This window comes from Bradyrhizobium sp. Ken51 (assembly GCF_055807435.1).
In genome coordinates this window covers 348,815-460,110 of sequence record NZ_JBVVPB010000003.1, presented here as the reverse complement: position 1 = coordinate 460,110, position 111,296 = coordinate 348,815, and the positions used below count along the sequence as shown (strand labels likewise).

General features: G+C 64.4%; 112 protein-coding genes, 2 tRNA genes and 1 pseudogene (2 of these 115 running past the window's edge). 57 read left to right on the top strand and 58 right to left on the bottom strand.

What is annotated here, in order from left to right; all coding sequences use genetic code 11:
- Both AC0L27_RS09215 and AC0L27_RS09210 read right to left on the bottom strand, forming a co-directional pair.
- Positions 1–637 carry the 5' portion of a Zn-dependent alcohol dehydrogenase gene (locus AC0L27_RS09215; RefSeq protein WP_354207704.1) on the bottom strand. Its footprint begins 452 nt before the window's first position, so the window shows 637 of its 1,089 coding nt (coding positions 1–637); the start codon lies at positions 635–637; its stop codon lies off the left edge, out of view.
- Between the two features lie 43 nt (positions 638–680).
- Positions 681–2,465 (bottom strand): acyl-CoA dehydrogenase family protein, encoded by a 1,785-nt coding sequence (locus AC0L27_RS09210; protein WP_354207706.1) that lies wholly within the window; start codon positions 2,463–2,465, stop codon positions 681–683.
- A gap of 231 nt (positions 2,466–2,696) precedes the next feature.
- On the opposite strand from AC0L27_RS09210, the gene AC0L27_RS09205 reads away from it, so the two are divergent.
- Positions 2,697–3,398 carry an SDR family NAD(P)-dependent oxidoreductase gene (locus AC0L27_RS09205; protein WP_354060942.1) on the top strand — a complete coding sequence of 234 codons (702 nt, stop codon included), beginning with the start codon at positions 2,697–2,699 and terminating at the stop codon, positions 3,396–3,398.
- 112 nt (positions 3,399–3,510) lie between these two features.
- Positions 3,511–4,341, top strand: coding sequence for an enoyl-CoA hydratase (locus tag AC0L27_RS09200; RefSeq protein WP_354207708.1), 831 nt, complete (start codon positions 3,511–3,513; stop codon positions 4,339–4,341).
- A 52-nt stretch (positions 4,342–4,393) separates the two neighbouring features.
- Here AC0L27_RS09200 and AC0L27_RS09195 read toward each other — a convergent pair whose 3' ends face one another.
- Positions 4,394–5,017: a GNAT family N-acetyltransferase gene (locus tag AC0L27_RS09195; protein WP_354207710.1), complete on the bottom strand. Its 624-nt coding sequence runs from the start codon at positions 5,015–5,017 to the stop codon at positions 4,394–4,396.
- A gap of 80 nt (positions 5,018–5,097) precedes the next feature.
- Entirely contained in the window at positions 5,098–5,301 is a 204-nt protein-coding gene (locus AC0L27_RS09190) for a DUF1127 domain-containing protein (protein WP_007599575.1), read from the bottom strand.
- A 110-nt stretch (positions 5,302–5,411) separates the two neighbouring features.
- Here AC0L27_RS09190 and AC0L27_RS09185 point away from each other — a divergent pair, with 110 nt between their 5' ends.
- Positions 5,412–6,311 (top strand): transcriptional regulator GcvA, encoded by a 900-nt coding sequence (locus AC0L27_RS09185; protein ID WP_354207712.1) that lies wholly within the window; start codon positions 5,412–5,414, stop codon positions 6,309–6,311.
- A gap of 36 nt (positions 6,312–6,347) precedes the next feature.
- Here AC0L27_RS09185 and AC0L27_RS09180 read toward each other — a convergent pair whose 3' ends face one another.
- From AC0L27_RS09180 to AC0L27_RS09170, 3 genes are read right to left on the bottom strand one after another with little or no spacing between them, the layout of a single operon-like run.
- Complete coding sequence (locus AC0L27_RS09180) at positions 6,348–6,761, bottom strand: Rieske (2Fe-2S) protein (protein WP_354060950.1); 414 nt, start codon at positions 6,759–6,761, stop codon at positions 6,348–6,350.
- Positions 6,761–7,870 carry an amidohydrolase family protein gene (locus tag AC0L27_RS09175; protein WP_354207715.1) on the bottom strand — a complete coding sequence of 370 codons (1,110 nt, stop codon included), beginning with the start codon at positions 7,868–7,870 and terminating at the stop codon, positions 6,761–6,763. Before AC0L27_RS09175 ends, AC0L27_RS09180 begins: the two co-directional genes overlap by 1 nt.
- Before the next feature lie 23 nt (positions 7,871–7,893).
- Positions 7,894–8,952 (bottom strand): amidohydrolase family protein, encoded by a 1,059-nt coding sequence (locus AC0L27_RS09170; protein ID WP_354060954.1) that lies wholly within the window; start codon positions 8,950–8,952, stop codon positions 7,894–7,896.
- Positions 8,953–9,115: 163 nt separating this feature from the next.
- On the opposite strand from AC0L27_RS09170, the gene AC0L27_RS09165 reads away from it, so the two are divergent.
- Positions 9,116–9,598 (top strand): CinA family protein, encoded by a 483-nt coding sequence (locus AC0L27_RS09165; protein WP_354207717.1) that lies wholly within the window; start codon positions 9,116–9,118, stop codon positions 9,596–9,598.
- Between the two features lie 57 nt (positions 9,599–9,655).
- On the opposite strand, the gene AC0L27_RS09160 is transcribed toward AC0L27_RS09165, so the two are convergent.
- The 8 genes from AC0L27_RS09160 to AC0L27_RS09125 all read right to left on the bottom strand — a co-directional run bounded on the left by AC0L27_RS09160 (position 9,656) and on the right by AC0L27_RS09125 (position 17,524).
- Entirely contained in the window at positions 9,656–10,009 is a 354-nt protein-coding gene (locus tag AC0L27_RS09160) for a nuclear transport factor 2 family protein (RefSeq protein WP_354207719.1), read from the bottom strand.
- A gap of 10 nt (positions 10,010–10,019) precedes the next feature.
- Positions 10,020–11,492 (bottom strand): amidase, encoded by a 1,473-nt coding sequence (locus tag AC0L27_RS09155; RefSeq protein ID WP_354207721.1) that lies wholly within the window; start codon positions 11,490–11,492, stop codon positions 10,020–10,022.
- Between the two features lie 243 nt (positions 11,493–11,735).
- Entirely contained in the window at positions 11,736–12,707 is a 972-nt protein-coding gene (gene mbfA / locus AC0L27_RS09150) for an iron exporter MbfA (protein WP_219682962.1), read from the bottom strand.
- A gap of 62 nt (positions 12,708–12,769) precedes the next feature.
- Positions 12,770–13,921, bottom strand: a complete 1,152-nt coding sequence (locus tag AC0L27_RS09145) for an alpha/beta hydrolase (protein ID WP_354207723.1) — start codon at positions 13,919–13,921, stop codon at positions 12,770–12,772.
- 132 nt (positions 13,922–14,053) lie between these two features.
- A complete protein-coding gene (locus AC0L27_RS09140) occupies positions 14,054–14,920 on the bottom strand; it encodes an MBL fold metallo-hydrolase (RefSeq protein ID WP_275170824.1) in 867 nt (288 codons plus the stop codon).
- Positions 14,921–14,935: 15 nt separating this feature from the next.
- Positions 14,936–15,547, bottom strand: a complete 612-nt coding sequence (locus AC0L27_RS09135; RefSeq protein ID WP_354207727.1) for a glutathione S-transferase family protein — start codon at positions 15,545–15,547, stop codon at positions 14,936–14,938.
- Between the two features lie 157 nt (positions 15,548–15,704).
- Complete coding sequence (locus AC0L27_RS09130) at positions 15,705–16,547, bottom strand: fumarylacetoacetate hydrolase family protein (RefSeq protein ID WP_354207729.1); 843 nt, start codon at positions 16,545–16,547, stop codon at positions 15,705–15,707.
- 128 nt (positions 16,548–16,675) lie between these two features.
- Positions 16,676–17,524: an MBL fold metallo-hydrolase gene (locus AC0L27_RS09125; RefSeq protein ID WP_354207731.1), complete on the bottom strand. Its 849-nt coding sequence runs from the start codon at positions 17,522–17,524 to the stop codon at positions 16,676–16,678.
- Positions 17,525–17,647: 123 nt separating this feature from the next.
- Between AC0L27_RS09125 and AC0L27_RS09120 the strand changes: the two genes are divergently transcribed.
- Positions 17,648–18,124, top strand: a complete 477-nt coding sequence (locus AC0L27_RS09120) for a DUF3775 domain-containing protein (protein WP_275170828.1) — start codon at positions 17,648–17,650, stop codon at positions 18,122–18,124.
- 11 nt (positions 18,125–18,135) lie between these two features.
- Here AC0L27_RS09120 and AC0L27_RS09115 read toward each other — a convergent pair whose 3' ends face one another.
- The 3 genes from AC0L27_RS09115 to AC0L27_RS09105 form a co-directional block, all read right to left on the bottom strand.
- Positions 18,136–19,125: an NADPH:quinone reductase gene (locus AC0L27_RS09115; RefSeq protein WP_354207734.1), complete on the bottom strand. Its 990-nt coding sequence runs from the start codon at positions 19,123–19,125 to the stop codon at positions 18,136–18,138.
- On the bottom strand, positions 19,122–19,904 hold the full coding sequence (locus AC0L27_RS09110; protein ID WP_027570121.1) for an SDR family oxidoreductase: 783 nt from the start codon (positions 19,902–19,904) through the stop codon (positions 19,122–19,124). The genes AC0L27_RS09115 and AC0L27_RS09110 overlap by 4 nt, the downstream gene beginning before the upstream one ends.
- Before the next feature lie 146 nt (positions 19,905–20,050).
- Positions 20,051–20,563 carry a CvpA family protein gene (locus tag AC0L27_RS09105; RefSeq protein ID WP_275170830.1) on the bottom strand — a complete coding sequence of 171 codons (513 nt, stop codon included), beginning with the start codon at positions 20,561–20,563 and terminating at the stop codon, positions 20,051–20,053.
- 104 nt (positions 20,564–20,667) lie between these two features.
- Between AC0L27_RS09105 and AC0L27_RS09100 the strand changes: the two genes are divergently transcribed.
- Positions 20,668–21,429, top strand: coding sequence for an SDR family oxidoreductase (locus AC0L27_RS09100; protein WP_275170831.1), 762 nt, complete (start codon positions 20,668–20,670; stop codon positions 21,427–21,429).
- A gap of 218 nt (positions 21,430–21,647) precedes the next feature.
- Here the strand turns inward: AC0L27_RS09100 and AC0L27_RS09095 are convergent, their stop codons facing one another.
- Positions 21,648–23,240, bottom strand: coding sequence for a GMC family oxidoreductase (locus AC0L27_RS09095; protein WP_473318676.1), 1,593 nt, complete (start codon positions 23,238–23,240; stop codon positions 21,648–21,650).
- A gap of 123 nt (positions 23,241–23,363) precedes the next feature.
- A complete protein-coding gene (locus tag AC0L27_RS09090; protein WP_354255934.1) occupies positions 23,364–24,821 on the bottom strand; it encodes a coniferyl aldehyde dehydrogenase in 1,458 nt (485 codons plus the stop codon).
- A gap of 312 nt (positions 24,822–25,133) precedes the next feature.
- Between AC0L27_RS09090 and AC0L27_RS09085 the strand changes: the two genes are divergently transcribed.
- Positions 25,134–25,210, top strand: a tRNA-Met gene (locus AC0L27_RS09085).
- Positions 25,211–25,280: 70 nt separating this feature from the next.
- Here AC0L27_RS09085 and AC0L27_RS09080 read toward each other — a convergent pair.
- The 3 genes from AC0L27_RS09080 to AC0L27_RS09070 all read right to left on the bottom strand — a co-directional run bounded on the left by AC0L27_RS09080 (position 25,281) and on the right by AC0L27_RS09070 (position 26,981).
- Positions 25,281–25,937: a thermonuclease family protein gene (locus AC0L27_RS09080; RefSeq protein ID WP_354207935.1), complete on the bottom strand. Its 657-nt coding sequence runs from the start codon at positions 25,935–25,937 to the stop codon at positions 25,281–25,283.
- Positions 25,938–25,997: 60 nt separating this feature from the next.
- Positions 25,998–26,318 (bottom strand): hypothetical protein, encoded by a 321-nt coding sequence (locus AC0L27_RS09075; RefSeq protein ID WP_354207741.1) that lies wholly within the window; start codon positions 26,316–26,318, stop codon positions 25,998–26,000.
- A gap of 171 nt (positions 26,319–26,489) precedes the next feature.
- Positions 26,490–26,981, bottom strand: coding sequence for a hypothetical protein (locus AC0L27_RS09070; protein ID WP_354207743.1), 492 nt, complete (start codon positions 26,979–26,981; stop codon positions 26,490–26,492).
- Positions 26,982–27,244: 263 nt separating this feature from the next.
- On the opposite strand from AC0L27_RS09070, the gene AC0L27_RS09065 reads away from it, so the two are divergent.
- From AC0L27_RS09065 to AC0L27_RS09050, 4 genes are all read left to right on the top strand, one after another.
- Positions 27,245–30,301 carry an ATP-binding protein gene (locus AC0L27_RS09065; RefSeq protein ID WP_354207745.1) on the top strand — a complete coding sequence of 1,019 codons (3,057 nt, stop codon included), beginning with the start codon at positions 27,245–27,247 and terminating at the stop codon, positions 30,299–30,301.
- 311 nt (positions 30,302–30,612) lie between these two features.
- On the top strand, positions 30,613–31,830 hold the full coding sequence (locus AC0L27_RS09060; RefSeq protein WP_354207747.1) for an OpgC domain-containing protein: 1,218 nt from the start codon (positions 30,613–30,615) through the stop codon (positions 31,828–31,830).
- Positions 31,831–31,875: 45 nt separating this feature from the next.
- The gene (locus AC0L27_RS09055; protein ID WP_354207749.1) at positions 31,876–32,364 is read left to right on the top strand and encodes a DUF2059 domain-containing protein; all 489 of its coding nucleotides are present in this window, start codon (positions 31,876–31,878) and stop codon (positions 32,362–32,364) included.
- A 157-nt stretch (positions 32,365–32,521) separates the two neighbouring features.
- Positions 32,522–34,135 carry an acyl-CoA synthetase gene (locus AC0L27_RS09050; protein WP_354207751.1) on the top strand — a complete coding sequence of 538 codons (1,614 nt, stop codon included), beginning with the start codon at positions 32,522–32,524 and terminating at the stop codon, positions 34,133–34,135.
- Positions 34,136–34,186: 51 nt separating this feature from the next.
- On the opposite strand, the gene AC0L27_RS09045 is transcribed toward AC0L27_RS09050, so the two are convergent.
- A complete protein-coding gene (locus AC0L27_RS09045; RefSeq protein WP_354207753.1) occupies positions 34,187–35,389 on the bottom strand; it encodes an MFS transporter in 1,203 nt (400 codons plus the stop codon).
- A gap of 229 nt (positions 35,390–35,618) precedes the next feature.
- Between AC0L27_RS09045 and AC0L27_RS09040 the strand changes: the two genes are divergently transcribed.
- The 4 genes from AC0L27_RS09040 (at position 35,619) to AC0L27_RS09025 (ending at position 38,718) form a co-directional block, all read left to right on the top strand.
- Entirely contained in the window at positions 35,619–35,879 is a 261-nt protein-coding gene (locus AC0L27_RS09040) for a hypothetical protein (RefSeq protein ID WP_275170841.1), read from the top strand.
- 155 nt (positions 35,880–36,034) lie between these two features.
- The gene (locus AC0L27_RS09035; protein WP_354207756.1) at positions 36,035–36,709 is read left to right on the top strand and encodes an FABP family protein; all 675 of its coding nucleotides are present in this window, start codon (positions 36,035–36,037) and stop codon (positions 36,707–36,709) included.
- Between the two features lie 19 nt (positions 36,710–36,728).
- Positions 36,729–37,436 carry a RibD family protein gene (locus AC0L27_RS09030; protein ID WP_354207758.1) on the top strand — a complete coding sequence of 236 codons (708 nt, stop codon included), beginning with the start codon at positions 36,729–36,731 and terminating at the stop codon, positions 37,434–37,436.
- A gap of 10 nt (positions 37,437–37,446) precedes the next feature.
- The gene (locus AC0L27_RS09025) at positions 37,447–38,718 is read left to right on the top strand and encodes a flavin monoamine oxidase family protein (RefSeq protein WP_354207760.1); all 1,272 of its coding nucleotides are present in this window, start codon (positions 37,447–37,449) and stop codon (positions 38,716–38,718) included.
- Positions 38,719–38,782: 64 nt separating this feature from the next.
- Here the strand turns inward: AC0L27_RS09025 and AC0L27_RS09020 are convergent, their stop codons facing one another.
- Entirely contained in the window at positions 38,783–39,103 is a 321-nt protein-coding gene (locus AC0L27_RS09020; RefSeq protein ID WP_354061003.1) for a hypothetical protein, read from the bottom strand.
- A 165-nt stretch (positions 39,104–39,268) separates the two neighbouring features.
- Positions 39,269–39,838 carry a cysteine hydrolase family protein gene (locus AC0L27_RS09015; RefSeq protein ID WP_354207762.1) on the bottom strand — a complete coding sequence of 190 codons (570 nt, stop codon included), beginning with the start codon at positions 39,836–39,838 and terminating at the stop codon, positions 39,269–39,271.
- Between the two features lie 401 nt (positions 39,839–40,239).
- Between AC0L27_RS09015 and AC0L27_RS09010 the strand changes: the two genes are divergently transcribed.
- Positions 40,240–41,799, top strand: coding sequence for an oleate hydratase (locus AC0L27_RS09010; protein ID WP_473318674.1), 1,560 nt, complete (start codon positions 40,240–40,242; stop codon positions 41,797–41,799).
- Positions 41,800–41,876: 77 nt separating this feature from the next.
- On the opposite strand, the gene AC0L27_RS09005 is transcribed toward AC0L27_RS09010, so the two are convergent.
- The 5 genes from AC0L27_RS09005 to AC0L27_RS08985 all read right to left on the bottom strand — a co-directional run bounded on the left by AC0L27_RS09005 (position 41,877) and on the right by AC0L27_RS08985 (position 47,729).
- A complete protein-coding gene (locus tag AC0L27_RS09005) occupies positions 41,877–43,733 on the bottom strand; it encodes a sensor histidine kinase (protein WP_354207766.1) in 1,857 nt (618 codons plus the stop codon).
- 161 nt (positions 43,734–43,894) lie between these two features.
- Entirely contained in the window at positions 43,895–44,470 is a 576-nt protein-coding gene (locus tag AC0L27_RS09000) for a hypothetical protein (RefSeq protein ID WP_354061011.1), read from the bottom strand.
- A gap of 199 nt (positions 44,471–44,669) precedes the next feature.
- Entirely contained in the window at positions 44,670–45,983 is a 1,314-nt protein-coding gene (locus tag AC0L27_RS08995) for a tetratricopeptide repeat protein (protein WP_354207769.1), read from the bottom strand.
- 13 nt (positions 45,984–45,996) lie between these two features.
- Positions 45,997–47,007, bottom strand: coding sequence for an aldo/keto reductase (locus tag AC0L27_RS08990; protein ID WP_354255913.1), 1,011 nt, complete (start codon positions 47,005–47,007; stop codon positions 45,997–45,999).
- A 296-nt stretch (positions 47,008–47,303) separates the two neighbouring features.
- Positions 47,304–47,729: a PaaI family thioesterase gene (locus AC0L27_RS08985; RefSeq protein ID WP_473318672.1), complete on the bottom strand. Its 426-nt coding sequence runs from the start codon at positions 47,727–47,729 to the stop codon at positions 47,304–47,306.
- Positions 47,730–47,797: 68 nt separating this feature from the next.
- On the opposite strand from AC0L27_RS08985, the gene AC0L27_RS08980 reads away from it, so the two are divergent.
- Both AC0L27_RS08980 and AC0L27_RS08975 read left to right on the top strand, forming a co-directional pair.
- The gene (locus AC0L27_RS08980) at positions 47,798–48,427 is read left to right on the top strand and encodes an NUDIX hydrolase (protein WP_473308528.1); all 630 of its coding nucleotides are present in this window, start codon (positions 47,798–47,800) and stop codon (positions 48,425–48,427) included.
- Positions 48,428–48,497: 70 nt separating this feature from the next.
- On the top strand, positions 48,498–49,712 hold the full coding sequence (locus tag AC0L27_RS08975) for a hypothetical protein (RefSeq protein WP_354207773.1): 1,215 nt from the start codon (positions 48,498–48,500) through the stop codon (positions 49,710–49,712).
- Between the two features lie 159 nt (positions 49,713–49,871).
- On the opposite strand, the gene AC0L27_RS08970 is transcribed toward AC0L27_RS08975, so the two are convergent.
- On the bottom strand, positions 49,872–50,174 hold the full coding sequence (locus AC0L27_RS08970; protein ID WP_275170856.1) for a hypothetical protein: 303 nt from the start codon (positions 50,172–50,174) through the stop codon (positions 49,872–49,874).
- Between the two features lie 194 nt (positions 50,175–50,368).
- Between AC0L27_RS08970 and AC0L27_RS08965 the strand changes: the two genes are divergently transcribed.
- From AC0L27_RS08965 to AC0L27_RS08945, 5 genes are all read left to right on the top strand, one after another.
- A complete protein-coding gene (locus AC0L27_RS08965; RefSeq protein WP_354207776.1) occupies positions 50,369–50,848 on the top strand; it encodes a hypothetical protein in 480 nt (159 codons plus the stop codon).
- A 162-nt stretch (positions 50,849–51,010) separates the two neighbouring features.
- Entirely contained in the window at positions 51,011–51,958 is a 948-nt protein-coding gene (locus AC0L27_RS08960) for a TAXI family TRAP transporter solute-binding subunit (RefSeq protein ID WP_354207778.1), read from the top strand.
- Positions 51,959–52,121: 163 nt separating this feature from the next.
- Positions 52,122–54,230 carry a TRAP transporter permease gene (locus AC0L27_RS08955; RefSeq protein ID WP_354207780.1) on the top strand — a complete coding sequence of 703 codons (2,109 nt, stop codon included), beginning with the start codon at positions 52,122–52,124 and terminating at the stop codon, positions 54,228–54,230.
- The gene (locus AC0L27_RS08950; RefSeq protein WP_473266251.1) at positions 54,191–54,604 is read left to right on the top strand and encodes a DUF1850 domain-containing protein; all 414 of its coding nucleotides are present in this window, start codon (positions 54,191–54,193) and stop codon (positions 54,602–54,604) included. The genes AC0L27_RS08955 and AC0L27_RS08950 overlap by 40 nt, the downstream gene beginning before the upstream one ends.
- Before the next feature lie 93 nt (positions 54,605–54,697).
- The gene (locus AC0L27_RS08945) at positions 54,698–55,504 is read left to right on the top strand and encodes an SDR family NAD(P)-dependent oxidoreductase (RefSeq protein ID WP_354207784.1); all 807 of its coding nucleotides are present in this window, start codon (positions 54,698–54,700) and stop codon (positions 55,502–55,504) included.
- Positions 55,505–55,665: 161 nt separating this feature from the next.
- On the opposite strand, the gene AC0L27_RS08940 is transcribed toward AC0L27_RS08945, so the two are convergent.
- Together AC0L27_RS08940 and AC0L27_RS08935 are read right to left on the bottom strand one after the other, a co-directional pair.
- Positions 55,666–56,436, bottom strand: a complete 771-nt coding sequence (locus tag AC0L27_RS08940) for a hypothetical protein (protein ID WP_354207786.1) — start codon at positions 56,434–56,436, stop codon at positions 55,666–55,668.
- A gap of 80 nt (positions 56,437–56,516) precedes the next feature.
- Entirely contained in the window at positions 56,517–58,094 is a 1,578-nt protein-coding gene (locus AC0L27_RS08935; RefSeq protein ID WP_275170863.1) for a cation:proton antiporter, read from the bottom strand.
- Positions 58,095–58,189: 95 nt separating this feature from the next.
- Between AC0L27_RS08935 and AC0L27_RS08930 the strand changes: the two genes are divergently transcribed.
- The 5 genes from AC0L27_RS08930 (at position 58,190) to AC0L27_RS08910 (ending at position 63,891) form a co-directional block, all read left to right on the top strand.
- Positions 58,190–58,948 (top strand): tetratricopeptide repeat protein, encoded by a 759-nt coding sequence (locus tag AC0L27_RS08930; RefSeq protein WP_473318670.1) that lies wholly within the window; start codon positions 58,190–58,192, stop codon positions 58,946–58,948.
- 129 nt (positions 58,949–59,077) lie between these two features.
- The gene (locus tag AC0L27_RS08925; RefSeq protein ID WP_354207790.1) at positions 59,078–60,463 is read left to right on the top strand and encodes a tetratricopeptide repeat protein; all 1,386 of its coding nucleotides are present in this window, start codon (positions 59,078–59,080) and stop codon (positions 60,461–60,463) included.
- A gap of 143 nt (positions 60,464–60,606) precedes the next feature.
- Positions 60,607–62,529: a propionyl-CoA synthetase gene (locus AC0L27_RS08920; RefSeq protein WP_354061037.1), complete on the top strand. Its 1,923-nt coding sequence runs from the start codon at positions 60,607–60,609 to the stop codon at positions 62,527–62,529.
- 182 nt (positions 62,530–62,711) lie between these two features.
- A complete protein-coding gene (locus tag AC0L27_RS08915; protein ID WP_275170866.1) occupies positions 62,712–62,981 on the top strand; it encodes a hypothetical protein in 270 nt (89 codons plus the stop codon).
- Positions 62,982–63,144: 163 nt separating this feature from the next.
- A complete protein-coding gene (locus tag AC0L27_RS08910) occupies positions 63,145–63,891 on the top strand; it encodes an OmpW/AlkL family protein (RefSeq protein WP_275170867.1) in 747 nt (248 codons plus the stop codon).
- Positions 63,892–63,977: 86 nt separating this feature from the next.
- Here the strand turns inward: AC0L27_RS08910 and AC0L27_RS08905 are convergent, their stop codons facing one another.
- Positions 63,978–64,673: a DUF1013 domain-containing protein gene (locus AC0L27_RS08905; protein ID WP_027565675.1), complete on the bottom strand. Its 696-nt coding sequence runs from the start codon at positions 64,671–64,673 to the stop codon at positions 63,978–63,980.
- A gap of 253 nt (positions 64,674–64,926) precedes the next feature.
- Here AC0L27_RS08905 and ispH point away from each other — a divergent pair, with 253 nt between their 5' ends.
- The 3 genes from ispH to rnhA are packed head-to-tail and all read left to right on the top strand — an operon-like array spanning position 64,927 to position 67,346.
- On the top strand, positions 64,927–65,895 hold the full coding sequence (gene ispH, locus AC0L27_RS08900) for a 4-hydroxy-3-methylbut-2-enyl diphosphate reductase (RefSeq protein WP_007597506.1): 969 nt from the start codon (positions 64,927–64,929) through the stop codon (positions 65,893–65,895).
- A 6-nt stretch (positions 65,896–65,901) separates the two neighbouring features.
- A complete protein-coding gene (locus tag AC0L27_RS08895) occupies positions 65,902–66,885 on the top strand; it encodes a homoserine kinase (protein ID WP_275170868.1) in 984 nt (327 codons plus the stop codon).
- A complete protein-coding gene (gene rnhA, locus AC0L27_RS08890) occupies positions 66,882–67,346 on the top strand; it encodes a ribonuclease HI (protein ID WP_007597503.1) in 465 nt (154 codons plus the stop codon). The genes AC0L27_RS08895 and rnhA overlap by 4 nt, the downstream gene beginning before the upstream one ends.
- A 125-nt stretch (positions 67,347–67,471) precedes the next feature.
- On the opposite strand, the gene AC0L27_RS08885 is transcribed toward rnhA, so the two are convergent.
- From AC0L27_RS08885 to AC0L27_RS08860, 6 genes are all read right to left on the bottom strand, one after another.
- Positions 67,472–67,957, bottom strand: a complete 486-nt coding sequence (locus tag AC0L27_RS08885) for a peroxiredoxin (protein WP_275170869.1) — start codon at positions 67,955–67,957, stop codon at positions 67,472–67,474.
- 119 nt (positions 67,958–68,076) lie between these two features.
- On the bottom strand, positions 68,077–68,631 hold the full coding sequence (locus AC0L27_RS08880) for a DUF924 family protein (RefSeq protein WP_354061047.1): 555 nt from the start codon (positions 68,629–68,631) through the stop codon (positions 68,077–68,079).
- Between the two features lie 15 nt (positions 68,632–68,646).
- Positions 68,647–70,329 carry a long-chain fatty acid--CoA ligase gene (locus tag AC0L27_RS08875; RefSeq protein ID WP_354207795.1) on the bottom strand — a complete coding sequence of 561 codons (1,683 nt, stop codon included), beginning with the start codon at positions 70,327–70,329 and terminating at the stop codon, positions 68,647–68,649.
- 189 nt (positions 70,330–70,518) lie between these two features.
- Positions 70,519–71,967 (bottom strand): D-alanyl-D-alanine carboxypeptidase family protein, encoded by a 1,449-nt coding sequence (locus AC0L27_RS08870; protein WP_354207797.1) that lies wholly within the window; start codon positions 71,965–71,967, stop codon positions 70,519–70,521.
- 201 nt (positions 71,968–72,168) lie between these two features.
- A complete protein-coding gene (locus tag AC0L27_RS08865; protein WP_354207799.1) occupies positions 72,169–73,965 on the bottom strand; it encodes a glucan ABC transporter ATP-binding protein/ permease in 1,797 nt (598 codons plus the stop codon).
- 89 nt (positions 73,966–74,054) lie between these two features.
- Positions 74,055–75,101: an ABC transporter substrate-binding protein gene (locus AC0L27_RS08860; protein WP_354207801.1), complete on the bottom strand. Its 1,047-nt coding sequence runs from the start codon at positions 75,099–75,101 to the stop codon at positions 74,055–74,057.
- Between the two features lie 228 nt (positions 75,102–75,329).
- On the opposite strand from AC0L27_RS08860, the gene AC0L27_RS08855 reads away from it, so the two are divergent.
- The 7 genes from AC0L27_RS08855 (at position 75,330) to AC0L27_RS08825 (ending at position 80,864) form a co-directional block, all read left to right on the top strand.
- Entirely contained in the window at positions 75,330–75,698 is a 369-nt protein-coding gene (locus AC0L27_RS08855) for a hypothetical protein (RefSeq protein WP_473318667.1), read from the top strand.
- A 115-nt stretch (positions 75,699–75,813) separates the two neighbouring features.
- Positions 75,814–76,218 (top strand): phosphoribosyl-ATP diphosphatase, encoded by a 405-nt coding sequence (gene hisE / locus AC0L27_RS08850; RefSeq protein WP_275170876.1) that lies wholly within the window; start codon positions 75,814–75,816, stop codon positions 76,216–76,218.
- A gap of 45 nt (positions 76,219–76,263) precedes the next feature.
- Positions 76,264–76,866, top strand: a complete 603-nt coding sequence (locus AC0L27_RS08845; protein ID WP_275170877.1) for a YqaA family protein — start codon at positions 76,264–76,266, stop codon at positions 76,864–76,866.
- Between the two features lie 47 nt (positions 76,867–76,913).
- Positions 76,914–77,450, top strand: a complete 537-nt coding sequence (locus AC0L27_RS08840; protein ID WP_354207804.1) for a hypothetical protein — start codon at positions 76,914–76,916, stop codon at positions 77,448–77,450.
- A gap of 30 nt (positions 77,451–77,480) precedes the next feature.
- A complete protein-coding gene (locus tag AC0L27_RS08835; protein WP_354207806.1) occupies positions 77,481–78,881 on the top strand; it encodes an aspartate ammonia-lyase in 1,401 nt (466 codons plus the stop codon).
- A 150-nt stretch (positions 78,882–79,031) separates the two neighbouring features.
- On the top strand, positions 79,032–80,000 hold the full coding sequence (locus AC0L27_RS08830) for an NAD(P)H-dependent flavin oxidoreductase (RefSeq protein WP_106941069.1): 969 nt from the start codon (positions 79,032–79,034) through the stop codon (positions 79,998–80,000).
- Positions 80,001–80,090: 90 nt separating this feature from the next.
- Positions 80,091–80,864 carry a thioesterase family protein gene (locus tag AC0L27_RS08825; protein WP_275170881.1) on the top strand — a complete coding sequence of 258 codons (774 nt, stop codon included), beginning with the start codon at positions 80,091–80,093 and terminating at the stop codon, positions 80,862–80,864.
- Positions 80,865–80,901: 37 nt separating this feature from the next.
- Here the strand turns inward: AC0L27_RS08825 and AC0L27_RS08820 are convergent, their stop codons facing one another.
- The gene (locus AC0L27_RS08820; RefSeq protein WP_473318657.1) at positions 80,902–82,464 is read right to left on the bottom strand and encodes an AMP-binding protein; all 1,563 of its coding nucleotides are present in this window, start codon (positions 82,462–82,464) and stop codon (positions 80,902–80,904) included.
- Positions 82,465–82,572: 108 nt separating this feature from the next.
- Between AC0L27_RS08820 and AC0L27_RS08815 the strand changes: the two genes are divergently transcribed.
- The 4 genes from AC0L27_RS08815 to AC0L27_RS08800 all read left to right on the top strand — a co-directional run bounded on the left by AC0L27_RS08815 (position 82,573) and on the right by AC0L27_RS08800 (position 85,552).
- A complete protein-coding gene (locus AC0L27_RS08815; RefSeq protein WP_275170883.1) occupies positions 82,573–83,547 on the top strand; it encodes an NAD(P)H-dependent flavin oxidoreductase in 975 nt (324 codons plus the stop codon).
- 137 nt (positions 83,548–83,684) lie between these two features.
- A complete protein-coding gene (locus tag AC0L27_RS08810; RefSeq protein ID WP_018453152.1) occupies positions 83,685–83,933 on the top strand; it encodes a hypothetical protein in 249 nt (82 codons plus the stop codon).
- 132 nt (positions 83,934–84,065) lie between these two features.
- Complete coding sequence (locus tag AC0L27_RS08805) at positions 84,066–84,776, top strand: hypothetical protein (RefSeq protein ID WP_275170884.1); 711 nt, start codon at positions 84,066–84,068, stop codon at positions 84,774–84,776.
- An 86-nt stretch (positions 84,777–84,862) separates the two neighbouring features.
- On the top strand, positions 84,863–85,552 hold the full coding sequence (locus AC0L27_RS08800; protein WP_275170885.1) for a hypothetical protein: 690 nt from the start codon (positions 84,863–84,865) through the stop codon (positions 85,550–85,552).
- Between the two features lie 107 nt (positions 85,553–85,659).
- On the opposite strand, the gene AC0L27_RS08795 is transcribed toward AC0L27_RS08800, so the two are convergent.
- Positions 85,660–85,884 carry a cysteine rich repeat-containing protein gene (locus AC0L27_RS08795; protein WP_007597470.1) on the bottom strand — a complete coding sequence of 75 codons (225 nt, stop codon included), beginning with the start codon at positions 85,882–85,884 and terminating at the stop codon, positions 85,660–85,662.
- Between the two features lie 235 nt (positions 85,885–86,119).
- On the opposite strand from AC0L27_RS08795, the gene AC0L27_RS08790 reads away from it, so the two are divergent.
- Positions 86,120–86,401, top strand: a complete 282-nt coding sequence (locus AC0L27_RS08790; protein ID WP_354207812.1) for a hypothetical protein — start codon at positions 86,120–86,122, stop codon at positions 86,399–86,401.
- Positions 86,402–86,518: 117 nt separating this feature from the next.
- On the opposite strand, the gene AC0L27_RS08785 is transcribed toward AC0L27_RS08790, so the two are convergent.
- The 7 genes from AC0L27_RS08785 to AC0L27_RS08755 form a co-directional block, all read right to left on the bottom strand.
- On the bottom strand, positions 86,519–88,456 hold the full coding sequence (locus AC0L27_RS08785; protein WP_275170886.1) for an ATP-binding protein: 1,938 nt from the start codon (positions 88,454–88,456) through the stop codon (positions 86,519–86,521).
- The gene (locus tag AC0L27_RS08780) at positions 88,453–89,136 is read right to left on the bottom strand and encodes a response regulator transcription factor (protein ID WP_354255892.1); all 684 of its coding nucleotides are present in this window, start codon (positions 89,134–89,136) and stop codon (positions 88,453–88,455) included. The genes AC0L27_RS08785 and AC0L27_RS08780 overlap by 4 nt, the downstream gene beginning before the upstream one ends.
- A gap of 141 nt (positions 89,137–89,277) precedes the next feature.
- Complete coding sequence (locus AC0L27_RS08775) at positions 89,278–89,568, bottom strand: hypothetical protein (protein ID WP_354207818.1); 291 nt, start codon at positions 89,566–89,568, stop codon at positions 89,278–89,280.
- Positions 89,569–89,601: 33 nt separating this feature from the next.
- The gene (locus AC0L27_RS08770; RefSeq protein WP_473318646.1) at positions 89,602–91,992 is read right to left on the bottom strand and encodes a DUF2235 domain-containing protein; all 2,391 of its coding nucleotides are present in this window, start codon (positions 91,990–91,992) and stop codon (positions 89,602–89,604) included.
- Positions 91,968–92,471 carry a hypothetical protein gene (locus tag AC0L27_RS08765; RefSeq protein WP_473318643.1) on the bottom strand — a complete coding sequence of 168 codons (504 nt, stop codon included), beginning with the start codon at positions 92,469–92,471 and terminating at the stop codon, positions 91,968–91,970. The genes AC0L27_RS08770 and AC0L27_RS08765 overlap by 25 nt, the downstream gene beginning before the upstream one ends.
- 157 nt (positions 92,472–92,628) lie before the next feature.
- Positions 92,629–92,931 carry a hypothetical protein gene (locus tag AC0L27_RS08760; protein WP_275170890.1) on the bottom strand — a complete coding sequence of 101 codons (303 nt, stop codon included), beginning with the start codon at positions 92,929–92,931 and terminating at the stop codon, positions 92,629–92,631.
- A gap of 175 nt (positions 92,932–93,106) precedes the next feature.
- Positions 93,107–93,191: transfer RNA gene (locus AC0L27_RS08755), tRNA-Leu, on the bottom strand.
- 154 nt (positions 93,192–93,345) lie between these two features.
- On the opposite strand from AC0L27_RS08755, the gene AC0L27_RS08750 reads away from it, so the two are divergent.
- A complete protein-coding gene (locus AC0L27_RS08750; RefSeq protein ID WP_354061078.1) occupies positions 93,346–93,885 on the top strand; it encodes a disulfide bond formation protein B in 540 nt (179 codons plus the stop codon).
- Positions 93,886–93,888: 3 nt separating this feature from the next.
- Here the strand turns inward: AC0L27_RS08750 and AC0L27_RS08745 are convergent, their stop codons facing one another.
- Positions 93,889–94,974 (bottom strand): AbrB family transcriptional regulator, encoded by a 1,086-nt coding sequence (locus tag AC0L27_RS08745; RefSeq protein WP_354207823.1) that lies wholly within the window; start codon positions 94,972–94,974, stop codon positions 93,889–93,891.
- Between the two features lie 98 nt (positions 94,975–95,072).
- Positions 95,073–95,345, bottom strand: coding sequence for a PsiF family protein (locus AC0L27_RS08740; RefSeq protein ID WP_275170899.1), 273 nt, complete (start codon positions 95,343–95,345; stop codon positions 95,073–95,075).
- Between the two features lie 202 nt (positions 95,346–95,547).
- Between AC0L27_RS08740 and AC0L27_RS08735 the strand changes: the two genes are divergently transcribed.
- Positions 95,548–96,039 (top strand): hypothetical protein, encoded by a 492-nt coding sequence (locus AC0L27_RS08735; RefSeq protein ID WP_007615347.1) that lies wholly within the window; start codon positions 95,548–95,550, stop codon positions 96,037–96,039.
- A 47-nt stretch (positions 96,040–96,086) separates the two neighbouring features.
- Here AC0L27_RS08735 and AC0L27_RS08730 read toward each other — a convergent pair whose 3' ends face one another.
- A complete protein-coding gene (locus AC0L27_RS08730) occupies positions 96,087–96,635 on the bottom strand; it encodes a TetR/AcrR family transcriptional regulator (protein WP_354207826.1) in 549 nt (182 codons plus the stop codon).
- Between the two features lie 109 nt (positions 96,636–96,744).
- Between AC0L27_RS08730 and AC0L27_RS08725 the strand changes: the two genes are divergently transcribed.
- The 5 genes from AC0L27_RS08725 to AC0L27_RS08705 all read left to right on the top strand — a co-directional run bounded on the left by AC0L27_RS08725 (position 96,745) and on the right by AC0L27_RS08705 (position 99,547).
- The gene (locus tag AC0L27_RS08725; RefSeq protein ID WP_354061087.1) at positions 96,745–97,173 is read left to right on the top strand and encodes an acyl-CoA thioesterase; all 429 of its coding nucleotides are present in this window, start codon (positions 96,745–96,747) and stop codon (positions 97,171–97,173) included.
- Positions 97,174–97,176: 3 nt separating this feature from the next.
- On the top strand, positions 97,177–97,653 hold the full coding sequence (locus tag AC0L27_RS08720; RefSeq protein ID WP_354207828.1) for a PaaI family thioesterase: 477 nt from the start codon (positions 97,177–97,179) through the stop codon (positions 97,651–97,653).
- Positions 97,654–97,697: 44 nt separating this feature from the next.
- Positions 97,698–98,081 carry a CidA/LrgA family protein gene (locus AC0L27_RS08715; RefSeq protein ID WP_275170904.1) on the top strand — a complete coding sequence of 128 codons (384 nt, stop codon included), beginning with the start codon at positions 97,698–97,700 and terminating at the stop codon, positions 98,079–98,081.
- Complete coding sequence (locus AC0L27_RS08710; protein ID WP_275170905.1) at positions 98,078–98,800, top strand: LrgB family protein; 723 nt, start codon at positions 98,078–98,080, stop codon at positions 98,798–98,800. Before AC0L27_RS08715 ends, AC0L27_RS08710 begins: the two co-directional genes overlap by 4 nt.
- A gap of 87 nt (positions 98,801–98,887) precedes the next feature.
- Complete coding sequence (locus tag AC0L27_RS08705; RefSeq protein WP_354061095.1) at positions 98,888–99,547, top strand: DsbA family protein; 660 nt, start codon at positions 98,888–98,890, stop codon at positions 99,545–99,547.
- Between the two features lie 82 nt (positions 99,548–99,629).
- On the opposite strand, the gene AC0L27_RS08700 is transcribed toward AC0L27_RS08705, so the two are convergent.
- The 3 genes from AC0L27_RS08700 to AC0L27_RS08690 all read right to left on the bottom strand — a co-directional run bounded on the left by AC0L27_RS08700 (position 99,630) and on the right by AC0L27_RS08690 (position 101,989).
- Positions 99,630–99,836: a hypothetical protein gene (locus AC0L27_RS08700; RefSeq protein WP_027514183.1), complete on the bottom strand. Its 207-nt coding sequence runs from the start codon at positions 99,834–99,836 to the stop codon at positions 99,630–99,632.
- A gap of 82 nt (positions 99,837–99,918) precedes the next feature.
- Positions 99,919–100,989 (bottom strand): alpha/beta hydrolase, encoded by a 1,071-nt coding sequence (locus tag AC0L27_RS08695; RefSeq protein ID WP_275170907.1) that lies wholly within the window; start codon positions 100,987–100,989, stop codon positions 99,919–99,921.
- A gap of 28 nt (positions 100,990–101,017) precedes the next feature.
- Positions 101,018–101,989, bottom strand: coding sequence for a S1C family serine protease (locus tag AC0L27_RS08690; RefSeq protein ID WP_275170908.1), 972 nt, complete (start codon positions 101,987–101,989; stop codon positions 101,018–101,020).
- A 282-nt stretch (positions 101,990–102,271) separates the two neighbouring features.
- Here AC0L27_RS08690 and AC0L27_RS08685 point away from each other — a divergent pair, with 282 nt between their 5' ends.
- The 6 genes from AC0L27_RS08685 (at position 102,272) to AC0L27_RS08660 (ending at position 109,573) form a co-directional block, all read left to right on the top strand.
- The gene (locus AC0L27_RS08685) at positions 102,272–103,690 is read left to right on the top strand and encodes a M20 family metallopeptidase (protein WP_027514180.1); all 1,419 of its coding nucleotides are present in this window, start codon (positions 102,272–102,274) and stop codon (positions 103,688–103,690) included.
- Between the two features lie 261 nt (positions 103,691–103,951).
- Complete coding sequence (locus tag AC0L27_RS08680; protein ID WP_275170909.1) at positions 103,952–105,742, top strand: peptide ABC transporter substrate-binding protein; 1,791 nt, start codon at positions 103,952–103,954, stop codon at positions 105,740–105,742.
- Positions 105,743–105,770: 28 nt separating this feature from the next.
- The gene (locus tag AC0L27_RS08675) at positions 105,771–106,730 is read left to right on the top strand and encodes an ABC transporter permease (RefSeq protein ID WP_106941042.1); all 960 of its coding nucleotides are present in this window, start codon (positions 105,771–105,773) and stop codon (positions 106,728–106,730) included.
- Positions 106,696–107,613, top strand: a complete 918-nt coding sequence (locus AC0L27_RS08670; RefSeq protein WP_007597392.1) for an ABC transporter permease — start codon at positions 106,696–106,698, stop codon at positions 107,611–107,613. The genes AC0L27_RS08675 and AC0L27_RS08670 overlap by 35 nt, the downstream gene beginning before the upstream one ends.
- Positions 107,613–108,608 carry an ABC transporter ATP-binding protein gene (locus AC0L27_RS08665; protein WP_354207834.1) on the top strand — a complete coding sequence of 332 codons (996 nt, stop codon included), beginning with the start codon at positions 107,613–107,615 and terminating at the stop codon, positions 108,606–108,608. Before AC0L27_RS08670 ends, AC0L27_RS08665 begins: the two co-directional genes overlap by 1 nt.
- Positions 108,605–109,573 carry an ABC transporter ATP-binding protein gene (locus tag AC0L27_RS08660; RefSeq protein WP_275170911.1) on the top strand — a complete coding sequence of 323 codons (969 nt, stop codon included), beginning with the start codon at positions 108,605–108,607 and terminating at the stop codon, positions 109,571–109,573. The genes AC0L27_RS08665 and AC0L27_RS08660 overlap by 4 nt, the downstream gene beginning before the upstream one ends.
- A 116-nt stretch (positions 109,574–109,689) precedes the next feature.
- Here the strand turns inward: AC0L27_RS08660 and AC0L27_RS08655 are convergent.
- Together AC0L27_RS08655 and AC0L27_RS08650 are read right to left on the bottom strand one after the other, a co-directional pair.
- Positions 109,690–109,823, bottom strand: a pseudogene (locus AC0L27_RS08655) (HAD family phosphatase); the annotation flags it as partial.
- A gap of 302 nt (positions 109,824–110,125) precedes the next feature.
- A complete protein-coding gene (locus AC0L27_RS08650; protein WP_018453224.1) occupies positions 110,126–110,347 on the bottom strand; it encodes a dodecin in 222 nt (73 codons plus the stop codon).
- A gap of 303 nt (positions 110,348–110,650) precedes the next feature.
- Here AC0L27_RS08650 and AC0L27_RS08645 point away from each other — a divergent pair, with 303 nt between their 5' ends.
- On the top strand, positions 110,651–111,296 hold the 5' portion of the coding sequence (locus tag AC0L27_RS08645; protein ID WP_354207836.1) for a glycoside hydrolase family 16 protein. It continues 356 nt past the right edge of the window; only the first 646 of its 1,002 coding nucleotides appear in the window; it begins with the start codon at positions 110,651–110,653; its stop codon lies off the right edge, out of view.

Here is a 111,296-nt window from a genome sequence, read left to right as displayed (position 1 = left end):
TGTCGATGGCGATGATGCGGCCGGCGCCCGCGATCTGCGCGCCGTTGATCGCGGCCATGCCGACGCCGCCGCACCCGATCACGGCCACGGTCTCGCCGGCCGTTACCTTTGCCGTGTTCACGACCGCGCCGTAGCCGGTGATGACGCCGCAGCCGATCAGCGCGGCGAGATCGAGCGGCATCTCCTTGCGGATTTTGACGATCGCGTTCTCGTGCACCAGCATCTGTTCGGCGAAGGACGACAGGTTGAGGAACTGATGCAGCTTCTCGGAGCGGGTCCATTGCATCCGATTGGAAGCCCCCGGCAGCAGTTTTACCGTGGTGTCGGTGCAGAGCACCGTCCGGCCCGTGGTGCAATTGTCGCAGGTGCCGCAGAACACCGAAAGACAGGTGACGACATGATCGCCGGGCTTCACATAAGTCACGTCGGAGCCGACCTGCTCGACGACACCGGCGGACTCGTGCCCGAGCACCGCGGGCAGCGGATGCGGATAAAGACCTTCCATGAAGTGCAGATCGGAGTGGCAGAGACCTGCGACCGAGGTCCGGATCAGGACTTCGCGCGGGCCGGGCTTCGGCAGGCTGACATCCTCGATGACCAGGGGCTTGTTGACTTCATGGAGGACGGCGGCCTTCATCGAGCACTCCCTATCGCTTTTCTTGCTTGAACGCGGGTGCAGCCTACGCTGCCAGGACCAGTTCGCCAACCTCGCTCATGCCGGCATCACGATCGCCGAGCAGCAGCGCGGCGATCTTCTGCTGCACGGCATTTTCCGTCAGCCGGAACGGATCGCTCGGCGACACCCGGTGATCGATGACGAGCCGCGACAACAACAGCCTTCGCGCATCGCCACGCATGTCGTGAATACGATGTGCCTCCCAGGCGAGCGCGACGGCACTGGCGACATGATAGAGCAGGCTGGTGGCGCGGCGCGCATCGGCCTCATTGTCGGCCTTCCCTGCGACCTCGCGTGCGAAGCCGACCGCGCGATCGGTGAGGGTGTGCAGCCGGTCGCGCCAGGCCTGCGGCACCGAGGGGCTGTCATCGAGGCGGGCGTGCAGATCGGCGGCGAGCGCGGATTCGGCGCCGTGGCGGCCGACCGCGCGCCTCAGCGCATCGATCGCGACGATGTTGCCGGTGCCTTCCCAGACCGAGCCGAGATGCGCGTCGCGCAGCAGGCGAGCGGTCGCGAATTCCTCGATATAGCCGATGCCGCCGCGCATCTCGAGCGCATCACCGCACACTTTTCTCGCATCGCGCGTGGCGCGGAATTTCAGCGTGGGGGTCAGGATGCGCAGCAGCGCGGCCGCGTCCTGGCTGCCGGCCTCGGCGCGGTCGAGCGCGTCCGCGGCGAGAAAGCTCATCGACAACGCCTGCTCGACCGGCAGCATGATCTTCAGCATCTGGCGCCGGCCCAGCGGCAGGTCGATGATGCGGTTGCCGAACACCACGCGGTTTTTCGCCACCGTCATCGCGTCATGGTAGGCCCGCCGCATCAGCGCGGTGGATTTGACGCCATTTGAAAGCCGCGACGAGTTCACCATTTCGGCCATCTGCACGAAGCCGCGGTCGAGCTTGCCAACCGCATAGGCGATCGCGCCTTCAAGCTTGATCTCACCCGAAGCCATCGAGCGCGTGCCGAGCTTGTCCTTCAGACGCACGATCCGGTAGTGGTTCTGCGAACCGTCGTCGAGGAAGCGCGGCATCAGGAACAGACCGACACCGCGCGTGCCGGGGCCGGCGCCTTCGGGGCGCGCCAGCAGCATTACGACTTTTGCGTCGGCGTTGGAGCAGAACCATTTTTCGCCGGTGAGGCGCCAATGGTCGCCTTCCTGCACGGCCGTCGTGGTCAGCGTGCCGACGTCGGAGCCGCCTTCCTTCTCAGTCATGAACTGGCCGCCCTGGGTCAGCTTGCTCATGTCGGTCTGGGTCAGGCCATCCAGATATTTTGCCTTCAGTTCGTCACTTCCGAAATTCGCGAGCAGCTTGGCGCAGCCATCGGTGACGTTGATCGGGCAGCCCATGCCGAATTCGGTCTGGTTGAACAGGAAGGTGAACGCGTGCTTGGCGACGACGGGATATTTGTCCGGCCAGCCCATGATGCCCTTGCGGATCGAGAGCGCGTGGATGCCGAACTCGCCAAAGGCTGCCTTCTCCAGCTCGCGATAGGCCGGGTGGTATTCGATCCACTGCACGTCGCGGCCGAACTTGTCGCGCTGGTGCAGCACCGGCGTGTGCCGGTCGGCAAGCCGCGCGCAGTCGTCGAGCGTGCCACCGGCGAGTTCACCGAGGCGATCGAGATGCGGCTCGATGTGGCGGAATAGCGTCTCCGGCAGATGAATGCGCAGAAGATCGGTGAGGGCCTGATCGCCGCGGTAGAAATTCATGCCGGTGGTATCGGGAGCCAGCAGTCCGGATGGTGCGGCCGCGACCTGTTTTGCCTGCGCGGGGGCCGGCTTGTGCATGATCGTCCTCTTTGTTTCCGCCTTGCGGTCATTTTGCGCTGATTTGGCGCTTGCCGCTTGAGATGATGTCGATCATGCTCCAGTCGCGAAAGCGGATAAAGCCGCAAATTGTCAGGGAGGCATGATCGCCGCGTGGGAGCAATTCGCTCTGCGGAATTGTGATCGACCCGGCTGGTTGTCCGTGCGGACCGTGCATAGATCAGCGGCTTCCCGTCTCCGAGAGATCACGTCATGGAACACCCGAAATACAAAATCGCTCTCATCGTCGGCGCCGGCGAAGGCCTGAGCGCCTCGCTGGCGCGGCTGTTGTCCGCCCAGGGCATCCGCGTCGCACTGGCCGCGCGAAAAATCGAGAAGCTCGGCGCGCTCTGCAGCGAGACCGGCGCCAAGGCCTATGCCTGCAACGCCACCGACCCTGATGAGGTCGAGCGCCTGTTCGGGCTGGTCGAGCGCGAGATCGGCACGCCCGATTTGGTCGTCTATAACGCCAGCGGCCGCGCGCGCGGGCCGTTCGTCGATCTCGTTCCGGCCGACGTGGCGCAGGCGATCGCGGTCAGCGCCTATGGCGGCTTCCTGGTGGCGCAGCAAGCGGCTAGGCGCATGCTGCCGAACCAGCACGGCGCGATCCTGTTCACCGGCGCTTCGGCAAGCGTCAAGGGCTATGCACAGTCCGCACCGTTCGCGATGGGCAAGTTCGCACTGCGCGGGCTGGCGCAGAGCATGGCGCGCGAATTGTCGCCGCAAGGCATCCATGTCGCACATTTCGTGATCGATGGCGGCATCAGGAGCGCAGCGCGCACGGAAGCGCCGGAGAAGCCGGATTCGATGCTCGATCCCGATGCCATCGCGGCGAGCTACTGGAACGTGCTGCAGCAGCCGCGCAGCGCCTGGAGCTGGGAGCTGGAGCTGCGGCCTTGGGTGGAGAAGTTTTGAAGGCAAGCTGCCGTAGGGTGGGCAAAGGCGCATAGCGCCGTGCCCACCATCAACGACGAAACAGCAATTGGTGGGCACGCTTCGCTTTGCCCACCCTACAAGGGCGGGAATCATGACCACGGACACCATCATCGATACCGGCACCAGTGAACTTCTCTGCGTGATCCGCGATCGCGTCGCATTGATCACGCTGAACCGGCCGGAGGCGCGCAACTCGCTGTCAGACGCCCTGACCCCGGCGCTACGCACGATGATTCGCACCTGCGGCGAGAACCCCGATGTCGGCGCGCTGCTGATCACCGGCGCGGGCGAAGCGTTCTGCGCCGGTGGCAACGTCAAGGGCATGGGCGCACATCGCGACCCCAAGAAGCTGGAGATCTCGCTGGAAGATCGCATCGCCGATCTCCAGGAGCGGCAGCGCCTGCTCACCGGCGCGCTGGTGTCGGTGCGCAAGCCGACCATCGCGGCGCTGCCGGGGCCGGCGGTCGGCGCGGGGCTCGCCATCGCCATGGCGTGCGACATCCGCATCGCCGCGCAATCGGCCTTCGTCGCCACCGGCTATGCGCGCATTGCGCTCAGCGGTGATTATGGCATCGCGTGGCTGTTGACGCGCCTCGTCGGCACCGCGCGGGCGCGCGAGCTGCTGTTCACCGGCGATCGGGTCGATGCTGCAAGGTGCGAGGCCATCGGCCTCGTCAACCGCGTGGTGCCCGATGACGAATTGCAGGCGGAGGCCTTCGCCCTGGCAAAGTCCTTGGCTGGAGGTCCGCGCCTCGCGCTGCGCTACATGAAGGATAATCTCGACGAGGCCCTGCTGTTCGACTTCGAAACCGCGCGCGACCACGAGGCCGAACGTCTGGTCCGCCTGACCGCAACCGCCGATCACAGGGAAGCGGTGCAGGCCTTCATCGAGAAGCGCAAGGCGGTGTTCACGGGGAAGTAGCGGCGAAAAAAATGCCCGGCTCTGGTTTTCGCCAGGCCGGGCTCGAGTGGTGTCAGGCCGAGGCTGAGGGGCTATCGGCCTGACGGGAAAGAGCGACGAGACGCCAGCTCGCGCAGGGAATGTCTTTCGGTGCGACGGAGATCTCCTTGTCGAAGCGCACCAGCTTCCAATCGTCGGGATGTTTGACGAAGGCGCAGCCCGATTTGCGCGCGAGCGAGATCATGGACGCGTTGGAGCGTAGCGTGTCGCCGAACATGTGGTCGGCGCCAAGCGCGGCCGCGCGGCATTCAAGATTCTTCATGAGCACGGTGGCGATGCCGTGGCCCTGCCAGCGATCGGCAACCGACAGGCCGAATTCAAGCGTCTCAGTTTCGGCATGCAGTGCGTAGCGCGCTTCGGCGACGATGGTCTCGAAGCCGTCCACCATCATGGTCGCGACCACGGTAAAACGTTCGCGCTCGCCGACCTGAAGGAATTCCTGGAGGAGGCCCTGCGGCAGTTCGCTGATCGCACCGAAGAAGCGGTTGTAGCGGGAGCGCGTCGAGAGCGAGCGAAAATAGTGCTGGAGCTCCTCGGTGTCGCCCGGCTCGACGAAGCGCACGCGCAGCGCCTCGCCGTGTCGCGTGCGCAGCGTGTCCGAATACTGCTTCAAATCTTCCAGGCGAAGGCTGCTCATGACACCGCGCCCCCAAGGGGACCAAAGGGAAAAGGGACCGCCGGCGCCCCACAGTCAGGCGGCGCCGGCCTGGCGGCCAATCAGGCCCGCCAGAAGGGTTTGTCGGCCTCGTAGGCCACATCGCTCCAGGACAGCCCGACGTCCTGAAGGTCACGCGCGGACCAGTTGGTGAGCTCACGCCGGGTCCGGTAGCGCTCGTGCCAGACGTGAAGGGTCTCGCCGATCTGGTGGATCAAGCCGGGCGCATGATGATTTGTCATCGAATTCTGGGTCAAAGTAGACATTGTCAGCTCCTGGAGCTAAGTTGACCGCTAATATCTGCTTCCTGGTGCACTGCGACAAACGACAATTTGTACTCTTTCGCATGAAATAACGTCATGTATCCTGCTGCCAGATGACTGCCAGATTGCCCTCTCTGAATGGATTGCGGGCCTTTGAGGCTGCCGCGCGCCATCTCAGCTTCACGCTGGCCGCGTCCGAGCTGAACGTGACCCAGACCGCGATCAGCCATCAGATCCGCAGGCTGGAGGAGGAGCTCGGCATCCGCCTGTTCGTCCGGCAGAACCGCGCGCTGGCGCTGACGCCGGAAGCGCGCGACTATCTGCCGGGCGTCCGTGCCGCCTTCAACGACCTCCGCCTTGCCACCGATCGGCTGCTGCGCAAGGACGACGACAAGGTGCTGACGGTTTCGACGTTGGCCTCGCTCGCCGCAAAATGGCTGCTGCCGCGGCTGACCGATTTCCAGGAGCACCATCCCGGCATCGACGTTCGCATCACCACCTCGACCGGCCTCGTCGACTTCCAGCGCGACAATGTCGATGCCGCGATCCGCTACGGGCGCGGCCAGTGGCCGGGCTTGCGCGCCGACTGGCTGATGGCAGACGAGCTGTTTCCGGTGTGCAGCCCGTCTCTCCTCCGCGGCGACAAGCCGTTGCGCTGTCCGGAGGACCTAAAGAGCCACATGCTGCTGCACACCTCCAACGCCAACAGCGACGACTGGCGGCTGTGGTTGACCGCGGCAGGTCAGCCGGCCGACATCGCCAGGCAGCCCGGCATCACCTTCGACATGATCTTCATGACCATCCAGGCCGCGATCGACGGCATCGGCGTGGCGATGGGGCGGACCTCCTACGTCCAGGACGACATCGTCAAGGGCCGGCTCGTGGTTCCCTTCAAGATCGCGCTGCCGGCCGATGCCGGCTTCTACCTGGTCGCGCCGGAGGGCCGCCGCGAGGCGCCGAAGCTCGCCGCATTCCGCGATTGGATGATCACTGCAACGCAGAATAAAGCCTGAGATCGTGCCGGCGCATGTCCGGCCACCTGCTTCTCGCTACAACTCCACCACGACGTAATCGCTCTCGACCTTCACCGCGACAGTCTCGGCGACATACGGCCCCTTCACAACGCTCGCACCCGGCTCGACATGAGCCGGATAGGCCTTCACGCGGAAGCGGCGGGGGTCGCAATAGGACTGGCCGGTGCGGATGTCGAACTCCCAGCCATGCCATGGGCAGCGAATGATTTCGCCGAGCTTGGTGTATTCGATCTCGCCGGGATCCGTCGATTGCGCGAGCCCGATGAGCGGCCCCTCGCACAGCGCCGCGCCCTGATGCGGGCAGCGGTTCATCAGGCCGAAATATTCACCCTTGATGTTGAAGATTGCGATCGGCCGTCCGTCGATCTCCAGAAATTTTCGCGTGCCGGGCGGAAGCTCGTCGACCGCGGCAATCACATGCCGCGCCATCAAGCGATCCCGTACAGGTTCTTCGCATTCCCGAGATAGAACGCCTCGCGGTTGTCGTCGCTGACGCCCGCGGGCAGCACGCGCGACGGCTCGTCGTAATCCCAGTGCGGATAGTCGGTCGCGAACAGCAGCCGGTCCCAGCCGATCCACTTGATGACGTCGAACAGATCCTCGCGCCGCTCCGGATCCTCCATCGGCTGCGTCGTCCACCACACCTGCTCGCGGATATATTCGGACGGCGGCCGTTTGACATGCGGCACCTCGCTCCGCAGCCGCTGCCAGACCTTGTCGAGCCGCCACGCCAGTGACGGCGCCCAGCCGAAGCCGGCCTCGATCATCACCATCTTCAATTTCGGGAAGCGCTCGAACACGCCCTCCAGCACGAGGCTCGCGAGCGCCGATTGCTGGCACTGCGAATGGCCGACCATCTCCTCGATGTAATAGGAAGGCCAGCCCGACGGCGTGATCGGGTTGCCGCCGAAACCAAAGGCGTGGACGCCGACGGGCAGGCCGGCCTCTTCCGCGGCCTGATAGATCGGCCAGTAGCGGCGCTGGCCGAGCGGCTCGACATTGCGGCTGAGCAGCAGCACCTGCACGAAATTCTTGTCGCCGGCGCGTTCGCGGATTTCGGCGGCGGCCGACAGGCCGTCCTCATTGCCGACGACGATGGACGCCTTCAGCCGCTTGTCCTTGCTGGTCCATTTGTCGATCTGCCAGTCGTTGATCGCCGAGCACAAGGCGGCCGAGAGCTCGTGATTGCGGATGCCCTGTCCGGTGTTGAGGGGATTGAGCACGCCGAGCTGCACGTTGTGGGGATCGAGCAGCTGCTTCTGCATGAAGGATAGCGATGAGCCCTGCGGCCCGCCTTCCGGCGGATAGGCGTCGCGGCGCGAGGCGTTGGGCTGGGCCTTCGGATAGGGTGGACCTTCCATCATGCCCTGATAGGCATGGACGCCGTAGACTTCGAGATGATGCTGCCAGCGTTTGGCGAGGTAAGGATAGAGCTCGGCGCGGGTCGCGCGTGCCGGATGGATGTCGCAGTCCGCAATTGCGGTTTTGACCGTCAGTGGGGAAGCGGCTTCGGAGCTTTCGCGGAACTGAATATTCATCGCCTTGCCTCCTTTGGCAGCGGCTAAGTCAGGCGGGGATAGGTCGCATGCGGATTATCGATCATGATCTTGCGCACGAGATCGGGGGTGAGACCTGCGGGCAGCGCCTCCTGGCCGTCGAACTGCCAGTGCGGATAGTCGGTGGAGAATAGGACTAATTCGTCCGACTGCATATGATCAAACAGGCGAATTAATGTCGCCTCGTCCGGCGGCGCGTCGAATGGCTGCAACGAGAAGCGGATGTTGCTGCGCACAATCTCCAGCGGCGCGCGATCAACCCACGGCGTCTCCATCCGCACGCCCCGCCAGAACTTGTGAAGGCGCCAGAGAAAGGGCGAGATCCAGGACACGCCTGATTCCAGCATCACCATCTTCAGCCGCGGATATTTGGCGAATACGCCCTCGACGATCAGGCTGGTGAGCTGGGTCTGGAACGCCTGGGCCTGACCGGCATAATCCTCGATGTGGTAGGAACCCCAGCCCACGGCGGTCGGCGGATTGTGATAGGCGGAACCGGCGTGAATGCCGATCGGCAGGTCCAGCCGTTCTGCTGCCTCGTAGATCGGCCATAGCGCGCGCTTGCCGAGCGGCGTATCGCCCATCACCAGCATCAGCACCTGCACGAAGCGTCGATCCGCCGCACAGCGCTCGATCTCGGCGACGGCCTTCTCGACGCTTTGGGTGGGGATCACGATGGAGCCGCGCAGCCGCTGATCGCGATCGAGCCATTCTTTCGTGAGCCACTCGTTCAAAGCGCGGCAGAAGGCGGCCTGCAGATCCTCGGAAAACACCATCTGCACGCCGTAGAGCGGATTGCAGATGGCATGCGAGAGCTGAAAGGGATCGAGCACATGGCGCTGCATGTCCGCAAGGCTCTCGCCCGGCTTGCCGCTTCCGGGGCGCCAGTCGGGCCGCGCCGTGATCGGCGAGTTTTGCGGGTAGGATTGCGAGATGAGATCGACCATGCCGCGCGTCGTCACCTGATCGCGCCAATAGTCGTTCAGGTACGGCAGCAGGCTGGTCAGATGCGGCACGGCCGGATGCACATCGCAATCCACCCCGCCGGCGATCAGGGACGCCATGACGTGTCCTTCGCGTTTCCTCGTCGCGCCTTCTCGGGCAGCGCTTGGCCGCTCCGCCTTGCCGCCATTCAAGCAGGCCTGCCCGTTGCCTGCAACTCGGCCAAGGGCGCTGTCATATGCTAGAAAGGCCGAGCTCGGTTGCGAAGGAATAAGGGGTCAACGAATGAAAGAGCTCGTCGGCATTGCGGAACAGGTTGCAGCGAAGCTGATCGCGCGCAAACAGACCATTGCCGTGGCGGAATCCTCGACCGGCGGCCTGATCTCGGCCAGCCTTCTCGCGGTGCCCGGCGCGTCCGCCTATTTCCTCAGCGGCGCCGTGGTCTACACCCGCGATGCCAGGCGCGTGCTGATGGATATTTCAGACGAAGGAATGAAGGGCTTTCGTTCCTCGTCGGAGCCCTACGCGCAACTGCTGGCCGAGCGGATGCGCGGCCGTTTCAACTGCGATTGGGGCCTGTCCGAGACCGGCGCGTCCGGTCCGACCGGCAATCGCTACGGCGATGCGGCGGGCCATAGCTGCATGGCGGTCGCCGGGCCCGCAGTTGAGGTGATGACGCTGGAGACGGGCAGCAACGACCGCTTGGCCAATATGCAGACCTTTGCGGCGACAGCGCTGAAATTGCTGCTGAAGAATCTGGAGCGGTGAGCTCGCGGCCTCCCGAATATCTGGCTGTCCCGGAGAATGTGTGGTGTGACGCGCTCTTTACCGCGACACGTGCGCCGACACAGCCAGCCACGTCTCGCCTCCCTTCGCCCAGCAATCGGTATAGCGCCCGGTGGCCTGCTGGCCGTCCGCATTGGTGTAGCTCGTCCCCGCGTGGATGATGGCGAAATCGCCCATGATGCGGATGATGACGTCGTGCTCCCTGAGATTCCGGATCGCAATCGGCCGCGCCGTCTGCTTCAGGAAGGCCTCGCGATCGACCAGCGTCTTGTCGGGATTGGAGCAGTAGAACTCCCGCGCCAAAATTTCGTCGAAGCGCTTGACGTCGCAATTCTGCACGGAGGCGACATAGTCGCGGTTGAGCGCGGTGAGCTGTTCGAGGTCGTTGCTCATGAGATTTCCCTCAGTCATTGAACAAGGGCGGCGGCACGAACCCGCCGAACTCGCGTTCGATCAGCTCGGCGAGCTTCAGCGGCGTGCGGTCCTCGAGGAAGGGCCCGATGATTTGCACGCCGACCGGGAGGCCCTCCTTCGACAGACCGAGCGGAACAGCCGTTGCCGGCAGGCCCGTCAGCGTGGCGATGCCGGGCCACGCAAGCTGGTCCGGATAGGCAAAGTCCTTGCCATCAATATTGATCCGGCGCTCTTCCTGCTCCGGCGAATGATCATGCGGATAGGCTGGGGTCGGCATGATCGGGCAGATCACCGCATCGAATGTCCTGAACAGGTGTCGCCATTGCGCGCGCAGGCCGGCCCGAGCGCCTTCGTCGAACACCCAGGCCTGATGTGTGCTGGTCATGCCGCGCAGCCGCTCGGCAGCAAGGCTCTTGTCCTCAGGCGAGAGCTGCGCTGCTCCGGCACGCGCGCCGGCGAGAATGTCCGGCGGAAGGAAGGCGCCGAGAAAACCCATCAGCATGCGCATGTAGAGGCGAGAGGCATCCGTGAAGTCGGGAAACAGCGGGCTTTCGCGCGTGATGCTCGCACCTGCGCGCGACAATTGGTCCGCCAGCTTCTCGATGGCGCCGCGAATGTCGGCATTCGCAGGCAGCAACGGATGGCTGTCGATCACCAGCACGCGAAAATCCTTCAGCGCGCGGTGTCGCGCCTCCGGCAGCGCGAGCTTGTATCCTACGCCCAGGTCCAGATGATCGGGGCCTGCAATCACGTCCAGGAGCAGGGGCAGATCGACTGCGCTGCGCGCCATCGGACCGATCACCGCCATATCGCGCTCCATCGGGATGGCAGGAAATGGCGGCGGCGTATGGCCGCGTGTTGGACAGAGATTGTAGGTCGGCTTGTGCGCATAGACCCCGCAATGGAAGGCGGGCACGCGCAACGAGCCGCCGATGTCCGACCCTAGCGAGAGTGGTCCGTAGCCTGCCGCGAGCGCCGCAGACGAGCCGCCCGACGAGCCACCCGGCGTGCGGCCGAGATCGAATGGATTGTTGGTCGTGCCGTAGATCTCGTTGTAGCTCTGCCAATCCGCCAAACCCACGGGCACGTTGGTCTTGCCGAGGATGACGCCACCGGCACCCTTCACCCGGGCGATGGACAGCGCGTCCTCCGCCGGCTTGAAGTCTTTCTGCAGCGTCCAGCCCCAGGTCGTGGGCAGGCCGGCGACGTTGTAGGATTCCTTCACCGTGATGGGGAGGCCGAGCAGCGGCTTCCGCTCGCCGCGCGCCAACGCGGCGTCCGCCTCGCGTGCGGCGTCGAGCGCGCGGTCGAAATCCCGGACGCAGATCGCGTTGACCTTGCCGTCGTGCCGTTCGATTCGGTCGATCGCATCCTGCGTGAGCTCGACCGCGGAAACCTTCTTGGCCGTCAGTGCCGCCGACAGCGCGACCGCGCTCTTGAAGCTCCATTCGGATTTGGCCATGGCGCATCTCCTGTTCTTCTTGTCCTCGAACAATGATGCGCAGTTTGGCCCAGCACCGCAATCGCCGTTTGATCGCGATTGACATGTGAGCAAGACGGAACGCGGTGAGCCAAGCAACCACTCGCAGTCATCGCCCGGCTTGACCGGGCGATCCAGTATTCCACCGGCGCCGATCGGACACGGAGAGGTCGCGGCGTACTGGATGCTGCGCCCTCGCGGGGCATGACACCGAGAGTGAGGCTGTTACGCCGCTCCGATCAATATCCCCACGGCGAGCACGATCGCGCCACCAAGCACGATCTGGAATACGGCCTGCAGGAACGGCGTGTCCATGTAGCGCGCGCGGATAAAGGCGATCGCCCACAATTCGAAGAACACGACGATTCCGGCGATTCCGGTCGCGATCCAGAAGGCGTTGGCCCAGCTATCGGGCACGAGATACGGCAAGGTATGTCCAAGCCCGCCGAGCGTCGTCATCAAGCCGCAGGTGAGACCGCGGAGCCAGGGCGAACCGCGACCGGTCAGCGAGCCGTCGTCGGACAGCGCCTCCGCAAAACCCATGCTGATGCCGGCACCGATCGAGGCGGCGAGGCCGACCAGAAACGTCTGCCAATTCTGATGCGTGGCGAAGGCAGCCGCAAACAGCGGCGCCAGCGTCGAAACCGAGCCGTCCATCAGGCCGGCGAGACCTGGCTGCACATATTGCAGCACGAACATGCGCCGGTTGGTGCGGTCTTCCTCCGCGCGCACGTCTGAACTCAGGATCTGGTCGGTCAGCTTCGCGGCCACCTCTTCGTGGCCTTTCTCGGCTTCGGCCAGATCGCCGAGCAGGCGGCGCACGCCGACATCCTGCGCCTGCTCAGCCGCCTTCACGTAGAAGCGCTCGGCCTGCAATTCCATCGTCTCGACTTCCCGTCGGATGGTGTCGAGCGGCAGGTTCTTGGTGAGCCAGACCGGACGGCGGCGCAGGAAGCCTTTGACGTCCTCGCGGCGGATCGGGGGCAAATGCGGACCGAAGCGCTGCTCATACATTTCCAGCAGCATGTGACGATGGCCGCGCTCTTCCTCGGCCATCTGCTCGAAGATCTTGGCGGAGTCCGGATAGCGCTCCTTCAAGTCTTCGGCGAAGCTCATATAGATGCGGCTGTCCTCCTCCTCGGAGGAAATTGCGACCGCAAGCACCTCGCGCTCGGTCAGATCGGCAAAATTCTTCACGGCGGCCCTGTCTCACTAGTTTAGAATAATTCTAAAATATATAGGGCGGCGGGGTTCCAGGGTCAAATCACGCCGCGGCTCTTCGCCAGGAAATCGAGCAGCAGGCGGCTTACCTCGGCCGGCTGCTCCTGTTGCACCCAGTGACCGGCGCCGTCGACGAGGTGGCAGCCGAGCAACTTCGTGCAGGCCCGCGCCTGCATGGCCTCGAACACGCCCGGACGCTGATAAGTGCCCCAATCCTGCTTGCCCGAGACGAAGCAGGAGGGGACATCGATGGTGCGGCCGGCCAACAATTGGAGCTGGCTGTTGAATGCGCCCGATGTGCCGCAGCGGTACCATTGCAGGCCGCCCTGGAATCCGGTGCGGTCATATTCGGCGCTGTAGTAGGCGAGCTCGCGGTCGGGCAGCCATTGATTGGCGGCGATCGCGGCCGGCGAGGGCATCTCTTTCGCGACCGTCTCGGCCATGGTCTCGTTCAGGTCCATCACATAATAGGTCGGCAGCTTCGCCAGCTCGTTTGCCGACCAGGATTTCAGCGGATATGGCTTGTTGTCGGTCCAGTCCGCACCCTTGTGATGATAGTAGGCGCGCAGGAAATCATGCACGCCTTGCGGCGCACGGTGCATATCGGCATTGGCCGGGCGTGTCGCATAGTACCACTGATAATGCTTGCGCGGACGCGGCAAGGCGGCGAGCTCGCGATGCACGGGGTCTTCAACCGGTGGTTTTGCCGGCGCGTCGACCGTATTGAACGGCAGTGGCGGCGCTCCGCCGAACGGCGCGCTCATCATCGCCACCGAACGAAACACGTCGGGCCGCATCAGCGCGCACCAGGCCGCGACCGGGCTGCCGAAATCATGTCCGACCACATCGACCTGCCTGTAGCCGAACGCTGACACCAGCCCGAGCGCATCCCGCACCAGGTTGAAGAGCGAAAAGGGCGCGAGGTCGCCGTCGTAATCCGCGCTCCATCCCGTCGTCCGGCCATAACCGCGCTGGTCCGGCGCGATCACGTGATAGCCGGCCGAGCTGAGCGCCGGCATCACCTTGCGCCAGGAGAAGGCGAGCTCCGGAAAGCCGTGCAGCAGCAGGATGCAGGGCCGCCCCTTGGTCTCGAAGCCGGCCTCCAGCACATGGATGCGCAGGCCGTTGATGTCGTCGACATAGCGTGAGCGGATGCCAGCAGGGAGCGGGATGTCGGGGAGGTCGGTCATGTTTGTTTCCTCGTCATGGTCCGGCGAAGCGCGTCTCTCCAAAATCCCGGCCATCCACGTTCTTCGTTGCGGTTGATTGTAAGAACGTGGATGCCCGGGACAAGCCCGGGCATGACGGAACGGAAGGCCGCGTTAGACCGCCGCGCAGACGAAGCCACTGCCCTTGCGCCGGATCTTCCCCACCGACGGCGAGGGGAAATGCGCGGTGCAGCACAGCGTGTCGGTGTCGCAATAGCGTTCCAGGAAGCTGCGGCGCGTCGTTGCTGCCTTGGCCTGATCGACGTCGAATTTCACCGACAGCTCCGGATAGAGCGTCTGGATCGGTGAGTGCATGAGGTCGCCGGAGAACACGGCGTCGTCCTTGCCGTGGCCCATCGTGATGGCGATATGGCCCGGCGTGTGGCCCGGCGTCGGCAGAATACGAACGTGATCGCCGATCTGGTGATCGTTGCCGACGAGTTCGTGGCGTTTGGCCTCGACCACCGGCAGCACGCTGTCGGCGAAGGGCGGCACCTCCGCCTTCGCGTTCTGCTCGGTCCAGTGATCGAATTCCTGCTTGGCGAAGACGTAGCGCGCTTTCGGGAAGGTCGGCACCCAGCGGCCGTTCTCCAGCCGCGTGTTCCAGCCGACGTGATCGACATGCAGATGCGTGCACATCACGAAGTCGATGTCGTCGACCGAGAAACCTGCGGCGGCGAGACCGCGCATATAGGCATCATCAGTCTTCATGTTCCATTTCGGCCGCGGCCGCGGCTTGTCGTTGCCGATGCAGCTGTCGACCAAAATGGTGTGATGCGGCGTCTTGATGACATAGGACTGGAAACACAGGATCAGCGTATCCTGGTCGTCGATCGCCTTGGTTTCTCGCATCCACGCGCGGTTCTCGGCCAGCACCTCCGGCGTCAGACCAGGGATGAGCTCCAGTGCCGGGAGGAACGTCGTCTCCTGCTCGATGATCCGATGAATGGTGAGATCGCCGACCGAGTATTTCAGGCTCATAAGAACTCCTGCGCTTTATGCGGCCGGCGGCACCGAGATCTTCACGGAGGGTCGCTCGAGCATCTTCTGGTGGAAGGCGTCGAGCTTCGGATAGGCCTTGCGCCAGCCGCAATCGGCGAAGCGGAAGTCGACATAGCCGAGCACGCAAACGAGGCCGATCTGCGAGATATCGAACGGGCCGTTGAGCACTTCAGGCATGTTCTCGAAGCGCGCCATGCCGGTCCAGGCCCGATTCCAATGGTCGTCCGACCAAGCCTGCCATTGCAGGCCCTGCGGCCGCACCATCTTCTCGTAGCGGCACAGCAGCATGGAATCGAGCATGCCGTTGATCAGGGAATGATTGGTCTTGGCTTTCCAGCGCCGCGGACCGTAGTCGGGGATCAGGCTGCCGCCGACCATCTCGTTGAGATATTCGACGATGACATAGGAGTCCAAAATAACATCGCCGTCATTGGTGATCAGCACCGGCAGCTTCTTCAGCGGCGTGATGCGCGAATAGTCCTCGTTGGCCGTGCCGGGCGCGACGGCTGCCGGCGTGAACTCGATCTTGTCGATCAGCCCGAGCTCGATCGCGGCGATGCGCACCTTGCGGGCGAAGGGCGAGGCGGGGGAGAAGGTGAGCTTCATGGGACAATTCCCTGCGATCGGTCTTGAGCAAACGGTGTCTCCTCCGTCATGGCCGGGCTTGACCCGGCCATCCACGCGCTTCCGCGTGGTTAGACTGTGAGACGTGGATGCCCGGGACAAGCCCGGGCATGACGACGAGTGTTGCGCTGGCCGCGGCTTACGCCGCGACGATCTCCTGGCGCTGCTCGCCGAGGCCCTCGATGCCGAGCGTGATGACGTCGCCGACATTGAGGAAGGTCGGCGGCTTCATGCCGAGGCCGACGCCGGGCGGGGTGCCCGTCGTGATGATGTCGCCCGGCAGCAGCGTCATGAACTGCGAGACATAGGAGATGCATTTGGCCATCGAGAAGATCATGGTCTTGGTCGATCCGGTCTGGCGACGCTGACCGTTGACGTCGAGCCACATCGGCAGGTTCTGCACGTCCTTGATCTCGTCCTTGGTGGCGAGCCAGGGGCCGAGCGGGCCGAACGTGTCGTGCGACTTGCCCTTGGTCCACTGACCCAGGCGCTCGATCTGAAAGGCGCGCTCGGAGACGTCGTTGCAGACGCAGTAGCCAGCGACGTGGTTGAGCGCGTCGGTTTCCGAGACGTATTTTGCACGCGTGCCGATGATCGCGGCGATCTCGACCTCCCAGTCGAGCTTGGTCGAGCCGCGCGGCTTCTCGACGGCGTCGTTCGGGCCGGACAGCGAGGTGTTGGCCTTCATGAAAATGATCGGCTCGCTCGGGATCTCCGCGCCGGTCTCCTTGGCGTGGTCGCTATAGTTGAGGCCGATCGCCACGAATTTCGACATGCCGGTGACGGGGGCGCCGAACCGCGGCTTGCCGGAGACGGCGGGTAGCGAGGCGGGATCGAGCGCCGCCAGCTTCTTCAGGCTCTCGGGCGAATAGGCCTCGCCGGTCAGGTCCTTCACATGCGCCGACAGGTCCCGCAACTGGCCGGATTTGTCGATCATGCCGGGCTTTTCCGCACCCTTCTCGCCATAACGAACAAGCTTCATTCTCGTTTCTCCCTGGAATGGACCGATCGGTTGAACAGCTTCATGGAACAGGGCGGCGGGAAATTCAACCGCTCAAAGAGGGGCGCATTGCAGCCCTCTCAATTCGGGTGATCGTAGGGGCACGAGACCTAGGCCAGCGCCTCGAACCTGAACGCGTCCCCGTCCCGCCTAATATGCCCGGCCGAAAAATGCCCGCCGATCACCAGCGTCGGGGTGTCGGCAAATCGGCCGAACAATTCGCGCCGCGTCGCCGCCGATTGGCTCTGGTCGGAATCCGCGGTCGAGGACCAGCCGAGATGCGCCATCTGGCAGGGATGATGAGCGACGTCGCCCGTCAGCAGTCCCTGCTCGCCGTCCGACCGGATCAGAATGCTCATATGCCCGGGGCTGTGACCGGGGGTCGGGATCATGCTGATCTCGTCGCTGAGCCGGTGGTCGCTCGCGACCAACTCGGCCCGGTCGGCATCGACGATCGGCTTCACGGAATCGCCAAATACGGCTTGCTTGTCCGGCTCGGTGGAATGGTCGCGCCAATGCTCGTACTCGGTCTTGCCGAAGACATAGCGCGCGTTGGGGAAGGTCGGCACCCATTTGCCGTCGACCAGCTTCGTGTTCCAGCCGACATGGTCGACATGAAGATGCGTGCACAGCACGGTATCGATGCTCTCGGGCGGAAAGCCCGCCGCAATCATCGTCTCCAGGAACGGCGTGGTGCGGTTGTTCCAGGTCGGGAGGTTGCGGCCCTGCTTGTCGTTGCCAAGCCCGGTATCGACCACGATGCGGCGCGTCGGCGTCTCCACCACCAGCGAATGGATCGACATTTTCAGCCGGCCCTCTTCGGTGGCGAAATGCGGGATCAGCCAAGGCAGCTTCTGGATTTCTGCATTGCTCGCCAAGGGCAGAATGAAGCGGGTCGAGCCGACCGTCTCCAATTCCACGACCTCAGTGATTTTGACCCTGCCGACCTTCCACTGCATCCGGCGCATCCTCATGTTCTTGCTTTGACGGGGAACATGCGCAGTTTCGCCGTCAGGCGCAATGGATCATCTGACCCGGTGCGGCGTTATCGCGGGAACCCAGGAAAAGACAAAGGGCCAGTCATGCCAGAGCTTGCGATTTCCGCGGAGAAGGTCGCCTTCATCATCGAAAAGGCGCGTGAATTCGACGTCAAGCAGGCGGATTCCGATCCGGATTCCGGCTCGAATGCGACGGATGACGATTCGGTCGACGTTCTCGAGGATGACGGCTCCGATCCGGTGGTCAACGAACTCGGAAGTTTCATCGTGGCCATGAACGAGGACGAGCAGATCGATCTCGTCACGCTGACCTGGCTCGGTCGCGGCGACGGCACAATCGACGATTGGGACGATTTGCGTGCACGCGCTGTGGAGGCGCGCGCCGAGTATCGCAGTCCCCGGCGCGAGACGGCGCATTATCTGCTCGGTGAGCCGATGCTGGGCGATCTGCTCGCAGACGGGCTCGACGAATTCGGCGTCGACTGGACCGACGGAAACCCAGTCGCCGATTCATCCAGTCCGAGCCAGCGGGACGAAGACGAGATCACCAAGCAGCGGTGATCCGGCCGATATCAGCGCGCGCAGTCAACGACCACGGTGCCGAGCTTGTCGCCTTTCTCGACGGCGACGTGGGCTTGCGCCGTCTCCGACAACGCAAACTGCGCCGCGACATTGTGGATCCGCGGCCCCGCTGCCAGCCATTTCGAGATGTCGGCTTGCGCCGCCGCAAGGAACGCGGGCGGGAGCGCGAACAAGACGAGCGAGCGGAGCGTGATACACTTTTCCATCAGCTCGCGCATCGGTACGGTCGGCGTGCGGTTGCCGTTCGTGGCGTAGACCGCGATGGTCGAATTCATGGCCATCAACTTCAGGGTCGTCGCGATGTTGCCGCCGAAATCGACATCGACCAATTGGTCGACCCCGCGTCCGCCGGTGAAGGCCATGGCCTTGGCAACGACATCTTCGTCCCAGTAATTGACCACGAGATCGGCACCAGCTTGTCGCGCCTGCTCGCCTTTCATCGCCGAGCTGACGGTCGCGATCACCTGCGCGCCGCCCCATTTCGCGAGTTGCACGGCGTAATGCCCGACCGCACCCGCGCCGCCGGTGACCAGCACCGACTTGCCGACGATCGGTCCGTCCGCAAACAGGGAGCACCACGCCGTCATTGCGGGAATGCCCAGCGTCGCGCCTTCCGCAAAAGAGAGATTGTCCGGCAGCGGCGTCACCAGATGCTCGGCAAGCGCGATATGTTCGGCTGCGGTGCCAAAGGCGCGGCCGTTGCGCTGGCCGTTGAACAGCCAGACCCTGTCGCCGATCTTGAACCGCGTCGCGCCATCGCCGATCTGGTCGATAAACCCCGCGCCATCGCTGTTCGGAATGACGCGCGAAAACTCCTTTACGCGATAGCTGCCCCCGCGCCGGCCGACATCGGCCGGATTGATGCCGGAGGCTTCCAGGCGAATACGAACTTCGCCTGGACCCGCGACCGGCGTCGCCATCTCACCATAGGTGAGGACGTCCGCCGCCGGTCCTGTCTCCTCGTACCAGACCGCCCTCACAGCGTTCCCGGGAAGGCACCGCCATCGAGCAGAAGGTTCTGACCGGTGATGAAGCCGGCCCTGCTGCCGCACAGGAATGCGCAGGCGTAGCCGAACTCGTCGGGATCGCCGAAGCGGCCTGCGGGATTGAGCTTGGCGCGCTCGGCCAGAACCTGGTCCGGCGTGATGCCGCGCTTCTCGGATTCCCCCTTCGCGGTGCTGCGCAGTCGGTCGGTCTCGAACGGACCCGGCAACAGGCCGTTGATGGTGACGTTGTTGATTACGGTCTTGCGTGACAGGCCGGCGATGAAGCCGGTGAGGCCGGCGCGCGCGCCGTTGGAGAGACCGAGAATGTCGATCGGCGCCTTCACCGCGGCCGAGGTGATGTTGACGATGCGGCCGAACTTGCGCGCCATCATGCCGTCCACCGTTGACTTGATCAGCTCGATCGGGGTCAGCATGTTGGCGTCGATCGCCTTGATCCAGTCGTCGCGGGTCCAGTTGCGGAAATCGCCGGGCGGCGGTCCACCGGCATTGTTGATCAGGATGTCAGGCTCCGGGCAGGCCTTGAGCACGGCCTCGCGGCCCGCCGGCGTCGTGATGTCGCCGACGATCTCGGTAACCGTCACATCAGGATAGGCCTTGCGGATGTCGTCGGCCGTCTTCTTCAGGGCCTCGGCGCCGCGCGCGGTCAGCGTGACGTGTACGCCGGCTTCGGCCAGCGAGATGGCGCAGGCGCGTCCGAGGCCTTTGCTGGATGCGCAAACGATGGCGCGGCGGCCTTTGATCCCAAGATCCACTGTTTCACTCCCGTAATGTCATGCAGGTTTTTAGAGCCGCTATTCTAGCCAACCTTGGCGCCGCTGATAAGGGACGGGCTCGCATCAAAATGCATGCGCACTTGCGCGGCGATGCAAATGTGCGGGCATGATCCCCAGACAATGAGCTAGATACGCCGCTCCTGCTTGAGGCGGTCGATCGCGGAGGCCGCCTCCGGCGGCAGCGACTTGAAGCCCATCTGCCCGACTGTCGAGAACAGCGGCCGCAGGTGCGAACCGGCGAGGAACGGCGGCTGACGATTGGCCGGCACGATCTGGTCGAACACCAGCACCAAGGTGGTGGCGACGAGGCCGACCCTGATCGCGCCGAGGGCGGCGCCGCCGAGCCGGTCGCCGATGCCGGCCTGCCGTATCGTGTCGCTCAGGGCCAGCCGGCCGAGATGTCCAAACAGCATGCCGACCACCACGAAGATGCCGAAGAACCAGATCCAGTTCTGCAGCAGCGGCGCATTCGGATTGCCCGCGACCTGCGGGACGATCAGCGGCATCAGCGCAACCGCGATGGGGGCGGCGAGGAGATAGGCGAGGATCGTCATGGCGCTGCCGAGCAGGCCGCTCCTGAAACCGAAGCCGATCGCGATTGCGAACGCCGCATAGACGGCGAGATCGAAACTGTTCATACGCGGGAGCCTGCCATGGAACGAGTGAACGCAGAACCGATCATTCCGGTTTCAGATCGTTAAAATCGTCTGTATTGATGGCTGCAAAGCCCAAGGAAAGCGTCATGTCAGACCTATTCGATGTCAGTCAGGAAACCATCCTCGTCACAGGTGCGAGCCAGGGGCTGGGGCGGCAATTTGCCCGGGTGTTGGCGGCGCACGGCGCGGCCGTCGCGCTCGCGGCTCGGCAGACCGACAAGCTGAAGAGCCTGGAAGAGGAGATCCGCGGCAAGGGCGGCCGTGCCGCCGCCGTCGCGCTCGACGTCACCGACACCGCATCGATCGCCAGGGCCGTCGATGCCGCGGAAGCCGCACTCGGCCCGGTCACGGTGCTGATCAACAATGCCGGCATCGCCATCGAAAAGCTCGCGACCGAGCAGACCGAAGCCGATTGGGACGCGGTGATCGGCGCCAATCTCAAGGGCGCCTATTTTCTCGCCACCGAGATCGCGCGCCGCATGGTCGCGCGCAAGCAGGACGGCAACATCGTCAACATCGCGTCCGTGCTCGGCACCGGCGTGCTGAAGGCGGTGTCGCCTTACGCGATCTCCAAGGCCGGCATCATCCAGGCAACCAAAGCGATGGCGCTGGAGCTTGCGGGGCAGAACATCCGCATCAACGCGCTCGCGCCCGGCTACATCGACACCGAGATGAACCATGCGTTCTGGTCGACGCCGTCAGGCGAGCGCCTGACCAAGCGCATCCCGCAGCGCCGTATCGGCGCCGAGTCCGATCTCGACGGCGCGATCCTGCTGCTGGCTTCCAAGGCCTCGCGGTACATGACGGGCAGCGTGGTGACGGTGGACGGCGGGTTTTTGTTGAATTGAGCCCGGCTGTCGTCCGGACAAGCGAGTTCACTCAGGCGTCGTCCCGGACAAGCGCAGCGAAGCGGAGCGTAGATCCGGGACCCATAACCACAGGGAGCAGTTTGGCGAAGACTCGTGGTTACCATCTCACGCCGCAGCTACTCCCTGCGGTTATGGGTCCCGGATCTGCGCTTACGCTTGTCCGGGACGACGGCGGAGTATGACGCGGCAGCTTCGCACTACCGCATCTCCGCCCGGATCATATCCGCCGCCTTCTCCGCGATCATGATGGTCGGCGCATTGGTATTGCCGCCGATCAGTGTCGGCATGATCGAGGCGTCGACGACGCGCAGACCCTCGACGCCGTGCACCTTCAGCGCCGGATCGACCACGGCCATCGCGTCGGTGCCCATCTTGCAGGTGCCGACGGGGTGATAGACGGTGTCGACACGCGCGCGCAGGATGGCGCGGATGTCGTCGTCCGTTCTCACATCGGACGTGAACATGTTCTTCTTCTGCAACGCGCGCATCGCGGGCGTCTCCATCAGCCGTCGCGTGGTCTTGAAGCCCGCGACCATCGTCTCGAGATCCTCCGCCTCGCCCAAGAAATTCGGATCGATCATCGGCGCCGCTAGTGGATCGGCGCTTTTCAGCCAGACGCTGCCACAGCTCTTCGGCCGCAACAGGCAGACATGGCACGAGAAGCCCGCCTCCTTGCGCTTCTTGCGGCCATGGTCGTCGAGCATCGCGATGATGAAGTGCAGCTGGATGTCGGGCACATCGAGGTCGGCCCGGGTCTTCAGGAAGCCGCCACACTCGGCGAAATTGGTGGTCATCAGGCCGCGCCGCTGCCGGCGGTATCGCTGGATGGCGCGGAGCAGGGACGGCAGCCGGCCGATCGATGAGTGGACGAAGTGCGGATAGTCGGAGGCGTAGACGAACACGAAATCCGGATGATCCTGCAGATTGCGTCCTACGCCCGGCAGGTGATGCACGACGCCGATACCGTGCGCGGCAAGCGCCTCGCCCTCGCCGATGCCCGACAGCATCAGCAACTGCGGTGACTGGAAGGCGCCGGCGGCGAGGATCACCTCGCGGCGGGCGCGCAGCTGCTTTGTCTGCTTGCCCTGGACATATTCGATGCCGACCGCGCGCCCACCTTCGAACAGGATGCGCGTGGCATGCGCCTGCGTCTCGACACGCAGATTCGCGCGCTTGCCCATGTGCGGATTCACATAGGCGCGCGCCGCGCTCCAGCGCTCGCCATTATGCTGCGTCACCTGGTAGCTGCCGAGCCCTTCGTGGTCCTCCGCATTGAAGTCCTCGCGGATGCGAAACTGCGCCTCGCGGGCGGCCTGATGGAAGATTTCATGGATCGGATTGTCCGCGCGCAGCCTGTTGACATGCAGCGGGCCGCCCTTGCCATGATACGCGCCGTCAAAATCAGCGTTGTTCTCCGAGCGCTTGAAATAGGGCAGCACGTCCGCGTACGACCAGCCGGCATTGCCGAGCGAGGCCCAGTGGTCGTAGTCCCATTTGTTGCCGCGGATGTAGACCATGGCGTTGATCGCCGAGGAGCCACCGAGCCCCTTGCCGCGCGGTTGATAGCCGATACGGCCGTTCAATCCCTTCTGCGGCACAGTATCGAAGCCCCAGTTCGCGACCTTGTATGGCAAAGCGAGTCCGAACGGCGTGGTGATCCGCCAATTGTCGTTCCGTCCGCCGGCATCGAGCAGCGCCACCGATGTCCCCGCATCCTCCGACAGCCGCCCCGCCACCGCGCAGCCGCCGGAGCCCGCGCCCACGACGACGAAATCGAATGTGTCCGTCACTGATGTTTCCCCCTCTTGCATTTTTCTTCTCGTCATTGCGAGCAAAGCGAAGCAATCCAGACTGTCACCGCGGAGGGATTCTGGATTGCTTCGCTGCGCTCGCAATGACGGAATGCTGAGACCCTACGACATGAACCGCATCAACTTCTCCAGCCGCGCGATCTTGCCGCCGTAGGGCGGATAAAGGTCGGCGAGGCGGTTGAATTTCGAGCGATAGAACACCGGCTTCAGCTTGCTGAACGTGCGAAAGCCCCATTCGCCGTGATAGGCGCCGGTGCCGGACGCGCCGACGCCGCCCATCGGCTGGTGGATTTGCGCGAAGTGAAACAGGCAGTCGTTGATGGTGACGCCGCCGGAGACGGTGCGCGCCAGCACCTCGTCGCGCGCAATGCGGTCCTTGCCGAACCAGTACAGCGCCAGCGGCCGGTCGCGGGCGTTGACGAAGGCGATGGCGTCGGCCGGTTCGCGATAGCCGAGCACCGGCAGCACCGGTCCAAAAATCTCCTCCTGCATGGCCGCCATGTCTGCGGTCGCGCCTGCGATCAGCGTCGGCGGGAATTTGCGGTGCGCCTTCCAGTTCGGATCGTCCGGCTTCGCCGGCTGCAGGATCTTTGCGCCGCGACTTGCCGCATCCGCGACGAGATTCTCCAGCCGCGCATAATGCCGGTCGGAGATCACGGAGGTGTAGTCCTTGGTGGCGGGGTCGGTACCGAACATGCGCCGCATCTGCGCTCGCACTTTTTCGGCGAAGGCCTGCAACGAGCGCTCGGGCACCAGCACATAATCGGGTGCGATGCAGGTCTGCCCGGCATTGAGCAGCTTGCCGTAGGCGATGCGCTCGGCGGCCTCTTCGAGGTCGGCCGAGGCGTCGATGATAACAGGCGACTTGCCGCCGAGCTCGAGCGTCACGGGCGTCAGATTGCGCCCCGCGGCCTCCGCGACCAACCGCCCGACCCGGGTCGAGCCGGTGAATACCAGATGATCGAACGGCAGCGATGCGAAGGCCTTCGCGATCTCGTCCTCGACCCCGGTGACCAGCAACTCCGCAGCGTCGAACCGCTCGGCCACCGTCTCCTTCAGCAGCGCTGAGAAATGCGGCACGATCTCGCTCGGCTTGATGATGACGCGGTTGCCGGCGGCGAGTGCGCCGATGGCGGGCGCGAGCGTCAGCTGCAGCGGATAATTCCAGGGCGCGATGATGCCGACGACGCCGAGCGGCTGCGGCATCAGCCGGTTGCGCGCGGGCAGGAATTGCAGCGTCGTCGAAACGCGCTGCGGCGCCATCCAGCTCTTGAGGTGCTTGGTGGCATGGCGGATCTCGGAGAACACCATCATGGTCTCGGCGATATTGGTCTCGACCGCGCAGCGGTGGCCGAAATCTGCCGAGATCGCCTGCCGGAAGCGCTCCTCGTTGTCGGCGACGACAGTGCGCAGCCGCGCCAGCCGGTCGAGCCGCTCGGCGAGGCCAGGCGCCGGCTCGGCCCGCGACCGCGCAATCATGGCACGGAAGGTCTCCTCAACGGCCCGAAGCGGGGCGCTCGGCGGGGGGCGGTCCGAGGGACGGTCCAAGGCGTGGTCCATGGCGTTCTCCCTCTTTAAGTGGCGTTTCCGCCTGGTTTTGTGGCCGCAAGCTGGCCCCTTGTGGAACTTCTGGCAAGGGCGGGCCGAACAGGCCGTAAATTCGTCCACCGCGCTGTCATAAAGTCGAAAAAAACGTCCGCGCAGCCCTTTCCAAAGCCACCCCGGGTTGGTACATACCGCCCGCACCCAACGGGCTTTGCCCGGGGTTGCCTTCCAAGGAAGCCTTCGGGACGGACGAAGCAAGCCACGCGAACAGCGCCGGCCCTTCATTCACCGTCCCCGGCACTTTCACGAAGGCAAAGCAACGGTTAACGCGGGGTGGAGCAGCCCGGTAGCTCGTCAGGCTCATAACCTGAAGGTCATAGGTTCAAATCCTATCCCCGCAACCAAGTTCGGACCTTACCGGTCCCGATGAGAAAATGGCCCGCGTTGAGCGGGCCATTTTTGTTTCTGGTGTCCTCAAAACTCTTTAATCGCCTTCCCGTCCGCCCCGACCAGCATCGACGGCGCTTCCCCGAACACCAGGCCCTCGGGCTGAAACTTGATCGTCTTGCCGCCCTCGACGAACTCGGCAAAATTTCGTGGCGTCGCCGAGTGCACGCCGTTGGTGAGGAAATCGCCGATCTCGTAGCAGGTGTCGGGCTTGCCGCCGGAGCCTTCGCCCAAGAATTTCTGGAAATTCTGGCTCGTCACCTTGGCCTTCTTGCGGGCCGACCAGTTGGCGTAGCGGCGGTAGAGCTTTGGCAGCATCACCGGGCCCTTGTCGGTCGCGAGCACGCCGGTCTCGTTTGTCTTGGGCTCGCGCAGGTCGAAGTCGAAGGCGCCAATCGTCCTGGCGAGGTGCTTCCAGACTGGCAGCTTTTTCGCGCGCGCGGTCTTGGCGATCGCGAGGAAGGCGCGGATCTCGTCATCATTCATCGAGGAGTAGAACGTCGGATAGGCAAAGCCCTGCTCGACCAGCCAATGGTTGACGTCGACCTTGTGGCCGCGGACCGTCACCTCGATGTCGCCGACCAGCCGTCCATACGTGTCGAACACCTCGTTCGGGGCATCGACATGCGTGAACACCCGGCAGGTGAGCGTCGGCTCGGCGCTACTGCCGAGAAAATCATGCAGCGCCTTGCTCGTCGTCGCGCCGAGAAACTGCCGGTAGGGATGCGTGAGCTCGTGATAGGCCTATCGCCTGGCGTCGGTCAGCCCCTTCTTCTCCGCGGGCGAGAGCGGTGAGGGCTGGTAATGCAGCTCCGGCGCGTCAATGCCCTGGAGGCGAATGGTAAGCTTGCCATTCTTGATCGGCGCCGTGTTGGTGCGGCCCTTGACCTTGGCGTTGTCGAACACATGGGTCGGCTGGAACGGCGCGGTATCGTTCTTGCGAAAGCGGATCGCGTCCGGCGCGATGGTCACCACGACCTTGGTGGTGTCGGCGTCCGACCGCCCCTCCGGCCAGAACTGGCTGACATCAATGGTGCCTTCGACCTCCAGCAGTCCAACGGGCATCGGCCGCTCCTCTCATGGTTCAGAAGGCAGCGAATCATCTTCGCACGACAAGCCCATGACGGAAGACGCGACAGGCACGACACCTCAAGGACGCGCCGGAGGTTCTAACCCGCGCCCTTGTAGCGCGCGGGCGGAGATGATCTTCTGAACGAAGCAGAATGTGTCCGAAGCTCAGGATCTATGCGGGCAGACCATCGTCAGATTGAGCAGCGTCGGCTTGTCCGAGCCCTTCTTGTAGTCCCACTCCAGCCGTATCTCGTGCCGGTGCGCGAAAGCGTCGCTGGCTTCGTGGGTGATGATCTTCGTCTTCATCGGGATCGGCGGCTCGGAGTTGAAGCATTTCCGGACGCAGGCATCGAGCAGATCGCATCGCGTCAGAGGAATGACGCCCGGCTCATCCCTGGACAGGGGGACTGTGTTCGGCTGGGTGCTGAGGTCGACGCGGGCCCGGCCCTTTTCCTTGTGCCAGTACTTGGCGCTGCCCTGCGGCCAGTTCGATGCCGGGTTCAGAATCAAATGGTACTGGCCGTATTCCAAGGTCGGCAGGTCGATGTCGTCGGACTCCTTGAGCTTCGCGACGCTCTTCTTCATGTTCGCCAAAGGATAGTAATTGCTATTCATCAAGTCTCGAAATGCCTTGCCGCTATATACCAGTCCGGCCATCGCCTCTTTCCTTCATATGTCTGTTTGTCAAAATCTCTGGTGCGGTGGCCGAAAATACGCGTCACGCTACGGCCGATCACGCTGTTTGTTGTGCGCAGTCAACGCTACCACTCAGGAATGTATTTCGTCCAGAGAGCCTCCATCCCGTAACGTCGCCTATGTCGCAAGCCCAATTGCCATGCACTTTCCTATAGGTATTGTTAGGTCGAACGCCTCGCGGGGGTTGGGGTGGGGCTGCCGAGGCAGTGGTTGAAGGCGCTGGAATGCATTGCTTCGCTTGTCAGTCGGCGATTGGTCCGGGCGACAGCTGGTGCTCCAAATGCGGAGCGGCGGTGCGCCAGCCCGTCGACCCCGACAGCGAACGACGCTTTGTGACGATTCTGCGTGCCGACGTCGTCGATTCCACAGGTCTTGTTGCCGAACTGGAGCCGGAGGCGGCGGTGTCGCGCCTCGAGCCTGCTCTTGCGGCGATGAGAGGCGCGGTGCGCCAGTTCGGCGGCATCGTCAGCAAGGAGTTGGGTGACGGGTTGGCCGCCGTCTTCGGCGCCCCGATCGCCGACGATAACCATGCGCCCCTGGCCTGCCACGCGGCCATCGAGCTGGTCCGGCGTGTTGGCAGTCTGGGCGATCCAGGACTTCAAGTCCGGGTCGGCCTGCACTCGGGTCATGTGGTGGCCTACATGGTCGCGAGCGAATTTTCCAAGGTCTACGAGATCGGCGGCGCAGCCCAGCACCTCGCGGCTCGGCTGGAGACGGCAGCCGAGGCGAACCAGATCTACGTCTCCGAAGCCTGCCAGGAGCTTGCGGACGGACACGTCCGCTTTGAATTCCTGGGACGCAAGGCGCTCCGTGGTTTCGGCGAGCCCCTGCCTGTCTACCGGGTCATGGGGGCGAGTGATCTGTCGAGCTGGCGGGTCCGACGTGCGCGGAGCGTTTCCAGATTCGTCGACCGCACGACGGAGCGGGCGTTGTTGTGGCGCGCTGCGGATAGGGTTGCTGCCGGCCGGCAGACGGTTCTGCTGATGGGTGACGCCGGCATTGGCAAGTCTCGGCTTGCGCATGAATTCGCGCAGGATCTCCGGGCTGGCGGCTGGCGGCTGATCGATGTCGAGTGCAGTCCGAATCTCCAGGGTGCGCCGTACAGCGCGCTCAAGCGCCTGTTGCTCTCGATCCTTGATACAGCTGCGAGAGATCAGACCAGGACGGATGATCCGAGAGACGCGTTGCCGGTGGTGCAACAGCGGGCCGTCGACGCGATCCTGGATTTGCCGGTTTCCGATCCGCAATGGGATGAATTGGAGCCTCACGCGCGCGGTCGTGCGATTTCAGACGCAAGCTGTGCGATCGTCGAGAGCGTCGCCCGTCGTCAGCGTACGATCCTTTTGATTGAGGACCTGCACTGGATGGATCGGGCCAGCGATGCGGTCGTCGCGACCCTTTCGGGGCTACAATGCCCTGATCTGCTTGTGCTGCTGACGACGCGGCCCAATGGGATGCCGGTTTGGATCGCGAGCTGCCGCGCGGAAATCGTGGCGATGCGGCCTCTCGATGACGATTCAGGCTTGGCCATGCTCGCGGACATGCTTGGTCCCGCCACGACCAACGAAGACCTGAAGAACCGGATCATCTCTCATACGGCCAACGTTCCGCTGTTCATCGAGGAGGTCTGCCGCAGTCTGAAGGACAGCGGCATGCTTCTTGGCCAGTGGGGCGACCTTTCCCTTGCGCGTCCTGTGGACGAACTCGGCATCCCCAGCAGCATTCAGGGTGTGATCGCGGCGCGGCTGGATCGTGTGTCACGACAGGAACGGTCGCTTCTCCAGATCGCCGCGGCGCTTGGACCCCGGGCCGACCAGGCCACACTGCGAAGAGTAGCGGCCGTGCCGGAAGACGTCCTGCAGGATTGCGTTACCGCGCTCGACCGGGCCGAGCTGCTCGTCAGGATCGACAGTGAGTTGGAGGACTCGCTCGAATTCCGCCACGAGATGGTCAGGCAGGTGACCTACGATTCGATGGTCGAGAAGGTGCGGGAAAGCATCCATGCCAGCATTCTGGCGGCTCTCGAGACCGACGAGGCGTGGACCGACGGTCCGGATACGCTCTGCTATCACGCGGCCCGAGCGAAGGATTGGGGGAAGGCTTTTCAGCATGGCAGGAGCGCGGCTCGAAAATGTCTGGTGCGCTCGGCCTTTGCCGAAGCGGTCGATTATTTCGAGATCGCGATGGGTTCTCTCGACAAGACCCCAGTGACGCACGCGCGCGAAACGGACGCCATTGACCTGCGGATGGAGGCGCGGTTGGCCTTTGCCGGGTCGGGGCGTGTCGCCGAAGCCCTGGATTTGGGGAGCGAGGCCGAACGGCGAGCCGATGCGATTGGCGACATTGAACGCAAGGTCGCGGCCATGACCATGAGAGCGGGTGCCCAGAATTTCTATGGAACGCCGGTCGAAGCTGTCGCGATCGGAGAAGATGTGGTGCATCTGGCGGAAAATTCGGGCAATCCCGCCTGGCGCAATCTCGCGCAATACAGTCTCGGGCAGGCCTATTTTCTTTCCGGCCGCTACGATCGCGCCGAGAAGATGCTGGTTACCACCCGTGCCCATCTCTCGGGGCCGGCAGCAAGTGCCCCGATCGGCACGACCCCACGATCTTTGCTCCTGCTCTGCTGCATGATGAACAGCATCACCCACACCGTGATGGGCGAGCTCGATGCCGCCGAGCAGCTCCAGCAGCAAGCCGTCGCAATCGCGGAGGAAACCGGCCGCCCCTACGACCGTGTCGCCGCTGCCTATAGTGGCGGCTGGCTGATGCTCGGCCGCGGCGAGCCGGCGGGGGCCGCGGCCATTCTCGAGGACGGTTTCGTCCTGGCGCAGAAGCACGGCATCCGGCTGTTCGTGCCAGTGCTCGCCTGCCATCTCGGCATGGCCTATCTGGAGCAGGGGCTGTTCGACCGGGCGCGCGGCATGCTGACGGAAGCGCGCGAGGAGGCGAAGGCGGTCGGCTATACCTCGGCGGTGCTGCGCAGCTCGATCTATCTGGCGCTCGCCACCCACCGTCTCGGCGACGTCCAGGCGGCGCAGAACATGCTGCGCGAGGCGCGCAACACCGCGCGGCAACAGGGGTTCTCCGGGCTGGAGGCGGAGGCGCTGTTCGGCGAGGCCGTGGTGACGCCGCCGTCGGATGCGGAGGCCAAGGCGGCGATCCTGAGCGCCCTGCGCGCGACCATCGCGATCGCCACCGAGAGCGGCGCGCTGCCGCTGCGGCACAAAGCCGAGGCGATGCTCAACGAGATGCAGGCGGCGGGTGACGAGCTAAGCTGACGGTAGCGGCGGCCGGGCGGCCAGCGCGGCCGAAATCTGCCCGACGCGTCAAATAAATCCAGCAGGCGCCGCAATGGGTTAGCTACTGTGCATGGGGTTGTTTTTGCCCTTTTATTTGAAGGGTCCCCATGGTCCAGCGCGGAGGAGGGCCCGCTGGTGCGGTCCGCTCCGATGACTCTGCCCTTGCGCGCGCAGCAAGGTCGGCTACCGTCGGCCCTGGCCACACGGCCAGGCGACTTTTGATTTCAATTTTTTAGCATCCGATTTTTCGGCGCCGCGACGGCGCGACGCCCACCGAACGAGGCGGGGCCATGATCACACGGGACCAGTCAGCGCTGCTCGCGCCGGTCGAGCGCGACCTGCGGCTCGATCTCTTTCGCGGCATCGGTCTGTGGATGATCTTCCTCGACCACATTCCGCACGACGTCGTGGCCTGGCTGACCTTGCGCAATTACGGCTTCAGCGATGCCGCCGAATTCTTCGTCTTCATCTCCGGTTATCTGGTCGGCTGGATCTACGGGCCGATCGTCGCGGGCGGCTGGTTTGTCGCCGCGCTGAAGCGGCTGTGGCGGCGCGCGATCGAGATGTATGTCGCCCACATCATGCTGTTCCTGCTGTTCACGGCGCAGATCGCCCGCACCGCGCGCCGCTTCGACAATCCGATGTACGAGCACGAGTTCAACGTGTTCAATTTCCTGTCGCATCCGGACGAGCTGATCGGGCAGGCGATCCTGCTGAAATACAAGCCGGTCAATCTCGACGTGCTGCCGCTCTACATCACGCTGGTGTTCGCATCGCCTTTCATCGTGTGGTGCCTGGTGCGGCGGCCGAACCTGACGCTCGCCGCATCCGTTGTGCTCTATGTGCTGGCGCGCTGGTTCGACTGGAACGTCGCCTCCTATCCGCCCGGCACGCACTGGTACTTCAACCCGTTCTGCTGGCAGCTGATGTTCGTGTTCGCGGCCTGGTGCGGCATCGGCCAGATCGACAAGGTCGCGAGATGGGTGTGGTCAAAGGCGGCGATGGCGCTGGCCGCGGCCTGGCTCGCCTTCGCGCTCCTGATCGTGATGACCTGGCACGTCCCTGCGCTCGAAGCCCTGATCCCGAAGTGGATGATCAAGGCGATCTACCCGATCGACAAGACCGACCTTGACATGCTGCGCTTCACGCATTTCCTGGCGCTGGCGATCTGGGTGACTCATCTCATCTCGCGCAAATGGCGGACCCTGCACAGGGCGTGGCTGCGTCCTGTGATCCTCTGCGGTCAGCATTCGCTGCCGATCTTCTGCCTCGGCGTCTTCCTGTCGTTCTCGGCGCACTGGATCCTGACGCAATACACCAGGGGCGTCTGGGAGCAGCTCGCGGTCTCCGTCGTCGGCATCGTCATCATGATCGCCGCCGCCTGGCTGCTCGACCGGGCCGAACGGGTGCCGAACCTGTTCGTGAAGGTGACGGAGATCGAGGAGGCCGACACCGTCCTGGAAAGTGCGCCTGCGGACAGGTCTGCCGTGGCGCCCGCGGGTCACTGACTATCGCCGGCCTGCATTTCGTCGAGAGATCCAACGGAGAGGTTCATGCCCAGACTTGTGTTGACGATCGCCGGCGCCCTCCTGCTCCTGATCTCTGGTGCATCGGCGCAAGCACCCTCCCCGGAGGCAATGAGCGCGGCGCGCAAGCTCGTGGTCACCTTGAAGATCGCGGAGCAGTATCGCGCGCTGTTGCCGCAGCTCCTGCTCAAGCTGAGGCCCGTGGTCGCGCAGGACAGGCCGGAAATCGAGCGCGACTATGACGCGGTGACGGCACCCGGCTCCGAGATTTACACTCCAGCCCTCACTTCGATGATCGACCAGGTCGCCGCTCTCTATGCCCAGAGCTTCAGCATCGATGAGCTGCGCCAGATCGAGACTTTCTATGCCCAGCCGGCCGGGAAGAAGCTTCTGGAGAAGTCGGATGCGCTGGCGCAGGCAAGCGCGCGGATCAGCCAAGACGTCAGCCAGAAGACGGCCGACGAGTTGAAGCAGCGCCTCATCGAGGCGCTGCGCCAGAAAGGGCACAAGCTCTGAGCTCAACTCTTGCGTAATGGCGCCGCGCTCGCTGGCTGATTTGACGTGGCCGGTCGCCCCGACTACGCTTTTGCGAAGACAAGAAGCGCGTGAATGCCATGGCCTGACTGGGTTCAGGCTGGCAATTCACGCAAAGAGAAAATTCAGGGGAACGGAAATGACCGGCGACATCGCAGCCACCATCTCGAAGGCCCGCGAGCATTCCATCGGCGACATCCTGCGCCGCGCGGCGGGCCGCGATCCGGGCAAGCTTGCGGTGAGCTGCGGCAATGTAAGCTGGACCTTTGCCGAGATGGACGCGATCTGCAATCGGCTCGGCCGCGGCCTGCTTGGCCTCGGCGTGAAAAAGGGTGACCGCCTCGCCGTGCTCTCGCGCAATTCGCACGCCTTTGCGGCGATCCGGTTCGCATTGGCCCGGATCGGCGCGGTGCTGGTGCCAATCAACTTCATGCTCAACCCGGACGAGATCAATTTCATCCTGAAAAGCTCCGGCGCAAAGCTGCTCGCGGCCGGCCCTGATTTCGTCGAGCCCGCGCGCGCGGCCAGCGCCAGGAATTGCGCGGTCGAGAAGATGATCTGGCTGCCGGGGGAGGATCCCGCCACGGCGCCGGCGGGCCTCACCACCTTCGACGATCTCCTCAGCCCCGACGGCTCGTACCTCGAGGCCTCCGTCGACAGCCGTGATCTCGCGCAGATCGTCTACACCAGCGGCACGGAGTCGCTGCCCAAGGGCGCGATGCTGACCCATGAAGCGGTGATGTGGCAGTATGTCAGCTGCATCATCGATGGCGGCATGAGCGTGGACGACAAATTCCTGCACGCGCTTCCGCTCTATCATTGCGCGCAGCTCGACGTGTTCCTGGGACCGCAAATCTATCTCGGCGCCTCCGGCGTGATCACGGGCAAGCCTGCGGCCGACAACATTCTGTCATTGATCCAGACGCACAAGATCACGTCGTTCTTCGCGCCGCCGACGATCTGGATCGCGATGCTGCGCTCGCCCAATTTCGACAAGACGGATTTGTCGACCTTGCAGAAGGGTTATTACGGCGCCTCGATCATGCCGGTGGAGGTGCTGCTCGAGCTCCAGCGCCGCCTGCCCAGCGTGAAGTTCTGGAATTTCTACGGCCAGACCGAGATCGCGCCGCTCGCGACCGTGCTGGGTCCTGCGGACCAGCTGCGCAAGGCCGGCTCGGCGGGCAAGCCAGTGCTCAATGTCGAGACCCGCGTGGTCAACACTTCGATGGAGGATGTGAAGGTCGGAGAGGTGGGCGAGATCGTGCACCGCTCGCCGCATCTGCTCTCCGGCTATTATAACGATCCTGTCAAGACGGCGGCTGCGTTCTCCGGCGGCTGGTTTCACTCCGGCGATCTCGCCACCGTCGATGAAGAGGGTCACATCACTGTGGTCGATCGCGTCAAGGACATGATCAAGACCGGTGGCGAGAACGTCGCGAGCCGCGAGGTCGAGGAGATGGTCTATCGCATCCCCGCAGTGTCCGAGGTTGCGGTGGTAGGCCTGCCCGATCCGCGCTGGATCGAGGCAGTGACTGCGATCGTCGTGGTCAAGAGCGGCGAGAAGCTCGACGAGGACACGGTCATCAAGCATTGCGCCGGCCAGATGGCGCATTTCAAGGTGCCCAAGCGCGTCATATTCGTCGATGCCCTGCCCAAGAACCCGAGCGGCAAGCTGCTCAAGCGCGAGCTGCGCCAACGCTTCGTCGGTGGCGAAACACTCGACAAGGCGATCCAGAAGAATTTTGGGACTTGACGATTCTCCTTCTCGCTCTCCCGCAAGAACGGGGAGAGCGAGAAGGAAGCCTCAATACTTCTTCACGTGGGCGCCGAACGCGAACCACAGCGCCATGGACGCGAGGCCAAAACCGCCGAGCAGCAGGAAGGTCGGGCCGTAGCCGATCCATTGCGCGATCCAGCCGCCAAGCGCGGGACTGAGGCTCGCGCCGATGCCCTGCACGGTGATCACGGCACCCTGGCCGAGATTGATGCGGCCGGTGCCGTTGAGCGAGCGCGCGACCATGCCGGGGACGGCAACCGTCTGGAGTCCCGTACCGAGGCCGTCGAGCACCTGCATCGGTACGACGCCCCACCATCCCGTGACGAAGAATGCGAGCACGCCGCGGATGGGCAGGAACATGAAGGAGACGAGGATGATAGGCCAGTAGTTGCGCTTGCTCGCCGCCTTCATTGCGATCAGCGACGTGATGACCATGACGCCTTGTGCGATCACTACGGTGGTCGCGACGAAGCTCGGTCCGTTGGCCTGGCCTTCGGCGACCGCCGCCAGGCCATAGAGCGGCACGATGGCGGCATTGCCGAGATGGAATAGCGCGAGCGCCAGTGCCAGCACGAGTAGCGCGCGGTGCTTGAGCAGCATCGTGAACGCGTCCGGCGCGCTATCGGGATCGTCTTCCTTGCTGCCGCGCGCGGCGCGATCGTCGATCGCCTTGGCCGGAATCATCATCACGCAGGCGATCGCGATGGCGCCGAACACAGCCGCCAGCACGAACACCGAGACATAGCCGAACTTGTAACCGAGATAGCCCGACAGCGCGGCGCCGACCATGTTGCCGGCATGGTTGAACGCCTGGTTGCGGCCGTTGAGCGCGTTGAAGCCCTTCTGCTTGGCAATGCCGAGCGTGATGCCGGTTACCGCCGGCACGATCGCGGCGCTCGCCAGCGATTGTGCGACCTGCGAGAACGTCACCGCCCAGAAATTCTGCGAGACCAGGATGATAGCGGACGCGAGCACCACGCAGATGCCGGGAATGACGACCCACATGCGCTTGTTGCGGCTGGCGTCGATGAAGCCGCCGATCGGCGTCGTGACCAGCATGCCCGCGACATTGCCGATCGTCATGGCGGTGCCGATCAGCCCGGTCGCCCAGCCGCGCTCCTGGAGGAAGACGCCGACGAAAGGGCCGATGCCCGACTGCATGTCGGCCATGAAGAAGTTGAGAGCGAACAGGGGCCAGATACGAGACGAGGAGGGGGACCGCGATGTCATCGATACCAAAACGGGGTCTCAGCCGGAATACGGCGGGTGGGACATGATCCTTTCAGCCAATCGTTCTGGCGCGGACGAGAGTTTAACGAACGCTGATCGGGTTGGTTCCAGGCCTTGCCGGGGCGGCGGGCCCCATCATCCGTCATCCTGAACGCCGGCCGCAGGCGGGCTTCCAGCCATATCGTTCTTCATATGCAATCGCCCTGCTCACATCTGGGAGGACATGGTCATGACGTTGTCGTCACGCTTCGTTGCGCGTCCTGCTGTCGCGGTCCTCTCGATTGGATTGCTGCTGTGCGGCTTCAGCGGCACGGCGAAAGCGCAACCGACCTACCACTCGCGGCTGCGGCGGCCGTCAGCCGGACGCAGCCGCATCATGATGGATCGTGACATGCGCAACGACATCCTCGTGGCTCTCGCAGCGACCGCATTGGCGAACGTCGTGACAACCCTGAACGCGACGTCCATCGTCCGCGACCACCGCCACTAGACGTCTTTGCGACCGGGCCGAACCAAGTCGGTTCGGCTCCGCTTCGCGGATCGTCTGCGCGTGGCGCCTATGTCCATTCCCGATTGTGAGGCTTGAGAACGAGCCACGCCCGCGCTCTCATGCTATTGCTGCCTCGCAACGACGCGAGGACACCCATGCTCCCCCTTCCCGCCGATATCTTCACCGAACCTGAGGACGTCTCGCCCGACGGCCTTGCCAATCTGGGCCCGCTCCGCCGTCTGGCCGGCGTCTGGCAGGCCGACAAGGGGATCGACATCAATCCGAAGGCGGAGGGACCGGAGCGGCGGACCTTCATCGAGCGCATCCGGATGGACCCGATCGATCCCCAGGCCAACGGGCCGCAGCTGCTCTATGGGTTGCGCTATCACATCCACATCAACACGCCCGAGGAAGACATCACCTTCCACGACCAGGTCGGCTACTGGTTGTGGGAGCCCAAGACCGGGCTGATCATGCAGACGCTGGCGATCCCGCGCGGGCAGGTGCTGCTGGCGTCGGGCAAGGCCGGGCCGGACGACAAAGAGATCTCCGTCACCGCAAAGCGCGGCGACACCGCTTACGGGATCTGCTCGACTGATTTTCTGGAACAAGCGTTCCGCACCGATGCTTACCGCTGCGACATCACCTTCAACGACGAGGGCAGTTGGACCTATCTGATCCAGACCGAGTTGTTCGTGCGCGGCGCGCCGTTCAACCACCGCGACACCAACACGCTCAAACTCGTCGCGCCGCCAAAGCTCAATCCCCTCGCGGTGATCGTGAACGATCGCGCCAAGGGAAATGAGAAGGGCAGTGAGCCGGCAGCCTGAGCGCGGCCTGGAGATGCGCATGAAGCCTTACGTCATCTGTCTGATGCATTCGAGTCTGGACGGCCGCACGCATCCGAGCCGCTGGCGCCCGCAGGGGGCAGGGACGGACTGGTTCGAGAAGATCCATGACGAGCTCGGCGGCGATGCCTGGGTGATCGGCCGCGTCACCGGCTCGGAGTTCGCCAAGGGCAAGCCTTATCCCACGGTAGACGCGAAATTTCCGCGCGAAAACTGGTTCGCGCGACGCGACGCGAAAACCTATGGCGTCGTGCTCGATGCGCAGGGCAAGATCGGCTGGGGCCGCTCCGATATCGGCGGCGATCAGATCGTCGTCGTGCTGACCGAGAGCGTCTCCGATTCGCATCTCGCCGGGCTCCGCGGCGAGGGCGTATCCTATATCTTTGCCGGCAAGTCTGAGATCGACCTCGCGCTGACGGTAGACATTCTCAACCGCGAGCTCGGCGTGAAGCGCCTGCTGGTGGAGGGCGGTGGCGTCGCCAACGGCGCGTTCCTGCGCGCCGGCCTGATCGACGAGTTCAACCTGATCCTCAGTCCCGCGATCGACGGCGCCAACGGCGCGCCCTTCGTGTTCGATTCCACGGGCGCTGACGGGGATCGGCGTGCACCGCTGACCGCGATGACGCTGGAGAGCACGCGGGATCTCGGCGGCGGCGTCCTGCTGCTGCGCTATCTGATCCGGAACGATCCGCAGGCCGTGGGCAAGTAACAGCGCCGAGATGTCCGCAACGTCAGAGCATATCGTCATCGTCGGTGCCGGCGCGGCCGGCCTGATTGCGGCTCGCGAGCTGGCGCGCGCCGGGAGGACAGTGACGATCCTGGAGGCGCGCGAGCGCTGCGGCGGCCGCATCCACCCGCTGCCTGCTTCGGAGTTCGGCTACCCCGCCGATGGCGGCGCCGAATTCGTCCACGGCAAGGCGCCGGTGACCCGCGCGTTGCTGCGTGAGGCCGGACTGGTTCTTCAAGAGATCGAAGGCGAGCGGTGGAGCTTTGATGGCGCTGACATCATGCGCGAGGATCGCCACGATGCGCATGAGGCCGAGCTGCACGCCGTGGTTCGGGAATTGAACGACGACCTCACCGTCGCCGAATTCCTGCGCCGGCATTTTGCTGGGGATCAGCATGCGCGGCTGCGCCATTCGATCGAGCGAATGGTCGAGGGCTACGATGCGGCCGACCCCGAGCGCGTCTCCACGCTGGCGCTGCGCGAGGAATGGATGGCTGGCGGGCACTCACCCCAGGCGCGGGTCCGGGGCGGCTATGGAGCCATGATCGACTTCCTGACGGCCCAGTGCCGCAAGCTTGGCGTGATTTTTCGCTTCGGCTGCGCGGTGTCGGCGATCGAGGAGGAGGGCGGCGCGATCGCCGTTCGCTGTGTCGGCGGCGACGTGCATGGCTGTGATCGCGTGATCCTCACTGTTCCGTTGCCGTTGCTGCGCGAGATCGGGCTGCCGGGCCGCGCGCGCGCCAAGGCGGCGGCGGCCGACGACATCGGCTTCGGTAACGTGATCAAGATACTGCTGCGCTTCAGGCGGCCATGGTGGCGCGAGCGCAAGGAAGAGCTCGCGGACATGAGCTTCCTTTTGTCCGACCAGCTCATCCCGGTGTGGTGGACGCAATACCCGGACCGGCATCCCGTGCTTACCGGATGGTTCGGCGGCCCGCTCACGGCAGCGCTGGCGCACCTCGACCCGCAAGCGCTGATCGATGTGGGGCTCGATTCGCTTGCTGCTGTCTTCGCCCTGTCGCGCGAGGACCTCGCGCGCGAGCTCACTGCGGCCGCTGCGACAAACTGGGCGCACGATCCCTACGCGCGCGGCGCCTATTCCTGGGCGACGCCGCGAACACGCGAGGCGCAAACGATCCTAGCTCGCGGCGATGGACCGGTGCTGTTCTCCGGCGAGGCGCTTTATCGCGGAGCCGACATGGGCACGGTCGAGGCGGCGCTGGCGAGCGGTCAGCAGACGGCGGAGATGATCTTGCGGGGATAGGCTGACGAGCAAAAAGGCCCGCATTTCGCGGGCCTTTCGTATTGCTGCCTTTCGGGCGACCGTCTTACCAGCGACTGCCGCCGAAGCCGAACGTCACGCTGGGTCCGCCGCCGCCGTAATATCCGTACGGTCCGCCGCCGTAATATCCGTGGTGCCGAGGATAATAGCCGTAGCTCCGGTAGTGCGGACGATGAAATCCGTGATGGTGGTGAGGGCGCCAGTGATGGCGATGGCCATGATGGTGGTGCCTGTGCTGCGCGCTGATATCGGTTGACTGGGCGGCTGGCGCGTTCTGTTTCGCGCTTGAATAATTGGCCGCGTTCGCCGCCGATCCTCCGGCAAGCGCCGCAGCACCGACGGCTATCGCGACAATGAGATACTTCATGTCATCACTCCAGTTGAATGTCGTGTGACAACACATGGTCGTCAGGTGCGTTCCGGCCAGTGCGGGCGTCGAAACGACGCAGTTTCATTGGCGTCCGATTCGCGCGGCTCCGTGTGTGTCGTGAGATTTATTGTCGCATCACGGGCTTCGATCGCAACGCTGCCATCACTCTGCCGCGAATGACGCAATCACGTCATCGGTGGTGACGATGCGCGCGAATTCGCCGTTCAGGTTCGACAGCGTCATCGCATGGATCTCCTCGGCAGAATGCCTGTCGCCATCCGGCCCGACCCGCTCGAACGTCCAGGTCGCGTCGCGCACCAGCTGTGCGTCGAAGCCGAGATTGCCGGCCATCCGCGTCGTCGTCTCGACGCAACGATTGGTGGTGGCTCCGCAGATGACGAGCGTGCCGATGTCGCCCGCGCGCAGGCGCTTTTCCAGATCGGTGCCGATGAAGGCGCTGTTGACGCGCTTGACGATCACGATCTCGCCCGGCCGCTCGCGCGCCTCGTCCTTGACGGCATAGCCGGAGCTCGTCGGCAGAAATGAGGAGGACGGCTTGGTGCCCTCATGACGAATGTGGAAGATCGGCGCGCCGCTCGTTCGGAAGGCCGCCAGGAGATCGGCAATACGCGCCACCGCCTCCGGATTGTTGCGCTGCTTGCCCGCCGCCTCCCATTCGTCGAACGCACGCTGGACGTCGACGACGATGAGGGCGGGAAGGGCGAGGGACATGAGGGGTGGCTTTCAGACTTACCTGCAGATTTGCTTACTGCGCCGACTATGCGAGTCGATAGTGACAACACGCAATGCCAATCTTCCCTCGTTTCGCGACGCCTCGTGCCCCGGACGCAGCGCAGCGTCTCTTCGACGGTGCGCTACAGAGCCGGGGCCCATGTCTCCAGCGGGATCTTGTGCGGCATGGGGGTCCCTGCTCTGGATCCCTGCTCTGCGCAGCACGCCGAGAGCATTGCAGCGCGTCCGGGACACGAGAGTCGCGCTGCCGGGGTTGATCAGTCGATCGCTCAACTCAACGTGATCCTCATGCGCGTTGCGCTTGATCCAGCGCAACTCAGGCCAGTGTCTCCCCATGCAATGTCGCCGCGAAAATTCGAAATTGCAGATCGAGGCAGGACATGAAGGCGTATTTCATCGGTGGCGGCATTGGATCGCTCGCGGGCGCGGCGTTCCTCGTTCGTGACGCGCAGCTGCCGGGGCGGGACATCGTGATCTACGAGGCGCAGCCGCTGGTCGGCGGCAGCCTCGACGGCGCGCTGCTCGCGAACGGCGCTTATTCGCTGCGCGGCGGGCGCATGCTCACCACCGATCACTACGAATGCACCTGGGACCTGCTATCGAGCATTCCCTCGCTCGAACATCCCGGCCTCAGCGTGCGCGAGGAAACCGTCGCGTTCAACACCGAGAACCCCGTGCATTCGCGGGCGCGCCTGGTCGATCGCAACCGCTTCAAGCTCGACGTCTCGCATATGGGATTTTCCGCGCGCGACCGGCTCGAGCTGCTGCGGCTCACGGAGGCCTCGGAGGAGACGCTGGGAAACAGCCGCATCACCGACTGGCTGTCGCCCAAATTCTTCGAGTCCAATTTCTGGTACATGTGGCAGACCACTTTCGCCTTCCAGCCCTGGCACAGCGCGGTCGAGCTGAAGCGCTATCTGCATCGCTTTATGAACGAATTCCCGCGCATCGAGACTCTCGCCGGCGTCAAGCGCACCGTCTACAACCAGTATGACACGATCGTGCGGCCGCTTGCCGGCTGGCTCAAGGGGCAGGGCGTGCAATTCGTGCGCGGCACCGCCGTCACCGACATGGCGATCGAGAGCGAGGACGGACGCTTGCGGGTGCGCCAGCTCGTCCTCGACCGCGACGGCCGCACCACCAATGTCCGGCTCGAGGACGGCGACCTCGTGTTCTTTCAGAACGGCTCGATGACGGACGCCTCGAGCCTGGGCTCGATGACCGAGCCGGCTCCGCGCCTGACCAGGTCCGACAGCCAGGGTTGGGCGCTGTGGGAGAAAATCGCGGACGGACGTCCCGAATTCGGCAAGCCATCCGCGTTCAACGCGTCGATCCCGGAATCCTATTGGCTGTCATTCACTGTCACCTGCCGCGATCCGCGCTTCTTCGACAAGATGGAGGCGTTCTCCGGCAACAAGGCCGGCACCGGCGGCCTCGTCACGTTCAAGGATTCCAACTGGCTGATGTCGGTGGTGCTGTATCACCAGCCGCATTTCGCCGGACAGCCGAAGAACGTGCAGGTGTTCTGGGGCTATGCGCTGCATCCCGACCGCGTCGGCAATTTCGTGGCCAAGCCGATGTCCGATTGCGGCGGCGCCGACCTCCTGAAGGAGCTTTGCGGTCACCTGAATTTCGACCCTGGCGTGTTCGAGGATGCGATCTGCGTTCCCTGCCGCATGCCCTACATCACCAGCATGTTCATGCCGCGCACCGTGACCGACCGGCCGCTGCCGGTGCCGAGGAAATCCGTCAATCTCGCCTTCGTCAGCCAGTTCGTCGAAATCCCCGATGACGTCGTGTTCACCGTCGAATATTCGGTGCGCGCGGCCCAAATGGCGGTCTATCAGCTGATGAAGATTGATCGCCCGGTGCCGCCGGTGACGCGGCACGACAAATCGCTCGCGGTGATCTTCGCGACGCTGGAAAAGGCGTTCACGTGACGGGTGGAGCTACTTGAACGGATCCTGGATCGACGGCGCCGACTGATGGCTGACGTCTGGCGGAAGAACGCCCCGACTCACGATCGCGCCACAGCCAGTGGCAGGCTGATATGAAAGACGGCGCCTCCTGTCGGGGCGTTCTCGGCCCAGATGCGCCCGCCATGTGCCTCGATGATGGTGCGCGTGATCGAGAGGCCGATGCCCATCCCCTGCGTCTTGGTTGTGAAAAACGGCTTGAAGATTTCGGTTATCTTTTCTGTGCGGATGCCGTCGCCGGCATCTGCGATCGAGATCATGGCCTGATTGTTCGCAAGGCTGGTTCGACCGACGATGCGTCGCCGATCCTCCGGCAGATCGGTCACCGCTTCGATGGCATTCATGACCAGATTCAGAATAGCCTGCTGGAGCTGCCCTTTGTCGGCAGTTACGCGGATATCCGAGGACGATCGATCCGTCGCGAGCGCAACGTCGTAGGTCAGGGCCTGTACGGAAAGGAATCGAAACACCTCGCCGACCGTCGCGTTGAGATCGAGCTCGCGCCGCTCTGTGCGGGCCTTCTTCAGAAATGAGCGCACCTGAACGACGATCTCGTTGGCGCGCATATCGTCTCGGCGAATGTCACCCAGTATGTCCTTGATCACGCCGAGGTCAGGTGCCGGTGTCTGCAGCACCTGCTCGGCGGTCTCAGCATTGATCAGAATGGCGGCGAGCGGCTGGCTCAGCTCATGCGCGATCGTGGCAGACATCTCGCCCGCGGTCGCAAGGCGATTCATGTGGGCTAGCTCCGACATGCGCTGGCGTGTCTCGATCTCCGCCAGGAATCGCAGTCTGCGCTCGCGCAGGAGGATGGCGATCATCGTCGTCTGCACCAGCAACGCGCCGACACTGATCATGACGCGCCAGTAATACTGCTCCCAGAAGCTCGGTTCTCGGAAACGCACCTCGCTGCCCGGAGGCAGATGGGCTTCGTCCACATTCCAGAGCTTGAGCTGCCGCCAGTCGAAGATCGGCTTCACGTTGTCCCCGGCAACGGGCGGGATGCTCGACGGCGATTCGCCGCCGAGAATCCGCATTGCCAATTGGCCGGCTTCCTGTCCGATGGTTTCGGGCAGCAGCAGGAAGCCGCCAACTCCCGTCCGCCCGAGAAATGTATCGGAGGTGATGATGATCGGGCGGTTCGCGCGCTCGGCGACACGCGCAAGCGCCGCGGCCGGCAAATAGTGGGTGCCTTCGCCGTCGGAATACATCGCCGAGGTCAGAATTGCAGAGCCGGGGGGCAAGGAGCCGACCCGTTCGCGCACCTCCCGCAGCACGATGCCGGACAGATCGATAATCTTGAGATCCGGCATCGTGGTCGCGAATTCCTGTTTCCAGTGGCCATATATCAGCGGATTTTTCCATGCATCGCCAACGAGAACGACGCCGGTCAAGTCGGGAACGACCGCGCGTGCCGCAGTCAGTATCTGCGCCGGAGACACCTTGGCAAAGATTGCGGTCGTGCCGGGCAGGAACAGTGCGCGCGTCTCGGGCAGATCGGGCACGAAGCCGTAAACCACGGGTGCGGCGGGCCAGATGTCGTGCTTGTGCCCCTGAAGAAATCTCGCCGACGCGACGCCGATCGAGACGATGACGTCAATCGACCGGTGCGCGTATTTGGTCTTGAGATGACCGAGCAGGCTCTCCTCGTAGTCCGGTCCCGGGAAACGGGCGAGATCCAGGCTTTCGCCGTAGATCACGGTATGGATCTGTCCATTTTCCTTCGCCGCGGTGCGGATACCGGCAAAAATCTCCGAATAGAACGGCGAACGAAAGTCGGCGTCTTCCAGCACCAGGATCGAGCGCTGCCCCGGACCGTCGGCTGCAGGGCAATCATGTGCCAGGGTTGCGAACAGGCAGACGATCAGGAGCCGCTTGATCGCTATGACCATCCGCATTGCTGGACTCTGTGCCTGCCTGTGTCTGCAACGGGCGCCTCCTCAATGAGGACGCATCCGAGCATACCTGCCGGTTCCGAAGTTTCAACGAAAGGATTTGATCCGGCTGTGCCGCGCAGGCGGCAGTTCGCCTCGCCCGCCTCCAGAGCGAAGAAGGGTCGCTACTTGAACGGATCCTGGATCGACGGCGCCGACTGCCTGATACGACGCACGCTCACGGGCGTGCCGTCGGAAACGAACAGCAGTTCGTAGCTGCGGCCCTCGCTGTCGGTGGCAGAGCAGGTGACGTCAGTCACCTTCTTGGCGGCGAAATTGCCGGTCTGGCGGCAGAGGCCGGTGGAGGTCTGCTCGGCCGGCACCGGCAGGCCGTCGACCTTGGGGCGGTCCTTGGAATTGAGCAGCATGCGGTCGATCGGCAGCTCGTAGGAGTTGTCGTCGGCGCGCTTGCCGTTCTCGCCGGAGAACGACACGACGTGATTGTCATCGGCGGGATCGTCGACCGCGACCGCGAAATTGACCCGGCCCTTGTCACCATGGGCGTAGGCGACCGTCTTGCAGGCGAAGGTACGCCCGGCGACCTTCAGCGTCTTGCAGTGGCCGGACATCAGCGCCAGCAGGTCGACGTAAGCGTTTGGGGCCTGAGGGTTGTTGACGGGAATCGACAAGGAAGACTCGGCAAAACAAGGGCTTGCCAAGGCCATGAGGGCGGCGGTGAAGACTGGTCGGCAGAGGCGCATCGGAAGGCTCACGTGCCAAGGAACCCCGGAAAAGTTCCGTCCGATAACCAGCGAACCGCAAATTGGTTGCGATCCCGTTTGTTCTGCCGAATCCGTCTGAAATACCACCGCGCCACCCCCCAACTGCGATTCGTCCATATCGCCCAACCTATTCCCGACCGGCAATTGCCGCCCGGCCGGTGTTTTTTTCGTGGCGGAGCTAGCCCATCGTCGCCCGCCAGCGCGTATCGCGCAGGGAGGGACGGCGGTGCAGGCGCGCGTCGAGCAGCGCGCGGGCGCGCCGCAGGTCGCCGCCGCGCATGAGGGCAACGACAAAAGTGTCCTCGATCAACTCGCGCTGGGCGTGGCTGCCGCCGACGCGCACGACCTCACCGAGAACCGGCGCGAGCATTTGCACGCATGCCGCGTAATCCTCGTCCGCAAAGGCTGCCAGCGCGCGGCAGACCGCGGGCACCACGGGACCGGCCGGAAGCTTGCCATCGGCGAGCCGCTGCTCGATCGCGGCAAGACGTGTGGCGAGTGCCTCGCTATTTTGCGTCGCTGCCGCGAACAGCGCCATGTGGATATCGGCGAAGGGCAGGCTCGATTTCGGAAACAGCTTTTGCGCGGTGGCATCGCCTTCGACCCAGAGCGCTCCCGGCACGGCGTGGCCGTAAGCCGAAAGGCGCCAGAGCAGTGACGCGCTGTCGGTGACGGCATTCAGCGGCGGCGCCTGTGTCGCCTTCGGCTGCAGCACATCGGCATAGATCGCGAGCGCCCGCGCGGCATCGCCATGCTCCAGTGCGCCGAGCGCCTGATGCCAGCGGATGTGGCCGTGCAAGATGCCGGCGCGGTCGTAACTGGGGATCCAGTCGTCGACGAGCCGGTCAGCCGCTTCGATCGAACCGTCCTCGAACATCGCATGCAGCACGGCGTGCGCGGCATGGGCATTCTGCCGGCGCAGGTCGAAGCCGCGCTCGGTGACGCCGCGGCCGCGACCGACATTGCCGTTCTCGGTCGTTGCCCAGCCGTACATGGTGAGGAACCACCAATCCTCGCCATAGTGATGCGCGACGCGCTCGCACAGCTCTTGCCGCGCGCGGTCGTGATCGGCCATGCCGGAAAACGCGAACAGGCCGAACGCGCCGAGCGGCAGCGACAGCACCAATGCATCGCGCGGCCACGCCTGGACGTGCTTCATCGTCGCCGCGATTGCCTCGGGCAGCCGGCCCTCGATTGCGAGCGCCAGCGTCTCGACATGCGAACGCTCGCGTTCCGTGCCGCGTGTCACCACGAGCTCGCGCGCGAGGGCCGCCTTCTGCCGTGCCAGATCGCCTTGCTGATAGAAGCCATGCAGGCGGGCGCGGGCGATATGGGCCAGCGCAAAATCCGGATCGGCCGCAATCGCGCGCTCCAGCATCTCCGCCGTGCCGGTCCAGCCCGAGAGCATGAGGTCAACGCCCTCGCGATAAGCGGATGCCGCCTCGGGCGAAGAGGTAGTGATCGGTAGGCCGTAGCGATCTTCGAGGGCCATTCGTGTCTCCGTCTCAAGCCGTCCGCGCGCGACGTCCTTCGATCGGATAGGCCGGGTCGTTGTAGCCCGGCGTCGACGGATGACCTGGCACGACCAGTCTGTCGATCAGCGCCTCGTCCTCCGCAGTGAAGCGATAGTCGAGCGCGCCGGTGTAGCCGTCCCATTGCTCCTCGGTGCGCGGACCGGCAACGATCGAGGAGACAAAGGCGGAGTTCAGCACCCAGGCGACCGCGAACTGGCCGGCGGTGATGCCCTTTTTCTCGGCGTGAGCCTTGATCTCCTGCGCCAGTTGGAGCGATTCCGGCCGCCATTCGGTCTGCATCATGCGGGTGTCGTTACGGCCTGCGCGCGACTCCTTATCAGGAGCTGCGTCGGGCTTGTATTTGCCCGTCAGCACGCCGCGCGCCAGCGGGCTATAGGGCACGATGCCGAGGCCGTAATAGGAGCAGGCCGGAAAGTGCTCGACCTCGGGCATGCGGTTCATGGCGTTGTAATAGGGCTGGCTCACCGCGGGCCGGTCGATGCCGAGCCGGTCGCAGATGTTGCAGATTTCGGCGACACGCCAGGCGCGGTAGTTGGAGACGCCGAAATAGCGCACCTTGCCGGCGCGGATCAGATCGCCCATCGCGCGCACCGTCTCCTCCAGCGGAGTCGTGTGGTCTTCCTTGTGCAAATAATAGATGTCGATGTGATCGGTGCCGAGCCGCTTGAGGCTCTCATCCGCTGCCTGCAATACCCAGCGCCGCGACAGGCCGACACGGTTGGGATCGGTGCCCATCGGGTTCGCAAGTTTGGTGGCGAGCACCCAGGCGTGACGGTTGTTGCCGATCGCGCGTCCCACGACCTCTTCGGATGCGCCCTTCGAATAGGCATCCGCGGTGTCGATGAAATTGATCCCGGCCTCATGCGCCTTCGCGATGATCCGCTTCGATGCCGCCTCATCGGTCGGCCCGCCGAACATCATGGTGCCCAGACAGATCGGCGATACTTTCAGGCCGCTGCGGCCGAGCTGGCGATATTGCATAGGGCGCGTCCTTGCTGCTTCTTGTGGCATCAGCATAGCGGCCCAGTGCTGTCATTGCGAGCGCAGCGAAGCAATCCAGAAATGCGTATACGGAAAGATTCTGGATTGCTTCGCTGCGCTCGCAATGACGAGCTTGGGAGCACGTCGCTCGTCAACGTCGACCTGGACAAGCGGAGCGCCGATCCAGGACCCATTACCCCGAGAGGAGATTTGACGAAGATTCGCGGTGAGCTGCTCGCGGCACGACGTCTCCCTGGGGTAATGGGTCCTGGCTTTCGCCAGGACGACAGTGGACCCTACCCCGGCCCCTTCAAAATCTTGAACACACCATTGGCCATCACCACGCAACGGCCGTCCACGCTGACCTCCGTGCTCATGAAGATCAGGCTGCGCGTCGCGCGCACCACGCGCGGGCGGGAGATCAGGACATCGCCGATCTGGCCGGCTTCGACGAAATGGGTGTCGAGCTGCACCGTTGCCATGAACTCTTTGCCGGAGACGTAACGGGCGGTCATGCCGCAGGTACGGTCCGCGAACGTCATCATCACGCCGCCCTGGACCATGCCGCGTCGATTGTGATGCTTGTCTTCTGTCGCCAGCGCGAATTCGTGTTGGCCGTCGACCTTGCGCTCCCACAGAGGGCCGATCAGATGCATGAAGCCCGTGGTCTCCAGGATGGTCCAGCCGTCTGCTTTCAGCCGTGCGGCGGCTTTGTTGGTCATGTCGTCGTCCATTCCCGAGCGGGTCTTGCGAACTCATTTCATCGGGGCCGGACGTGGTGTAGTCAAGCATCATGAGACCGTTCGACGATGCCACACGGCGGAATATCGCGGCTGCCTGTGCGGCCTTCACGCGACTGCCGGAGGACGAGCAGCCGGCGGCGTTGAAGCGTGCTGCGGTGGTGATTGCGCTGACCGCGGCCAGCGAGGGCGATGACACGGCGTTGCTGCTCACGCTGCGCGCATCGCATCTGCGCGCCCATCGTGGTCAATGGGCTCTGCCCGGCGGACGCTGCGATGCCGGCGAGACGCCGGTCGAGGCGGCGCTGCGCGAACTTGACGAGGAGCTTGGCCTGCGCCTCACCGGCGCGGAGGTGCTCGGCACGCTCGACGATTATCCGACCCGCTCCGGCTATCTGATCACGCCGGTCGTGGTTTGGGCCGCCGATAGTGCCGCGATCAAACCAAACCCGGACGAGGTCGCGTCCGTCCATCGCATCGCGCTTGGGGCGGTCGAGCGCGAAGATGCGTTCGATTTCGTCGCGATCCCCGAGAGCACGCGCCGTGTGATCCGCTTCCATCATCAGTCGAGCTTGATCCACGCACCGACGGCGGCCCTGATCTACCAGTTCCGCGAAGTGGTGGCAGGACGGCACACCCGCGTCACCGAGCTGGAGCAGCCGGTGTTCGCCTGGAAATGATGCGAGGGGCGAAAAAGAGGTAAACGGCGTGTTAACGTGACGGTTACCGGATGCCTGCTAAGAGGGCAGCATGCATCGATCGATTCGAAATGCCGTGAGACTGGTTCCACTCGCGCTCGTCCTGCTCGCGCCTGCCGCGCGCGGCGGCGAATCCGACGCGCTGCCGCCAGCCGTCCGCAATGCCAAAGCCCAACTGTTGTCGCAGTTTTTCGCGCAAGGCGGCGTGTCGCCCGCCGTGCTCGAATATCGCCGCAAGCTGCAGGAGTATCAGGCGGCGCGCGCGGCCTTCGACGAGGAAGCCGGCGCCTATTGGAGCCAGATCTCCGAGAAGCGGAAAGGTCGCAACGCCAAGCGGCGCAACGGTCAGCAGGTCACGCTCGACGACTACGTGCTGGAGCATCCGTCGCTTTATAACGGGCCGAAACGGCCGGTGAATCCGGAGCCGGAGGAAACCCCGGACCGCCCGACGAAAAAGCCGATCCCCGTGGTCGCCGATCTGCTGCGCGCGGCGCAGGAACTCTATCAGTTCACGCCGCAGCGGCCGGCCAGCGAAGTCGAATTCAAGCGCGTCTATGCACGCTACGCGCTGGCCTCGGGGCTGACGCGCGAGCAGGCGGTGCGGGTCTATGCGTTCGAGACCGGCGGCACCGGAAGTTACGACGTGCAGGCGGGAATCGAGCATGGCGGCAAGCGCGCCATTTCGACCGCGATAGGCTACAACCAGCTGCTGACGACCAACAGCGTCGAGCTGCTGGCCGAGCAAGGCCATGAATTCATCCGCGCGCTCTCTGATAAGGTGGCGAGGACCTCGGGCCCGGCGCGCCAGTCGCTCGAGCACAAGCTCACCGTTCTTAAAAAAATGGTGGCGCACGCCAAGTCGGTGCCCGATACCTGGTCGGAGCACGAGAAGATCGGCAATACCGCGCAGGGCTGGGCCATGCATGCCATGGTGCTCGACATCGATATCGGGCCGATGCTGCAGACCCACAAGCTGCTCACCTCGGTGCTGTTCGCGCGCGCCAAGGGCTATAGCCGCCCGCTCAGCGCGGCCGAACTCGAGATGATGAACCTCACCGGCGACGGCACCGGCCTCGACATGGTGACGATGCCGCAGGCCATGCGCGAGCAGGTGCCGACCTCGAACTTCTTCCAGCGCGGCGGCTACGAGCGCAACCCGGTCGCGATCCGCCACAACACGGTGGCGAAGCTGCTGGCGGTGACGGATACGAGGATGGACAGCAACAGCAACAACGCCGGCGCGCGGGAGCTGGCGGGGGCGTTTTAGACGGCGTCGTCCCGGCGAAGGCCGGGACCCATCACCACAGGGCGTGGTTTGGGAGGACAGTCGTTCGGTACTGCGACCGTCCGCAATCGAGGGATCACGCGGTATGGGTCCCGGCCTTCGCCGGGACGACAGCAATGCGTGGCGTCGCCGCGACCCGCCCTACTGATCCGACCCGAACTTGAACTTGCCGTCGCCTTCCAGGTACGGGCCGCTGCGCATGTAGAGCTGACCGTTGTGGCCGAGGAAGAACAGCGTGCCCTTCGGCACCTTCTTGGCGCCTTTCAGGAGTTCGCCGGCATTGCTGGTGCCCATCTTATAGGAAAGGGTCTTGCCGTCCTTGTCATAGGCGTAGCCGGTGTCGGGCTTGAGCTCCCAAGGTGTTGCAGCGGTCTGCGCCAATGCGGGTGTAGCGAACGCGCCGAGCACGGCCGTCACCAAAAAAATCCTTGTCGAAAATGCCATCACCCTATCCTCCCCATCGAGGCTCCCGGCTTGAACAAATCACGAACGGCGTTTCCAGGTCAATTTGCGAAAGCGCCGCAGCGCATCACGTCTTGCCGAGCAGTTTGTGATTTTCCCTTCGTCCCCGCGCGACTATGTTCCGCTTTCCGTCTAGAACGCAATTCGACAAAAACATTGGGTAGGGGATGATTCGAATGAACCTCGTCATTAAAGCTTGCTGGGCCGCCGGCCTGTTGCTGACGGCGCTCACGCCGGCCGCCCGGGCCGACGATTACCAGCTCAGCCACAACCAGAGGATTTCGTGCAGCCGCGGCCTGGCCCCGGGCAAGCTGAATACCGCGACCTGCAAGTCCTACACTTATCTCTTCAACACCAAGACCTCGGAATATTTCCGCTGCCAGGTCTCGCTCGCGCTGACCCGCGACAACAAGGAAGTCATCAACGTCCAGACCGACGGCGCCTGCACCAAGAAGCCGCGCATCTTCGAGACCGACGGCCATTACGATTTCGACGCCACCGAGACCGAGCCGCCGAACACCAATTCCTTCTTCGGCCCCGGCGGCTACTCGGTCTGGGCCGCCGACGTCGGCGCGCAGAAAGTCCGCGGCTGCATCATCATCTCCTCCGGCCTCGGCTCCGACATCTCCAAATGCCTGGATATGACCTTCCAGTGAGGGGCTGACCCGACCTGGCTGCGCCACCTCGCCGCACCCGCGGGTTCCCCAAAAATCGAGCCAGGACAGCCATTTACCGCAGTCCTGTTTTGACTTTTGGATGGGTTGACCCGCACCCTTCATCCGGCCAACTTCCCGGCCGGTTTGGGGAGTGAAAAGATCATGAAAAGGACGATTTTCGGCGTGGCCGCGGCTCTTACGCTGGCGGCCTCGGCGCCTTGCGCGCAGGCGCAATCCTTCATCAACGTGCTGACCGGCGGCACCTCCGGCGTCTACTATCCGCTCGGGGTCGCGATCGGGAAGATCTACGGCGACAAGATTCCGAACGTGAAGACGCAGGTGCAGGCCACCAAGGCGTCAGTCGAGAATCTGATCCTGCTCCAACAAGGGCGCGGCGAGCTGGCGTTCACGCTGGGCGACTCGCTGAAAGCGGCTTGGGACGGCGAAGAGGAGGCGGGCTTCAAGACCAAGCTCGACAAGCTGCGCACGATCGGCGCGATCTATCCGAACTACATCCAGATCGTCGCGACCGCCGAGAGCGGCATCAAGACGTTGGCGGACCTTAAGGGCAAGAGCCTGTCGGTCGGCGCGCCGAAATCGGGCACGGAGCTGAATTCGCGTGCGATCCTGGCGGCGGCCGGCATGAGCTACAAGGATCTCGGCAAGGTCGAGTATCTGCCGTTTGCCGAATCCGTCGATCTCATGAAAAACCGCCAGCTCGGCGCGACCCTGCAATCGGCAGGCCTCGGCGTGGCCTCGCTGAAGGATCTGTCGACCTCGAGCCCGATCGTTGTGGTGTCGGTGCCGAAGGAGACCGTCGACAAGATCGGCCTGCCGTTCATCGCGGCAACCATTCCCGCAAATACTTACACCGGGCAGGACAAGGACGTGCCAACCGCGGCCGTGGTCAACTATCTCGTCACCAGCTCGGCGGTGTCGGACGATCTCGCCTACCAGATGACAAAACTGGTCTACGAGTCGCTGCCCGAGCTCGCCAACGCGCATGCGGCCGGCAAGGAGATCAAGCTCGAGACGGCCGCCAGCGGCAGCCCGGTTCCGCTGCACCCCGGCGCGATCCGCTATTACAAGGAAAAAGGGCTGATCAAGTAATCAGCTCTCGTTATCGGACGTCATGGCCGGGCTTGTCCCGGCCATCCACGTTCTAAGAGCAGGCGAGAAAGTCCGTGGATGCCCGGGACAAGCCCGGGCATGACGGTCTGGAGGCGCTGTGCAATGTTATAAGCGCCACGGCGATCGGCGCGGGGACATATCGATGTTGCAAGCAGAGGGCAGCGAAGCGCCCATCAAGGTCGAGTTCGACAATTTCGAGCACGGTTTTCCGGAAGGCTTTGGCCCGGGCTGGTGGGGCGCTCTTGCGTACTGGATCGGCATCGCCTTCGCGACCTTCCAGCTTTATGTCGCGGCCTTCAACTATCTGCCGAGCCAGGTGGTGCGCGGCGTCCATGTCGGTTTCCTCATTCTCCTCACCTTCGGCCTGATCGGCAACTTCACCGCCAAAAGCGATTTCGGCCGCGCGATCGGCTGGCTGATTGGCGGCGCCGGCCTTCTGTGCGGGCTCTATCAGTGGATCTTCTATGCGGATCTCATCGCGCGTGACGGCGATCCGACGCGCCTCGATCTCGTGGTCGGCACGCTGCTCGCTATCCTGATTTTCGAGGGCACCCGGCGGCTGATGGGCGCGGCGCTCCCGCTGATGTGCGGCGCTTGCCTCGTCTACTGGTTCTTCGGCCAGTATCTGCCGTCGCCGCTCAACCATCGCGGCTATGATTTCGATCAGATCGTCACGCATCTGTCGTTCGGCACCGAAGGTTTTTACGGCGTGCCGATCTACGTCTCGGCGACCTATATCTTCCTCTTCATCCTTTTCGGCTCGTTCCTGGAGCGCGCCGGCATGATCCAGCTCTTCACCGACGTTTCTCTTGGGTTATTCGGCAGGACCCGCGGCGGCCCGGCCAAGGTCGCGGTGTTCGCCTCGGGCATGATGGGCACGATCTCCGGCTCCGGCGTTGCCAACGTCGTCACCGTCGGCCAGTTCACCATTCCGCTGATGATCAGGTTCGGCTATCGCCGCGCGTTCGCGGCCGGCGTCGAGGCGACGGCCTCAATGGGCGGGCAGATCATGCCGCCGGTGATGGGCGCGGTTGCCTTCATCATGGCGGAGACGCTCGGTGTCCAGTACTCGGAGGTCGTGAAAGCGGCCGCGATTCCCGCGATGCTCTATTTCGCCTCCGCCTTCTGGATGGTGCATCTGGAAGCCGGCAAGCACGGCCTCACGGGCATGAAGAAGTCGGAGACCCCGAGCGCCTGGAAGGCGCTGGTGAAGGGTTGGTACCTCGTGTTGCCGCTCGCAGCCCTCGTCTACATGCTGTTCGAAGGCTTTACGCCACTCTATGCCGGTAGCATGGGCCTCGCGCTCACGGTGGGGCTGATCCTTGGCACCGCCATCACGACGGGCGCGTCTTCGATGGCGATCCGCTACATCTTCTGGATCGGGCTCGCGCTCGTCGTTGCCGCGCTGTCGCGCGACGGCCTTCAGATCGTGCCGGTCGCCTGCGTCGTCGTCGCATTGATCGTGATCACTGCGTTCGTGCGTGGCGGATTTTCCGCCTTGCGCGCCTGCCGCGATGCGCTGGCCGAAAGCGCGAAATCCGCCATCACCGTCGGCATGGCCTGCGCCATCGTCGGCGTCATCATCGGCATGATGTCGCAGACCGGCGTCGGCACCATCTTCGGCGGCTGGGTGATCGGCCTCGGCGAGAAGAGCCTGTTCCTGGCGCTGATCATGACCATGCTGCTGTCGATCCTGCTCGGCACCGGCATCCCGACCATCCCGACCTACATCATCACGGCAGCGCTCGCGGCGCCCGCGCTGGCGAAACTCGGCGTGCCGCTGATCGCGAGCCACATGTTCGCGTTCTATTACGGCATCATGGCCGACCTCTCGCCGCCGGTGGCGTTGGCGGCGTTAGCCGCAGCACCGATCGCGAAGGAAAATCCGGACAAGATCGGCTGGGAGGCGATGCGCATCGCGCTCGCCGGCTACGTCATCCCCTTCATCTTCGTCTATTCGCCGGCGCTGATGCTGCAGGCCGGCGATCCCATGGCTGCCAAGCTCGGCTTCTACGGCGCGGTGGCATTGGCTGCCTTGAAGGCCCTGGTGGCGATCGCCCTATTCGGCATGGTCGCGATCGGCTTTTTGTTCACGCGGCTGACGCTGCTCGAACGTGTCGTCGCGCTTGCTGGCGCGCTGTGCCTGCTCGGCGACTTCCCGTTCAGCGACACCGCGGGCTTCCTGCTCGCCGCGGCAATCGTGCTGTGGCAGTGGCGGCGGCGTCCGCCGGCGCCGGTCGAGGCGGTGTGAGCCTCTGCTTCGTCACAGCCTCAGGCGTGAAGGCGCTGGCGCTGTCCGCGTTCACGCTGGTGTGGACGCATTCGATCGCGAAGGTCGACTGGCAGGAAGACTGGCGCGTCACCCCCGCCGGGCTCGAACTGGTGCAGGCCCGCGTGAAGGGCACCGGCCCCGGCATGGAGCCGCCGCCCGAGGCGCGGCTGGTCGACGGCTGGTTTCAGTGGAGGCCCGCGCGGGCGCCGATGCCGGAGGTCGTGCTGGGCAATTCGGGCGCGGCTGGCGAATGGCGGCTATGCCATGACGGCAAGTGCCGGACGTTGTCCGAGATTGTCGGTCATCCCATTGGTGCTAACGTCACAAAGATGAGCGTCTGCAAAGATCCGTAGCCCGGATGGTGCGCAGCGCAATCTGGGGAAAGCGACCCCGGATTGCGCTGCGCTCCATCCGGGCTGCAAGAACAACAACACGGGAGGAACGCGATGGATCGGCTCAAGGGCAAGGTTGCAATGGTGGTGGGCGCCGGCTCGATCGGACCCGGTTGGGGCAACGGCAAGGCCACCGCGGTGACCTTTGCACGCGAGGGCGCGCAGGTGTTTTGCGTCGATCGCAACGGCGCAGCCGCCGAGGAGACTGCGAAGATCATCACCGGCGCAGGTGGCAAGGCGACTGCCTTCACGGCTGACGTATCTCGTGCGAGCGAGGTCGAGGCGATGGTCGCAGCGTGCCTGAAGGCCTATGGCCGCATCGACGTGCTCGACAACAATGTCGGCATCGCCGAGATGGGCAGCGTCGTCGAGGTGACCGAGGAGAGCTGGGACCGCGTCTTCAGCGTCAACCTCAAGAGCGCCTATTTCGCCATGAAGCACGTTATCCCTTTGATGGTGAAACAGGGCGGCGGCTCGATCATCAACATCTCCTCGATCGCCTCGATCCGCCACATGGGCATCTCCTACGTCACCTACGGCACCTCAAAGGCGGCGATGAACCAGATGACGCGCACCACCGCGATCGAATTCGCGCGCCACCATGTCCGCGTCAACGCGATCCTGCCCGGCCTGATGAAGACGCCGATGGTGGAGCATTCCGCCGGTCTCGCCGCCAGCTATGCCAAGGGCGACGTCGAAGCGATGTGGCGCGCGCGCGATGCGCAAGTGCCGATGGGTCACATGGGCGACGCCTTCGACGTCGCCAACGCAGCGCTGTTCCTGGCCTCGGACGAAGCGAAATATGTGACGGGGATCGAGCTCGTGGTTGACGGCGGGATCACGTGCAAGGCGGGGGCCTAAAGCACTTCAGTCAGTTCCGTCATCCTGAGGCGCGAGCCATGGGGCGCAACGCGCGCCATGGGGAGCCTCGAAGGATGAGCGGCCACGATGCAGCCGGGCCGTCGCCCTTCGAGGGCCGCTGAAAAAGCGGCCGCCTCAGGGTGACGGTTACGTGAGCTGCTTTACTGCGCCAGCGCGAGAATCCCGCCGGCGAATGAATGCCATGCCGCCGTTTCGCTGATCGGCCAGTTCAGCACCTTCACCGCCAGCAGCGCGAGCGTGCCGGTGATGTAGACCGGGTGCACGCGGCCCCCGGTGCGCCAGTCGCGTACCATGGCGACGACGAGCAGCAGCGAAGCGACCATCGCGGGCGCGATGGTGACGGGCACCGGCGGTGGCCCGGGCGGTCCCGGAGGCGCGAGGAAGGTGAGAAACCAGCGCGCGATCGCGGCATCAAGGATAGAGACCGCCGCGAGCAGCATCAGACGTTTGTGAATCTCAGGCTTTCGCGTGTTCATGATCGCGAGCACGAATACACCAGCGAAGAACGCGATCCCGCTCATCGGCACGATCGAGAAGGCGATGCCGGCCTCTTTCTGTCCGAGCGCCGCGGAATGCTGCATCACATGCACGGAGGCAAGGAAGCCGAAGATCGTCATCGCGGTCGCGAGCGAAACGCCGGCGATGCCGAGCGCACGGTGATTGACCACGCGACCTGAGGCGGCGAGCCATGTCTGGATCACGAAATAGAGAGACCAGGTGAAGAACAATAGACCATGGAAATGAATGACGGGACTTGCGGACAGTGTCCGTTGCGCGAGCGGCACAAAATAGGTCGGTGCGAAGCCGAGAAAAGCGGTGGCCGCGCAGGCCATTGCCATGTGGAGATAGAAATATCGTGCGGGCGACGCATCTCGCGCGCGCACACGACGGTCGTCGATCAGGGTCGTCATCTGGAGTTTGTCTGAAGAGATGGCGTTTGGTTCAAGCCCCTAACCACCTGTGCAGGGCGCTGGTCGCGTCCAACAGGATTTTAACCGCCGGCGCTCAATTCTGCGCGATCGAGCTCTTCCTCAATCCGATGGAACGCATCGTCGCCGATCACTTCCTTTGCGCGAAGGTCGAAGATCGACTTTCTCGCGGCCGCGATGCCACGACGGCGTAGCGGGTCGGCGGGCAGTTCGCCGTTCGTGATGCCGCCATGGGGATCGTCGTCGGCCTGCATCAGGATGGCGCGATATTCGAGCCGCAGGATTTCCGCTTCCTCCGACGGATCGTCCTCGATCGCGTCGAGCGCCGCGCGATAGGCGACGGCGCGGGCGCGCGCGACCTCGATGCCGACGGGATCGTCGTCCTTGAGGCCGAACGCCAGGATCAGCGGCCGCAGCGTCAGGCCCTGCACGATTAGCGTGCCGAGCACGACGGCAAACGCCGAGAAGACGATGAAGTCACGATGCGGAAAGCTTTCCGGCAAGGCAAAGGCGGTGGCGAGGGTGACGAGGCCGCGCATGCCACACCAGGAGATGATGAGGCCGCCCTTGGCCGAGGCGACCTGCTTCGGATCCTTGGCGTGATAGATCCCGTGCGCGATCAGCGCGCGCAGCGTCGTGCGGTAGAATGTGATCCAGGCCAGGCGCACCAGGACCACCGTGAGCAGGATCCAGGCCGCGGCCACGCAATACTCCCAGCGCACGTCCGCATCGAGCCGTGTCCAGATCGGCCGCATCTGCATGCCGATCAGCATGAAGGCGAGCACGTTGAGCACGAACACCATGGTCTCCCACACCGCATAGGAAGGTACACGCAGCCGCGCAGGCATGCGTGCCCCCGCCGTGCGCGCGATGGTGATGCCGTAGACTACGATGGTGAGGATGCCGGAGAGCCCGAGATGTTCGGCGGCAATCCAGACCATGAAGGTGGTGGCGAACTGCACGATGATCGCGCTCGGCGCTTCCTTCACGCGTTCCATGAACAGCGGGATGATGCGGCCTGCGACCAGGCCCGCGACGACGCTGCCGACCAGCGCCAGCGCCATGGTCGGCGCGATCTGGCTCCATGCCAGATGCTCGGTGGCGACCGCGCCGACCGCGATGCGATAGATCAGGAGCGCGGTCGCGTCGTTGAGCAGGCTCTCGCCTTCCAGGACCTTGACCATGCGGTGAGGCAGCTTCACCTGGCTCAGGATCGCGACTGCGGCGGCCGCGTCCGGCGGGGCGACGATGGCGCCGAGCGCAACCGCGGCGGCCCAGGGCATGTCAGGCATCAGCCGGTGCGCGACGTAGGCCACAGCGGCCGTGGTCAGGCCGACGGCGGCGACGACCAGGGTGGCGACCGGAACCCAATTGTTGCGGAGATCGCGCAACGACGTGTCGAAGGCGGCATCGAGCAGGACCGGTGCGACAAAAAGAGCCAATGCCAGATCGGGCTCCAGCGTCCAGGACGGGCTCGATGGCACAAACGCAATCAGCGCGCCCCCAATCGCGAGAAAGGTCGGGTAGGGGACCTTGATCCGCCGCGCCAGCGCCGATAATGCAACGGCGCCGAGCAGAAGCACAATGATCCATTCGAATGTCGACACGTTGATCCCCGAAACCGATTTGAGCGGCGCCACAAGCTAGCACCAATCCGGCCGTATGATGGATAGTGCGGCCATAAGGCAAGACCTCAACCCGGACCTTAACTCAAGACTTTCCAACTGTGGCGAGCATGCGTTCTCTCATTCAATGGTCCGGCGTCGGGTTGCTCTTCGCGCTCTCGTTCGCTGCCGCTCATGCTGCGACCGGCGGCGAACCGGCCGCGGTCCCGCAGGTCGACATCGCGCCCTGCCTCGCGGCTGCCGCAGCCGACGACATTGACAAGGCCGCCACGGTCTGCGCTGCCGTGATCGACAACGAGAAGACGGCGAAGGCCGACCTGATCAAGGCCCTGACCGCGCGCGGCGCGCTGTTTTCTCGGCGTGATCAGGTCGACCGCGCGATAGCCGATGACAGCCGCGCCCTGGAGCTCGATTCCGGTCTCGCCGATGTCTTCAACGCGCGGGGCGAGCTCTGGCTGAGGAAGGGCGACAAGCCGAAGGCGGTGCAGGATTTCGGCGCGGCATTGAAAATCGATCCGAACCACGAGAAGGCCAAGGCCAATCACAAGGCGATGGCGCGCGAGATCGAGCGGATCGGCGCGCAGATGGCGGTCGCGGGCAAGCCCAGTTTCATTTGCAAGGGTGCGCGCCGCCCCGTCGAGAAGGCGATCTGCGCCAACCGCGAGCTCGCCGATCTCGATCGCGAGGTCTTTGCGGCCAACGCGCGCGTTTTGCGCGAAGCGCGCAATGCAAGCGAAGCGAAGGCGCTTCAACGCGAGCAGGACGATTTCATCGCCCGCCGCAATGCCGGGTTCGGCCGGCCGGGGTACGATTTGAAGAAGGCGATGGAGGAGCGGCTGCGGCGGCTGAACGGGGCTGACGGGTATTGAGGCTCCTCGTGTCCCCGTAAGGCGGGCGAGCAAGGGAGGGGTCGATACGCCCCTGACACGCCTCGATTTGAACCGATTCTTTGGCCGCGGCGACAATGGTGAAAGCCTGATGTCCCGGAGTCCTATGCCATGTGCGGCACGCATCCTTCCGCGCAAATGTTCTCGTTTGCAAAAATCTCCTTTCGCTCGCTCCTTCTCAGCGCGGCAATGAGCGTCATCCTCGTCGCCCCTTCGTCGGCCGGTGTCGATTGCGTGATGGGGAGCAAGACCGTCCCGGCTGAGCTGATCCCGGCCTGCAGCGCCATCATTGACCAAGCCTCAAATCCATCCTCCGATCGCGCCGCGGCATTGCTGGTGCGCGCCGACGCCAATGCGCGGACCTCGGGCGGCCTCACGCAGGCGCTGCGAGATATCGATCGCGCCATTGCGCTCGATGGCAAAAACGCAAAAACCTGGCGCCTGCGCGGCGATCTCCTCCGGGAGGCCGGCGGCGATCTCAACCGCGCCGCGGCGGACCTCAGCAAGGCCATCGAGCTCGATCCGCAGGATTCGGAATCTTACGAGCTGCGCGGCGTCGTCTACACCAACCAGCGCCGGCTAGATCGCGCGCTTGCCGATTACGACCAGGCGATCAAGCTGAAGCCTGACAAGGCACAGGCCTGGTCCGACCGCGGCGTGACCTATTATCTCGGCGGCGACAACGAGAAGGCGATCCGCGATCTCAGCGAGGCGTTGCGGCTCGATCCGAACCGGCCGCGCAGCTACACCAATCGTGGCGCCGCCTACAAGAAGCTCGGCCAGCTCGAGAAGTCGGTTGCCGACGACGGCGAGGCGATCAGGCTCGATCCGAAGGTGCCCGAATATTACGACAATCGCGGGCTGTCGCTGGCTGCGATGGGCGAGTACGACAAGGCGATTGCCGATTACGATCAGGCGCTGCGGCTGGCGCCGCGGCCGAACTTCTTCACCAACCGCGGCGACTCCTATCACCTCAAGGGTGAGCTTGGCGCGGCGCTGAGCGACTACGAGGCCGCGCTGAAACTCGATCCGAATTTTGCGCAGACCTACAACAACCGCGCCGTGCTCTACAAGAAGACGGGCGAGCGCAGGAAGGCGCTGGCCGACTACGAAACCGCGCTCAAACTCGATCCCGGCAATGACAACGCCGCCGCCGGCCGCCGCGCTATGATCGCGGAGATCGCGAAATTCGGCGGCGAGCTGCTGCGGCCGCTCGCAGCGAATTCCGGCAATGGCCCGTCGTTCGATTGTGCCACTGCGAATCGCGAGGTTGAGAAGGTAATTTGTGCCGATCCACAGCTGGGCGTGCTCGATCGCCAGATCGCCGAGACCTATGAGCGCGTGCTGAAATCGGCCAGGTCCCGCCCGGCCGGCGACCTCCGTCGCACCCAGCGCGATTTCCTCGCCGCCCGCAATACCAGTTTCGGCCGCCCGGGCTATGATCTGAAGAAGGTCATGCAGGAGCGGCTGCAGCGGCTGAATGCGATGGATAGCTGAGCATTGTTCTTTTGAGCTTGAACCGCGGCCCGTTCCCGGGAAAATACCCCTCAAACAAGGCCGGTACTTGATCCCTGTCATGGCGGAACGTTTGTCCTGCCACAAGGTCAAGGCCAGGCGGATAAGGGAACGGGAGCGCGGGAATGAACGTCCGAGGAAACGTCGACGGAAAAAGCCTCTATCACGAGGTTTATACGCGTTCGCTGGCCGATCCTGAGGGCTTTTGGGCCGAGGCGGCCAAGGAGATCGACTGGATCGAGCCGCCGAAAAAGATCTTCGATCCCTCGCAGGGCGTCTACGGCCGCTGGTACAGCGGTGGCGTCGTCAACACCTGCTACAACGCGCTCGACCGCCACGTCGAACGCGGCCGCGCCGACCAGATCGCGCTGATCCATGATTCGCCGCTGGCAAATAGCGTCACCAAACTCAGCTACGCCGAACTGCTGGCCGAAGTGCAGGCGCTCGCCGCCATCATGCAGGATTTTGGTGTCGCCAAGGGCGATCGCGTCATCCTCTATATGCCGATGGTCCCGGAGGCCGTCGTCGCGATGCTCGCCTGCGCGCGCATTGGCGCTGTGCACTCCGTCGTGTTCGGCGGCTTTGCCGCGAAAGAGCTCGCCACCCGCATCGACGATGCGCAGCCAAAGCTGATCCTGTCGGCGAGCTGCGGCATCGAGCCCGGCCGGATCGTGCAGTACAAGCCGCTGCTCGACGAGGCGATCAGGCTTGCGGGCGCAAAGCCGAAGGCCTGCATCGTGCTGCAACGTCCGCAGCTCGTCTGCGCCCTCACGCCCGGCCGCGACTATGATTGGGCGGGCCTGCGCCGCAAGGCGATGAACGACGGCAAGCAGGCGCCCTGCGTGCCCGTCGCCGCTACCGATCCGCTCTACATCCTCTATACCTCAGGCACGACCGGCATTCCCAAGGGCGTCGTGCGCGACAATGGCGGCCATCTCGTCGCGGTGAAATGGTCCATGTTCAACCTCTATGGCGTCAAGCCGGGTGAGGTCTGGTGGTGCGGCTCCGACATCGGCTGGGTGGTCGGCCACAGCTACATCGTCTACGGCCCGCTGCTGCACGGCGCGACCTCGATCATGTATGAGGGCAAGCCGGTCGGCACGCCCGATGCCGGCGCGTTCTGGCGCGTGATCAGCGAGCACAAGGCTGTCGCCTTCTTCACTGCGCCGACCGCGTTCCGCGCGATACGGAAAGAAGATCCGGAAGGAAAATTCATCCGGCAATACGACCTCTCGACGTTCCGCACGCTGTTCCTGGCCGGCGAGCGCGCCGATCCGCCGACGGTGGAATGGGCGGAGCAGCAGTTGAAAGTGCCTGTGATCGACCATTGGTGGCAGACCGAGACCGGCTGGTGCATCGCCGGCAATCCGGTCGGCTTAGGCCAGCTGCCGGTGAAGCACGGGTCGCCGACGGTGCCGATGCCGGGCTACCAGGTCGACGTGGTCGACGAAGCGGCAAAGCCGGTCGGTCCGAACACCATGGGCTCGATCGTCATCAAGCTTCCGATGCCGCCGGGCTGCCTGCCGACACTGTGGAATCAGGACGAACGTTTCAAGGAAGCCTATCTCACCGAATTCCCCGGCTACTACAAAACGTCGGATGCCGGCTACAAGGACGAAGACGGCTATGTCTTCGTCATGGGCCGCACCGACGACATCATCAACGTCGCCGGCCATCGGCTCTCCACCGGCGGCATGGAGGAGATCCTGGCTTCGCATCCCGATGTCGCCGAATGCGCCGTGCTCGGCGTCAAGGACGCGATCAAGGGCGAGGTCCCCTGCGGCTTCCTGGTGCTCAAGGCGGGTGTGAAGCGGGCCCCCGCCGAGATCGAGAAGGAGATCATCGCGCTGGTGCGCGACAAGCTCGGTCCCGTTGCCGCGTTCAAGCTCGCCATCACCGTCGGCCGCCTGCCCAAGACGCGCTCCGGAAAGATCTTGCGCGGCACCATCAAGAAGATAGCGGATGGTGAAGCTTGGACTATGCCGGCGACGATCGAGGACCCCAAGGTGCTCGACGAGATCGGCGACGCGCTGAAGGGGCGGGTGTGAATTTGCTTTGCGAGGATAGCCATTGAGGCGCGACGCCGCCTCTCCAATCCCGCTGTCATCGCCTGCGCCGGCAGGCCATTCCCCGCTTTCGCGGGGAATGACACTGGTAGCGGGAACGGCGTCCAGGGACTTACATTCTCCTCATTCCGCGCTAAACAGAGCGGGCCAATAGGGGACCTCGTATGCCACTCGCCGCTGCGCCGCGCCTGCTTGCAGCTGTGCTGCTCGCCATCATTCTCTCCGCCTGCTCCGCGCGCTACCAGACGCCGGTGGCGATGGGCGGCGATGATGACGACGCGGTCTGCCAGAGCCGCGGCTATGCGGCCGGCTCACCCGAATACGTGGCCTGTCGCAAGGACCGCGACGTCCAGCGCAGTGCCGCGACCACCCGCGCCGACCGTCGCCAGCGTGACCTCGGCGAATACATGCTGAACCATCCGGACCGGCCATGATGTAAGCTGCGGCATTATCCTGCCGCGACACATCTGCAACGCCGCAGTCGAATCGCAATCGCATTTGTCCTGATTTGATCGGCATCAAATCCTTCACCATCGCCTTTCTGCTCTGACGCTGATGTCGCGCAACGAAGCGCGCACATGGCTGAAGGGGAATGCAATGGACGAAATGATAAGAAGCGTGGCGCGGCTCGCGGCGCTGGGTGCGGCGCTGGTGGGGGCTATTGCCTCGGCGCGGGCCGCCGACTTGCCGATCTACAAAAAGGCGCCGCCGTCGGTAGAAGCCTTCAATCCCTGGATGGTGCGTTTGCGGGTGCTAGGCGTGTTGCCGGATGCGGGCGGCTCCACCGTCAATGTCGCCGGCGTTCCATCGCTGTCTTCGCCGAATTCGGGCCTCTCGATCAGTGATCAGGTCGTGCCTGAGCTCGACATCAGCTATTTCTTCACCAGGAATATCGCGGCCGAGCTGATCCTCGGCGTGACCCGGCATTCGATCAGCGGCACCGGCTCGCTTGCAAATCTGCCGATCGGCAAGACCACGCTGCTGCCGCCGACGCTGACCCTGCAATATCACTTCGACAATTTCGGCGCGTTCAAGCCGTACATCGGCGCCGGCGTGAACTACACCGTGTTCTTCAACAACTCGGCCGCCAATACGCCGGCCGCGATCGTCGGTCCGCCCGCGATCGTCGCCACCACCACGAGCCTGCATGTCAGCAACGCCTTCGGTGGCGCGGTGCAGTTCGGCTTCGACTACATGCTCGATCGGCACTGGGGCCTCAACGTGGACGTCAAGAAGCTCTGGTTGCGGCCGGACTATTCGGCGACGGTCAGTGGTCTGCCGGTCACCGGCACCGCGCATATCGACCCGTGGCTGGTCGGCGGTGGTGTGACGTATAAGTTCTGAAGTTTGCGGAAGCCACAAACAAAAACGCGGCGGGTTGGCCCCGCCGCGTTCGCATTCCCATTCGATGACCAGCAGGGAGCGAAGGATTACTCCTCCTCCTGGTCCTGCTTCTTGCCGCCGAGCGTCTTCAGCTTGGCGAACACGGCATCGACGTTGAGATCGTCGCTGGACCTCTCCGCGGGTTCGTACTCGTCCTTCTTGGTGGTTTCGGAGGCCGGCAGCAGGGTGGCGCCGCCATAGGCTGCGTCGATCGGCTTTTCCTTGGCCGCGCGCGCGACCTCGAAATCGAGCTCGATCTGCGAGCAGAGGCCGAGGGTGACGGGATCAATCGGCGTCAGCTGGGAGGTGTTCCAGTGGGTGCGATCGCGGACACTGGCGATCGTGCTCTTGGTCGTGCCGACCAGGCGCATGATCTGGGCATCCTTGAGCTCGGCATGGTTGCGCAGCAGCCAGAGGATGGCGCTCGGGCGCTCGTGGCGGCGCGAGACCGGGGTGTAGCGCGGGCCCTTGCGCTTGGGCTGCGGCGGCAGCACCACCTTGCTCTCCTGGAGGCGGAGCCGGTAGTCCGGGTTGTTCTCGCCCTTCTCGATCTCCTCGCGGGTCAGCTGGCCATTCGAGAGGGGATCCATGCCCTTGATGCCCTGGGCGGCGTCGCCATCGGCGATCGCGCGCACCTCGAGGGGGTGCATTTTGGTGAAATCGGCGACCTGATCGAAGGTCAGCGCGGTGTTGTCGAGCAGCCAGACGGCGGTCGCCTTGGGCATCAGAGGTGCGTTGCTCATGGCAAATCTCCTTTGTGCTTCGCCCACCCCTTTGGAGGCGAAACCGGTGGTCATCAGCGATGACTGGGAATTCGGGCTATATAAGCCCGGAGGGGGTAGCCACGCAATGGTTCTGCTATAGATAGTGCCTTGACAGCGCCCGAAAGGGGGCCCAATTCCCTCTGAAGTCCCTGTAAGACCGTACCCAAGCCCTATTCATCCATCGACCGCTGCCCGCCCATTTGGCGAGGTGATTCGGTCCCGAGATCGCTCAATGTCAGCCAAACCAGACCTCAAGATCGTGCTTTGTTCTCCCCGTGGCTTCTGCGCCGGGGTGGTCCGGGCGATCGATACCGTGGAACGGGCACTCGATAAATACGGCGCCCCCGTCTATGTTCGCCATGAGATTGTGCACAATAAATACGTCGTCGATGGGTTGAAAAAGAAAGGCGCGATCTTCGTCGAGGAACTCGCCGAGATCCCGGAAAACACCACCGCGCCGGTGGTGTTCTCGGCCCATGGCGTGCCGAAATCGGTTCCGGCCGACGCCACGTCCCGCAATTTGTTCTCGCTGGATGCGACCTGCCCCCTGGTCACCAAGGTGCACCGCGAGGCCGCAATCCATTTCAAGCGCGGCCGTGAGATCTTCCTGATCGGCCATTCCCATCATCCGGAGGTGGTGGGCACGCTCGGGCAGCTCCCGACCGGCGCCGTGACCCTGATCGAGACCGCGGAGGACGCGAAGACCATCGCCCCGAAGGATCCGAACAACCTCGCCTTCGTGACCCAGACCACGCTGTCGATCGACGACACCGCGGAGATCGTGGCGCTCCTGAAGGAGCGCTTCCCGAACATCAACGGGCCGCACAAGGAAGACATCTGCTACGCCACCACCAACCGCCAACTCGCGGTGAAGAAGGTGGCGCCGGTGGTCGACGCCCTGATCGTAGTCGGTGCGCCTAACTCGTCGAACTCGCAGCGCCTGCGCGAAGTCGCCGAGCGCGAGGGTTGCCCGATCGCCGTGCTGGCGCAGCGCGCCACCGAAATCGACTGGAAGCGGTTCGAGAACATCACCAGCCTCGGCATCACCGCTGGCGCCTCGGCACCGGAAGTCATCGTCGAGGAGATCATGGACGCGTTCGCCGAGCGCTTCACGCTGCATGTGGAGACGGTCTCGGCCGCGGAAGAGAACGAGTTCTTCCCGCTGCCGCGTCAGGTGCGCCCCGAAGCCGCCGCCGAGTAGACCTTCATGGCGGTCTACACCGACGTTGCCGCCGACGAGCTTGCGGACTTCCTCAACCAATACGATCTCGGCGAGTTGCTCTCCTACAAGGGCATCGCCGAGGGCGTCGAAAATTCCAACTTCCTGCTGCATACGACCAAGGGATCGTTCATCCTCACGCTCTATGAGAAGCGCGTGGCGAAGAACGATCTGCCGTTCTTCCTCGCGCTGATGACGCATCTGGCCGAGCACGGCGTCAACTGTCCGCTGCCGGTGAAGGGGATGGACGGCGAGGCGTTGCGCGAGCTGTCGGGCCGGCCGGCCGCGATCATCACCTTTCTCGAAGGCGTCTGGCCGCGCAAGCCGAACGCGGCCCATTGCGCCGGCGTCGGCGAGGGGCTCGCCATGATGCATCTGGCCGGCGCGAATTTCGCGATCAGGCGTGCGAACGCGCTGTCGGTCCCGGGCTGGCGGCCGCTGTTCGATGCGGCGTCACACCGGGCCGACGAGATGCAGCCCGGCCTGCGCGCGTTCCTGAGCCACGAGCTCGACTACCTCGAGAGCGGGGTCTGGCCGACACAGCTGCCCGAAGGCGTGATCCACGCGGACCTCTTCAACGACAATGTCTTCTTTCTCGGCGACAAGCTCTCGGGGATCATCGACTTCACTTTCGCCTGCAATGACTGGCTTGCCTATGATGTCGCGATCTGCCTCAACGCCTGGTGCTTCGAGCCGGATCATTCCTTCAACGTCACCAAGGCGCGGGCCTTCCTCAATGCCTATGGCCGCGTGCGAAAGCTGTCCGAGGGGGAAGAGGCAGCGCTGCCGCTGCTCGCGCGCGGCGCCGCGATGCGCTTCCTGCTGACGCGGCTGGTCGACTGGCTCAATGTTCCGCCCGGCGCGCTGGTTCGACCGAAGGATCCGCTGGAATATGTCCGCAAGCTGCGCTTCCACCAGAGCGTTTCCAGCGTGCGCGACTACGGACTGTCGCCGTCGGGGCTGGTGGCGTGAGCGAGCTCCCGATTGTCACGATCTACACCGACGGCGCCTGCTCGGGAAATCCGGGGCCCGGCGGCTGGGGCGCGATCCTGAAGTTCGGCGACAAGGAAAAAGAGCTGAACGGTGGTGAGCGCCATACCACCAATAACCAGATGGAATTGATGGCGGCGATCTCCGCGTTGGAAGCGCTGAAGAAGCCGTGCACTGTCGATCTCTACACAGACAGCCAATATGTCCGTCAGGGCATCACCGGCTGGATCCACGGCTGGAAGCGCAACGGCTGGCGCACCGCCGACAAGAAGCCGGTGAAGAATGTCGAGCTATGGCAGCGCCTCGATGCCGCGCTGAAGGCTCACGACGTGCGCTGGCACTGGGTCAAGGGCCACGCAGGGCATCCCGAGAACGAACGCGCCGATCAGCTCGCGCGCGACGGGATCGTGAAGGCGCGGTTGCAGGCGCGGGTGGCGGAGTAGGTCTCTCCGTTCGTCATGGCCGGGCTTGACCGGCCATCCACGTCTTCCCGCGCACGACCAAGAACGTGGATGTCCGGGACAAGCCCGGGCATGACGTCATTCTTCGAAAGGGCTGGGTCTGAAGCTTACAGCTGCCCCAGCAGCGTATCGCCGCCGGACACCTCGACCTTGCCGGGCATCGCCTCAAGGTTCAGCTTCTTGACCACGCCGTCCTCGACCAGCATCGAATAGCGCTTGGAGCGGATGCCGAGACCGTTACCGGAGGCGTCGAGCTCCATGCCGATCGCCTTGGCGAAGTCGGCATTACCGTCGGCGAGGAAGATGGCCTCGTCGCGCTGGTCGGTGTCGCGCTTCCACGCGTTCATGACGAAGGCGTCGTTGACGGAGACGATGGCGATGGTGTCGACGCCCTTGTCCTTCATGGCGTAGGCGTTGAGGAAGATGCTCGGCAGATGCATCTTGTGGCAGGTGCCGGTATAGGCGCCCGGCACCGCGAACAGCGCCACTTTCTTGCCCTTGAATATCTCATCGGTGGTCTTCACCTGCGGACCTTCCGCCGTCATCACGCGGAATTTCGCCTCGGGCAGCTTGTCGCCAGTCTGGATCGCCATCGTTAGTCTCCCTGAAAATCGGTCCCGCTTTTTAGACCGTGCGGCGGGCCTGCACAATATTGCCGACACGGATAGTGATACGGGAAGCGGTGAGGGCGGGACCCTTCACCGTTATGTCATCAGCCGGCGAACCCGCCGCCGTCGAGGAAGGCCTGCTCGTCCGGGGTGGTGTCACGGCCGAGCAGACGGTTGCGGTGAGGAAAGCGGCCAAACCGCCGGATGATATCGGCGTGCTCACGCGCGTATTTCAGGTTTTCGGCATTGTCGGTGTTTTGAAACAGCGCGACGCAGTGCAATTGGTCGGGCAGGTGCTCGGAATGCATGAAAGGCAAATAGAGGAATTCGAGCAGGACCGGGTCGATCCTTTGATCTGCACCCCGCGCAATGGCGCGGCGGGCGACGTCGCGCGCCAGCGCGTCGCTGGCAAAGGCCTGCGACGTGCCCCGAAACATATTGCGTGGAAACTGGTCGAGCACGATGACGAGCGCGAGTGCGCCCTCGTCGGTCTCCTCCCATGACGCGAGCTCGCCGGCGACCGCCTTCTGCCACAGCGCGAGAAAGCGGCGCCTGACCTCCGCGTCGAATGCGTCGTCGCGCTCGTACCAGGCATCGCGGCCGGCCTCGTGCCAGAAGGCGAGGATGCCGGCCGGGCTGATGTTGCCGAAATCAGTCATGAACGAAAGAGGCGCTTAGGCCGCCTCCGCCTTCTCGTCGCGCAGCTGCCGGCGCAGGATCTTGCCGACATTGGTCTTCGGCAGGTCGGTGCGGAATTCGATGTGCTTGGGCACCTTGTAGCCCGTCAGCTGCTCCTGGCAGAACTTGACCAGGGCCTCCGCCGTGAGGTTCGGGTCTTTCTTGACCACGAACGCCTTCACCGCCTCTCCCGACTTGGAATCGGGAATGCCGATGACCGCGCATTCGAGCACCCCCGGGTTGCTCGCGATCACTTCCTCGATCTCGTTCGGATAGACGTTGAAGCCGGAGACCAGGATCATGTCCTTCTTGCGGTCGACGATCTTGGTGTATCCCCTCTCGTCCATGATGCCGATGTCCCCGGTGCGAAAATAACCGTCCGCGGTCATCACCTTGGCGGTCTCCTCCGGCCTGTTCCAGTAGCCCGACATCACCTGCGGGCCCTTGGCGCAGATCTCGCCGGGCTGGCCGAGCGGCATCTCGTTGCCGTCGTCGTCGCGGATCGAGATCCAGGTCGAGGGCACGGGGATGCCGATGGTGCCGTTGAACTCGGGATCGGTCGTGGTGTTGCAGGTCAGCGTCGGAGATGTCTCCGACAGGCCGTAGCCTTCGGCGATGGAGCAGCCCGTGATCGCCTTCCACTGCTCGGCGACCCGGCGCTGCACCGCCATGCCGCCACCGTTCGAGATCTTCAGCTTGGAGAAGTCGAGCTTCTTGAAGTCGGGATGGTGCATCAGGCCGTTGTAGAGCGTGTTCACGGCCGGGAAGTTGTTGACCTGATACTTCGCCAATTCCTTGATGAAGCCCGGGATGTCGCGCGGATTGGGGATCAGGAGATTGCAGCCGCCGGCGCGCACGGCGAGCAGGTAGCAGGCCGTCAGGGCGAAGATGTGATAGAGCGGCAGCGCGCAGACGACCATGAGTTGATCGACATGCGGCGGCGCGGCCATCGCGGGCTGCAGCCAGGCATCGTTCTGCAGGACGTTGGCGACGATATTGCGGTGGAGCAGGGTGGCGCCCTTGGACACGCCGGTGGTACCGCCGGTATATTGCAGGAAGGCGACGTCGCCCGGCGACAGCTTCGGCTTGTTGAAGGCCAGAGAGCGGCCGGCGGAGATCGCGTCGTTGAAGGACACCGCGCCTGGTAGCGACCAGGCCGGCACCATCTTCTTGACGCGGCGGACGACCAGATTGACGATCACGCCCTTGAAGCCGAGCAGGTCGCCCATGCTGCCGACGATGACGTGCTTGACTTGCGTCTTCGCGATCACCTGCTCGACGGTGTGGGCGAAATTCTCCAGCACGATGATGGCTTCGGCGCCGGAATCCTTGAGCTGGTGCTCGAGCTCGCGCGGCGTGTAGAGCGGATTGACATTGACCACCGCGAAACCGGCGCGCAGCACGGCTGCGGTCGCAATCGGATATTGCAGCACGTTCGGCATCATGATCGCAACGCGGGCGCCGCGTTGCAGGCCTCGCCCTTGCAGGTAGGACGCCATCGCCAGCGACATCTGGTCGAGGTCGCGATAGCTGATCGACTTGTCCATGCAGATGAACGCCTTGCGGTCGGCGAACTTGGCGAAGCTCTCCTCCAGGAGGTCGACCAGCGATGAATATTGGGTCGGCTCGATATCGGCGGGGACGCCGGGCGGATATTGCTTAAGCCAGATGCGCTCCATGGAAACTCCCCTCATTGACCAGAGCCCGTTGTGTCTCGGGCTTGCCTCATTGCCGTCAGTATCGAGCCTGCCGGAACGGGTGGCAAGCGGTCGAGGCTTAAGACAAACGTCAGGGAGTGGCTACCGGAATCCTCGCAAACGGCGCTGCCGCAAGTGCGAAGTGCGGCGCGGTCTCGCCTCGCGTCGGCGTTAACTGTTGTTGGCCGGCTTGGCGGGCTTGGTGGCGGCCTTGGGCTTGGCGGGCTTGGCCGCCTGCTCGCCGCTCGCCGCAGGCTTTGCCACTGCATCGGGCTTGGCTGCGGCATGCTTGGTGCCGGCCGGCTTGGCTGCGGACTTGCCGTCCGCCGGCTTTGCGGCCGCCGCCGGCTTCGCATCGGGCTTCGCTGCCGCCGTCTTGGCATCTTTCGGCTTGTCTGCCGCGTCGGGCTTTTTGGCGACGCGCGACTTCTTGCCACGCGGCTTTGGCGTGGCCTGCTGGTCGGCATCCGCCGCGACCGCCGCGATCAGGGCGGTCCCGGTGCGGGTCGGACCGGTATACACCAGCACGGGTTCGGCCGCCGCCGGGGCCGAGGCCATCAGCTCGGAGGCCTTCATCAGGGGCGGCTGAAGCCCGGCCGTGAAGAAGGTGACCTGAGCTTCGCCCCCCGTGGCGGAGGCCGATCCGGACATGCCGCCATTGGTCGCGATCAGCGCGTCGTCATCGTCGCTGGCCGGCCGCTTGCGATGGCCGCCGCACATGTCGTCACGCAGGTTCGGCGGCGAGGCGTCGACCGGCACCAGCTTGTCGACGGTGCCGAGCGAGGGCCGGAGCCAGGTGAGATTGTCTTGCGAGAAGCCGCGTTCCAGCAGCTGCGCCGCCTTCACCGCGCGCGCGGTCCCGGAGTTGGCGCCCAGCACGACGGCGATCAGCCGGCGGCCGTTGCGGGTGGCCGATGCGACGAGATTGTAGCCGGAGGCGCAGATGAAGCCGGTCTTGAAACCGTCGGCGCCGGGATAGCGACCGATCAGCTTGTTGAAATTGCCGGTGACGCGCTTGCCGAAGCGGATTGCCGGAATGTGCACGAAATACTCGTACTCGGGCAGATCGCGCAGGAACGAGCGTGCGAGAATGCCGAGATCCCGCGCGGAGGTGATCTGTCCGTCGGCGGGCAGGCCGTTCGGATTGACGTAGCTCGTCTGCGTCATGCCGAGCTTCTGCGCGGTGTCGTTCATCAGCGCCGAGAAACCGTCGATCGAACCGCCGACGCCTTCGGCGAGCACGACGGCCATATCGTTCGCCGATTTCACCATCATCATCTTGAGTGCGTTGTCGACGGTAAGCTGCGTTCCCGGGCGAAACCCCATCTTCGAGGGCGACTGCGAGGCTGCCGTCGGCGACACCGTGAGCAGTGTGTCGAGTGTGAGCCTGCCGTCCTTGACCGCCTTCAGCGTCACGTACGCGGTCATGATCTTGGTGACGGAAGCCGGATACCAGGGAATGGTCGCGTTTTCCGCCTGCAGCACCTTGCCGCTATCGGCCTCGATCAGGAGCAGCGCTTCGGCGCTCGCCGCGCGCGGCGCCAGTAATGCGGCACACGCGAGTCCCGCAGCAAGCAGGTTGAACAGGGATTGACGAAGCAGCGGGCGAAGAGCGTGCACTATCCGATTCCGGTCCTTGGAGACCCGCCGGTTCCGGTCGGCTCTCGTGATCTGATGTTCGGTTCTGAAATCCAGCGCCGCCGCTTGCGGCGCCGCAAACCTATACCGGCTCGTGCGTCGCGAATAGGGGCATCACCGGGGTATTCCGCAATGAAATAGGCCGAATTTCGACGATTCTATGAGAACTTGCCAAGGGGCTTGCTAAGGCGATTTGGCTGCCGTCGCGGCAGCCTCAGCCGCTGTCACGCTGGCCCGTGCGTTCTCCTGAACCATGAACTGAGCCCTGGCGAGGTCGGCGAAATGGCCGCCTTTGGTCACGAGTTCATCAAAAGTTCCGCTTTCGATCACACGCCCGTTCTCGAACACCAGGATCCGCGTAGCATTGCGGATGGTGGAGAGACGGTGGGCGATCACGAAGGTGGTGCGGCCCTTCATCACTTCGTCGAGAGCGGTATTCACCTTGGCCTCGGTGACGGCGTCGAGTGCGCTGGTCGCCTCGTCCAGGATCAGGATCGGCGGATCCTTCAGCAATGCACGGGCGATCGACAGCCGCTGGCGCTCACCGCCGGACAGCATGCGGCCGCGCTCGCCGGCGTTGGTCTCGAAGCCGCCGCTGCGCTCGATGAATTCGAGCGCCTGCGCGCGCTCCGCCGCCTTGCGCATCTCGCCCTCGGTGGCGTCCGGCTTGCCGACGCGCAAATTCTCCGCGATCGACCGGTTGAACAGCAGCGCCTCCTGAAAGACCACGCCGATGTTCCGCCGCAGCGATGTCAGCGTCACCCCGCGCACGTCCATGCCGTCGATCCTGATGAAGCCGGACTGCGGATCAAAGGCGCGATGCAGCAGCGCAATCGCCGTCGACTTGCCGGCGCCGGTCGCGCCGACCAGCGCGATGGTCTGGCCCGGAAGCGCGGTGAAGGAGAGGTCCTCGACCGCCGGCCGCTTGCCGTCATAGGAGAAGGTGACGTCGTTGAATTCGACGAGGCCGGAGAGCCGACCCGCATCGATCGCGTCATGCCGGTCGTGCACCGCAGGCACCGCATCGAGCACGTTGAAGAACTCGCGCAGGCGCGGGGCTTCCATGAAAACGTTGTTGATGAAGCTCACGACCTGCTCCAGCTTCTGGATCAGCATCGTCGCGAAGCTCACGAACATCACGATCTCGCCGACCGAGGTCAGCCCCTGGTCGTGCAGCGCGATGCCGAAAGTGAAGATCGCGAGCACCGTGATCGTGGTGGAGGCGCGCGTGATGACGGTGACGAGTGCCCACCACGACAGCACAGGCATTTGCGCCGCTAGCAACTGGTCGGCGACGGAGCGCAGGCCCTTCACCTCGGACTCGACGCGGACGAAACTCTGTACCAGCGCGACGTTGCCAAGCGCGTCGGAAGCGCGCGCGGAAAGCTCGCTGTAGTGCTCCTCCACCTCCATCTGCATGCCGAAGGTTCTGCGCACCACGAAAGTGGTCAGCGCGGTGAAGACGATGCAGAGCACGAACAGCAGGATTGCAAGCCGCCAGTTCAAGTAGAGCGACAGCGGCAGCAGCACCACGACCGAGAGGATGGCGGCAAAATGCTCGCGGAAGAAGCCCAGCCACAGCCGCCACAGCGCATCGGTGCCGTTGAGCATGACCTTCATCAGCCGGCCCGAATGGGTACCGGAGTGGAAGGTCAGCGGCAGTTGCAGGATGTGCTCGAAATAGTCCGTCAGGACCGCCTGCCGCTGGCGGTGGGAGAGCCGGTCGGCCTGCAACGCCACGAGCGCGCTGCAGGCGATGGTGAACAGCCCGAATGCGACCCATGCAACCAGGAACGGCCAGGCCGAGTTGGAGCCTGCGACCGTCTTGCCGGAGAGAACATCGACGATCCGGCCGAACAGTACCGGCTCGGCGAATTGCGAGCCCGCAAGCAGGAGATTGACGATCGCGAGCAGCCAGCCCAGCCGTGCCTCCTTGCCGAGCAGCTCGAGAACGCGGGTGTAGAGGCGAAGAATGGGCATGGGCGAGGAGCTCGGGCGGATAGAACGGAGTGAGCCCATACTCTAATCAGGGATCGGCTGCGAGATATAGCGGAAGCTGTCGGTTTTGCTCAGTTGATCAACCGCCCTGCGACTGGCGGCAAGAACCCGCCGTCGAAGATGTCGCCCGCCGCCGGCCGTTTGCGGAATTTGAAATCCTGCCCGATCTGGTCGATCGAGCGATCCATGCGCGCCGGGTCGATGTCGCCGAGGCCGTTGCGACGGACCTCGTCAGTCAGGATGTTGTCGACGAGGACGGTGCGCAGGCGCTCCAGCTCAAGATCGCGGTCGCCGTCGTCGATGCGGCTCGCGGCCTCGCCCGCCGCGCGCGCCGGATCCTTGACGGTCGCGTTGATGCCGGCGATCAATGCGCGGACGAATCCCTTCACGGTGTCCGGCTTGGCCGCGGCGAAAGCCGGGTTGACCACGACGGCAAAGCCATAGGCCTCGCAACCATAGTCGGCATAGCGAAGCGTGACGAGATCGTCGCCCGGCACGCCGCGGTCGCGCAGGTTCACTGCCGAGAGATAGCTGAAGCCGGCGACGGCATCGACCTGTCCCGCGGAGAGGATCGGCTCGCGCACCGCGGCGCTGATCTTGTGGAATTTCACGTGAGCCGTGTCGATGCCGTTCTGCTGCGCCAATGCCGGCCATAGCCGCATCGACAGATCGCTATCGGCAACGCCGACGGTCTTGCCGTCCAGGTCGGGAAGGAGGTGGATGCCACGACTCCTTCGGGCGATGATCGCGTAGGCCGCGCGGTTGAACAGCACGAACACCGCCTTGACCGGTGTCGCATCCTTGTCGCGGAAGCGGATCAGCTCGTTGATGTCGACCAGCGCGAGCTCGCTGTCGCCCTTGGCGACGCGCGCAAGCGCCTCCGGCGATCCGGCCGCGCTGCTGAAGGAGACGTTGAGACGTTCGGCGCCGAAGCTGCCGTCCTTTGCGGCAAGAAAGAACGGCGCCATGCTCGCATCGATCGGGCGGTCGAAGGTGAAGTGGATCGCAATGGAAGGCACGGCGGTCTCGGCCGCCGAGACATCGCGCGCCGTCAGCGCGGCAAGCAAGATTGCAAGGGCCGGCAGGCAGCGAAGGGCAGTGGTCCTGAATCCGAACATCAGTCGCGCCGGTCCCGCATTGTTGTGGTTTCGTCACGCTCGCAGCGCCGGCGGGCATAGCAGTCTGTTTGCGCCAATATGAACGGCGGATGAGCGGCGGTTGCGTCACGATCACGCAACCCCGTTCAGCTTGTGTTGGGGGAGGGGAACCCAACATGGGATGCGGGTGTTTGAGAGACACGAGCCTGTCATCAGGCACCATTCGAGGTCCCAAGGAGGGTCCAGGACATGTTTGATAGATTTTCGGGATTTGCCGGCCGTAAGGCCGTTCTCGCTACCACCGCGGTGCTGGCGCTGGCCGCAATGGCTCCGACCGCTTCATACGCGGGCGGCCGTCATTGGCATGGTGGCGGCGGCGCGGCCTTTGCCGGCGCAGCCATTGCCGGTGCTATCGGCACCGGCCTCGCAATCGCAGCGACCCGTGACGCCTACGCTTATGATGCTCCTGCCTATTACGGCGGCGGCCCGGTCTACTACGACGACGGTCCGGTCTATTACGGCGGCGACTCGTATATCGGTCCGCGCCCGTATCACCGTTGCGGCGGCCCATACCAGTCCGCGCAGGGCGGCCAAGGTAACCTTTCGACTTGCTACTAGCTTTGGCTAGCAAGGTTTGACCAGCCGGCCGTCGCGCTTGCCGCGACGGCCGGCTTTTTGCTTTTGTTGTCGTGCGTTAACGTCCCCGCTATGGGTTTAGAGTAGCTTTGCGTACATGAGTGATTCGCTTGAGCGGCTATATCTGGCTGTGCTCGCGGCCAAAGATCTCGATCCGGCAACATCGCGTACGGCCCGGCTGTTTCAGCGTGGGCCGTCCAAAATGGCGAAAAAACTGGCCGAAGAGGCCATCGAGGTCGTCATCGATGCGGTCAATGGCGACACCGAGGCCGTGGTCCGGGAAAGCGCCGATCTGCTCTACAATCTCACCGTGCTGTGGGCCTCGGCCGGCGTGCGCCCCGAGGACGTCTGGCGCGAGATGACGCGGCGTGAAGACATGCTCGGCATCGCGGAGAAACTGCCGAAATCGGCGATGAAGCTGCCCAAAGTTGCGTCACCGCGCGTCGCCGCCAGGCGGCCTATCGTCGCGCTCGAAGGCCGCACCGCCCGCAAGCGCCACTAGTATTGGTACAAATCGGTCCCATCTCGGCATGGACAAATCCGTCCCATGGTGCTTCATCGCGGCGCCATGCTGAAACGTATCTACGACTGGTGCATCGACGCCGCTCACAAGCCTTACGCGCTCTGGATCATGGGCGCCGTGGCTTTCGCTGAAAGCTCCTTCTTTCCCGTCCCCCCGGACGTGATGCTGATCCCGATGTCACTGGCGCGCCCGCAGCGCGCCTGGGTCTATGCGGCGATCTGCACTGCGACGTCGGTGTTGGGCGGCCTGTTGGGCTACGCCATCGGTGCGCTGCTCTTCGACTCGGTCGGCCATTGGCTGATCGAGGTCTATGGCCTCGGCGGCAAGGTCGACGCCTTCCGCGCCTCCTATGCCGAATGGGGCGCCGTGATCATCCTGCTCAAGGGCCTGACACCGATCCCCTACAAGCTCGTGACCATCACGTCCGGCTTTGCCGGCTACAATATCGGGCTCTTCATCCTGTGCTCGATCGTGGCGCGTGGCGGGCGTTTCTTTATCGTTGCGATCCTGCTCAACCGCTACGGCGACTGGATCCGGGTCAGGATCGAGAAGCATCTCGGATTGGTGGTGGCAATCGGCGCTGCGGTGCTCGTGCTCGGCTTTGTCGTCGCCGTCAAATTGATCTAACCCCAAGGCGCTTTGCCACCGCGCCAGGTTCGGCTACGGTTGGCGCCATGATGCTTCCATCCGGCCTTCCGGTCCAGCGACTGGGGACGCTGACATTTGCGGTGCTTTCGCTCCTGCTGGGTACCGGTGGTACCGGATGGCCGCAATCCGCGCCGCCGGCGCTCGGCTTGCAGGAGCAAGGACAGCAGGCCGCACCGGCGCCCTCGACAGCTCCTTCGTCGCCGCCGGCGCATGAGGAAAATCCCGGGCTGATCAACGAAATGGGCAAGCTGTTTGACAAGCTGCCTTCGATCCTGCCGCCGATCAAAAGCCCGAGTGAGACCATGAACGATTTGTCGCGCCTGGCGAAGCCGTCGACCATGGTGTCGGGACGCGTAGCTTGTCCGGCCTCGTCGAACGGCGCGCCCGACTGCAAGCTCGCCGCCGACAAACTCTGCCAGAGCAAGGGCTACACGGAAGGCAAGAGCCTGAATGCCGACTCCGCGGAAAAGTGCTCGGCCAAGGTTCTGATCCCGGGCAGGCAACGCAAACCGGATGACTGCCGCACGGATACCTTCGTCACCAGCGCGCTGTGTCAGAACTGAGGACGTCGCGCGAGCAAGCAAGGAGCGCCTATGAGCCGCACGGAGCAGGACTTCCTCGGACAGCGTGAGATCGCCGACGACATCTATTACGGCGTCCAGACCATCCGCGGGAAGGAGAACTTCCACATCACCGGCATTCCGATGAACCAGGAGCCTTACTTCGTGAAGGCGCTTGGTTACGTCAAGAAAGCCGCCGCCATGGCCAACCGCGATCTCGGCGCGGTGGACGCCAAAGTCGCGGACGCCATCATCGTGGGCTGCGATCGCGTCATCGCCGGCGATATGATGGACCAGTTCGTCACCGACTTCATCCAGGGCGGGGCCGGCACCTCCACCAACATGAACGCCAACGAGGTGATCGCCAATCTCGCGCTGGAATCGCTCGGCTTTGCGAAGGGCGACTACCAGCACGTCAGCCCCAACGATCACGTCAATTACGGCCAGTCGACCAACGACACCTATCCGACCGCCTTTCGGCTGGCGCTGATCCTTCGGCTCGAGAGCTACATGACGGCGCTGCGTCAGCTCCAGGAGGCGTTCTTCGCCAAGGGCAGGGAGTTCGATCGCGTGCTGAAGATGGGGCGCACCCATTTGCAGGACGCGGTGCCGATGTCACTCGGCGCCGAATTCCGCGGTTGGGGCACCACCATGGGCGAGGAGGTCGATCGCATCTCCGAGGCCCGCGCGCTGCTGCGCGAGATCAATCTCGGCGCCACCGCGATCGGTACCTCCGTCACCGCGGCGCACGGCTATCCCAAGCTCGCGGTCCGGCATCTGAGCGCGCTCACCGGTGTCGACTTCATCCTTGCAGGCGACCTCGTCGAGGCGACGTCGGATACCGGCGCCTATGTGCAGCTCTCCGGCGTCCTCAAGCGCACCGCGAGCAAGCTGACGAAGATCTGCAACGACATCCGCCTGCTCGCCTCCGGCCCGCGTGCCGGCTTCAACGAGATCAACCTGCCGCAGCTTCAGCCGGGCTCCTCGATCATGCCCGGCAAGGTCAATCCTGTGATCCCCGAGGTCGTCAACCAGACCAGCTTCCTCGTGATCGGGCTCGACACCACCGTGACGCTCGCGGCATCCGCGGGTCAGCTCCAGCTCAACGTGATGGAGCCGGTGATCTCGTTCGCGCTGTTCTTCTCGATCCGCACCATGGAGCGCGCGGTCAACAGCCTGCGCGAGAACTGTGTCATCGGCATCACTGCCAATGCTGAGCATACCCGCAACATGGTGCTGAACTCGTTGGGTATCGTTACGGTGCTGAAGCCGCTGCTCGGCTACAAGCAATGCGCCGAGATCGCGCGCGAGGGCTACAAGAGCGGCAAGTCGCTGCACCAGATCGTCGTGGTCGAGCGCAAGCTGCTGACTCAAGAGAAATGGGACGAGATGTTCTCGTTCGAGCGGCTGATCAATCCGGATTTGATTGCGTGATGGCGTCGTCCCGCGCTGAATTCCGCGCGTTGGAATTGCGGTAACGGCGTCCCTCCACGGCGCCAAAACGCAATACTTGACAGTGGAAAGATTGCCTTGTTGGTATGGCCCCCAATTTCGATGTGACCGCCAAAAGAGGATCGTCTCGCAATGTCCATGCCTGCCTTGTTCAAGGGACGCCTGTCGATCCCCGTGATCGGTTCGCCGCTCTTCATCATCTCGGTGCCCGATCTCGTGATCGCGCAGTGCAAGGCTGGCGTGGTCGGCTCGTTCCCCTCGCTGAACGCGCGGCCGCCGGAGCTGCTTGACGAGTGGCTGGCGCGCATCACCGAAGAGCTCGCGGCCTATGACCGCGCGCATCCCGACAAGCCGTCGGCACCGTTTGCGGTCAACCAGATCGTGCACAAGTCGAACAACCGGCTCGACCACGACATGCAGCTCTGCGCCAAGTACAAGGTGCCGATGATCATCTCGTCGCTCGGCGCGCGCGAGGAGCTCAATCAGGCGGTGCACGGCTGGGGCGGCATCGTCTTCCACGATGTGATCAACCAGAAGTTTGCGCACAAGGCGATCGAGAAGGGCGCCGACGGCCTGATCCTGGTCGCGGCGGGCGCCGGCGGCCATGCCGGCACGATCTCGCCCTTGGCGTTCGTCGCCGAGACACGAAAATGGTTCGACGGCCCGATCGCGCTGTCGGGCGCGATCGGCAACGGCAAGGCGATCCGCGCCGCGCGCATTCTCGGCGCCGACTTTGCCTATATCGGCTCGGCCTTCATCGCCACCAAGGAAGCTAATGCGGTTGAGAAATACAAGGAGATGATCGCGGGCGCGACGGCCGACGACATCGTCTATTCCAACCTCTTCACCGGCGTGCACGGCAACTATCTGAAGCCGTCGATCCTCGCCGCCGGTATGGATCCGGAGAACCTGCCGACCTCCGATCCCTCCAAGATGAACTTCGGCACCGACGCCTCCGGCGAGCGCGCCAAGCCAAAAGCCTGGAAGGAGATCTGGGGTTCGGGCCAGGGCGTCGGCAGCATCGACGGCATCGTGCCAGCCGCCGAAATGATCGCGCGCTTCAAGAAGGAATACGACGAGGCGGTCGATCCGCCGTTGTGAACTTAGTCGTCCCGGCCTAGTGCGCAATTGCGCACGGGGGGCCGGGACGACAGCTCTTGCTGAGCGCCGGATGTGCATCACGGAGAAACGATGACCCCCATCTACCGCGTCGACGGCGACAGCGTCGTCACCAGCCCGGATGCTGCGGGCCCGTGGGACCGGCGTATGCAGCACGGTTCGGCGCCGGCCTCGCTGGTGACGTGGGCGGCTGAGCGCATTCCGACGCCTGTCACGATGGACATCGCGCGCGTCACCATCGATCTGATGCGCCCGGTGCCGGTGGCGCCGCTCACGATCGCGACCGAGATCTTGCGCGAGGGCCGGAAGATCCAGCTCTGCGGGGTCAAGCTGCTCGCCGATGGCGTACAGGTGGTCGGCGCCACCGTGCTCAAGATCAAGCGCCAGGCGCTGACGCTGCCCGAGGACGTCAAGGCGCTGCCGGTTACGCTGCCGTCACCGGAGGACTCGCTGCTCGAGGACGGTCATGCCGCTACCAGCCCGTTCGTACGTTCAGTCTCGATGCGCGCCGCGCGCGGCCGCTTCGGGCAAGCCGGTGCCGGCGCAATCTGGTTTCGCGTCGATCATCCCTTGATCGCGGGCGAAACGCTGTCGCAGGCGATGCGCGCCGTGGTCGCGGCCGATTTTTCCAACGGCACCGCTTCGACGCTCGACTTCCGCGCCTGGACCTACATCAACGCTGATCTCACCGTGAGCTTTGCGCGCCAGCCGGTCGGCGAATGGATCCTGCTCGACGGTGATTCCTGGATCGGCCCCGATGGTGTCGGGCTTGCGATGTCACGGCTGGCGGACCGGACGGGGTATTTTGGCCGCGCGGTGCAGAGCCTGGTGATCGAGAAGCGGTGAGGGGCGGCCTGAGACTGCGTGGCGTCCCGGGCAGGAGCTACCCCACCATCCGGTCCCGCCCGCTCCAGAATTCCCCGCGCAGCACTTTCTTGTCGACCTTGCCGACGCCGGTCATCGGCAAGTGCCTGACGAACTTGATCTGCTTGGGCGCGTGAGCCGAGCCCTTTCGCGTCCTCACCATGCTGATCAGCTCATCGGCATCGGGCGTAGCGCCCTCACGCGGCACGACGACGGCCGTAACGGCCTCACCCCATTTCTCGTCGGGGATGCCGACGACCGCAACCATGGCCACATCGGCGTGCTGTGACAGCACGTCCTCGATTTCCCGCGGAAAGATGTTGAAGCCGCCGGAGACGATCATGTCCTTCTTGCGGTCAAGGATGAACATGTAACCGCGTTCGTCCTTGCGCGCGATGTCGCCGGTATGGACCCATCCGTTCTTGAGCGTCTCGGCGGTGGTGTCGGGCCGCTTCCAGTACTCCGCCATCGCATGCGGGGCGCGCACGAAGATCTCGCCGGCTTCGCCCGTCTTCACCTCCTGATCGTTGTCGTCGAGGATCCGGACCTCGCAGGCCGCGATCGGGAAGCCGCAGGACAGGAACAGTTCGGGCGCCTTGGGATCGTGATCCGCCTTGCGCAGCACCGAGATTGGATAGCATTCGGTCTGGCCGTAAAGCTGTGAGAACACCGGCCCGATTCGTTCGATGCCCTCGATCAGCCGGCTCGGCGACATCGCGGAGGCGCCGTAGAGCACCAGCTCGAGCGAGGAGAGGTCGGTCCTGCTCAATGCGGGATGATCGAGCAGCACATAGATCATGGTCGGCACGAACAGCGTGAAGTTGATGCGCTCGCGCGCGATCGTCGCCAGTACCGCCTCGGGATCAAAACCCTTCAGCATGTGCACGGTGCCGCCCCGCATCAGGGTCGGCAGCACCTTCGTGCCGGCGACATGGCTGATCGGTGCCACCGCGAGGTAGCGCGCGCCATCGGGGATCTCGAAGTCGGCGAGGATCGCGGCCGCGGCCCCGGCATTTTCGCGGTGGTAGCGCAACGCGCCCTTGGATTTGCCGGTCGTGCCACCGGTGTAATTCAGCGTGGAGAGATCGTCGGGGCCGGCGAGGCATTGCGCGCTGGCATGGCCTTCGATCTCGATCGCCTGCAAGAGATCGACGCCATAGTCGGCCGGTCCCACGGTGAAGACCGCCTTGAGCCAGCCCGCCTGCGCGGCGAGCTCGCCGCCGCGATCGCGGAAGGCGGCCGCATCGACCACCAGCACCTCGGCCTCGGAATCCTCGAGCTGGAACAATTGGTCTCCCTGCGACCCCAAAGGATGCAGCCAGGTGACGCAGAGCCGCGACAATTGCGCGGCGACGCCGGCGCACCAGGTGTCGGCGCGGTTCGCGGTGAGGAAGGCGACCCGCGCGCCGGGCTGCAATCCAAGCCGCATGAACACGCCTTGGATGCGCCCGATCAGGTCGATGGTGCCCTGATAGCTCAGCGATCCGCCGGGCCACGCGAACGCGGTTCGGCCCGGATAGCGCGACAGCGCCCGCAGCGCCTGCGCGCAAGTCGGGGACGATGCGTGGAGCGGATCGGACATATGTTTCCTCGCTGCTTTGTTATCGGCTTCTGGCGTGCCAATGTTTACCGCGACGCTAGCACAGGGAATGCGGGATGGAACGACAAAGCCCGCGCGAGGGAGGCATGCGTGACGTCAGATCGGCTGCAACGTTTCCACGGTCGTCTCGCCCTGCCGCTGATTGCCGCGCCGATGTTTCTGGTATCGGGCGTCGAGCTCATGGTCGCGGCCTGCCGCAACGGCGTGATCGGCAGCTTCCCCAGCGTGAATTGCCGTAGCACCGAACAACTCGATGAATGGCTCACTGACATCGAAGCGCGGCTGCGGCGGCATGAAGATCGAACCGGCCGCAAGGCCGCGCCGCTTTGTCCAAACCTGATCGTGCACCGCTCCAATGCACGGCTGGAGCAGGATCTCGCCGTGTTGCTGCACCACAGGCCGGAGATCGTCATCACCTCGGTCGGCTCCCCCACGCCGGTGCTCAAGCCGTTGCACGATGCCGGCGCATTGGTGCTTGCGGATGTTGCCTCGATCCGCCACGCCGAACGCGCGGCGGAAGCAGGTGCCGATGGACTCGTGCTGCTCACTGCGGGCGCGGGCGGGCAGACCGGCTGGCTCAACCCGTTCGCGTTCGTCCGCGCAGTGCGCGCGTTCTACGATGGCATCATCGTGCTCGCGGGTGGCATCAGCGACGGCCACGCATTGCGCGCGGCCGAAGTGCTCGGCTGCGATCTCGGCTACATGGGCACGAAGTTCATCGCGACCCACGAGAGCATGGCGGACGAGCGTCACAAGCGAATGCTGGTCGACGGCACCGCGGACGACATTCTGCTGACCACCGCGTTCACGGGCCTGCAGACCAGCATGCTGAAGCCGTCGATCGTCGCCGCGGGTCTCGATCCCGACGACCTGCCGGCGCGCGGGTCCATCGACATCGCCAAGGACATCGACGTTACCGCACGGGAGAACCGGCCAAAGCGCTGGCGCGATATCTGGAGCGGTGGGCACTCGACATCCGGCGTGACCGACGTGCTCGCGGTTGACGATCTCGTCGCAGGGACGGTCGCCGAGTATCGAGGGGCGGGTGGCCGCGTCTCCCCGTGAAAATGCGGAGGCCGACAGGGCCAGTCGTCCCATCACAGTTAATCGAGCGCTCCTCCGAAGCCCCCACTTAACGGCAGATTAACCAACCCCCGGCAAGAATCCCCTCAGGCGCCAATCAGGACCGAGAGGGACAGGCGATGGACTTCGACTTTCTCAACGCCAAGACGGCGGCTTCGCTGGACGAAATTCGCGTTCGCGTGGCCCACGCGCTGGCCCGCCACCCGCTATGCCGCAACGTGCGCTTCGACATCGTGAGCGTCCCCCGCACCCGCCGGGGCGGCAATTGGACGGTAGCGCTGCAGTCGGTCGAGCCGCGCGGAGTCTGGGAGGCCTCGGAGATCGTGGCCGACATCCAGGACGCTTATGATCTGGCACTCGCCGCCTGATTTTGTTTATCTTTCCGGGCAATGTCGCTGCAGTCCGCGCGATTGCCGCCGCAATGGCACGGTTAAGCCTTAATTATCGCCCAGTTTCCGGGCAGTGATCACGTGGACTTGAAGCCGGTTGCGGAGAGACGTTTGTCGAAAGCCATCACCATCGTCGTGTTGACCTGCTTCCTCGTCCTCGGCGCCGCCACCACCGCCATTCTCGGCCGCGACAGCGTGCCTAGCGTCAGCGCCGAAATGATCACGCAGGCGCCGGCAGCCAAGCCGCTTGCAACCAATCGGGCCGCCAAGGCCGATCGTCTGGTTCCGACGCTGGCGCTGGCCTCGGCCGCGTTCGACCCGGTCCAGGTTCCTGCCGACAAGCTCTCGCAAATGCCCGTGCTGACCGAGCCGCTGCGCCAGGCGTTTGCCGCCGCCACGCCATCCGATTTCCCGATGCCCAAGGCGAGCGTGAACGAGGCTCCGGCCGCTGCAGAGATTCCTGCCGTCGAAGTCCCGGCCAAGCCGAAGGTCGTCGCCAAGCCGCAGCCGCAGAAATCCTATTCGCTGCTGTCCGACGTGCAGATCGCGGGCATCAGGGACCGTCTGAAGTTGTCGTCGTCGCAGGAATATTACTGGCCGTCGGTCGAGACCGCACTGCGCAACGTTGTCCGCAAGATCTCGGCAAACAAGCTGTCCAATCCGAACGTGCAGGGCGTGCCGATCGATCCCAATTGCGACGAGGTCCAGCAGCTGAAGTCCGCCGCGATGCCGTTGCTGTTCCAGCTGCGTGACGACCAGAAAGAGGAAGTGCGCAAGCTCGCCCGCATCATCGGGCTCGAGAAGGTGGCACAGCAGATCTGACGCGCAAGTTCTTTCCGGAACTGCGCCTGTATCGGGAACATCCGGCAATCGACAAGCGTTGCCCGCTCCAAAGAGGGAGTGGACCAATGCGCGCCTCGACAGCCTATTTCGTCGGTGCAGGAACCATCGTCGCAGCCATCGCCATTGGTCTCGGCGGCGGCATTGTCGCCGGCAATATCATGAATCCGGTCTCGCCCAAGCAGGGGCCTGATACCAGCAAGATTGCGCAGCGCGCCGACGCCAAGCCCGCTACGACGAACGCGCCATCCGAGAGCCTGCAATATCTCACCGGCTCGCAGGCCTTCGGGGCCATGGTGGCCGCGCCAGCGCAGGCCGAAACCAAGCCTGAAGCAAAATCCGAAGCTGTGAAGCCCGACACGCAGGCCACTCAGGCCAACGCTGAACAGACAGTGCAACAGCCTTCGCAAGCGGCCGCGGTGGAGCCGCCGAAACCGGCACCGGCATCGCCTCCGCAAGTCGCAAAGCCTGCCGAGCGACAAGCATCGACAGAGCCGTCATCCACACCCGACAACGCCTATGCCAAGGCCAGGGATTCTGACGTCAAACGCGCCACGTCTGAACGGCGCCGGACGGAGCGCCGTGAGCGGTGGGCCGAGCGCCGCCACTACGATTCCCGCGAGCCGCACGGCATGCGCGACCGCACCGATTGGGACGATGTCGCGCGCAACATCCGCGAGGATTCCGATGCGCGCGATGTCGCCAGCCGGCCGCGCAGCGGTTTCCCGCAGATCAGGCTATTCGGCGACGACGATTAGCATCCATCCTCGCCATCGCGCACGCGCCCAACTTATGACCGGTGCATCGACGTCTATGGCCTGACGGCATTGGCGCCGGCGAGATTTGTGCCGCGGACGGCGACCACTCACCCGCCGTGCGACTCAACGACCTTGCGGCAGCCATCCGAAAGCTTCGACTTGTTCTCGCGTAGGCAGGCATTCATCTGCGGCGGCTTGCCGATGTGTTCGGCGCAGAATTTGCTCGCGTCGCTACGGCAGGTCATCTGCTCCTGTGGCGTCGGACCGGATTGTGCAGCGGCGGTCTGAGCGGTAGCGGCGAGCAGCAGCACGGCAAGAACCGAAATCTTCATAAAGCACCTCCTTGGGAATGTCGTTGGTCCCGCCTGGGATCAAGCGGGCCGGACCATCTCGCGAGGGCCGGGCGCAGGTCCATGCCATGTTCATGGCATCGGCCAGTCCGCCCCGCCGCCGTACCCCCATTTTCATGGCATGTATCAGCGCGCCGTCTTTTGTCATTCAGGCTGCACGTCGGCTGCGAGACCCGGTGATTGCATCGGGACGCCGAACGGGAAGCAGGAGAGCAAGATGTCGAAAAGAGCGGGAGCGCTGAGCGCCGGGCTGACGATTTTGGCGCTGGCAGGTGCGGCGATGGTTTCGCTGGGCACGAGCCCGGCGCAGGCGGTGGTCTATTGCAAGACAGTTGGCATACCCAAGGGCTGCGTGGTGCGGCCGACAGCGGCAGTGGTGGTTGTGCCGGCCGCCGCGGTCGCGGTCGCGACACCCGGGGTCGGTGCGCCCGGTGTCGGCGTGCGCGCAGGCACGCCGATGAATCGCGGTGGTCCGGTCAATCGCGTCGGCGTGCGCTGAGAAAGACGAAAGAGTTCGGGCGAAGGAGCATTGCGGACGAACCCCCCGTCCTCCGCAAGCAAATCATCCGGCCCGTCCCTCTCTCCGCGCGTCCCACACGTTCGGAGAGGGGGCTTTTCAGCCGACGGCGGCATCGCTGTCGGGGAAAATCTGCGGCAATTGTAACCGCACACGCGTGCCTGACGAATCTGAACTCAGATCTAGCGTCGCCCCGCAGCGCGCGGCACGGCTCCTCATGTTGCGAAGGCCTCGCGCGGTCTGGCTCGCGTCGGCGGCCCCGCCGCTGCCGACCGGCGCAGAACGATTCGCAAAGCCCCTGCCGTCATCCGCGATCCTGATCACACCGTACGGTCCCTGACCTTCGTCGACCGTCTCGATGGTGACCGCGATGCGGCGGGCGTCTGCGTGCTTGACTGCATTGGTCACGGCCTCGTCGAGGATGCGCACGATCTGGATGACATGCCATGGCCTGAGCTCGGGATGCAGCGGCAGCCCCTGCGGCGTCGCCACGTGCCAGTCGAGCGCGATGTCGTGCGGTCGCAATTGCGCGGTCGTGCGCTCGCGCCAGGAGCCGAGCGCGAGCATCAGGTCGCCGCCGATGTCGTCCATGGAATCGATGACGAGGCGGAGGTCCTTCAGCGCCGCGCGGGCGGCGTCGGTGATCGTCGCGCCCTCGTGGCCGCGCTCGGACAGTGCCACGATACTGATGAGCTGGCCGCCGAGGCCGTCATGCAGATCGCGCATCAGCCGCGTGCGCTCATTGGCGAGCGCGGCGGCCCGTGCACGCTCCTCCTCGCGGGCAAAGCTCGCCTTCAGCCGCTCCTCGGCCTCGCGAACGCGCGTCACGAGCTGGCCGGCAAAGCTGTCGACCTGGTTCAGCGCGCGCGCGAACCGCCAGGTCAGGCCGGCGCCGATCGCGACCAGCATCGCCGAATAGGACAGGCGCGAGAGGAAGATGCGCTCGTCGGTTACGATCTCGAACACCGACAGCATGTCGTGGACCCAGCAGATCAGCACGATAGTCACCGCGCAGCCGAGCGTGAAGCTTGCCGCGTCCTGCCGCCGCACCACCGCGGCAGCTGTGACACAGGCCATCAGGATCAGGCAGAGCCCGACGGTGGGAATCCCGAGCACGAGAAACAGAATGCGCGGCAGCGGCGGGCCGGCGATCAGCCCGACACCGAACACGATGAGCCCCGGCGTGAACAGCAACATGCCGTAGCGCGGCCAGCGCCAGCCGAAGAACAGCACGCCGAAGACGACGACCAGGGCGCTCTCGATCGGTGCGGACGCGAGCAACACTGCGGCGAGCCGGGAGGTGCTGACGGGGGGCACCGGTGGCGGCGCGAAGGCCTGCACCACGCCGAGTACCATCGCCACGGCCAGCACGCCGTAAACCGGCTCGCGGCGGCGCATCAGCCACATGATCGCCAGGATGACGGCGAGAATCGACTGCCAGGCGGAGAACACCACGGGCAACGTGACGAACATCAGCGTGCGTGTCTCGTAGGCGGGCCGCAAGGCCGTATCCGGCCCGACATAAACGGTGTCGAGAAATCCCTTGAGCGGTCCCCAGACCAACAGCCGCACCGTGATCTCGTTCGCGCCCTCGCGCAGCAGCGAGGACGGGATCGACCCGATCTGCGGGGTGTTGCGGTCGGGCCGGTTGGCATTGGCATCGCGTCGGGAATCCAGGACGACGACGCCGTTGATTGCGACTTCCACCGCGTTGCTGAAGCGCGGCAAGAATACCGACCATCCGGTCGTCCCATCGCTGCGGCGGAACGTGAAGGCGCCGGTGTAGAGCGGCGGGTCGGCCAGGGAATAGCGTGACGACGTGAAATGCGGCAGCGTCACGGGACGCGCCACGCCGTCCTCGCGCAGCGAGAATTCGCTCAATGCAAAGTCGTCGGGGTCGCTGGGCTGGAGCAGCCGCAGCCCGAGGATGGTCGCGACCAATATCAGCGCCTGGAGCAGCAGATAGGGCACGAGCCGCGAGACCAGCAGCCGGCGGCGCGCGGGTTTGACCGGTGCCTTCGCCGCGATCTCGCTCACAGCTTGATCAGGCCCTGCTGGACCGCTTCGAACACCGCTTCGCTGCGGGTGTGCACCTCGAGCTTGCGATAGATGTTCTTGATGTGACCGGGCACGGTCTGCCGGGACAGGCCGAGATGGCTCGCGATCTCGGCGTAGCTGAAACCCTTCGCGATCCCCCAGAGGATGTCGATCTCGCGTGGGGTGAGCCTGGCGGTGTTGAGCGCGGGACCCGGCGGAGGCTCGGCCGCATTCTGCGCGGTACCTTGTGTTCTGCGCACGATGAAGCGAGCGATCGAGGCCGAGATCGGCGAATGACCGGCGACCAGATCGCGCACGGTGGTGGCGATATCCGTGGGGAACGCATCCTTCAGGAGATAGCCGGTGGCGCCGACCGTGATCGCGGAGATCACACTCTCTTCGTCGCCAAGCGCCGAGATCACCATGATCTCGGTGTCGGGAAAGCGTTGCCTTGTCTCGCGGATCAGCTCGACACCGTGGCCGTCGGGCAACCGCAGATCGGTGAGCAGCACGCGCGGCGCACCCTCGCCGAGCCCGGAGCGTGCCTCTGCGAGCGTGCCGGCGCTGCGGACCTCGTAGCCGGCCTTGACCAGCGCGTCGTGGAGCCGCCAGCAGGTCGGCGCGTCGTCCTCGACGAGGAGAATGGTGATGGCTTCACCCGTCTCGCCCTGTTCGGTCATGATCATCGTCCTGCACCGCGTGTCCCCCGCGGCGCAGGGCCAAGTTTAGCCGCGGTGCGGGCGCCGCGACACCCATAATCATGGGGGCGCGACGACTGTCGTCTTGTACCAGCCGCAAGCGTATGGCGACATTGCGCGCTGCTACTTGCTCGCCAGCGGCGATGCCGTCTTCGCCGAGGGCAGCGGAGGTGCGGGCAGGCGCTGCACCGTGATCTTCGCCGTGCCGGTGTTGTTGTGGTAGTACAGATCCGGCGGCCCCTGGATGATCTGGAGCCAGGACGGGACCATCCATTCCGGCATGAGCTGCGGCAAGATTTGCACCGCATCGTTTACGTAGAAGAACAGCTCGCCGGAGTCGGGCGCGACGAACTCGGCGACGACGCGGTCGGTCAGCCCTTCCTTTTCCCAGACCTGCCCTGCATCATCGAGCATGGCCTGCGGGATTGGCTCGAAATTTCCAAGCGTTTACAGCCCGGCCTTGAACTGGTCGATGTCGTCGAGGCTGACTGGGTATTGATCCTGTCCTTCGACGTCGTCCTCGGCAGGAACCGTCGGCTTCGTCCGGCGCGGCAATGCGTCAGCCGGGATCACGTTGACCGCCTGCAACGGTAGGTCATTCATTCCTTTTGTTCCGATGCGAACCACTGGTTGGAACCAGTTTGCTGCGTACAGACGCAGCTCGGGCAAAGCGACATAATGGCGTAGCCCGTGGGTCTGGAAGCCGTTCGCTCCACTCATGGTGGTGCGGTCGAACCAAGGGTCTTTGACCTCGACAAAGATGCGGTATTTGCGACCCTTCTCGACGGCGAGCCCGCTCCACCAGCAGAAGGCCTTGGTGTCGAACAGCGCAATTGCGTCGGTCGGCTCGTCGCGGACCGGCGTGCCGATGCGAGGTACAGCAGGATCCTGGCTCGTCGTGCAGACCTTTCCAAGCGCAACGCGCCCGGTGAAGAGGCTGTTCGACAGCAGAAGCGCCGCCGAGCCGAAGACCGCAACCAGAAAGACTGCGGGCACCACGCCCTTGGCTATGAACAGCCGCGCCGGACCGGCATTCATCCGCATCCAGTGCCCGAACTTCAGGAGAGGGCCTGGCTCGTCGAAGTGACTGCGGCTTGCCTTGCGGCGCGGCGTATTCCAGGCAAGACGCGCTCGCTCCTGGATCGTGTCGCGCAGCTCAGAGTTCTTGTTCCAGGCCCACCAAGTCAGTGCCACCACGAGCGAGGTCAGGAAAGGATAGTAAATCGCGACGTTGAGCCAGGGCGCTGCATAGGACGGCAGTACCTCCCTGGCGAGATTGGCGAGCGGGGCCACCACGGCGCCAAACACCCAGTCGATGTTGGCGATGATGGAGATCCCCTGGTGACCCACCGGATGTTTGGACCATTGCACCAGCGGATGCGCGATCAAGGGCCAGACGGCGATCACGCCAGCCATGAACAGCAGCGAGAAATAGGCGACGCGCCGCCACCATATGGTGTCGCGCGCGAGCGAGGCCATCTCGGCGTCCGGCATGCTCATCGCGGTGAAGGCATCGGCCTCCTTCTGCCGTCGTGGTCCCCTGGCCTTGGCCAGATAGGCCGTCTTCATCGCCTCGCGAGTCCTCTCGTCGGCGAGGTCGAGCTTGTCGCCGTTCGGCATCAGCACCCGGGCATCGGCCGGAAGCATGATCGGCGCATAGTCGTCGCAGCCGTGCAGCATGCGCTCGACCACGGCGAAGTGCACCACAGGCGCGCCGCCATTCGCCGCGCCTGGCAGGACCGGGCGCGGCCCGTAGCGATACAGCACCGCGGCGCCGCTGCGTGAATCATGCATCGGCCCGATCGCCGATTGATAATCCTTGAAGTGCTGGATGGTACCGTTCTGGAAGCGGAGCCGGCCGTCGAGCTGATCAGCCATCCAGACCAGGGGCACAAAGGACAGCGTGGATTCCGGATAGCCGCCGCCGATGTCGGAATTTACGCCGGTGAACCACACCTCCTCGACCGTCTGGCCGGGCGCCAAACGGCTCTGGTCGATCCGCAACGGATGGAAGGTGGTACGCTCGTCGTCCAGCGCCAGCGCATGCGAGATGTGCTTCACCTTGCGCGAGGGCCGATGATTGCGGAACGAGATCGGCCAGATCGCCCAGTCGATCGCGACGCGCAGCTCCTCGATCGGGACGCCGAAGGCCTCGACCGTGTCGAATAGCCCGAGAAATTCGATGTCGATCTCCTTGCGGCCGTTCATCGCCGCGCGGACATCGGCGTACGTGCGATGCCGGAAGATCGCATGATAGAAATTGAGCAGAGCATCGCGGATGAAGCGCGCGATCCAGATCGTCGGCAGGCTCTTCTTCAACGGAACGGTGTCGCGGCGGTATTCCCGCCACGCGGCCATGGCGTTGCGCTCCATCTCCGCGTGAGACACCGGCGTATCGTCGATCTCCGCCGGCAACAGGCCCTGGCTCGCGATCAGCGACGCCAGCGTGCGCGCGGTGAAGGCGCCGCGGCTGAAGCCGAAGATGTAGATTTCGTCGGCCTCGCGCCAGTTCCAGCACAGGAAACGGTAGAGCTTGCGGACGTTGCCGGGCACGCCGATGCCCGTGGCACCGTCGAGCGCGGCGAGCGGCGCCCAGCCGGCGGTGCCGACGCCCTTGATGTAATAGGCAATCTGGTCCGGCTGGGTGTGGTCGAGCGCCTCGTAGAGTCGCCAGACGCTGGATTCCTGGACGGTAAACGCATTGCCGGTGCCGTCGGCGAACAGCACCAGCTTGCGTTTTGCCGGGATGGCGGTGGTCGTCCCGTCGGAATGCATCTCGATATGCGCGCGTTCTGGTCCGGCAGAACCAGCGTTCAGCGCGCCATCATGGTGCGGCATGAGCCCCTCCCGGCAATTCGACGGGGACGCGCTTCAGGCCCGAGCCGGGCGGCACTCCCAGCGTCAATCAATGGTTGCAATGGTTGCGTCGTGAAAATGCAGGTGCATTCTGCACACAATCCCGCTGAGGTAGCAAGCAGGAAGCGCAGCCGAGCGACGATATGGGTGAAGCAGGCCAGTGATACGGCGTTGCTCGCCCTGGGTTGATGGGCTGGCGAGATCCGCGCGTTCGTCCAGGATGGCCCCTCTACGAAGCCTCTCCGCGCGGCGGGATATCGTCGGGCCAGTGCCGACAACGGCAAGTGTCGCTCGCCCTCCGGCAGCTCCAGATAGGCGAGCACGAGCGGCCGTTTCCAGTCACCGACGCCGAAATCCATCGCCATCCATTTCTGCGGTTCGGGGCCCTCGAGACCGCGCACCCAGACGAAATAGCGGGGGAGATCGTCGGCTTCCGTTTCCGTCGCGCGTCTCCTGGCCATCGAAGCTGCTCGCTGCATCAATACATGTTGCCGCACGATATAGGGACTGGCACGGCGAAGTCGAACCGGCGAGAGAGGGCATGCCGGAAAGCACGCGGCCCTCTCCTGGCGAAGTGTCCCAGGATGCGGATGCGAGCCGTATGGCCGCCCGCTCTCGTCACTGCCAGAGTTCGCAGGTCGCAACCCGGTTGATGTCCGCGAGCCGCCGGCTGGTGTCGCCCTCGAGGTCGAGGCTGGCGACCAGCGTCAGCAGGCGATGATAGGCCCCGTCAGCGACCGCGACGGGCAGCGGGGCCTCATCGAACGTCTCGACATAGCTGCCGACGAGACCGCTCAACAGACGGCACAGCCCGCGCTGTTCGGGGTCATCGCGGCCGAGCGTCTCGAGTTTTTGCTGAAAGATCCGGAAGGTCCGCAGGCCGTGGTGCTGTTGCGAAAGCCACGTGTGCAGGTCGTTCATTTAAGCTCCTTCGAATTGCGGAAGAAGCTACCGGTTTATACAGGTGGGATGTGACGATTGCTAGGGAGGGGGAAAGTCGAGACAGTCCGTCTTCGCCAAGAGGCTTCGCCGGACACGCTTCACCCTTTTGGCCTTGGCGCGGGCTGCGCCACGCGAAGCCCGAAAGGGCGAAGCGTGGTGCCCCTGGCCGGAATCGAACCAGCACTCCTTGCGGAACTCGATTTTGAGTCGAGCGCGTCTACCAGTTCCGCCACAGGGGCCCTCGGTCGGCCCTAACGCGGGCGTCGCGAAGCCGGCGGACTATAGCCATGGACAAAGCGGGGTCAACCCGCGCCAAAGTGATCTTGGCCGTTCTCGACAGCCGCGTGAGCCGGGGTTACAGCCTTGGAAAGCGACCATCGAAAAGGGGCTGCCGTGACGACCCAGAGTGCCGCAATACCTGCATTCAAATCGGCGGCCACCAGCCCGGCTCTGACTGCCTCGCTCGCTGTGACCCTGGTTGCGGCTGCCACGATCGCGGGCGCCTGGTTCTTCCAGCTGGTGCTCGGGATCGTGCCCTGTCCGCTCTGCCTGGAGCAGCGCTACGCCTATTACCTCGCGATCCCGCTCGGCTTGCTCATCGCACTCGCGGCGCGGGGCGGTGCGCCGAGGCCGCTGCTGCTCGCGGGCCTTGCGATCCTTGTGCTGGCGAGCCTCGCCAACGCCGGGCTCGGCACCTATCATTCCGGCGTCGAATGGGGTTTTTGGAAGGGGCCAACGGACTGCTCCGGTCCCGTCGTCAATCTCGGCAGCGCCACCGACCTGCTGTCGCGGCTCGACACCGTGAAAGTGGTCCGCTGCGACGAGGTGCAGTGGCGCTTTCTCGGCCTCTCGCTTGCCGGCTACAACGTGCTGATCTCGCTGCTGATGGCTGGGATCGCCGCGTCGGGATTCGTTGCGACGGCGAAGCGCTGAGGCTCAATCATCCACATCGTCCTGCGTCCGGCCGAACAGGTGCACGATGCCCGGCGTCGCGATCGTCACGAAGACGAAACGCGAGAGGTGATGTGCGCCGACGAAGATCGGGTCAATGTGCAGCGTCAGGGCCAGCGCCAGCATGGCGTCCATCGCGCCTGGTGCGTAGGCGACCACGATGTCGGAGAATTTCACCTGCGTGGTGAGCGCCACGATGCCGACGAAGATCGCGGAGACGGCGATGGCGACGGCAAACGAGCCCAGCGCCGCGTTGATGTGGCCGGCGAGCGTCTTGATCCGCATCCGCGCGAAGCGGCTGCCGATCAGGGCGCCGATGCCGACCAGTGCCACGCCGCGTACCCAGTCCGGCAGGCCGCCCTCGACCCAGCCTGCGCCATGCAGCACGCTTGAGCCGATCATCGCGCCGAACATCCAGCTCGCCGGAAATTTGATCAGCCGCAGGACGAGCGCCGCGGCTAGCGAGGCCGCGACCAGCTCGACGAGGTCAAGCGGCGAGGCAATCGTCGTCGCCAGCGACGGCGCGACGGAGGAGGCGACGCCGGCGAACGCCAGCACCATCGGCAGCGCCGCGGTGAGGATGATGACGCGCATGGTCTGCACCACCGCGATCCCCGGCAAATCGGCGCCGCGCTCGACCGCCAAAATCGTGATCTGCGACAGCGCGCCGGGGCTGCCGGCGAGGAAGGCCGAGGTGCGGTCCCAGCCGTGGAAGCGCTGGAGATAATAGCTGGAGCCGAAGGTCGAGCAAAAGGTCGCGAGCGCGAGCAGCCCGATGGTGAGCGGATAGGCACTGACCTGTTGAAGCAGGTGCCGCGAGACGACCGAGCCTAATGAAATGCCGAGCAGCACCAGCACGGTCTGGGTCAGGATCGGCGGCAGCGTCAGCTGGCGACCGGCGATCGCGGCGATCCCGACCGCGATCATCGAGCCCGAGATCAATCCCCCGGGAAGGCTCGCGAGCAGAAACACGAGGCCACCGGCGGTGCCAATGACGAGCGTTTCCACCGTGCTCAAGATCTTGGCACGGCTCGGCCATTCGAACGGCGGGGAGGCGGTGATTTGCTTCACACCGCCTTATCGCAAATCAGCGAGAGGCGCACAATTGCGGCCACGTCATGCCGCAATGCGCGCGCCTCTCGCCGAAGCCGGCGAGGACCGTGACGGGTTTACTTCTTGTCGGCGGGGGCCGCGGTCGCGCCAGCCTTGGCTTCCTTCATGCATTCGCGGCGGAATTTCTTGCGCTCCTTGCCCTTCAATCCTTTGGTATCTGCCTGCTTGGAGCATTCGAGCGATCCGGCCGAGCGCTCCTTCGGCGCCTTCTTGTCGGTGGTCGCGGCGGCATCGGTTTTGGCTGCCGGTGCGGCGGTCTGCGCGAAGGCAGTGCCGGTGGCGAGCAGGGAGGCGAGAGCGACGACGGCGAGGCGAGATGAGAAGGTCATGGTGCTGCACTCTTCTTGCGGGAATTGCGAAGGGCGCGAAAGTCGGCTGGCGTTGCTGAACGCGACATGAATAATTTGAACGTAGAGGATCACTATATTTTGGCGGCAGGAGCCATCGCTTCCTTGTCGCGAGCGGGCGGCACGCTAGGATAGCAATCCTCGGTTCACTTCCCCCGGGGGAAGATCAAGGAGGAGACCAAGGATGACCATTCAATCAAAGTTGCTGTGTGCAGTTGCGCTGTCGGGCTTTGCCGCGCTGGTGGCGAGTGCGCCGGCGCAGGCGCTGACCTCGCAGGAGTGCAGCGCGAAATACCAGGCCGCCAAGAAGGACGGCTCGCTCGGCACCACGAAGTGGAATGACTTCCGCAAGGCCCAGTGCGGTGCGGACGCGACGCCAGCGGCTGCGCCGACCGCGGCCGCTCCCGCTGCGCCCGCCGCTCCCGCCGAGCCGAAGCAGGCGAAGAAGGAGGCCGCCCCGGCTGCTGCGCCGACCCTGCCGGCCGGCCCCGCGATCTATCCGAACGCGGTCGATCCGAAATACGCCAAGGAGACCCCCGGCAAGGGGCGCCTGCACACCTGCGTCGACCAGTACAACGCCAACAAGACCACCAACGGCAATGGCGGCATGAAGTGGATCGAGAAGGGCGGCGGCTATTACAGCGAATGCAACAAGAAGCTGAAGGGCGCCGCCTGACGCTTCAAGACGACGCAGAGGCCGGAGCCAAGCTCCGGCCTCTTGCTTTAATCCAGTAGCTTCTCGGTCGACTTCGCCACGAGCTGCGATCGCTTGCGCGGGCCGCGCTCGACGAACAGCAGGCTCTGGCCGAAGATGAAGCAGTAGAACAGGAAGGCCTGCGCTTCAGCTGCCTCGGTCTCGAGGCCGGTCGCGCGGTAGAGTTCGGCGACGTGCTTCAGCCGCGCCGCGTCCACGTTCGCCACCGCTGCCGCGGCGCCCTCGTCCGAGCGGGCCCATTGCCGGATCGCAAGCTCGATTGCCATCCCGTCCGGATTGAGCCGCTCCGAATAGAGCTGGATCACTGCCCGCAGCCGTTCACGGGGCTCTTGGCCATCAAGACTCGTCTGCTGCGCGATCGCCGTTGAGCGCCCCTCGCGCCAGCGTTCCAGCATGGCACCGAGCAGGGCGGCACGATCGGCGAAGCGGCGGTAGAAGCCGCCCTTGGTGACGCCCAGATTCTTGGCGAGCACCTCCACCCGCACCCCCTCGACCCCCGATCGGGCGAGCTCGGTGAGCCCTGCCTCGACCCAGACATCGCCTTTGCCGTCACTCATGCAGGCAGCCTCGCCGATTCTTGATACGGTGCCGTATTGCTAACGCGGGAGGAGGTTGATACGCTACCGTATCAATCATCAAACGCAGAAGAGGCCAGGGAGAATTGCGATGGAGCAGGAGGCGACCTATCGCGGCACGGTCTATCCGTGGCAGTGCGATCACGTCGGCCATATGAACATCATGTGGTATGTCGGCAAATTCGACGAGGCCAACTGGATTCTGTTCGCCCGCCTCGGGCTGACGCCGAGCTATCTGCGCGGCTCCGGCCGCGGCATGGCCGCCGTGCAGCAGAACATCACCTACAAGCGCGAGCTGCTCGCCGGTGACATCGTCGAGATCCGCAGCCATCTGCTGGAGATCCGCGACAAATCGATCCGCTTCCGGCACGACATGACCAATGCCGAGACCGGCGAGATCGCCGCGTTCTGCGAGATCACGGGCGTGCACATGGACCGTAGCCAGCGCAAATCGGTGCCGTTCACGGATGCCATCCGCGAGGTCGCCTTGAGCCATCTCGTCGAGCCGGCGGAGGCCTGAATCATGGCCGCATTCGAGCCGAAGAACCCGGGCTATCGCGCGGCTGCCATCGCCATGTTCGACGGCCAGCCGGCGATGCACACGCTCGGCATCGTGATCGTCCGCCTTGCGCCGGGCGAAGTCGAACTGGCCATGCTGCATTCGCCGGCGCTCACACAACAGAACGGCTTTGTCCACGCCGGCATCATTACCGCAGGACTCGACAACGCCTGTGGTGTTGCCGCCTTCACTCTGATGCCGCCCGAGGCCGATATCCTCACCGTCGAGTTCAAGACCACGCTGCTCGCGCCGGCGCGGGGCGAGCGTCTCGTCTTCAAAGCAGAGGTGGTCAAGCCCGGCCGCACGTTGACCTTTTGCGAGGCCAAGGCGTTTGCCGAGCACGAGGGCAAGGTCACGTTGATCGCCACGATGACCGGGACACTGATGGCAATGCTGCCCCGCGCTTCGGCTTCGCACGAGCCACGCACGACCACCGCATAGCGGTGATTGACAAGACTGTCGGGGCGTCCCTTGATACTCCGGTCATGCTTGCAAGCCTTGGTCTCATTCTGCTCTGCCAGTTGATCGGCGAAGCCGTCGTGCGCAGCCTCGGGCTGCCGATGCCAGGCCCGGTACTCGGCCTCTTGCTGCTCCTCATCCTGCTGCTCGCACGCGACCGCTTTGCGCTTCTCGCGCGCGGGCCGCTGCGCGATGATGGCGTCGAGACGGCGAGCAGGGGTCTATTGGCGCATCTGTCGCTGCTGTTCGTGCCGGCCGGGGTCGGGGTCGTGCAAAAGCTCGACCTGCTCGCGTCCCACGGCATCGCTATCATCCTCGTGCTCGCGCTGTCGGTGGTCGTCACGCTGCTCGCGACCGTACTCACCTTCCGTCTGGTCAGCCGCCTGTTGAGGCAACAGGACGCGCGATGAAGGACAATCCGTTCTCGCTCTGGGTCTATCTCTCGCAGTCGCCGTTGCTTTGGTTGACCGTGACGCTGCTGGTCTATGCGAGCACGGACGCGGTGTCGCTGGCAACGCGGCGCCATCCGCTCGCCAATCCCGTGCTGCATGCGATGTGGATCGTCGGCGCGTTCCTGCTGTTGACCGGCACCTCCTACACGACCTATTTCGCCGGCGCGCAGTTCGTGCATTTCCTTTTGGGGCCTGCGACGGTCGCGCTGGCTGTTCCCCTTTACGAGAACCGCAAGCGCGTCGTCGCCTCGATCGTGCCGATGCTGGTGGCGCTGGTTGCGGGATCGGTCACCGCCGTGGTGTCCGTGGTGTTGCTGGCCGAGCTCGCCGGTCTGCCGCGCGACGTGGTTCTGTCGCTCGCGCCGAAATCCGTCACGGCCGGCGTTGCCATGGGCATCGCCGAATCCCTGCATGCCGATCCCTCGCTTGCTGCGGTTGCCGTCATCCTCACGGGCATCATGGGCGCGATCATCGTGACGCCGCTGATGAACCGCACCGGCATCAGCGATTTCCGCGCCCGCGGCTTTGCCGCCGGCCTTGCCGCGCACGGGATCGGTACCGCGCGCGCGTTCCAGGTCGACGAGATCGCCGGCGTCTTCTCCGGGATAGCCATGAGCCTGAACGCTTTGGTGACCTCCTTCCTGGTACCTTTGGCGGTCACGCTGCTGGTGCGATGACATCGGCACCGCGACACTCTATATGAGCTGTAACAATTCCCAGTCTCGAACCGTATCGACGGAGATGGGACCGAAATGGAACGAGATATGGCTGGATTCAGGAACAAGGGCCTTGTGCCGACGCGGCGCGCGGCGCTGACGCTGATTGGGGCGGGCGCCCTTGTCGCGGGTGGGATGACCTCGACGCGCGCGGCGACCGACGAAGACGAGGTGCTGACCGAAGCCAAGGTGCTGCGCGACCCCGATGTTCCCGTCGCCGGTAATCCCGACGGGAATATCAGCATTATCGAATGGTCCGACTACAACTGCCCCTATTGCCGCAAGCTCGAGCCCGAGTTGCGTCAGGTCATCCAGGACGACGGCAAGGTCCGGCTGGTGATGAAGGACTGGCCGATCCTCGGGCCGGTTTCGGTCACGGCGGCGCGGACCGCGCTCGCGGCGAAATTCCAGGACAAGTACCACCAGGCCCATGACGCCATGATGGGCGTCAGCTCGCGCCTGACCGAGCCACGCATCAACGAATTGCTCGCGGCCGCCGGTGTTGACATGGATCGGTTGAAGCGCGATCTCGCAGACCGCGCCAAGGACATCGACGCCGTGCTCAAGCGCAACAACGAGCAGGCCGAAGCCTTCGGTTTCAGCGGCACCCCGTCCTTCATCGTCGGCAAGTACCGCGTGCCGGGCGTGCTCAGCATGAACGAGTTCGAGCAGGTCATCGCCGACGCCCGCAAGGCCAAGATGAACTGAGCCGAGCGATATTCACCGCGCAATACGAAGGCGCCGCCGCGGACCCGCGACGGCGCCTCATTTCATTCATGATACCAAATCGTTACTTCGAGGAGATGCGGACCCAGTCCTTGTGCGCGCGATCACGCAGCGCGTCCCAATCGGCCTTGGCAACATCCCAGTTCACGATGGTGCGATTGGTTGTCGCGACCTCGCCATTGGCGACCGACGACGTCTGCATGGAGTCATAGACGTACACGCCGCAGCCGAGCAGCAGCGCGCCCAAAATCATTCCAAGAAACATCCGCATCGCGAAACCTCCAATGACGGGCGATAACGTCGACCCGGATCGATTGTTCCGCGACAGTGCGGCGCAGGTAAGGACGATCCGTTCACGCATCATTCAGCCACTGAACCAACTCCGCATTGATCTCGCGTGGGTAGGTGTGGCTGAGGTCGTCGATCTCGCGATAGGTGACATTTGCGCCGGCGGCGGCGAGGGCCGCCTGGGTCTGCCGCGCGGTCTGCACCGGAAACATCCAGTCGAGCTTGCCGTGCGCGATGAAGATCGGCAGGCGCTGCAGGCGCGTGGCGTCAGCCATCTCAGCCATCAGCGGATGGAAGGTCGCCGACACCGGCGCGACATGCGTGAAGGGCGATGCGCCTTCGAGCCCGGTGACGTAGCAGAAGGTGCCGCCGTCGCTCATGCCTGTCAGCAGCATGCGCGAGGCGTCGATGGCCCAGCGGTTGCGTACGGTTTCGAGAATGCGCATGAGGTTGGGCGTGTCGGAATCGTCACCCATCAGGGCCCAGGTCGGGCCGGTCGCGGTCGGCGCCACTAGGATCGCACCGAGACTGCGGGCGTCGCGCAGCCAGCTCCACAGAAAACCGCGGCCGTTGCCGCTGCCGCCATGCAGCGCCATCACCAGCGGCATGGCGCGGTCGGGCGTGTAATATTCGGGTACGTAGACCGAAAAGCCGCCGCGGCTGCCGGGCTCGTTGTGATCGTGGATGATGCCGGTGTGCGCGTCCGCGCCGGCTTCGAGCCGCGACAACAGGTCGGCATTCTCGCGATTGGCGGCGTTGAGGAAGAAGCTGCTCACCGGCGGAAACTGCATTGCGAGCGGATAGAGTGCCTCCTGCGCGCGCGGCACGTGGCGCAGCGCGCGGAAGACCGCGACGAGGTCGCCATTGCCACGCTCGATCTCGCGGATGCCGGCGAAGGCGGCGAGAGTCTCGTCGCAGGCACGGTCGAGTCGCTCGCGCAGTCCGGTGAACTGTTCCGGCCATTCTCCGATTGCGGCGCGCGCCGTTTGCAACGCCTCGTCGGGAGCGCCGATCGCGTTCATCACGGAGCCGAAGGCCGGCGGGTGCAGGTTTCGCTGAAAGAAGGCGAGCGCTTCCAGCGCATTGAGCAGCGGCGGTAGCACGGCCACGATGTCGTCAACGACGGCCTCGCTCATCGTCGCGTCCTTGCGTCAGTTCTGATCGTCAGTGCAGCTTTGGCGCCTTCAAGAGCTTGTAGCGATCGGTCGAGGTCACCGTGACGTCGAAGGTGACACCTTCATGGTGTACCGTCAGCGGCACGTCAACGCCGGCGGCGCCGAGGCCCCACAGCTTGTTGTAGAAGCCGGTCTGGCTCGTCACCTTCTCGCCGTCGACCGCGAGGATGACGTCGCCGGTCTTGAGCTCGGCGCGGGCGGCCGGACCATTGGCAGAGATCCCGATCACCACCACGCGGTTGTCGATCTCTGTCGAATAGAGTCCAAGCCATGGCCGCGCCGGCTTGTTGACGCGACCGAACTTGCGCAGATCGTCCAGGATCGGCTTCAACAGGTCGATCGGCACGATCATGTTAACGTGCTCGGCCTTGCCGTCGCGCTCGCGTTCGAGCTGGAGCGAGCCGATGCCGATCAGCTCCCCGCGTTCGTTGAGGAGCGCCGTGCCGCCCCAGTTCGGGTGCGCGGGATGGGTGAAGACGGCCTCGTCCAGCAGATATTCCCAGTAGCCGGCAAATTCCTGCTTGGCCACGATCTGGCTCGCGACCGAGCGCGTGCGTCCGCCGGCGCCGCCGACCACGACGCGGTCGCCGAGCTGGGTCTCGGCTGAGATACCGAGCGGCAAGGGATCGACGTCCAGCTGGCCGAGCGCCTGCACCAGGCCAAAGCCGGTGACGGCGTCGAAGCCGAGCACATGTCCCTCCACCACGCGCCCGTCTCCGACGTGCAGCCAAACGGACTCTGCTTCGGTGATGAGGTAACCGATGGTGAGCACCAGCCCATCGTCGATCACGACGCCGTTGCCGGCGCGTTCGGTCCCCAGTGTCTCGGCGCTGAAGGCGTCCGGCGGGATGATGGCATGCAGGCCGACGACGGAGGCGAGCACGCGGTCGAGATCGAAACCGTAATCGCTCGCCCGCGGCTGATTGGCCGGCGGCACTCTCCATTCGGTCAGAGCGGGCATGGAGTTCTCCTGGCTGAGTGCATCGCTCGGCGCGGCTAGCGGAAAGACGCACGAAGCACGCATAATTTAGGCCGGGGGAGGCCGTCTTGAAAGCCTCGCTCCCCAACTATTCCGAAGCGTCGTATGACATTTTTGAAAGGCACGGGAACGGTTCATGCAAGGTCGGTCGGGCGACCCTCCGGCATTGGCCGCATGGCTGCTCTCCGGCGAGGTGCTAGGCGCCTTCCAACGAAGCTGCTAACCATTGCCGCTTCGTTTGACCTAGGGATCACGGATCGAAGCATGGACAACCGCAGCGACATCTGGCGTGGCATCGACACGATCAAGGCACGTTTCATCGACCTCAGCGACAAGGTCTGGGGCATGCCCGAAGTCTGCTACACCGAGGCGCGGTCCGCCGCAGAACATCTCGCCGAGTTGCGTCATCAGGGTTTTCGCATCACCGAGCAGGTCGCGGGCATTCCGACCGCGGTGATGGGCGAATGGGGCGAGGGCGGACCGGTCATTGCCTTCATGGGGGAGTATGATGCGCTGCCGGGCCTCAGCCAGGAGGCGGGCGTCGCGGAGCATCGTCCGGTCGAGACCGGCGGCCACGGCCATGGCTGCGGCCACAATCTGCTCGGTTCCGCAGCTCTCCTCGCCGCGACGGCGGTGAAGGACTGGCTTGCCGAGAACAAGGTGCCGGGCCGCGTGCGCTATTACGGTTGCCCGGCGGAGGAGGGCGGCGCGGCAAAAGCCTTCATGGTGCGCTCCGGCGCATTTGAAGACGCCGACATCGCCATCACCTGGCATCCGCACAGCTTCTGGGAGGTCGCGGTGACGCCGTCACTCGCCAACACCCGCGCCGATTTCATCTTCACCGGCCGCACCTCGCATGCGGCGGCCTCGCCACATCTCGGCCGCTCCGCGCTCGACGCCGTGGAGCTGATGAATGTCGGCGTGAACTACATGCGCGAGCACATGCCGAGCGACGCGCGCGTGCACTACGCGCTGCTCGACACCGGCGGCATCGCTCCGAACGTGGTGCAGGCGCATGCGCGCGTGCGCTATTCGATCCGCGCCCGTGATCTGCCCGGCATGAACGAGCTGGTCGGACGCGTGAGCAAGATCGCGGAGGGCGCGGCGCTGATGACCGAGACCAAGGTCGAGATGAAGATCATCTCCGCGGTCTCCAACATCCTGCCGAACACGCCGCTGGAGCAGGCGCTGCACCGGGTCATGGAAGAGCTCGGACCGCCGCATTTCGACGACGCAGACAAGGGCTTTGCCACGGAGATCCGCGCGACGCTGAGCGACAAGGACATCGAGTCGGTCTATTACGCGATCGGCATGGAGCCGACCGACCGGCCGCTGGCCGACTTCCTGGTGCCACTCGATGCCAAGCGCAATCCGCTGGTCGGCTCGACCGACGTCGGCGACGTGAGCTGGGTGGTGCCGACCGTGCAGGTCCACGCACCCACGGTTGCAATCGGTACGCCCTTCCACACCTGGCAGGTGGTCGCGCAGGGCAAGAGCGCGCATGCGCACAAGGCCATGGTGCAGGCCGCCAAGGCGATGGCCGGCATCGGCATCAAGGCGCTGACGGACCCGGAGCTGATCAAGGCTGCCAAGGCTGACCTCGAGAAGCGCACCGCCAAGACACCTTACGTCTGTCCGCTGCCAGACCACGTCGCGCCGCCGCTCGACATGTCCGTGGCGTAGAATTCGCCTCGATACTTCGTCTGATCCGGCGAACAAATTTTCTGCAGTGCAGCGCGGAATCCAGCCTGTTTTGATGCTGGATTGCCGAATGGATGGGCTGCGGAATATGGTTTTGCCCAACAGACAGTCAGAAGACCGTTTGCATACACACGGTCGCAGTTGACGCGCACCCCATTCGGTGTGCCATCTACCGCCAGCCAAGCCCGGTGGTCGCCTCGCGCGACCGCCTGCATCCATACGGGAACCAGACGGGGGACAACCATGCTGGATAAAGAACTGCGTTCGATGATCGGTGACGTGAAGGACGGGCGGATGGATCGCCGCGGCTTCATTCAACGCCTGGCTGCCGTGGGTCTCACCGCGCCTTTGGCCAACCAGATCCTCGCGCTCGGCGGGGTCGCCATGGCTGAGGGCGTCTCGACCTACAAGCCGACCAAGCGCGGCGGCGGTGGTGCGCTCAAGCTGCTGTGGTGGCAGGGGCCGACCCTGCTCAATCCGCATTTCGCCACCGGCACCAAGGACCAGGACGGCTCGCGCCTGTTCTACGAACCGCTCGCCTGCTGGGATCCCGACGGCAACATGAAGCTGGTTCTCGCGACGGAGATTCCCTCGACCCAGAACGGCCTGCTCGCGGCCGACGGCAAGTCGGTGACCTGGAAGCTGAAACCCGGCGTCAAATGGCACGATGGCAAACCCTTCACCGCCGATGACGTGGTCTTCACCTGGGAATACATCATCGATCCCGCGACCGCGGCCGTCACTGTCGCGACCTACCGCGATATTACGGTTGAGAAGGTGGATGATCTGACAGTCCGCCTCGGCTTCAAGAAGCCGACGCCGTTCTGGGCCGATGCCTTCGTCGGCGCGACCGGACAGATTCTGCCTAAGCACCTGTTTGCCGAGTTCAAAGGCTCGAAGTCCCGTGAGGCGCCGGCCAACCTCGCCCCGGTCGGCACCGGCCCCTACAAATTCGTCGAGTTCAAGCCCGGCGATCTCATCCGGGGCGTGATCAATCCCGAATATCACATGCCGAACCGTCCCCATTTCGATACGATCGAGATGAAGGGCGGCGGCGATGCCGTCTCGGCGGCGCGCGCGGTGATCCAGACCGGCGAATATGATTTCGGCTGGAATATCCAGGTCGAGGACGACGTGCTGCTGCGTCTGGAGAAGGGCGGCAAGGGCAAGACCATCTACGCCGTAGGCGGCGATACCGAGTTCATCGCGCTCAACTTCACCGATCCGACCACCGAGGTCGACGGCGAGCGCTCCTCGATAAAGACCAAGCATCCGCTGTTCTCGGATCCGGCGGTGCGCAAGGCGCTGTCGCTGCTGGTCGATCGCGAGTCCATCAAGAAAGCCATCTATGGCCGCGCCGGCCGCACTACCGCGAACTTCCTCAACGGTCCCGAAAAGTTCGTCTCCAAGAACACCACATGGGAGTTCAGCGTCGAGAAGGCCTCGAAGATCCTCGACGATGCCGGCTGGAAGCCCGGCGCCGACGGCATTCGCGAGAAGGACGGCAAGAGGCTGAAGATCGTGTATCAGACCTCGATCAACGGCCCGCGCCAGAAGACCCAGGCGATCGTCAAGCAGGCCTGTCAGAAGGCCGGCATCGATGTGGAATTGAAGTCCGTCGTGGCCTCTGTGTTCTTCTCCTCGGACGTTGCCAATCCCGACACGTACGCCAAATTCTACGCGGACATCGAGATGTTCCAGATCCCGATGAGCCAGCCGGATCCCGCCCAGCACATGCGCCGCTATCATTCGAGCAATGTCGCGGCCAAGGAGAACAAGTGGCAGGGCACCAATTTCCCGCGCTGGATCAACAAGGACTATGACGCGACCATCGACGCCGCCGACGGTGAGATGGATCCGGTCAAGCGTGTGGCGCTCTACATCAAGGCCAACGATCTCCTGTTCCAGGACACCGTGTTCATCCCGGCGCAGCATCGGCTGAAGGTGGAGGCGAGCGCCAACACGCTGCGTCCGGTGATCAGCGGCTGGGCCAACGAGACCGACAATTTGTTCGACTGGTACCGCGAGGAATGATCACGCACGCCTAGAGCGGTCCTTCTTCATGAGCCAGTATGTCCTGCGTCGCCTCCTGATCGCGATTCCGAGCCTGCTCGGAATTTCGCTCGTGCTGTTCGTCGTGCTCGCGCTAGCCCCGGGCGATCCCTTCTCGGAGCTGGCGACCAATCCGAACGTGCCGCCCGAAGTCGCTCTCGCGCTTCGGGCGAAGTTCGGCCTCGACGATCCGATCTACCTTCGTTACCTGCACTGGCTCAACGCCATGCTGCATGGCGACTGGGGTTTCTCCTTTGTCAGCCGGATGAACGTCGACACGCTCATTCTCCAGCGACTGCCAACGACGCTCTACGTGATCGGCTCGGCGCAGATTCTGGCGCTCCTGATCGCGATCCCGGTCGGGGTCTATGCCGCGACGAAGCCGTATTCGCTGTTCGACCAGGTTGCCAACACGCTGGCCTTCGTCGGCTTCTCGCTTCCGACCTTCTTCACCGGCATCCTGTTCATCCTGATCTTCTCGGTCACGCTGGACTGGCTGCCTTTCGTCTACACCACGGACATCAAGGGCACGGGCATTCACTGGCTGGCGGAGACGATCCGTCAGGCAATCATGCCGGTGGCGGTGCTCGGCCTGTTCCAGGCGGCGTCGATGACGCGCTTCGTGCGCTCGGCGATGCTCGACGTGATCCGGCTCGACTACGTCACCACCGCGCGCGCCAAGGGCATCGGCCAGCGGCGGGTGATTATCAAGCACGTGATGCGCAACGCGATGATCCCGGTCGTCACGCTGATTGCGTTGCAAATCCCGGCGGTGTTCGGCGGCGCCATCGTCACCGAGCAGATTTTCCGCATCCCCGGCATCGGCTCGCTGCTGATCTCCTCCATCCTTTCCAACGACACGCCGGTGGTGATGGCCGTCACCTTCGTCTTTGCGTGCCTGGTCGTGCTGTTCAATCTCATCGCGGACGTTCTTTATGGCTGGCTTGACCCTCGCATCTCCCTCCGCTGAGCGGCGCGTCTACTCGCCCTGGCGCGAGACGTGGCGGCGCTATAGCCGCCACAAGCTTGCCGTGGTCAGTGCGTTCCTGCTCCTCGTTCTGATCCTGGCGGTGGTGGTCGGCCCCTTTATCTGGCGGGTCAAGATCGACGACATCGATATCGTGGCGGGCATGCAGGGGCCGTCGCTGGCCCATCCTTTCGGCACCGACGATCTCGGGCAGGACATCCTCGCCCGCATGATCTATGGCGGGCGCATCTCGCTCGCGGTCGGCCTCGCCGCGATGCTGGTCTCAGTCTTTGTCGGCGTGCTGATCGGCGCGCTCGCCGGCATGTCGCGCGGTGCGCTCGGTCATGGGCTGATGTGGCTCACCGATCTCTTTCTGTCGCTGCCGCAATTGCCCCTGCTGCTGCTGCTGATCTATCTCTTCCGCGACGGGCTGAAGGCGGCTTTCGGCCCCGAGGGCGGCATTTTCATCCTGATCGTGCTCGTGATCGGTGGCTTGCGCTGGATGCCGGTTGCGCGCCTCGTTCGCGCCCAGTTCCTGTCGATCCGCGAGAAGGAATTCGTTGAAGCCGCGCGCGCTCTCGGGGCAAGCCCGGTGCGGCAGGTTGTGCGCCATATCCTGCCCAATGCCCTCGGTCCGGTGATCATCGCCGGCACCATCGACGTGGCTGCCGCCATCATCGCGGAATCGACGCTGTCCTTCCTCGGCCTCGGCTTCCCTCCGGATACGCCGACCTGGGGCCGGCTGCTTTATGACGCGAAAGACTTTCTCGACATCGGCCCGCACTGGGCGCTGTTTCCGGGCGGCGCGATCTTCATCGCGGTGGTCGCCATCAACTTCATCGGCGACGGCTTGCGTGACGCGCTCGATGCGCGGCGGGTGATCTGATGGCGCCGCTGCTCGAGATCAAGGGACTGAAAACCCACTTCTCCACCGACGACGGCATCCTCCAGGCGGTCGATGGTGTCGACATCTCCATCAACCGCGGCGAGACGCTCTGCGTCGTCGGCGAATCCGGCTGCGGCAAGACCGTCACCGCGATGTCGATCCTGAAGCTGATCGCGATGCCGCCGGGCCGCATCGCGGCAGGCGAGATCATCTTCGAGGGCCGCGATCTCGTGCCGCTGACGAGCAGTCAGCTCGACGAGATCCGCGCCAAGGAGATCGGCTTCATCTTCCAGGAGCCGATGACCTCGCTCAATCCGGTGCTGACCATCGGCGAGCAGATCGCCGAAAGCCTGCGCCGCCATGAGAACGTCACCAGGAAGCAGGCGCTCGAGCGCACCATCGAAATGCTCAAGCTGGTGCAGATTCCCAACGCCGAAGGCCGCGTGCACAACTATCCGCATCAGTTCTCCGGCGGCATGCGGCAGCGCGTGATGATCGCGATGGCGCTCGCCTGCAAGCCGAAACTGATCATCGCCGACGAGCCCACCACGGCCCTCGACGTCACCATTCAGGCGCAGATCCTCGGCCTGCTCCAGGACATGAAGGAGCGCTTCGGCATGGCGGTGATGCTGATCACCCATGCCATGGGCGTCGTCGCCGAGACCGCGCAACGCGTCGTGGTGATGTACGCCGGCAAGGTGGTAGAGGAGGCGCCTGTCGACGACCTCTTCGGCAATCCCGGCCATCCCTATACCCAGGGACTGATCCGCTCGATCCCGCGCATTGATCTCGACAGCGAGCACAAGGTGCGGCTGGAGGCGATCGGCGGCTCGGTGCCGATCCTGATCAACCCGCCGGTCGGCTGCCGCTTCGCTCCGCGCTGCCGCCACGCCATGAGCATCTGCACCGAGAGGGAGCCGCTGCTGCGCGAAATCGCGCCCGGCCACCGCATGGCCTGTCATCTGGGAGATACGCAGTTGGGAGGCGCAGCATGACCGAGCCCTTGCTCCGCGTCAGCGGCCTGAAGAAATATTTTCCCGTGCATGGCGGCCTGTTATCGCGCCAGGTCGGCAGCGTTTATGCGGTGGACGGGGTCTCGTTCTCGGTCAACCGGGGCGAGACGCTCGGCCTCGTCGGCGAATCCGGCTGCGGCAAGTCGACGACGGGACGCTGCGTGCTGCGCCTGATCGAGCCGACCGACGGCGAGGTCGTGTTCGACGGTCAGGATGTCCGCCAGCTCGGCGGCAACGATTTGCGCGCGATGCGGCGGAACATGCAGCTCGTGTTCCAGGACCCGTTCGCCTCCCTCAATCCGCGCATGACGGTCGGCGCCATCCTCGGCGAAGCGCTGATCATCCATAAGCTTGGCTCATCGGCCAAGGAGCGGGAGGATCGCGTCGCGAGCCTGCTGGTGAAGGTGGGGCTCAAGGCCGAGCACATGCGCCGCTATCCGCATGAGTTTTCCGGCGGTCAGCGCCAGCGCATCGTGATCGCGCGTGCGCTCGCGGTCGAGCCGAAACTGATCGTCTGCGACGAACCGGTGTCGGCGCTCGACGTCTCGATCCAGGCTCAGGTCATCAATTTGCTGGAAGATCTCCAGGCCGAGCTGAACCTCACCTATCTCTTCGTCGCGCACGATTTGTCGGTGGTCGAGCACATCTCCGACCGCGTCGCGGTGATGTATCTTGGCCGTATCGTCGAGCTCGCCAAGGCCAGCGACCTCTACCGCAATCCGCAGCATCCCTACACGAGGGCGCTGTTATCAGCGGTGCCGGTGCCCGATCCCAAACTCAAACGCGAGCGCATCCGCCTCAAGGGAGACGTTCCGAGCCCGATGAAGCCGCCGTCGGGCTGCCACTTCCACACCCGCTGTCCTATCGCCCAGCCGCGTTGCGCCGAAAGCGCGCCGGAGCTGAAGGAGGGAGCGGGCGGGCACCTTGTGGCGTGCCATCTCGCCTGACGCCTGGAAAAGCGGAGCGCGCATTCATGCGTGAAGCAGGCCGTGCTCCGAAAGGCCTGCCTGAACGCCTCAACCGAAGTGTGGTGATGCGCGAACAGACGCGCCTCTCGCGCGCCGCTCGTAGCCCCCGCAAGCTTCGCCAGCAATGCGACACGCTTTGCCCTGTCGTAATCGCAGAGGACATTGTCCATGTCGAAGAGGACGAGCTTGTTCCACCAGTCACAGCGGCACTCTCGGATTGGCCGAACATCCGGCCGTGATCCAAGCCATACCGCGCTAGAGCGCAGGCAACAAATCCAGAGCAACAGTCGATCCCGTCACGCGCTTCTCGCGGACCAGGGAACGACCTGTGCCGACATCATCAGCCGGTCCCGGCCATTGTCCCTGGCGGCGTAGAGCGCGCGATCGGCGGCGGCGACCAGCGTGCTGCAGTCCGTCGTGGGTTGGGACGGCAGACTCGTCGCGGCGCCAACACTTGCAGTCATCAGGCGGGAGGGGGATTGTCGCGTTAACCAGGCTGGCTCAAGCGTCGGCTTGGCCCGGTGTTCTACCTCACTCGTCCAGAGTGAAGCCGACGCGCAGCGTAACCTGGTAGTGGCGCACGGCACCGTTCTCGATATGGCCGCGCGTTTGCACCACCTCGAACCATTTCATCTCACGAACGGTCTTGGCGGCCCGGCTGACCGCGTTCTTGATCGCGTCCTCGATCGAGGTCTCGGACGATCCGACCAGTTCCAGGATCTTGTAGACGTGATCCGTCTCGCTTGTGGCCATGACTATTCTCCCCTTGTGCTGTGGCAGGGCTGGACACGTCTGGCGCGGACCGTTGGCGCGCGCGAAACATCCGGCCTTCACTCTGAACGGTCGGCGGCGCATCGAGTTCCGTCCCCGGCGAGAGCCTGCCGCGCGCCTGCCGGGCACCGCCCTGGCGTCTTCATTTTTTTAAGTGCACGAAAATCTGGATGGCATGTGCGGGCTGCGCTCCCGAATTGACGCGCGGTCGCGGGCCTGCCCTTGCCCGTCCCGATACGAGCGAGCTAACCTCGGCCTTTCCTCCGGCATCTTCGAAGAGCGGTGATGATCGCGCGTTGGACGAGGGGCGCTCTGGCTGTGATCGGTCTCTGCGTTGTGCCTGCGCCGGCCCTCGCGCAGGACGATCTCGACGGTGCCCCGGTGAGCATGTCGCTGCAGGTGACGACCGATCCCTCCGCCATCGCGTGCCGCCGGCTGGAAACGGTCAATCCGGCCTCGCTGATCTTCTTGCCGCTGCGCCGGACCTTCAACGAGGATTTTGACGAGCACCCGCTGGCGAACGGACGCTGGGTGCCGCATTACGCCGGCGGTGCGGCCTGGCCGGAGGCGCGCTACTGGGGTGGCGACGGCTCCGACTTCAAGCGCAAGACCAGCGCCAATGGCGAGCAGCAGATCTACGTCGATCCGCGCTACGCGGGGCGGGCCGCGGCGCCGCTCGGGCTCGATCCGTTCAAGGTCAAGGACGGCGTGCTGTCGATCGTCGCCAGGCGCACCCCGCCGGAATTGAAACCGGTGCTGTTCAACAACGAGTACATTTCCGGGATACTCACGACCCAGGGCACGTTCGCGCAGAAGCACGGTTATTTCGAGATCCGCGCCAAGGTGCCGGTTGGGCATGCGGTGTGGCCGGCGTTCTGGATGCTGGCGGATGACGGCGGCTGGCCGCCGGAGGTCGACGTGCTGGAAGGCC

Excerpts from the sequence above, each read along its gene's own strand:
- AC0L27_RS08910 (WP_275170867.1), top strand. The coding sequence starts at position 63,145 with ATGGACGAAATGATAAGAAGCGTGGCGCGGCTCGCGGCGCTGGGTGCG.
- AC0L27_RS09140 (WP_275170824.1), bottom strand. The coding sequence starts at position 14,920 with ATGAGCCTGAAATACTCGGTCGGCGATCTCACCATTCATCGGATCATC.
- AC0L27_RS08865 (WP_354207799.1), bottom strand. The coding sequence starts at position 73,965 with ATGCCCATTCTTCGCCTCTACACCCGCGTTCTCGAGCTGCTCGGCAAG.
- AC0L27_RS08720 (WP_354207828.1), top strand. The coding sequence starts at position 97,177 with ATGGCCGCATTCGAGCCGAAGAACCCGGGCTATCGCGCGGCTGCCATC.
- AC0L27_RS09125 (WP_354207731.1), bottom strand. The coding sequence starts at position 17,524 with ATGCAGTGGAAGGTCGGCAGGGTCAAAATCACTGAGGTCGTGGAATTG.
- AC0L27_RS08735 (WP_007615347.1), top strand. The coding sequence starts at position 95,548 with ATGACCATTCAATCAAAGTTGCTGTGTGCAGTTGCGCTGTCGGGCTTT.
- AC0L27_RS08840 (WP_354207804.1), top strand. The coding sequence starts at position 76,914 with ATGATGCTTCCATCCGGCCTTCCGGTCCAGCGACTGGGGACGCTGACA.
- AC0L27_RS08810 (WP_018453152.1), top strand. The coding sequence starts at position 83,685 with ATGGACTTCGACTTTCTCAACGCCAAGACGGCGGCTTCGCTGGACGAA.
- AC0L27_RS09005 (WP_354207766.1), bottom strand. The coding sequence starts at position 43,733 with ATGCGGATGGTCATAGCGATCAAGCGGCTCCTGATCGTCTGCCTGTTC.
- AC0L27_RS09130 (WP_354207729.1), bottom strand. The coding sequence starts at position 16,547 with ATGAAGCTTGTTCGTTATGGCGAGAAGGGTGCGGAAAAGCCCGGCATG.
- AC0L27_RS08905 (WP_027565675.1), bottom strand. The coding sequence starts at position 64,673 with ATGAGCAACGCACCTCTGATGCCCAAGGCGACCGCCGTCTGGCTGCTC.
- AC0L27_RS09160 (WP_354207719.1), bottom strand. The coding sequence starts at position 10,009 with ATGAGCAACGACCTCGAACAGCTCACCGCGCTCAACCGCGACTATGTC.
- AC0L27_RS08975 (WP_354207773.1), top strand. The coding sequence starts at position 48,498 with ATGCATCGATCGATTCGAAATGCCGTGAGACTGGTTCCACTCGCGCTC.
- AC0L27_RS08955 (WP_354207780.1), top strand. The coding sequence starts at position 52,122 with ATGTTGCAAGCAGAGGGCAGCGAAGCGCCCATCAAGGTCGAGTTCGAC.
- AC0L27_RS08665 (WP_354207834.1), top strand. The coding sequence starts at position 107,613 with ATGGCGCCGCTGCTCGAGATCAAGGGACTGAAAACCCACTTCTCCACC.
- AC0L27_RS08855 (WP_473318667.1), top strand. The coding sequence starts at position 75,330 with ATGTTTGATAGATTTTCGGGATTTGCCGGCCGTAAGGCCGTTCTCGCT.
- hisE (WP_275170876.1), top strand. The coding sequence starts at position 75,814 with ATGAGTGATTCGCTTGAGCGGCTATATCTGGCTGTGCTCGCGGCCAAA.
- AC0L27_RS09170 (WP_354060954.1), bottom strand. The coding sequence starts at position 8,952 with ATGGCGTCCCTGATCGCCGGCGGGGTGGATTGCGATGTGCATCCGGCC.
- AC0L27_RS08740 (WP_275170899.1), bottom strand. The coding sequence starts at position 95,345 with ATGACCTTCTCATCTCGCCTCGCCGTCGTCGCTCTCGCCTCCCTGCTC.
- AC0L27_RS09190 (WP_007599575.1), bottom strand. The coding sequence starts at position 5,301 with ATGTCTACTTTGACCCAGAATTCGATGACAAATCATCATGCGCCCGGC.
- AC0L27_RS09165 (WP_354207717.1), top strand. The coding sequence starts at position 9,116 with ATGAAAGAGCTCGTCGGCATTGCGGAACAGGTTGCAGCGAAGCTGATC.
- AC0L27_RS09070 (WP_354207743.1), bottom strand. The coding sequence starts at position 26,981 with ATGGCCGGACTGGTATATAGCGGCAAGGCATTTCGAGACTTGATGAAT.
- AC0L27_RS08800 (WP_275170885.1), top strand. The coding sequence starts at position 84,863 with ATGCGCGCCTCGACAGCCTATTTCGTCGGTGCAGGAACCATCGTCGCA.
- AC0L27_RS09090 (WP_354255934.1), bottom strand. The coding sequence starts at position 24,821 with ATGGACCACGCCTTGGACCGTCCCTCGGACCGCCCCCCGCCGAGCGCC.
- AC0L27_RS08830 (WP_106941069.1), top strand. The coding sequence starts at position 79,032 with ATGTCCATGCCTGCCTTGTTCAAGGGACGCCTGTCGATCCCCGTGATC.
- AC0L27_RS08965 (WP_354207776.1), top strand. The coding sequence starts at position 50,369 with ATGAACCTCGTCATTAAAGCTTGCTGGGCCGCCGGCCTGTTGCTGACG.
- AC0L27_RS08790 (WP_354207812.1), top strand. The coding sequence starts at position 86,120 with ATGTCGAAAAGAGCGGGAGCGCTGAGCGCCGGGCTGACGATTTTGGCG.
- AC0L27_RS09060 (WP_354207747.1), top strand. The coding sequence starts at position 30,613 with ATGATCACACGGGACCAGTCAGCGCTGCTCGCGCCGGTCGAGCGCGAC.
- AC0L27_RS09035 (WP_354207756.1), top strand. The coding sequence starts at position 36,035 with ATGCTCCCCCTTCCCGCCGATATCTTCACCGAACCTGAGGACGTCTCG.
- AC0L27_RS09055 (WP_354207749.1), top strand. The coding sequence starts at position 31,876 with ATGCCCAGACTTGTGTTGACGATCGCCGGCGCCCTCCTGCTCCTGATC.
- AC0L27_RS08875 (WP_354207795.1), bottom strand. The coding sequence starts at position 70,329 with ATGGAGCGCATCTGGCTTAAGCAATATCCGCCCGGCGTCCCCGCCGAT.
- AC0L27_RS08945 (WP_354207784.1), top strand. The coding sequence starts at position 54,698 with ATGGATCGGCTCAAGGGCAAGGTTGCAATGGTGGTGGGCGCCGGCTCG.
- AC0L27_RS08920 (WP_354061037.1), top strand. The coding sequence starts at position 60,607 with ATGAACGTCCGAGGAAACGTCGACGGAAAAAGCCTCTATCACGAGGTT.
- AC0L27_RS08650 (WP_018453224.1), bottom strand. The coding sequence starts at position 110,347 with ATGGCCACAAGCGAGACGGATCACGTCTACAAGATCCTGGAACTGGTC.
- AC0L27_RS09100 (WP_275170831.1), top strand. The coding sequence starts at position 20,668 with ATGTCAGACCTATTCGATGTCAGTCAGGAAACCATCCTCGTCACAGGT.
- AC0L27_RS08930 (WP_473318670.1), top strand. The coding sequence starts at position 58,190 with ATGCGTTCTCTCATTCAATGGTCCGGCGTCGGGTTGCTCTTCGCGCTC.
- AC0L27_RS09120 (WP_275170828.1), top strand. The coding sequence starts at position 17,648 with ATGCCAGAGCTTGCGATTTCCGCGGAGAAGGTCGCCTTCATCATCGAA.
- AC0L27_RS08675 (WP_106941042.1), top strand. The coding sequence starts at position 105,771 with ATGAGCCAGTATGTCCTGCGTCGCCTCCTGATCGCGATTCCGAGCCTG.
- AC0L27_RS08820 (WP_473318657.1), bottom strand. The coding sequence starts at position 82,464 with ATGTCCGATCCGCTCCACGCATCGTCCCCGACTTGCGCGCAGGCGCTG.
- AC0L27_RS08835 (WP_354207806.1), top strand. The coding sequence starts at position 77,481 with ATGAGCCGCACGGAGCAGGACTTCCTCGGACAGCGTGAGATCGCCGAC.
- AC0L27_RS09045 (WP_354207753.1), bottom strand. The coding sequence starts at position 35,389 with ATGACATCGCGGTCCCCCTCCTCGTCTCGTATCTGGCCCCTGTTCGCT.
- AC0L27_RS09010 (WP_473318674.1), top strand. The coding sequence starts at position 40,240 with ATGAAGGCGTATTTCATCGGTGGCGGCATTGGATCGCTCGCGGGCGCG.
- AC0L27_RS09175 (WP_354207715.1), bottom strand. The coding sequence starts at position 7,870 with ATGAATATTCAGTTCCGCGAAAGCTCCGAAGCCGCTTCCCCACTGACG.
- AC0L27_RS09155 (WP_354207721.1), bottom strand. The coding sequence starts at position 11,492 with ATGGCCAAATCCGAATGGAGCTTCAAGAGCGCGGTCGCGCTGTCGGCG.
- AC0L27_RS08690 (WP_275170908.1), bottom strand. The coding sequence starts at position 101,989 with ATGCCCGCTCTGACCGAATGGAGAGTGCCGCCGGCCAATCAGCCGCGG.
- AC0L27_RS09195 (WP_354207710.1), bottom strand. The coding sequence starts at position 5,017 with ATGAGCAGCCTTCGCCTGGAAGATTTGAAGCAGTATTCGGACACGCTG.
- AC0L27_RS08860 (WP_354207801.1), bottom strand. The coding sequence starts at position 75,101 with ATGTTCGGATTCAGGACCACTGCCCTTCGCTGCCTGCCGGCCCTTGCA.
- ispH (WP_007597506.1), top strand. The coding sequence starts at position 64,927 with ATGTCAGCCAAACCAGACCTCAAGATCGTGCTTTGTTCTCCCCGTGGC.
- AC0L27_RS09075 (WP_354207741.1), bottom strand. The coding sequence starts at position 26,318 with ATGCCCGTTGGACTGCTGGAGGTCGAAGGCACCATTGATGTCAGCCAG.
- AC0L27_RS08660 (WP_275170911.1), top strand. The coding sequence starts at position 108,605 with ATGACCGAGCCCTTGCTCCGCGTCAGCGGCCTGAAGAAATATTTTCCC.
- AC0L27_RS09205 (WP_354060942.1), top strand. The coding sequence starts at position 2,697 with ATGGAACACCCGAAATACAAAATCGCTCTCATCGTCGGCGCCGGCGAA.
- AC0L27_RS08970 (WP_275170856.1), bottom strand. The coding sequence starts at position 50,174 with ATGGCATTTTCGACAAGGATTTTTTTGGTGACGGCCGTGCTCGGCGCG.
- AC0L27_RS09200 (WP_354207708.1), top strand. The coding sequence starts at position 3,511 with ATGACCACGGACACCATCATCGATACCGGCACCAGTGAACTTCTCTGC.
- AC0L27_RS09025 (WP_354207760.1), top strand. The coding sequence starts at position 37,447 with ATGTCCGCAACGTCAGAGCATATCGTCATCGTCGGTGCCGGCGCGGCC.
- AC0L27_RS09030 (WP_354207758.1), top strand. The coding sequence starts at position 36,729 with ATGAAGCCTTACGTCATCTGTCTGATGCATTCGAGTCTGGACGGCCGC.
- AC0L27_RS09015 (WP_354207762.1), bottom strand. The coding sequence starts at position 39,838 with ATGTCCCTCGCCCTTCCCGCCCTCATCGTCGTCGACGTCCAGCGTGCG.
- AC0L27_RS08775 (WP_354207818.1), bottom strand. The coding sequence starts at position 89,568 with ATGCTCGATGATGCAGGGCAGGTCTGGGAAAAGGAAGGGCTGACCGAC.
- AC0L27_RS08880 (WP_354061047.1), bottom strand. The coding sequence starts at position 68,631 with ATGACTGATTTCGGCAACATCAGCCCGGCCGGCATCCTCGCCTTCTGG.
- AC0L27_RS08730 (WP_354207826.1), bottom strand. The coding sequence starts at position 96,635 with ATGAGTGACGGCAAAGGCGATGTCTGGGTCGAGGCAGGGCTCACCGAG.
- AC0L27_RS08845 (WP_275170877.1), top strand. The coding sequence starts at position 76,264 with ATGGTGCTTCATCGCGGCGCCATGCTGAAACGTATCTACGACTGGTGC.
- AC0L27_RS09185 (WP_354207712.1), top strand. The coding sequence starts at position 5,412 with ATGACTGCCAGATTGCCCTCTCTGAATGGATTGCGGGCCTTTGAGGCT.
- AC0L27_RS08710 (WP_275170905.1), top strand. The coding sequence starts at position 98,078 with ATGAAGGACAATCCGTTCTCGCTCTGGGTCTATCTCTCGCAGTCGCCG.
- AC0L27_RS09210 (WP_354207706.1), bottom strand. The coding sequence starts at position 2,465 with ATGCACAAGCCGGCCCCCGCGCAGGCAAAACAGGTCGCGGCCGCACCA.
- AC0L27_RS08885 (WP_275170869.1), bottom strand. The coding sequence starts at position 67,957 with ATGGCGATCCAGACTGGCGACAAGCTGCCCGAGGCGAAATTCCGCGTG.
- AC0L27_RS08680 (WP_275170909.1), top strand. The coding sequence starts at position 103,952 with ATGCTGGATAAAGAACTGCGTTCGATGATCGGTGACGTGAAGGACGGG.
- AC0L27_RS08915 (WP_275170866.1), top strand. The coding sequence starts at position 62,712 with ATGCCACTCGCCGCTGCGCCGCGCCTGCTTGCAGCTGTGCTGCTCGCC.
- AC0L27_RS08695 (WP_275170907.1), bottom strand. The coding sequence starts at position 100,989 with ATGAGCGAGGCCGTCGTTGACGACATCGTGGCCGTGCTACCGCCGCTG.
- AC0L27_RS09180 (WP_354060950.1), bottom strand. The coding sequence starts at position 6,761 with ATGGCGCGGCATGTGATTGCCGCGGTCGACGAGCTTCCGCCCGGCACG.
- AC0L27_RS08795 (WP_007597470.1), bottom strand. The coding sequence starts at position 85,884 with ATGAAGATTTCGGTTCTTGCCGTGCTGCTGCTCGCCGCTACCGCTCAG.
- AC0L27_RS08780 (WP_354255892.1), bottom strand. The coding sequence starts at position 89,136 with ATGACCGAACAGGGCGAGACGGGTGAAGCCATCACCATTCTCCTCGTC.
- AC0L27_RS08760 (WP_275170890.1), bottom strand. The coding sequence starts at position 92,931 with ATGAACGACCTGCACACGTGGCTTTCGCAACAGCACCACGGCCTGCGG.
- AC0L27_RS08725 (WP_354061087.1), top strand. The coding sequence starts at position 96,745 with ATGGAGCAGGAGGCGACCTATCGCGGCACGGTCTATCCGTGGCAGTGC.
- AC0L27_RS08770 (WP_473318646.1), bottom strand. The coding sequence starts at position 91,992 with ATGCCGCACCATGATGGCGCGCTGAACGCTGGTTCTGCCGGACCAGAA.
- AC0L27_RS08705 (WP_354061095.1), top strand. The coding sequence starts at position 98,888 with ATGGCTGGATTCAGGAACAAGGGCCTTGTGCCGACGCGGCGCGCGGCG.
- AC0L27_RS09135 (WP_354207727.1), bottom strand. The coding sequence starts at position 15,547 with ATGAAGCTCACCTTCTCCCCCGCCTCGCCCTTCGCCCGCAAGGTGCGC.
- AC0L27_RS09020 (WP_354061003.1), bottom strand. The coding sequence starts at position 39,103 with ATGAAGTATCTCATTGTCGCGATAGCCGTCGGTGCTGCGGCGCTTGCC.
- AC0L27_RS08700 (WP_027514183.1), bottom strand. The coding sequence starts at position 99,836 with ATGCGGATGTTTCTTGGAATGATTTTGGGCGCGCTGCTGCTCGGCTGC.
- AC0L27_RS08715 (WP_275170904.1), top strand. The coding sequence starts at position 97,698 with ATGCTTGCAAGCCTTGGTCTCATTCTGCTCTGCCAGTTGATCGGCGAA.
- AC0L27_RS08995 (WP_354207769.1), bottom strand. The coding sequence starts at position 45,983 with ATGGCCCTCGAAGATCGCTACGGCCTACCGATCACTACCTCTTCGCCC.
- AC0L27_RS08985 (WP_473318672.1), bottom strand. The coding sequence starts at position 47,729 with ATGACCAACAAAGCCGCCGCACGGCTGAAAGCAGACGGCTGGACCATC.
- AC0L27_RS08765 (WP_473318643.1), bottom strand. The coding sequence starts at position 92,471 with ATGGCCAGGAGACGCGCGACGGAAACGGAAGCCGACGATCTCCCCCGC.
- AC0L27_RS09105 (WP_275170830.1), bottom strand. The coding sequence starts at position 20,563 with ATGAACAGTTTCGATCTCGCCGTCTATGCGGCGTTCGCAATCGCGATC.
- AC0L27_RS09050 (WP_354207751.1), top strand. The coding sequence starts at position 32,522 with ATGACCGGCGACATCGCAGCCACCATCTCGAAGGCCCGCGAGCATTCC.
- AC0L27_RS09145 (WP_354207723.1), bottom strand. The coding sequence starts at position 13,921 with ATGACCGACCTCCCCGACATCCCGCTCCCTGCTGGCATCCGCTCACGC.
- AC0L27_RS08925 (WP_354207790.1), top strand. The coding sequence starts at position 59,078 with ATGTGCGGCACGCATCCTTCCGCGCAAATGTTCTCGTTTGCAAAAATC.
- AC0L27_RS08960 (WP_354207778.1), top strand. The coding sequence starts at position 51,011 with ATGAAAAGGACGATTTTCGGCGTGGCCGCGGCTCTTACGCTGGCGGCC.
- AC0L27_RS08895 (WP_275170868.1), top strand. The coding sequence starts at position 65,902 with ATGGCGGTCTACACCGACGTTGCCGCCGACGAGCTTGCGGACTTCCTC.
- AC0L27_RS09000 (WP_354061011.1), bottom strand. The coding sequence starts at position 44,470 with ATGCGCCTCTGCCGACCAGTCTTCACCGCCGCCCTCATGGCCTTGGCA.
- AC0L27_RS08670 (WP_007597392.1), top strand. The coding sequence starts at position 106,696 with ATGGCTGGCTTGACCCTCGCATCTCCCTCCGCTGAGCGGCGCGTCTAC.
- AC0L27_RS08825 (WP_275170881.1), top strand. The coding sequence starts at position 80,091 with ATGACCCCCATCTACCGCGTCGACGGCGACAGCGTCGTCACCAGCCCG.
- AC0L27_RS09065 (WP_354207745.1), top strand. The coding sequence starts at position 27,245 with ATGCATTGCTTCGCTTGTCAGTCGGCGATTGGTCCGGGCGACAGCTGG.
- AC0L27_RS08940 (WP_354207786.1), bottom strand. The coding sequence starts at position 56,436 with ATGACGACCCTGATCGACGACCGTCGTGTGCGCGCGCGAGATGCGTCG.
- AC0L27_RS08685 (WP_027514180.1), top strand. The coding sequence starts at position 102,272 with ATGGACAACCGCAGCGACATCTGGCGTGGCATCGACACGATCAAGGCA.
- AC0L27_RS09040 (WP_275170841.1), top strand. The coding sequence starts at position 35,619 with ATGACGTTGTCGTCACGCTTCGTTGCGCGTCCTGCTGTCGCGGTCCTC.
- AC0L27_RS08990 (WP_354255913.1), bottom strand. The coding sequence starts at position 47,007 with ATGCAATATCGCCAGCTCGGCCGCAGCGGCCTGAAAGTATCGCCGATC.